We start from the raw sequence: 115343 nt of genomic DNA on the forward strand, positions 1-115343 counted from the left end.
CCTGCTCGCGCAGGTGCTGCGGGAGGAGTCCGCGCGTATCGTCGGAGCGCTCGCCGCGTGGCTCGGCAGCTTCGACCTGGCCGAGGAGTCGGTCGCTGAGGCGATCGAGGAGGCCGTTCGGGAGTGGCGGGCGCGAGGCGTGCCGCCGAATCCCGCGGCATGGCTCACGCAGGCGGCCCGGCACAACGCTCTCGACCGGATTCGGCGCGACAAGCGCTACCGCGAGAAGCTCGCGCTGCTCGCCGAGCCCGACGTGGGTTGGCCGGACGCGGACCCGGACGAGCCGGATGAGCGGCTGGCGCTGCTGTTCGGCTGCTGCCACCCCGCACTCTCGCCCGAGTCGCAGCTCGCCCTCACCCTGCGGGTGATCTGCGGACTCACGACCGCCCAGATCGCACGGGCGACGCTGAGCGCCGAGACGGCCGTCGCACAGCGGATCGTGCGGGCCAAGCGCAAGATCGGCGCCGCAGGAATTCCGCTCCGGATTCCGGAGCCGGCAGAGCGGCCGGAGCGCCTCGATATCGTGCTGACGATCATTTCGGTGATGTACAGCGAGGCGCATCTGGGCGCAGGGCGAGATGCCAGCGCGGACCGCGACATCGCCGACGACGCCGTATGGCTGGCGCGGGTGGTCGCTGCGGCACTGCCCCGCGAGGCGGAGGCGCACGGGCTGCTCGCGCTGCTGCTGTTCCATCGGGCACGAGAGGACGCGCGCGCCGTCGACGGCGAGCTGGTGCTGCTCGGAGAACAGGACCGCTCGCGCTGGGATCGCCGGCTGCTGGCCGAGGCCCGCCGCGAGCTCGATGCGGCCGCGATGCTCAGGCGCCCGGGGCGCTGGCAGCTGCACGCCGCGATCGCCGCATGCCACGCGGATGCGCCGAGCTCCGACGAGACGGACTGGCTGCAGGTGCTGACCCTCTACGACATGCTGCTCGCGTACGACCGTTCACCGATCGTGCGGCTGAATCGTTCGGTGGCGCTCGCTGAGATCGAGGGGCCGGATGCCGCGATGGCCGAGCTCGACAGCCTCCAGGACGCGCTCGCGGGGTACCACCTCTGGCACGCGGTGCGCGCGAACGTTCTCCGACGCGCGGGCCGTGACGACGAGGCGCTCGAGGCCGACCTGCGCGCGATGGAATACACCGCGAACGAGGCCGAGCGCCGCCTCATCGCCGCACGCCTGCAGCGCTGACTAGGCGCCGACCGGGGTCAGCGCGTACGACACGAGCCGCTCGAGCGTCGTCATGCCGTCGCGCGACAGGATCGACTCGAGGTGGCCCTGCACGGAGGCGTAACCCGGGCCTCGGAGCGCGTACACGTCGCCCGATTCCGGGTCGGCGGCGACCTCGGTCTCACCGACCCACCCGGTGCCGGGTGCCACCCGTGCGGTGAACGTGTTGTAGAACCCGATCGACGCCGGGGTCCCGAACAGGTCGACCGTGCGCTGCAGCCCCTGGTGCGGGGCGGCGAGGGGAGCGAGCTCGATGCCGAGCGAGTCCGCGAGGATCTGGTGGCTCAGGCACACCGCGAGCAGCGGCCGGCCCGACGCCCGGCGGTGGGCGACGACGTCGCGCATGCGTCCGAGCCGTGCGCTGGCCGGGTCGCGCGGATCGCCGGGGCCGGGGCCCGATACAACGAGGTCTGCATCGTCCAGCTGCTCGTGGGTCACGGTGTTCCACGGCGCGATCTCGACCTCCAGCCCGAGATGGCGCAGCTGATGCGCGAGCATCGTCGTGAACCTGTCCTCGGCATCCACCACGACCGCGGTCCTCCCAGCGAACGGGCCGGCGCCGACGGCATCCTGCGGGTTCAGCCAGAACGCCGCGAGCCGCGCGTTGCGCGAAGCGAGCAGTTCAGCGATCGCCGGGTCGTCGGCGAGCAGCCGCGGGCGTGGTGCGGGAGCGTCCTCGTCGATCTCCGCCACGTGGGACTCGCGAAGGTCGCGTGCGACGGCTCCGATCGCCCCGAGCACCCCGGCCGCCTTGCCGTGGGTCTCGCTCACCTCGCCGTACGGATCCGAGTGGCGCACCAGAGTGGCGCCGACCGGCACCCGTAGGCGATTGTCGACGAGGTAAGCAGTGCGGATGAGGATCGGCGCGTCGAGGTCATGCGACGGTTCCCCTGCAACCACGGCCGCGGGCAGGCGGGGCGTGAACAACGCGGCGACGCCCGAGTAGTACCCGCGAGGCGAGCGCTCGTGCCGCGTGATCACCGTGCACGCGTTCTGCATCGGTGAGCCCGTCACGGTCGGCGCGAACATCGTCTCGCGCAGGATGTCGCGCGGATCGAGGCGGCTGCGCCCCCGCAGGACGTACTCCGTGTGCGTGAGCCGTGACATCTCCTTCAGATGCGGCCCCGTGATGCGCCCGCCATCGGAGCACACCGCGCTCATCATCTTGAGCTCCTCGTCGACGACCATGAAGAGCTCCTCGGTCTCTTTGGTCGACCGGAGGAACTCGGTGAGCGTCTCGGCGGTCGCTCCGCCCGCCGGGTGACGGAACGTGCCCGAGATCGGGTTCATCGTGACGAGCCCGTCGCGCGCGCTGACGTGCGCCTCGGGACTCGCGCCGACGGCAATGTGCCCGGGGGTGACGATCGCGAACGTCCAGTACGCGCCGCGCTCGTATTCGAGGAGGGCGCGGAACCACGTGAGCGCGGCGGTGACCGGGTCGGCATCCACGCCCGCTGTGAAGTCGCGGCGGATGACGAAGTTCGCGCCCTCGCCCCGCCCGATCTCGTCGGAGATCACACGCGTCACGATCTCGGCATACTCCGGATCGGCGATGTCGAAGCCGGGGTCGCGGAGTTCGATGGGCGTCCTCGGCAGTTGTTCGAGCACGTCCTCGCGGGGAATGCGCGTGCGCGCTCCGACGATCAGGCAGCGAAGCGGCGCTCCGTCGTCGTGGCATTCGAAGCCGCGCTCGCGCACCTGGCGGAAGGGCACGAGAGCGAGCACCTCGCAGGGTGTGCCCGCCGCATCCGTCAGCGGGATGTCGGCGAGCAGATCGACATCGACGACCTCGCCGGTGAGCAGCTCGACGGTCGCATCGTCGCGCGCGATCAGTGCGAAGGACCCCGCTTCCACGAGTAGCGCGGAAAGTGGGGAGGGGCTCGGTGTCATCGCCGGCCTTTCATGGCGTCGGACGGTCGCTCAAACGAGAAAGACCGCCCTCAGGCGGTCTGTGGTCAGGGAACGCGAACACACCGCCGTCAGCGGGCGGGCCACCAGGTGGTGAGGTTCGCGGACATGCGGTCACGATAGCAGACCAGCGGAGGCGTGGTGGCGGGCGACGAGGGCCGGCCCGCGGCCTTTGCCGTTTACGGACGCGACACGCCGTGGCGCGGCACACGTCGGCGGCGTGTCGCGTCCGTAACCGGTGAGGAGGGGATGCCGCTGCGCCGCCGTCACTCGGCGAGGGTCCGTTCGAGCATCTCGTTGCTGTGTCGCCAGCCGACCGTCTCATAGCCGACGATGATCACCGCAGGCGAGCACGCGATGACGACGAGAGCGACCCCCAGCGATGCGCCGAGTCCGACGGCGAGCACTGCGATGACGAGCACCGCGACGGAACCGAGCAGCAGCCACACGTGGAACGTGTCGACCTGCATGAGCAGCACGGCGTACAGCGCGAAGACCATGATCTCGAACGCGAGCACCGGAATCGCCACGGTGAGCACCGCGAAGACCGTGTCGACGTGGGCGTGGCCGCTGATGACCTGTGCAGCGACGTGCAGACCGGCGCCGACGCCGATGACCGAGCCGAACAAAAAGATGTGGCCATAGCCCCAGGGAAACGCCCGGATGGGATGCCGGGCGAGCACCGGACCGGGCTCGATCACGAAGTAGACCCACCACATCGCGAACGCGAGGGCGGTGCCGCCGAACGCGATCAGGCCCGCTTCCACAGTCCACCCGGCGGGTTCTTCCACCACTGCGGAGATCGCGAGGATCGTGCCCAGCACGACCTCGCCGAGGCTGATGATGAGGAGCAGCCCGTAGCGCTCCGCGATGTGATGCGGATGCCACGGCGTGCGCCCGTAGCGCAGCTCGGCGAAGACGGGACCGGCGAGCTCGAACAGGATGAGCACCCCTGCGATGAGGAACGTCGTGCTGATCGGGAGGTTGAGGAAGATCAGCGCGACCCACCCGACCTGAGCGATCGAGATGTTCATGGCGTACGCGAGGCACGTGCGGCGACGCTCCGGATCGTGTTTCGCCGCGCGCAGCCAGATCGCGACGGTGGCCACGCGCATGATGACGTACCCGGCGACGAGGACGTTGTTGTCGAGGTGCTCCCCCTCTTCGAGCGAGTGGAAGACATCCGGCACGCCGAGGGCCACCACGAGCACTCCGACCATGACGACGAGGGTGGCGATGCGGAAGAAGATGTCCTCGTTGTCGTAGGCGCTGGCGAGCCACGAATAGTTGATCCACGCCCACGTGACGGCGAAGGTGGCGAAGGCGAAGCCGCTGAGCGCTGTCGACACGTGGCCCAGTTCGAGCGCGTGCGCCGCCTGCGACGAGATCTGGCTGAACGCCACCACGAACGTGAGATCGAACAGCAGCTCGAGCGGCGTGGCGGCACGATGGCTTTCGTGGGGGTCACGTCCCGTCATCCGTGTCAGGCGATGGCTGAGGCTCATGCCGGAAAACTACACCGGGATGCGCACCCGCTCGAAGCCCGCGCAGGCTTCGCCCACCTCGCGCGGCGTAGGCTGGGGAGCGTGCCAGCTGTGAATCTCGGGATGCCCAAGGTCCCCGAAACCCTCGCCCCCCGCCGCAAGTCCCGGCAGATCAAGGTCGGCAAGGTGCTCGTCGGCGGCAACGCGCCCGTCAGCGTCCAGTCGATGTGCACGACGCCGACCACCAACATCAACGCCACGCTTCAGCAGATCGCCGAGCTGACCGCATCCGGCTGCGAGATCGTCCGCGTCGCGGTGCCGTCGCAGGACGACGCCGATGTGTTGCACATCATCGCCAAGAAGAGCCAGATCCCGGTGATCGCCGACATCCACTTCCAGCCGAAGTACGTCTTCCAGGCGATCGACGCGGGCTGTGCCGCGGTGCGCGTCAATCCCGGCAACATCCGCAAGTTCGACGACCAGGTGGGCGCCATCGCCAAGGCGGCGACGGATGCCGGTGTCTCGCTGCGCATCGGAGTGAACGCCGGATCGCTCGACCCTCGCCTGCTCGAGAAGTATGGAAAAGCGACCCCCGAGGCGCTGGCCGAGAGCGCCCGGTGGGAGGCGAGCCTGTTCGAAGAGCACGACTTCCACGACTTCAAGATCTCGGTGAAGCACAACGATCCTGTCGTGATGGTGCAGGCGTATCGCCTGCTCGCCCAGATGGGCGACTGGCCGCTGCACCTCGGTGTGACCGAGGCGGGGCCGGCGTTCCAGGGCACGATCAAGAGCGCGACCGCGTTCGGCATCCTGCTCGGCGAAGGGATCGGCGACACCATCCGCGTCTCGCTCTCGGCGCCGCCCGCCGAAGAGGTGAAAGTCGGCCACCAGATCCTCCAGTCGCTGAACCTGCGCGAGCGCAAGCTGGAGATCGTGTCGTGCCCCTCGTGCGGTCGCGCACAGGTCGACGTCTACACCCTCGCCGACAATGTGACCGAAGGCCTGAAGGACATGACCGTGCCGCTGCGCGTCGCCGTCATGGGCTGCGTCGTGAACGGGCCCGGTGAGGCGCGCGAGGCGGACCTCGGCGTGGCGTCGGGCAACGGCAAGGGCCAGATCTTCGTCAAAGGGCAGGTCGTGAAGACCGTGCCGGAGTCCGAGATCGTCGCCACGCTGATCGAAGAGGCCAATCGCATCGCCGCCGAGATGGGTCCTGCCGCCCCGGTCGGCACTGCGCAGGTCGTCACCGCCTGACGGCCCCGGCGCCACGCGGTGCCCACCCCGACCGCTCTGAACGCGTCCGCGCACGTTCGTGTCCCGGATTCCCCCGGTTCGGCCTGCCCATTCTGAGGTGAACCGGGACATGCATCGGGGAAACCCGGACATGTCGGCGGCCGCGGCGAGCTCGGCGCAGTCGGCACCCGGAGCGGCGTGCGCTAGCGTGCTGATACCCGCGACCCGCCGAGCCCGAGGCATCCGATGACCGACTCCCCGACTTCGTCGTCGCGCGCGCGGCCGATCACCGCCGGCATCGTGACGGCCCTCGTCGGCTACACGAGTTCGTTCGTCGTCGTGCTCACCGGCCTGCGAGCTGTCGGCGCCTCGCCCGAACAGGCGGCCAGCGGACTTCTCGCGCTGTGTCTCGCGCTGGGACTCGGGTGCATCCTGCTCGCGTGGCGGTACCGGATGCCGATCACTGCGGCGTGGTCGACTCCCGGGGCCGCATTGCTCGCGGCCACCGGCCTCGTCGACGGCGGCTGGCCGGCTGCCGTCGGCGCATTCCTCGTGGTCGCCGCGCTCATCCTGCTCACCGGCCTCTGGCCGCAGCTCGGCAGACTCATCGCGCGCATCCCGCCATCGATCGCGCAGGCGATGCTCGCGGGCGTCCTGCTGCCGCTGTGTCTGGCTCCGATCACCGGCATCGTGGTGAACCCGTGGGGGGTCGTGCCGGTCGTGCTCACGTGGCTGGTCTTCGCGCGCCTCGCTCCGCGCTGGGCCGTCCCGCTCGCGTTCGTGGCGGCGGCGATCGTCGTGGCCATATCGCTCATGCGGGAAGGGATGCCCGTCGATCCGACGCTGCTCGTGCCCCGCGTCGAGTTCACCGTGCCGACTCTGACATGGGGATCACTGGTCGGCATCGCGATTCCGCTGTACATCGTCACGATGGCCTCGCAGAACGTGCCCGGCGTCGCGATAATGCGCAGCTTCGGCTACGTCGTGCCCTGGCGTCCGGCCATGCTCGTCACCGGCGTCGGAACAGCACTTGCCGCACCGTTCGGCGGGCACGCGGTGAATCTCGCCGCGATCAGCGCGGCACTCGCAGCCGCGCCGGAGGCGGAGGCCGACCCCGAACGACGCTGGGTCGCGGCAACCTCGGCAGGCGGGTCCTATCTGCTGCTCGCTGCCCTGTCGGCGGCATTCGCGGCGCTCGTGCTGCTCGCGCCGCCGGCCGTCATCCCCGCCGTCGCCGGTCTCGCCCTCTTCGCCGCGTTCGGGTCGGCGATCCAGCAGGCGATCGACGATCCCGGCGAGCGGCTTCCCGCCGTCGTCACTTTTCTGGTGGCGGCATCCGGGGTCGCGCTCGCCGGCATCAGCGCCGCGTTCTGGGCACTCATCGCCGGGCTGGTCGTGCGGTTCGTGATGCACGTCGGCCGGAGTTCCGCGTGAGTCGGCCTCCGCGGGCCCCTGGTCGCTAGGGGTCGGATGTCGCAGCCCCGAGCTGTGGCAGCAGCTGCAGACCGATCGCGCTCGCCACGAATCGCTGCTTGGCATTGCTGGTGAGCTGCGCGACCCAGTCGAAAACGCCGAGGTCCACCCATTCGCGCAGCTCGCCGTCGCGGCCGTGGACGGCGTACCCGACCCGAAGCCCGTCGTAGTACGTCGACTCGAGCGCCTCAGGGCGGATGTCGAGGTCCGGCTGGTCGGCGTGCAGCGCATCCGCGAGACGGTGGGCAATCGCCGGTCGGCGGCCGTCGGTGCGCACGACGGCCACGGGCCGCTCCCATTCCAGACCCAGCGTGCGGGCGGCGGCGTCGAGCAGCCGGCGGTAGACGGTGAGCTGTGCGACGATCGCCGCGACCTCGAATCCGTCGTCTGCCCGGCTCCACCCGGCATCCGCGAGCGAGAACAATCGGAAATGCCGGGTCAGCCCCGGCCGCGGTGCAACCGGCTGCATCCGAAGGACCTGGTGCGCCGTGCACAGCCGGACATGCTCGCGCGGTGCGACTCGGAGTCGCCGAGCGCACTCGAGGGCGAGGACGTTCGTGGGATCCGAGACGACCTCACTCCCGCGGATCGTCGTGAGCGTGCGGTTCTGCGAGGTCGGCGCGACGACCGAGTTCGTGCCGACGGGAGCCACCGGTGAGAGGAGCACCGCGTCGTACTCCGGGGAGGAGTCGAACGCGAGCTGGTCGTACCTGGTCAGAGTGCGCTGGTCGAGCTGTGAGGGACGGACCGTGGCATCGTCGGCCCACTGCGCGAGCAGATCGGCGGGGCGGCGCGCCGCGGCCTCCCCCTGGGCGAGCGTGAGCAGCTCGCCGCGACGATCGCTCGGCGAGACCCCGTGCCCAGTCGGCCGCTCAGCCATCCCGCCATCCTGCCAGGCGCGCATGTGGGGCCGCACGCACGTCTGGCAGCGGGGCACGCCCTCGCTAGGCTCGATCCATGAGCAAGGTCTTCGACGGAATCGATGAGAATCTCGCCGCGTGGATCAACGTGCAGCACCTGTTCTTCGTCGCGACGGCGCCGCTCGCTGCGGAGGGTCACGTCAACGTCTCGCCACGCGGACTCGATTCGCTCAGCATCCTCGACCACCACACCGTGGCCTGGGTCGATCTGACCGGCAGCGGTGCGGAGACGATCGCACACCTCAACGAGAATGGTCGGATCTGCCTCATGTTCTGCTCATTCGACGCGCGCCCGCGCATCGTGCGCCTGCACGGCACCGGCCGGGTCGTGCTGCCCGGCGAGGAAGTGTTCGAGCGGGTGGCCGCGGAGCATCCGGGTCATGTCGGAGCCCGAGCCGTGATGGTCGTCGACGTGACACGCGTATCGGACTCGTGCGGCTGGGGTGTGCCGCAGATGGACTTCGTCGCCGAACGCGACATCCTGCGACCGTGGGCCGAGAAGAAGGGGCCCGACGGGCTCGAGACGTACCGCGCTCAGAAGAACGCCAAGTCGCTCGACGGGCTTCCGGCGCTTCCTCGCACCTGAGTCCGGCTCATGGACGTCGCGTGGCGGGGCCTGTGCGAAGCTGCGGGAGACTCCGACCGCGACCGGGCTGAGCACACCCCGTCGCAGAAAGTGCTCGCGAGCGGGAACCATCTGCCCGATCGCGGACATTACAGGGTATGAACGACGACGATGCGGCGCTGTGGCGGCGGGTGCAGGTGGGTGACGAGTCGGGCCTCGCCGCACTTTTCGATCGCCATGAGGCTCGTCTGTTCCGTCACGCATGCCGACTGCTGACAGCACGTGAGGATGCCAAGGATGCCGTGACCATCGCCTTCTTCGAGCTGTGGCGCAAGCGCAGTTCGGTTCGCCTGGTCGACGGATCTCCGCTGCCCTGGCTCCTCAACACCGTCTCGCATGCGGCGCGCAACCTGGAGCGCTCCGGTCGGCGCTACCGAGCACTCATCGCTCGCACACCGGCCGCGGACTCGGCGCGCGAGCCGAAGGCTGCCGATGAGAGCGGCATCCTCGCGGCTTTGAAGAGACTTCCGGCACGAGAGCAGAGCGTCGTCGTCCTGACCGTGCTCGAGGGGTACCCGGATCGCGCCGCGGCCGAGACCCTCGGCATCCCGGTGGGAACAGTGAAATCCCGGCTCGCACGGGCGAAGGCGAAACTGCGCGAAGATCTCGCAGCGATGGAGGTGTCCTGGACATGAGCGAAGAGCAGCTCTCGCCGCGTGAGCACGCGGAGATGCGCGACATCCTGCTGGCAGGAACGCATCGGATCCGTCCCGCCGGTGCACACCGGATGCAGCTGATCGCTGCCGCGGTGGCCCTGGTGCTGGTCGGGGGAGTGACCGGTGGGGTCGTGACCAGTGCCGCGATCCTGGGCACCCAGAACACCGGCCCCATCACCACACCGTCGCCGACCGTGACCGAACCCACCCCGACCCCCACCCCGACTCCGACACCCTCCACGCCGCCTGTTGTGCCCGAGCCTCCTGCCGAGGGCGTCCTGCCGTTCGGCGGCGAGTGCGAGAACATCACGACAGTCGCCGAGACGGCCGCTGTCACGGGCCTTCCGATGGCGATCGCCGACTACCGCTGGAGGGACGGCGGTGAGGACGTGCTCGGCGGAGTGGACTGCATGTGGCTGTCTGACGGCGAGTATCTCGGCGCGATCGTGAACGTCTACGCCTACCCGGACTCGGTCGTCCCATCCAGTGTCAAGGATGCCGTCATCCCCGGCTGCCGGCCCGTGGAAGATCGGTTCGTGTGCGCGGCATCCGGAGCAGTGGACGGAACGTGGCTGCTCGTGCAGACCACCAGCCGGCTGGACTTCGGCACCGACGCGAGCATCGGAACGCTGTACGACCAGATCGCGGCGCGCATCGGGCAGTACGACACGCCCGTTCCGGCGACGCGCACGGCCGAGTGGTGGGCGATGCCTGACTGCGCGACACTCGCCGGCCAGATCGACCCTGCTGTCCTCGGCCATGAACGGATCGAGTACCAGGGTGACTCCGCCAATGGCGAAGACGGCACGCACCCCTTGGGGATCCCGAACCTCGCCGGCGTCGAGTACACCTGCGGTCTGTCCTTCACGTCGGGCGCCGGCGACGGCATCAGCGGCACGTCCGCCCAGCTGGGCTTCTTCGCCGGCGGTGCCGTGGCGTTCGACACCGCGCTCGCCTCGGCGGGCGCGAGGCGGATCACCGTCGACGGCGCCGTGGCAGCAGTGCTCGTGCATGGCAACGATCGCTACGAAGGCTCGTGGGATGTGCTCCTGGTGAACGACGGCGTCAACGTCCTCGCCGTGTACACCGACGGGCTCACCCCGGGGGATTCCTACATTCCGCTCGCGCAGTCCGTGCTTGCGTTGATGGGCTGAGAGGCCCGCCGGCGGGTCAGGCCGCTCGACGCGCGAGATCCGGCCGCGGCTCGACTCTAGACTTGACCCTCGTGGTCACCCGTCTCTCGCATTTCTTCCTCCGCACCCTCCGCGAAGACCCGGCCGATGCCGAGGTCACGAGTCATCGCCTGCTCCTTCGGGCCGGATACATCCGGCGCACGGCGCCGGGCATCTTCGCGTGGCTCCCGCTGGGTTTGAAGGTCAAGGCGAAGATCGAGGGCGTCATCCGCGAAGAGATGACGAATGCCGGCGCCTACGAAGTGCACTTTCCGGCGCTCGTGCCCGCCGATCCGTACCGCGAGTCAGGCCGCTGGGAAGCGTACGGCGATGGGATCTTCCGGTTGCAGGACCGCAAGGGAGCCGACTACCTCCTGGCGCCGACGCACGAGGAGCTCTTCACACTGCTCGTGAAGGACCTCTACTCGTCGTACAAGGACCTGCCCCTTGCGATCTATCAGATCCAGGACAAGTACCGCGACGAGGCCAGGCCGCGCGCGGGCCTGCTGCGTGGCCGCGAGTTCACGATGAAGGACGCCTACTCGTTCGACTACACCGACGAAGGGCTCGATGTCTCGTACCAGACCCAGCGCGACGCGTATGAGCGGATCTTCCAGCGGCTCGGGCTCGAATATGTGATCGTCAACGCCGACAACGGACTCATGGGCGGTGCGCGCAGCGAGGAGTTCCTGCATCCCATCGCCGTCGGCGAAGACACGTTCGTCCGCTCCGCTGGCGGCTATGCCGCGAACGTCGAGGCTTTCACCACCGTGACCCCCGACCCGATCGCGTTCGCCGGCCTCTCCGACGCGGTCATCTTCGACTCTCCGAACACGCCGACGATCCAGACGCTCGTGGATCACGCGAACCGTCACCTCGACGCTCCGGTCGAGGGGGAGTGGACTGCCGCGCACACGTTGAAGAACGTCGTGCTGGCGCTGACGCACCTCGACGGCACCCGTGAGGTGGTGATCGTGGGCCTTCCCGGTGACCGCGACATCGACGACAAGCGCGCCGAAGTGGTGTTCGCGCCCGCCACGGTCGAGGCTGCCACCGAGGCCGACTTCGAGCGGAACCCCTACCTGGTCAAGGGGTACATCGGTCCATGGTCGCCGACCGGTCCGATCCTCGGCGAAGAGTCCGCGACCGGCATCCGCTACCTCCTGGATCCGCGGGTCGTGGACGGCACCAGCTGGATCACCGGAGCCAACATCGATGAGAAGCACGTCCACTCGCTGGTCGCGGGTCGCGACTTCACCGCCGACGGCTTCGTCGAGGTGGCGAACGTGCGCGCCGGTGACCCGGCGCCCGATGGCTCCGGGCCGGTCGAACTCGCACGCGGAATGGAGATCGGCCACGTCTTCCAGCTGGGCCGGTTCTTCGCCGAAACGCTCGGCCTCAAGGTACTCGACGAGAACGGGAAGCTGGTCACGGTCACGATGGGCTCGTACGGCATCGGCGTGACGCGCATCCTCGCGATCCTCGCCGAGTTGAACAACGACGAGAAGGGCCTCATCTGGCCCGAGTCGGTCGCCCCGTTCGACGTCCACGTCGTGGCGACGGGGCGGGATGCCGTCGTGTTCGACGTCTCCGCGCAGCTCAGCGCGGACCTCGAGGCAGCCGGGCTCGACGTGCTCTACGACGACCGGCCGAAGGTCTCGCCCGGCGTGAAGTTCGGCGACGCCGAGCTCGTCGGCGTGCCCTGGATCGTCATCGTGGGCCGCAGCGCCGCCGAAGGTCAGGTCGAGCTGTGGGACCGCCGCAGCGGCGATCGCCAGCTCGTGCCCGTCGCCGACGTGGTCGCCCGGCTCGTCAACCGCTGACCGCCACTGCGGCGGGCGTTCGATGCGCCATGCCTCGGGCGTGCTAGCCGCTGACTGCTAGCCGACGACCTTCTCGTTGCGCATGGTGTCGTCCGGCGTCTCCTTGGTCACGAGCGCCTTGAGCATGGCGGCCGCCATGACGATCTTGCCGTGCTTGGGCTCCCAGAACTCGCTCGTCGTGGGCCTCACGCGCAGCAGTGCGATATCGGGAGTGTCCAGACCGTCTTCGAACCAGATGTCGAGGGAGGGGGAGTAGAGCTGCTCCATCTTGGCGCGATCGTGGACGAGGGCGGCGGTGCCCGCGACGGACACGAACCTCATCCCCTTGTGGTCGGCGTACGAGAGCCCGACTTCGCTCTCGGCCTGCGCCTCGTCCGCCTGCCTGGACTCGTCCGACAGGAAGAACCAGATGTCGCCGTTCTCGTCCATCTCGCGGGTGCTCATGGGACGGCTCACGAGGTTGCCTGCCGCATCCTGAGTCGTGAGCATGGTGAAGTCGATGTCTTCGACGAGGTCCTTCAGTCGTGCCCTCGCATCGTCCGGGGTGATCGTGTTGTCTGTCATCCCTCCACGCTCACACGACCGACCAGCCGACGAGAGGGGTTGACAGATCGGCAGCGTCCGTCACAGCCGCGCGTACGGCGCACGGAAGAAGCAGAAGACGCCGTAGGCGATGAGACCGACCCCGACGGCACCGACGAGCACCGGACCGAGCGTCAGCGCGAGCAGCGCGTCGATCGCGGCATCCAGGCCCCCCGCGGCGGACGGCTCGACCTTGACGGCGGCCACGGTGAGCAGGATCCCGATGATGATGAGGGCGATGCCCTTCGCGATGAAGCCCACCACGCCGAGGCCCTTGATCCCCGTGCCCGCCGGACCGGACGGGATCGCCATCTTCTTCTCGAAGCTCCGCATGAACCCCATCGCGATGAAGGAGACTCCGCCGATCCCGATGCCGATTCCGATGAGTCCGAGCACGAACGGCCCGCCTGGGATCGAAAGGATGCCGCGGCTGGCCTCCTCGGCGGACTGATCGGCATCGGGCTTCGCGCCGAGGGCGACGGCTGCCGCGATCACGCCGAGCGCGATGAAGACCACGGCCTGACCCCATTCGCCGATGCGGCGTCCCCACTTCTTGGCGGCATCCCCGCCCCGAGCCAGGATGCCCTCGAGCGCGTGATAGATCCCCAGCGCGAGGAGTGCGACCGCAAGAATCCACAGCGCGAGGAACCCCGCCGGGACCGCCGCCACCGCCTTGAACACGCCCGCCTGGTCGGTCTCGCCGTGGCCGCCGAAAGTGACGCCGAGGACGATCACGCCGATCAACACGTGCACGAGGCCATTGGCCGCGAATCCCGCACGGGCGACCACGCGGAAGGAGTGGCTCGATTCTGCTTTGCGGGCAGCGTGCTTGACGTCGGCGGACACGACGCGAGCTTACGCGCGGGTTTCAGGTGGTCGGCTCCCCAGGTCACGAGACGCGGCCACGATCCGCGATGGCGCAGGCGCACAGAAGGGACCGCTCGCGCGGCCGCGACAACCAGAGCCTTCCCAGCGTTGCCCACAGCGGCATCCGGTAACGTTGTAGGGTTCCGGCGGCAGGTCGCGCCGGTGAGAGCTGAATATGGAGGTCACGATGGACATCGATCTGGGATTGCTGCGGACGATCGAGCGCGAGAAGGAGATTCCCTTCGACGAACTCGTCCGGATCATCGAGCAGGCGATCTTGACCGCTTACGCCAAGCACAGCTTCGACACCGGTGAACTGCCCGAGGGCACGCGCGCTCAACTGGACCGCAAGACCGGTCACGTCTCGATCTTCTCGCCCCTCATCGACGAAGAGGGCGCCGTCATCGGCGAAGAGGAGTCGACCCCCGACGACTTCGGCCGAATCGCGGCGTTCGCTGCGAAGCAGGTCATCAGTCAGCGCCTCCGCGACATCGCCGACGACGCCGTGCTGGGCGAATTCCGCGGCAAGGAGGGCGACATCGTCGCCGGGGTCGTGCAGCAGGGACCCAACCCCCGCATGGTGCACGTCGACCTGGGATCGGTGGAGGCGATCCTTCCCCCCGAGGAGCAGGTCGCCGGCGAGGAGTATACTCACGGATCCCGACTCCGCGTGTACGTCACGTCCGTCGCCAAGGGCAACAAGGGTCCGCAGATCACCGTGTCGCGAACGCACCCCGGGCTCGTGCGCAAGCTCTTCGCGCTCGAGGTGCCTGAGATCCACTCCGGACTGGTCGAGATCGTGTCGCTGGCACGCGAGGCGGGTCACCGCACCAAGATCGCCGTGAAGGCGAACGACCCGACCATCAACGCGAAGGGCGCGTGCATCGGCGAGCTCGGCCGCCGTGTGCGCGCCGTCACGGAGGAGCTCGGCGGCGAGAAGATCGACATCGTCGACTACGACCCCGAACTCGCGAAGTTCGTCGCGAACGCGCTGTCGCCCGCGAAGGTGACCTCGAGCTTCATCCTCGATGCCTCGAGCAAGGCGGTCCGCGCACTTGTGCCGGATTACCAGCTCTCACTTGCGATCGGCAAGGAAGGCCAGAACGCGCGGCTCGCCGCCAAGCTCACGGGCGCCAAGATCGACATCCAGCCCGACAGCATCCTCGAGGAGCGCTGACCACAGCGAGCCCCAGAAGTCCCGACGAGGGAAGGGGGGACCGGGGTGAAAGCCCCGGGGTGTAGAATGGAACCTGTACGAACGTGCGTCGGATGCCGTACGCGTGCTCCCCGGTCCTCCCTCCTCAGGGTGGTTTCCATCGATTCCGTCCTCGTCCCCGACGAGCGCGCGTCGATGCCAGGGCGAGGCGCGTGGGTTCACGAGACGCGTGAGTGTGTGGATGCCGCCTTCCGGCGCCGCGCATTCGTACGAGCATTGCGTGTGTCGGGCCCGCTCGACACGCAGACCTTCGAGAAACGGCTGAATGGCTATGGAATCAAAGTGAACGGCTCGAAATGAGTCCCGTCCGCAACTAACGGTCTGCCCTGCCTGGGTAGACCCCAGACAGGAGAATTGTGGCAAACGCCAAACCACGCGTGCACGAGATCGCCTCCGAACTCGGAGTCGACAGCAAGGTGGCTCTCGCCAAGCTGAAGGAGCTCGGCGAATTCGTCAAGAGCCCCTCGTCCACCATCGAGCCCCCCGTGGCTCGCAAGCTTCGCGCTGCCCTCGAGGCGGATGGCGCAGCGCACCCCGTGGCCGAGACCAAGGCCGCGGCTCCGGCGCGCCCGGCAGGTCGCCCGGGTCCAGTCCGTCCGGCTGCTCCCGCCGCCCCCGCGGCCCCGTCGACGCCCGTCGCCGCGGCACCCGAGGTGGCTCCGGCAGCACCCGCTCCGGCGGCGCCCGCACGCGCCGCCGCCGCGGCTCCGGCGGCTCCCGCGGCGTCCGCACCGGCCGCTCCGGCGCCCGCTGCCGCGGCTCCCGCCGAGCCCGCACCGACCGCAGCCGCTCCGGCGGCTCCGACCGCTGATGCCGGCGCCCCGGGCACGCCTCAGCCGCCTCGTCCGGGTGGCGCCCCGCGCCCCGGCAACAACCCCTTCGCGTCGGCGCAGGGCATGGGCCAGCGTCCGGCAGGACCCCGTCCGGGCAACAACCCGTTCGCGTCCGCACAGGGCATGGGCCAGCGCCCGAGCCCGACCCCCGGCAACATCCCTCGCCCGCAGGCGCCGCGTCCCGGTGCTCCGCGTCCGGGTGCTCCCGGCGCACGTCCGGGCGGCCCCGGTCGTCCCGGTGGCGCCGGTCGTCCCGGTGGTGCGCCGTTCCAGCAGCGTCCCGGCGGCCCCGGTCGTCCCGGCGGTGCCGGTGGCGGCGGCTTCCAGCGTCCCGGTGGTGCCCCTGGTGCCGCACCGGCCGGCGGTTTCGCCGGTCGTCCCGGTGGCGGCGGTGGCCGTGGCCGTGGTCCCGGCGGTGGCACCGCCGGTGCCTTCGGCAAGGGTGGCGGCAAGTCCAAGCAGCGCAAGTCGCGCAGGGCGAAGCGCCAGGAATTCGAGATGCGGGATGCGCCGACCGTCGGTGGCGTCAACGTCACGCGCGGCAACGGCGAGATCATCCGCATGCGCCGTGGCGCGTCGATCTCGGACTTCGCGGACAAGATCGAGAACATCACCGGCTACACCGTGCAGCCCGGAACCCTTGTGACCATCCTGTTCAACCTGGGCGAGATGGCGACCGCGACCGAGTCGCTCGACGAGGCGACCTTCGAAGTGCTCGGCGTCGAACTCGGCTACAAGATCCAGATGGTCTCGCCCGAAGACGAGGACAAGGAGCTCCTGGAGAGCTTCGGTCTGGATCTCGATCGCGAACTGGAGGACGAGAACGAGGAAGACCTCGAGATCCGTCCGCCGGTGGTGACCGTCATGGGTCACGTCGACCACGGCAAGACGCGACTGCTCGACGCGATCCGTCAGACCAACGTCGTCGCCGGCGAGGCGGGTGGCATCACCCAGCACATCGGCGCCTACCAGGTCTGGACCGAGCACGAGGGAATCGACCGCGCCATCACCTTCATCGACACCCCGGGTCACGAGGCGTTCACCGCGATGCGTGCACGTGGTGCGCAGGTGACCGACCTGGCGATCCTCGTGGTCGCCGCCGACGACGGCATCATGCCGCAGACGGTCGAGGCGCTCAATCACGCCCAGGCCGCCGGTGTGCCGATCGTCGTCGCGGTGAACAAGATCGACAAGCCCGACGCCAACCCGGCCAAGGTGCGCCAGCAGCTCACCGAGTACGGCCTCGTCGCAGAGGAGTACGGCGGCGACGTCATCTTCGTGGACGTCTCGGCTCGTGCCGGCACGAACATCCAGGAACTGCTGGATGCCGTGCTGCTGACCGCCGACGCGGGGCTCGACCTCACGGCCAACCCGAACAAGGCTGCCCGCGGTGTCGCGATCGAAGCGAAGCTCGACAAGGGCCGCGGCTCCGTGGCGACCGTCCTCATCCAGTCCGGAACACTCCGGGTCGGCGACGCGATCGTGGCGGGAACGGCTTACGGCCGCGTTCGCGCGATGGCGGACGAGAACGGCGACGCCGTCCTCGAGGCCTACCCGTCGCGTCCCGTGCAGGTGCAGGGGCTCAACTCCGTGCCGCGCGCCGGTGACACGTTCATCGTGACCGAAGAGGATCGCCTCGCCCGCCAGATCGCTGAGAAGCGTGAAGCAGCCGAGCGCAACGCTCAGCTGGCGAAGGCGCGCAAGCGGATCTCGCTCGAGGACTTCACCCGTGCGCTCGAAGAGGGCAAGGTCGAGTCGCTCAACCTCATCATCAAGGGCGACGTATCGGGTGCCGTCGAGGCGCTCGAAGAGTCGCTCCTCAAGATCGAGGTCGACGACTCCGTGCAGCTGCGGATCATCCACCGCGGCGTCGGCGCCATCACGGAGTCCGACGTCAACCTGGCGACGATCGACAACGCGATCATCATCGGGTTCAACGTCCGCCCCGACACGAAGGCGCGCGAGCGCGCCTCTCGCGAGGGTGTCGACACGCGCTTCTACTCGGTCATCTACAACGCGATCGATGACGTCGAGCAGTCGCTCAAGGGTCTGCTCAAGCCCGAGTACGAAGAGATCCGCTCCGGTGTGGCCGAGATCCGCGAGGTGTTCCGCTCCTCGAAGTTCGGCAACATCGCCGGTGTCATCGTGCGCAGCGGCACCATCACGCGCAACGCGAAGGCTCGTGTCATCCGCGACGGCGTGGTCATCGCCGATGGCCTGGCCATCGAGTCGCTGCGTCGTTTCAAGGATGACGTCACCGAGGTCCGCACGGACTTCGAAGCCGGTATCGGCCTCGGTCGGTACAACGACATCCAGATCGGCGACGAGATCGAGACCACCGAGCTGGTGGAGAAGCCTCGCGGCTAGTCCGCCCTCGGTCCTGACATGGGATCGCCCCTGCCGGTGGGAGCGGCAGGGGCGATCCGTCCTTGAGACGCCGTGTATGTACCGGCGGCTCACATCACAGGACCTGGGGGTCCCGTGACACCTCTGCGGCGAGGCCCTTCGTGATGAGGGGGCTCACCGGCGTCGTGCGGCGCGGTCGGTATACGACGCGCGCGTGGAACACATAGCGGATCACGAAGGCGACGAGGATGGTGATCGCCTGGGCGATCACGCTCGAGATGTGTCCGAATTGCACGAATGCGAACAGGAGCGGCATTCGCAGGGCCGCCTCGACGGAGTTGAAGCCGACCGAGCCCGCAAACCTCGTCCAGAAGCCTCGGCCTTCCCGCCGGAGGTCGCGGAAGACGAACAGCTCCTGCAGGAAGAAGTTCCCGATGATCGTCACTCCTGACGCGATGATCGCCGCGTACAGGTAGTCCATGCCGAACGCGATCAGCCCCGCCATGATGGCGAGGTTGACGACGGCGCCGACACCTCCGATGATCGCGAAGCGCGACATCCGCCCGAAGCGGAGCGCCGCGAGCTGCCGGAGAAAACGGAAGCCCTGCCTGACGTCGGCCTTCGACTCGCCAGCGTGCCGCTCGCCGAAGATGAACGGCTCTTCGACGACCTTGAGGCGTTGGCGTGCGAGTATTTCGAGAAGGATCTTGAACCCCTGCGGGCGAAGGTTGTGGACATCGATCGACGAGCGGCGGAGCGCGAAGAACCCGGTCATCGGGTCGGTGCAGTTGCGCAGGCGATTCGGGAACATCGCGCGCGTGATCGCGATCGACCCGTTCGACACGAGCCGGCGGGTGAAGCCGGCGAGACCGGCGTTGCTGCCGCCCCCGACGTGGCGTGAGGCCACGACGACGTCGGCGCCCGTTCCGCCGCCGGTCTCCATGAGCACCGGCACCATCTCGGGTGGGTGCTGAAGGTCGCCGTCCATGACGACGCACCAGTCGGTCGTCGCGGACTGCATCCCCTCGACCACTGCGCCGCTGAGGCCGCCGACCGGGTCGTCGCGGTGGATCATGCGGACCGGCACGGCGCTCCATCCGGAGGCGTCTGTGATCGCGGCGGGTGTGTCGTCGGACGAATCGTCGACGAACAGGATTTCGGATCCCGTCGGGAGACTCGTGGCGTTGAGTCGCCGGACGAGCTCGGCGACGTTCGGGGCTTCGTTGAACGTCGGGATGATTACGGTCGTCGCGTTCATTCCTTGCTCCTTCCTTGTCGGTGATGCGGATGGCGGTGGTGCGGGCGGCGGTGGTGCGGGCGTCGGATGCCGGTAGGTCACCCCTCCTCGTCAGTCGACGGATTCGGGACCGAGGCATGGTCCACTTCCCGGATCTTCCAGGCGCCGAACTCCGCGACGACGTGCGAGCTCTCGAGGGCCGTGCGCATCATGTCGAGGTCGAGATAGTCGATGTTGGGAGAGACCGTCGGGCCTTCGACGATCCAGTCGATCTCGTCCACGCCGCCCGGATGCTCCTGGTCGAACTGCGAGTCGAGATCGACCTTCTCCAGCACGATCGCCTGCCAGGGGTCGTCCCAGCCCTGCTTGCTGACGTCCTGCCACATGGAGTACGGCACGACGATGACCTCGTCGCGAGGCACGTTGTCGCTCACCCACTCGAGCGTCGACCGCCAGTCCTTGTTCTCATCCGTCGACGCGAGCAGCGGAAATCCACGCGTCAGCCACTGCTCGACGGGGATGAACAGAACCGCCGTCCCGATGACAGCGGCCACGAGCACCGAACCGCCGATGGAGAGCCGCGGAAGGTACGTGCGCAGGACGGTGCGGAGCATCCGCCACACCAAGTGGATGCCGCTGCCGATCGCGAGCGCGAAGAACGGGAGCCCGGACACGATGTACATCGCAGGGAGGTACCCCTGTCCGACGAAGACCGGCAGTGCGAAGCAGAGAATTGCGACGGGGATCCAGCGGGTCCTTCGGGTGAAGGCGCACAGCGCGGCCCCGATGAGACCCCCGATGATGAGGTACCCGTCGAGGAAGAGCCAGCTCTGCAGCAGATCGTTGCGAGGCGACCCCACCTCCCAGATCCAGCCCGATCCCGAGCGCGAGAGGAACTGGTATGCGAGGCCGTCCTGAAGCGACACGTGGCCCGCCCCGGAGATGAGCTCTCCGCGCAGCGCCGCCATGAGGGGGAACAGCATGATGACGAGTCCACCGACGCCGAGGAAGCCGACGATCGAGAAGGCGCGGCTCCGCCATCGCGTGCGGTCCAGCATCGCGAGGAGAAGCGCGGGCCCGAACGCTGCGAGCGTGAGCTTGGAGAGCACGCCGATGGCGAACGAGATGCCGGCGCCCACATGGTGCCACATCGCGACGCGAGGGGAGATCGCGAGATAGAACGCGAAGAGGATCCAAGGCACACCGACCGTATCGAGGAACACCTGGCGTCCGAGGGTCAGGGACAGCGGCGAGCAGACGAAGATCGCCGCGGCGAGAACGGCGAAGGGTCGGCGCACGAGCATTCTTCGTGCGACGAGGAAGACGAGCGTCGCGGTGATGGCGAAGAGGAACGCCGAGACGTATCGCATCGCCGCAAGGTCGGAGCCTGCGCCGAGCCCGAGAGCCTGCGGGATCCACCCGAGGATCGCAAGCTGGATCCACCCGAAGGGCGGGTGGTCGTACCAATACGTGTACGGAGCGAGCCCGCCGGCCTGCACAGCGACCGCCTGCGCGACGTACGTCCCCTCGTCGTCCTGATAGGTCGGCGCGCCGTTGACGTTCCACGCACCGATGACGAGGGCCACCGCGAAGACGATGAGCATCGTGGTGTTGTCGGTGACGCTCAGCCACGTCCGCAGGCGTCCGGGTGCCCGCGTGAGAGCCGCTTCGGCATGGGCCTCCCGCCTGGTCTGTGGTTGGCCGATCTCGCGCTCGATGACCATCATGACGATGCCCCCGCCCCGAGGTATCCGAGGTGGCTGCCGGCATGCGCCGTCTTCTCCCAGCGGAAGTCGCCGGTGCGGAACTTCGCGTAGGCCCGCAGAGCCGCGAAAGCCAGCAGCATCTGGTAGAACGGCGTGCTCAGGACGAGGATGGCGTATTCACGCGTCCGGATCGCGAAGCCGTGGTCGCGCCCGAACTCGCGGAACATGCAGGCTTCGAATCCGACCGTCGCCAGTGTCGTGATGAGCGGGATGAAGGTCAGCATCGTCACACCGAGCGGGAACTTGCCCCAGATCGCGAGGGCGATCGAAAGTGGGATCGCGAGACCGGTGAGGGCCATGAGGTGCTGCTGCGTAAGCGTCCACCACGCGGTCGCCCGCTCGCGCAGAGTCGGCAGTCGCTTCCACAGCCCCTTCGCATACACCTGCATGAAGCCGAGCGACCATCTCGTCCGCTGCTTGACGAGAGCGCGCACCGTGTCGGGCGTCTCTTCGCGTGTCACGAGCTCAGGGGAGTACGCGACCACGATGCGGTGGTGCAGCGTGGAGAGTCGCACGCCGAGCTCGCAGTCCTCGGCGAGGCAGTTCTCGTCCCATCCGCCGACGTCTTCGAGCAGCGTCCGGCGTACGAAGACCGTGTTGCCGCCGAGCGGGATGAACCCGAGCCTCGCGTGGATGTGCAGCCGCGAGCTGAACCAGATGAAGTACTCGAGGCAGTTGCGCAGCGAGAACCACGTGTCCCGATAGTTGATGAGTTGCACGGCGCCCTGCACGGCATCCGCTCCCGTCGCGCGGAAGCTGTTGTCGATGTTGCGCAGCAGGTTGGGGGCCGCGATCGACTCGGCGTCGAAGACTCCCACGATGTCGTTCCGGCACATCCGCAGCGCCGTGTTGAGCTGGCGGGGCTTGTTCTTGACCGGGCTGTGGTCCACCGAGACGCGGACGCGCCCGGGGTCCTCACCGGCGAGCCGCTCGGCGATCGCGACGGTCTCAGGGTCGTCGTGGCCGACCGAGATGAGCACTTCGAGGGTCTGGTGGTTCTGCGAGAGGAGCCGTTCGAGCGTGGCGCGCATGACGTCCTCCTGCTCATGACGGCAAGGCATGATCAGCGAGAAGCTGAGGCCGTCCTCGCCGTCGAGGGCGGGGTAGGTGGTGAGAGCTCGTGCCTCGGGGTCCCACCACGCGTACGTCGCGGCGTACAGCGTGCTGAGCGAAAGGGCGAGCAGGACGAGCGAGAACAGGATCAGAAGGATCGATGCGAAGACCATGGAGACTCCGTGGGGTCGTGGAGCAGGATGGGTGGGTCACGCTGGATGGGTCGGCAAACGCCGCCGGATGGGTCGGGTGACCGGAGCGGCTGGAGCGGCTGGAACGGGCGGATCGGGTGGCTGGAACGGGTGGGTCGGGCGGATCGGGTGGCTGGAACGGGTGGGTCGGGGGTGCGGCGGCTGATGGCCCCGCCGTCGGTTCAGTCGGGTTCGCAGGCGGTGCCGTCGTCGTCGGCGTCGAGCGTGTCGGGGTCGACGCCGGGCACCCGCACCGCTATGCCGTCCGGGAAGTACTCGCGAACCTCCTCGCACTTCCAGGTGTGGACCATCGATGCGGGATCGAGCCCTGCGTCGATCATCTCGGCAGCGTGCGCGGACTGGCTGGGCGGGATGACGGGCAGGCACTGGCCGTCATCCCCGTAGGCCGGGTTGCAGCCGCCGAGCGTGGCGTCGGGATCGATGACCTCGCCCGGCTTGACGTCGGGGCGCGGCTTGCCGAGTCCTGCAGCCCCGTTCCGCGTGGGCGCCTCAGCCTCCGACGTTGCGAGAGCGGAGGCCTGGATCGACGCCGTGCCGCCGCTCCGGGCGCCATCGAGCGCGAACGGGTTGCTTCCGGCCGCAGCCGCGAGCGAGGCCTGCGGAGTGTCTCCCGCTGATTCGGACTCAGGCGGGACGACCGTCGACGCATCGCGTGTCGTGGCGTCGCCCGCATCCGAACCACCCACGATCACCGACAGGTGGCCGGTGTGTGGGTCGATCGTCTCGGCGCTCGTCTCCGCGACCGACCGCGGCCACAGGGCGGCGCCTCCGCCGGCGACGAGGAGCGTCGAAGCGACGATTGCGACGATCATACGAGCGCGGCTGCCGCGTTTCATTGTGCTCATGAGATCCACACCCATTTCGCGATGCTGGGGACGCCGTCGCCGTCGAGCACCGTCAGCATGTACGGCCCAGGCGGCAGGAGGTTCGGGTTGGCCGGGATGTGCGCGGTGCGCGTTCCACCACTTCCGGTGAGGGGGACATCGACGAGGCGCGCATTCGTGTCTGTCTGGTGCGTCGATGACATGGGCGACAAGAGGGATGCCGACACGATCTGGCCGGTGGTTCCGAGGCCGAAGGACTCGCCATACGTCACCGCAGCCGGAGCGCTCGTGATGGTCGGCCGCGTGCCGCGGAACATGTAGGGCGGGCTGTAGACCGAGACCCTGGTCTCGAACGAGTTGTCGGCGGGGTTCGACCCGAAGACCACGACCCGGCCGTCCGGGAGGACGAGCGAGGTCGAGTGATAGTTGCGTCCCACGGGATCGGGATCGATGCTCTTCCACACGCCGGCCGTGGTGCGGTAGATCGCCGCAGTCAGCACGTTGTCGGAACGGTTGTGCTGCGCGCCGTCGGCCGCGAGCACGGTCCGGTCAGGCAGGGTCAAGAGGTTCACGTATGCCTTGCCGGACCCCGGAAGAGTCGGGCCCGCCTCATAGTGCGGGGCGGTCACGCTCAGATCGATGATGTCGACGAGATTGATCGCGGGAAGGTTCGAGTCGGTGTTGCCGCCGCCCACGATCATCACCTTCTGATCTTGTGCGGGCGGGAGGAGGACGGAGCCCGCCTGGTCGCGAAGATCCTTCTCGCGAAGGCCGGGGACATCCCAGATCTGCGCCGTCGTCCAGTCGTACAGCGACGCCCCCGTGCCGGGCAGGCCATTGCCGAAGGTGTGCCCGCCGGCGTAGAACAGCATCCCGTCCTCGAGCAGGTACATGTGCGGGTAAGTGCCCCAGAAGCTCCACGTCTGCGGGACCTGGTTCGACGGGCGCCAGGTCATGGTCGCGTAGTCGAAGAGCTCGGTCAGCACCGTGCCCTCGGCCTTCTCGTCGAGGCCCCCTGCGGCCCAGAGGTCGCCGTTGCCGAGCTTGGTGAGGGTCGGGTACCAATGCCCGCCTCTCATGTCACTGGTGGGGTGGAACCGATCGTCTTCGGGGTCGAAGTAGTAACTCTTCTTGCTGCCCTTGAACGTGTTGGGGCCCTGGTCCTCTTCGGGGAAGGCCTCCGTCCCGCCGGACAGGAGGACCTTGCCGTCCGGGAGCGTGACGTGGCCCGTGCAGAACATGTCGTACGGAACCGGGATGTCGAGATAGGAGTCGTCGGACGGATCCCACACCTTCGCCGTGAAGGTGCCCGCCGCGAACGCGTTGCCGTCGTTGCCCGAGCCTGCGACCAGGAGCACGCGACCGTCGTGGAGCAAGGTCGTGTGGAGGGCGCGGACGGGCATCTCGTTCTCGAGCACGTCCCATTGCCCGATGTCGGCGGGTGAGCCGGGTGTCGGAGGCGGGGTGGGCGTCGGCGTCGGGGTCGGTGTCGGCGTAGGTGTCGGGGTCGGCGTGGGGCCGCCCTGCGCGGTGAGGGAGTAGCCCGTCGTCTTGAGCGTGCCGTTCGCCGAGATCGAGACGCCGAATGAGATGCGGTCGACGCCTGAGGGGATCGCGGGGAGGGTCGCAGCCGCGTGCGTCCAGGTCGCGGCCGCGGGCAGTCCGTTCACTTCGGTCCAGTACGCCCAGCCGGTCGCGGTGTGCTGGAAGGCGGTGATGCTGGTGGATGCGGTCGTGGAGGTGTAGTCGACGCCGATGTCATACGTCGCTCCGGGGACCACGGAGGGTGCGCACGCCGGTGCCTCCGACTGGAGCAGCTTCTGGTCGCCCGACACGCGGCCCGCCAGCGTGATCGAGTACGAACGAGCCCCCGCGGGAGCGGATGCCGGGACGTCGGTCGAGACGGCGGCCGACGTGGTGTGCTCGCCCCAACCCGCGAGCATGAAGCACGTCGGAACGGCCCCACCCGCGGCGAGATCCGGGTTTGCGACGAGGTTCGGTGTGGCCGGCGCCGTGGGCGTGGGCGTCGGAGTGGGCGTCGCGGTGAGGGTCGGCGTCGGACCCTCATCCGGCGCTCCGCTCCGCCACAGCGAGTAGTCGTCGGTTACGAGTGTGCCGTCGGCCGAAAGCGAGAGACCGAAGACGATTCGATCCGTCCCGGCGGGAATGTCGGGGGTCGTCGCGGCAGCCTGCCGCCAGCCTGCTGACGCAGGCTGCGTGCCGAGGTCGCCCCAGTACGTCCATCCGGCGGCGGAGTGGCGGAAGAGCGTCAGACCCACCGGCGCCGTCGAGGTGTACCAGATCGCGAGCTCATACGGCTGACCGGCCGTCACCGTGGGAGCGCACGAGGTGCTCTCGGTCTGGAGCAGCTTGCGGTCGCCGCTCTCGTGCCCGACAAGCGACACCGCGACGGCGCGGCCGCCGTTTCGACCAGGAACGAGCGACCACGCCGCTTCCGTCCCCCAGCCGCTGGCAGAGAAGCACGTCGGCCACGCGGCGCCGGCCTCGAGCGAATCGTTCGCGACGAGGTTCGCAGGCACGGCCTGTGCGAGGGCACTCGGTATCGCCGACAGCACCACCGCTGTCAGCGCGATCATGGCGATGACCGTCGATCGTCCCAGACGTGTGCGCAACACAACCCCCCCAGACGAGACCGCAGCGCGTTGCCGAGGCGATCCCGGGTACAGCAGGTGCAATAGCTCATTCAGACAGTCGCGTCCCAGCGCAAACCTGTCTCAGGAAGGGGAGCCGACCAGTGAAGGCGGTCGGCGATCCCCTGGGGCTTCATCACCCAGCGTGGTGCTGAGCAGGAGTGTATGGCTCCGGCTGCGTCGGCGGGGAGAGGACGTTTCGCCGTGGCGCGCCGTGACCACCCGGCCCCGAGCGGATCCGACATTTGCGGAGAGTCGTGCGCATTTCGGCGGAAAAGCCAGGTGAGAACTGAATTCGATTCGAGTCGGCGGAGATGCGGGGTGGCGGCATCCGTCGCTGTTGTCGACCGCGATCCAGCCGAGGGAAGTTAACTCTCCGTTCACGTGCGCGGCTGGTGGGACACGTCGGCGATGCCCGCGCGAAATCGGCCCGTAACGACCGAAGGAGGCCGACGGCGTACCCCACGACCCCGCCCGACTATCCTTGACACAGGGGTCGAGGGCCCCCCACGGCGCCCGAGCCGTGACAACCGCAGATGGGAGCGCCATGGCCGACAACGCCAGAGCGGCGAAGCTCGCAGACCGCATCCGGGTGCTGATCGCGGAACGTCTCGAGAAGGGCCTCCGCGATCCGCGGCTCGGATTCGTCACCATCACCGACGTCAAGGTGACCGGTGATCTGCAGCACGCGTCCGTCTTCTATACGGTCATGGGCGACGAGGCGCTGCGCGCCGACACCGCCGCCGCGCTGAAGTCCGCGACCGGGATGCTGCGCACCGAGGTGGGAAAGCATCTCAACACCCGGCTCACACCATCGTTGGAGTTCTTCCTGGACGCGATCCCCGAGAACGCCGACCACATCGCGGCTCTTCTGCGCGAAGCGCGCGAGCGCGATGAGGCCGTGGCGGGACTGGCGGCGACCGCGCAGTACGCCGGCGACGCCGACCCATACGTGAAGCCGCGTGGGTTCGAGGACGGCGACGCGGAAGCCGAGCTCGACGACGCGGAGCCCGACGACGCGGAGCCCGACGACGCGGACGCGGAGCGCGACGAGGCAGAAGCGCCCGCCCGCGGCGAATTCGCCTGATCTCTCCGAATCAGGTGGTTTCGCCTTGGACCTGCCTGACTGCGCCGAATCGCATCCTTCGGTGACAGTGCTGGGTCCCTCCGGCTGATTCGCGGTGCCCGCGCTGTGAGCACGGTCGACGACATCAGGAGAGTCGCCCGAATCAGGACGGATGCCGCTGAATCGTCCTGAATTCGCCGATCCTCCTGGTCTAGCGACGCGGCGTAGGGGTGCACCGACGAGTCAACCCGCAACCCGGTGCCCCGGCAGGGACAGAAGACCGCCGGATGCCTCGGCGAGGCCGTCGGCGATGAGGGAATCGATCGCGCGATCGCGCTGCAGGGCATCCGGCCAGTCCGCGATGACTTGAGCGAGGTCGACCGGCTGCGGAGCGGCATCCCGCAGCACTTTCAGCACCGCACCGCGTGCCTGGCGGTTGCTGCCCTCGTAGCGCGCCTGTCGACGACGGCCGTCGCCCGTATCGGGGTAGCCGGCAGCTCGCCACGCGCACTGATCCGCGAGCGGGCACACCTTGCACTTCGGTGCTCGAGCCGTGCACACGACGGCGCCGAGCTCCATCGCAGCGGCATTCACGATCGCCGCGTCAGCGGGGTGCTCCGGCAGGATCCGCGTCATCGCGTCGAGGTCCCGGCGGGATGGCGAACCGGACTGGGAGCGACCGTCGACGGCGCGAGACAGCACCCGTCGCGTGTTCGTGTCGACCACGGGATGCCGCTCCCCATACGCGAAGACCGCAACCGCCCGGGCGGTGTAGTCGCCGATGCCGGTGAGGGCGAGGAGTGCATCCACATCACGCGGAACGACCCCGGAGTGCCGGTCGCGAATCTCGACCGCGGCGCGATGCAGCCACAGTGCTCGCCGCGGGTAGCCCAGGTTCGCCCATTGCCGGACCGCCTCGGCCGGAGCGTCCGCCGCGAGCGCGGTGGGCGTCGGCCACCGCATGAGCCAGGCCTGGAGATGCGGGATGACGCGAGTGACCGGCGTCTGCTGAAGCATGAACTCGCTCACCAGTACGCCCCATGCTCCGAACCCGGGCCTGCGCCACGGCAGGTCGCGGGCGTTCTCGCCGTACCACGCGATGAGCGGGGTCGCGAGATCGGGCATGCCGTTCAGCCTAAGCTCGGCGAGCATCGGTCCCTGAGCCTGTCGAAGGGTCGATGCGGTGGCCGCACGCTCGGCAGGCTCAACGACCGACCAGGCTCAACGACCGACCAGGCTCAGCGACCGACCGGGCTCGGTGACCGCCGCGGCTCGGTGACCGACCCCCAACCACCCCCGGGGAAGCCTCCCCGCCACGCCGCCCTAGGCTGGAACCATGGCCCTTCCCGTCACTCCCGTCAGCACGCTCTGGCGCGAGCTGCGCGACGAGGTGCGGCGGCAGTACCGGGGCGGGCGCATCCTGCTTGCAGTGGATGGCGTCGACGGAGCCGGCAAGACCGTGTTCGCGGACGGGCTCGCGGATGTCTTCGCCGAGGCGGGCACGACGGTGTTCCGCTCATCGATCGACGGCTTCCACCGGCCCCGATCCGAGCGGTACGCCCGTGGGCGCCGGTCGCCCGAGGGCTTCTACCGCGACTCGTACGACTACGCGACGTTCCGCCGTGTGCTCATCGATCCGTTCCGCGAGGGGTGGCAGACGTCCGCCACGATCGGCTTTCAGCTCGCCGCGTTCGACTGGAGGCGCGATGCCGCGGTCGAGTCCGCGTGGGTCGCCGCGCCGCGGGATGCCGTCCTCATCGTCGACGGCGTGTTCCTCCATCGCCCCGAGCTGCGGGACCTGTGGGACTGGTCGCTGTGGCTCGAGGTGCCGTACCCCGTCGCGTATGCGCGGATGGCGCTCCGCGACGGCAGCGATCCCGACCCCGACGCGGCATCCAACCGCCGCTACCGCGATGGCCAGGAGCTCTACATCGACGAAGCCGACCCGAGAGGGGCGGCATCCGTGGTCGTCGACAACGCCGATCTCGCCCACCCGCGCCGCATCTCTCGGAGCAACGGCTGATGGTCGCCGCGGGCGTGATGCTCGTCGATAAGCCGGGCGGGATGACGAGCCACGATGTGGTCGCCCGTGCTCGGCGCGCGCTCGGCACGCGCAAGATCGGCCATGCCGGCACGCTCGATCCGATGGCGACGGGCCTGCTGCTCCTCGGCGTCGAGGGTGCGACGCGGCTTCTCACCTTCATCGTCGGGCTCGACAAGACCTACCACGCCACGATCCGGCTCGGCGTCTCGACCGACACCGATGACGCCGAGGGCGACGAGACCGGGCGAGCGGATGCCGCGGTCCTCTCCGCGGCGACCCCCGAGCGCATCACGGCCGGCATCGCGGCCATGACGGGCCGGATCTCGCAGGTGCCGAGCACGGTCTCGGCGATCAAGGTCGACGGGCGGCGGGCGTACGACCTCGCCCGCGAGGGCGTCGAGGTCGCGCTCAAGGCGCGCGAGGTCACGGTGTCGAGGTTCGACGTCATCGCGTCGCGGAGAGATTCCCACGCCATCGACCTCGACGTGGTCGTCGACTGCTCGAGCGGCACCTACATCCGGGCTCTCGCCAGGGACCTCGGAGCCGGCCTCGGCGTCGGCGGGCACCTCACGGCGCTGCGACGGACACGGATCGGACCCTTCGACGTGTCGGATGCGGCATCCGTCGACGAACTGGCGGACACCTCGCTCACGGCGCCCGCTGTCGTCGCCGAAGCGGTGCTCGGGCGCTTCGACGTCACCGACGACGAGGCCAGAGACCTGCGCCACGGCAAGCGACTGGCTGGTGCCGCGCCGCGGCTCGCCGGCGACGCGGCCGCAGCCATCGACCGCGAAGGGAGACTCGTGGGAATCGTCGAACGAGTCGGCGGCGACGTCAAGAGCGTCATGAACCTGGCGCAGGAGGTTCCCCGATGATCCTCTGGTACACATACGTCGAGCTGATCGCCGCGGTGGCCGCCGGGCTTCTCTGCGTCATCGCGGGACTGGCCGGGAGGCGCCCGAGCGATCTCACGGTCGGCTCGCTGGCGCTCGTCGAGCTGCTCCTTCTCGCCCAGATCGTGATCGCGATCATCGCGCCCTTCGTCGGCAATCCGCCCACCGGCAGCCTGCTCGAGTTCTGGGTGTACCTGGTGTCGGCCGCTCTCCTCCTGATCGGCGCCGTCGGATGGGCCCTGCTCGAGCGCAGCCGATGGAGCACGGTCATCATGGGCATCGCCGCTCTGTCCGTTGCCGTCATGGTGTGGCGGATGCACGTGATCTGGACCGTTCAAGTGGCGTGAGCCCGGAGACCCGGCGCTGCGGGTTCGGCTCGCGGCCTAAGATTGACGAGTCATGTCGTCGTCGTCCGCCCGCCCCCGCATGACCGGCATCGGCCGCGTGCTCGTGATCGTCTACGCGATCATGGCGCTCGCCGCCACCGGTCGCTCATTCGTCCAGATCGTCCAGCGATACGACGAAGCACCGCTCGCGTACACGCTCTCGGCCATCTCGGCGCTGGTGTACATCCTCGCGACGCTGGCCCTGATCTTCTCGGGCTCGCGCGTCTGGTACCGCGTCGCGTGGATCACGATCCTGTTCGAGCTGGTGGGCGTGCTCGTCATCGGCACGCTGAGTCTGGTGCTCCCCGCGCTGTTCGCTCACCCCACCGTGTGGTCCTGGTTCGGCCTCGGCTACCTCTTCGTGCCGCTCGTGTTGCCGTTCTTCGGTCTCTGGTGGCTGATCACCCACCACCCCGCCGAGCGCTCGGCGACGTCGGATGCCGCAGCCACCGCGGTGGCGCCGTGATCGTCTTCCGCGACCCTGCCGAGGTGCCGGCGGGCTACGGACCGTCGGTGGTCGCGATCGGAAAGTTCGACGGGGTCCACTCCGGCCATCGGGCCGTGATCGACCGTGCCCGAGTGGATGCGGCGACCGGCGGAGCGCGTGTCGTGGCCGTCACGTTCGATCGCAACCCGCTCGCACTGCTGCGCCCCGAGCTCTGCCCCGAGAACCTGATCGGCGTGCACCAGAAGCTGCAGCTGCTCGCCGAGACCGGCATCGACGCGACGCTCATGCTGCGCTTCGACGAGCGGCTCGCGAACCTCTCGGCACGCGAGTTCGTCGAGCACGTCCTGGTCGGCGCGCTCGGGGTGCGGACGGTGCTGGTGGGGCGCGACTTCCGCTTCGGACGCGGCGGAGCCGGGAGCCCCGACACACTGCGCGAACTCGGCGCCGAGTACGGATTCGACGTCGATGTGGTCGATGATGTGCGGGCGATCGAACCCGGACGTCGGGTGTCGTCGACCTGGATCCGTGAAGTGCTCAGCACCGGCGACGTCGAGACCGCTGCCAAGCTGCTCGGCCGCCCGGCTTCGCTGTGGGGCGAGGTCGTGCACGGAGCCAAGCGCGGACGAGAACTGGGCTTTCCGACCGCGAACCTTTCGCCCGACCTCGAGGGATTCGTGCCGGCCGATGGGGTGTACGCCGGCTGGCTCATCGATGAGGGCTCGGCCGATGGGCTGCGCTCCGGCATCCGGTACCCCGCCGCGATCAGCGTGGGCACCAACCCGACCTTCGACGATGTGCCCGTCCGGCAGGTCGAGGCGTACGTGCTCGATGAGACCGACCTCGATCTCTACGGCCACAGCGTCGAGGTGCAGTTCACGTTCCGGATTCGCGGGATGGTCGCGTTCGAGGGCATCGAGCCGCTCAAGGCCAAGATCGCGGATGATGTCGAGCGGGTGCGCAAGGCGCTGACCTGATCGGAATAGGGTACGATCCGTACTCTATTCTGGAGGTCCGATGGAGCCCGTCCTCGAGTTGCGCGACGTCGGTCGCGGAGATTTGGCCGTCGCCGGCGGCAAGGGGGCCAATCTCGGCGAACTCGTGAGGGCAGGGTATGCCGTGCCCGATGGCTTCGTCATCACGACAGCGGTGTACGAGCGCGCGACCGCGGGGATCGCCGTGTCGTCGACGGATGCCGGCGCGAGGCGCGACGCCGTAGCGGATGCAGCGCTGCCCGACGACATGCGCGACGCCGTTGTGCGCGCGTACGAGCGGCTGGGCGCTGGTGCGGTCGCCGTCCGATCCAGCGCGACGGCCGAGGATCTGCCGGGCGCCGCCTTCGCGGGTCAGCAGGAGACGTTCCTCAATGTGTGGGGATCATCCGAGGTGCTCGACGCGGTACGCCGATGCTGGGCGTCGCTGTGGTCGGATCGGGCGATCGCCTACCGGGCCCAGCGCGGCATCCCGGATGACGAGGTACAGATCGCCGTCGTCGTGCAGGCGCTCGTCGCGGCTGACATCGCGGGCGTCATGTTCACCGCCGATCCCGTCACGGGGGAGCGCGACCGCATCGTGATCGACGCGAGTCCCGGTCTCGGCGAGGCTGTGGTGTCCGGCCTCGTCACGCCGCAGCACGTCATGCTCGATGCTCGAGATCGCTTGGTCGGGCAGCGCGGCGGAAACGCAGAAGTCGTCATCCGCGCGGCGGATGGCGGGGGCACGAGGGAAGAGCACGCGTCGGCGGACGGCACCCAGCTCACCACCGAACAGGCGCGAAGGCTCGCCGCGGTCGGCCGATCGATCGCCGCTCGCTTCGGGGCGCCGCAGGACATCGAGTGGGCATTCGAGGGCGAGAGGCTCTGGGTGCTTCAGGCGCGGCCGCTCACGGCGCTGCCCCCTGCACCGCGGCGAGTGAACGCGGTCCGCCGGATGATGGGATCGATCGTCGCGGAACTGCTGCCCGTGCGTCCGTACCCGCTCGACATGTCGACCTGGACGCTGCGGGGCCACGGCAGGATCCTCACCCGGATGCTCGCCGAGATCCCGGGTGTGAATCTCGATCTGGGTCGGATGCTGCCCGAAGCCGCGGGAGTCGTGGACGAGCTCGTGCCGCCCGAGCCGCGCCCCTCCGCGCGCACCCTGACGGCTCCGGCCAGGGCGATCCGCAAGGCGAGGCGATTCGACACGCGCGAGTGGACCGGCGATCCGCGATTCGCGCGGTTCGAGCGGGAGATCGCCGAGCTCCGGTCGCTCGAACCTCGCTCGCTCGACTGGGTCGAGCTCGTCGGGATCCCCCATCGCGTGCTGTCGTCACTCGACGGACTGATCACCCTGCGGATCGACTACCTGCCGCACGCGGGGCTGAGCCTGCTGAGGCTCCGACTCCGGCTCGGCGCGCTGGGACTGAGGGGCGAAGCGGGACCGCTGTCGCGCGGGCTGCAGACCCGCACGTCGCAGGCGAACGTCGACCTCGGCGCGCTCGCGCTCACCGTCGCATCGCGACCGGAGTGGCTGCAGGCGTTCCGCGAGAGCGATCCGGACCGGTTCGCGGATCGGCTCGCCTCCGACGAACGGCTCGCCGGCCTCCGTGAGCCGATCGCCGCCTACCTCTCCGAGTATGGGCACCGTGAGGTGCGGAGCGCCTTTCTGATGTCGGAGCCCACCTGGGGCGAGACCCCCGCCCTTCTCCACGCCGGGATCGCCGGCCTGCTGGACCGCCCCGAAGCGGCCGGCGAGCCGGGGTACGCCATCGCGGCGGTGGCGGTTGAGCGGCTGAGGTCCTATCGACGGATTCGGCTGACGAATTCGGCGCCGTCGATCCTCGCCGCCGCCGAAGCCGCACGGGCGGGCATCGCATTCCGCGAAGACACTCACTTCCACGCCACGCGAGGCTTGCCCGTGCTGCGCGGCGCGCTGCTCGAGGCGGGCCGCAGGCTGGCGGATGCCGGTGTGCTCGACACCACCGACGATGTGATGCACCTGCGGCTGGCGGAGATCACCGCGCTCGCCGGCCCTGAGGCTGCGGGCGGGGCGCTTCGCGAGAGAGCACTCGCGCGAAAGGCTCGCCGTGCGAGCTACGCGGGCGGCCCGCTCATCTCGCCGGCGACGCTCTACCCGCATCGCCGCGGCACCGGCGATGCGCTGGTCGCGGGCACCCCGGCCGGCGGCGGACGGGCTTCGGGAGCGGTGCGGGTGGTGCGAGGCCCGAGCGACTTCGCCTCACTGCGGGCGGGCGAGGTGCTGGTCTGTCCGTACACGAATCCGTCGTGGACTCCGCTGTTCGAGCGCGCGGCGGCGGTCGTGGTCGACTCCGGCGGACTCGCGTCGCGTGCGGCGATCGTCGCCCGCGAGTACGGCATTCCCGCCGTCATGGGCACGGGGATCGGCACCACCGTGCTGCACGACGGCGATGCTGTCACCGTCGACGGGGATGCCGGGCACGTCGTGCCGGCACGGTGAGCTCGTGACCGTGGGTCACGGGACGGCGAAGCGGCGTCGTGGCGCGGTGCTCGAGGCCGCGATCCTGGCCGCCGTGCTTCAGGAGCTCGGGGCCTCGGGATATGCCGGAATGAGCATGGATGCCGTGGCGGAACGGGCGCGAGTGAGCAAAGCATCGTTGTATCGACGGTGGTCGGGCAAGTCGGAGCTCATCGTCGCCGCGGTCTATCGGATCCTGCCCGACGCTGATGAGATCCCCGACACCGGCTCACTGCGCGCCGACCTTCTCGTCGCTCTCGGCGACGCTGCGGCGCAGCTGGCGGGTCCGGCCGGAGCGGGAATGCGCGGCATCCTGAGCGATGCTCTCGGCGACCCCGGCGTCGCCGACGAGCTGCGCTCTCGACGCAAGGGCCGCGGTGACGCCGTGATGCGGGAGATCGTCCGTCGCGCGAGAGCGCGGGGCGAGCTCGGTGACGGCGATCTCAGCCCGCGCGTGCTCGAGGTGGGGCATGCGATGCTCCGCCACGAGTTCCTGTTCGGGGGTGACGTGACCGAGGAGTACGTCACCTCTCTGGTGGACGAGGTGGTGCTCCCGATCCTGGTCGTGACAAGTCCGCCGGCGCCGTAGACCCTGCCGGACTGCGCCCCTACGATCGACACTGTGGATGCCGACCTGCTGGCCGTGGCCGCGGGAGCCGCCGATGTCGATTCGGTGAACCTCTGGGGGGCGCTCGGATGCGCCGTGGCGTACTCCGCCGCGCTGCTCGCGACCCTCGACGCGTTCGCCGACCTCATCCTCGCCCGCGGCGACTCGCCTGCCGGGCGACTGACACCAGCGGTAGGCTTGAAGTTCGGATCGAAGCTCGTCGCGGCTGCGATCGCCGTGATCGCGGCGGCCATCGTCCTCGCACTCGACTCGAACTGGTTCGCCTTCACGGTGCTGTCGATCGCGTTCGTGGTCGTGGTCGGAATCGGCCTGATCGTGATGATGCGAGACGGGCGGGCGACATCCGATCAGGGCTCGCACGGGACTGGATGACACTTCTCGCGTCGCCCGCCGATTCAGACTTGAGGGAGAACGATGAGCAGAACAGAGCTTCAGACGCTGCCGGAGCGCGCGGTCGAACTGCTCGGCGGAGAGCCCGACGACACAACCCTCCGCCGCTACCTCCACGGACTCCCCGGCGTCGACGCGGTAGGCCTCGAGCAGCGTGCGGCAGGCCTCGGAACACGTTCGATCAAGACCACGTCCAAGGCCTGGGCGCTCGACAAGATCATCGAGCTCATCGACCTCACCACGCTCGAGGGCGCGGACACCCCCGGCAAGGTCCGCTCGCTTGTTGCGAAGGCACTGAACCCGGATGCCGGCGACCCCACCTGCCCGCGCGTCGCCGCGGTCTGCGTCTACGGCGACATGGTGCCGCACGCGGTAGCCGCGCTCGGCGCGGCCCACGGCGATCCCGATGACGGCCTCGTCTCGGTGGCGGCCGTCGCGACGGCGTTCCCCAGCGGGCGCTCCTCGCTCGAGATCAAGCTCGCAGACACCGCGGATGCCGTCGCCTCCGGCGCCGACGAGATCGACATGGTCATCGACCGAGGCGCCTTCCTCGCTGGTCGGTACGGCCTCGTGTTCGACCAGATCGCGAAGGTGAAGCAGGCGTGCCGCCGGCCGGACGGGTCTTCGGCCTCGCTGAAGGTGATCCTCGAGACGGGTGAGCTCAACACCTACGACAACGTCAAACGCGCGTCGTGGCTCGCGATCCTCGCGGGCGGAGACTTCATCAAGACCTCCACCGGCAAGGTGCAGCCTGCGGCCACCCTTCCGGTCACGCTCCTCATGCTCGAAGTCGTGCGGGACTGGCACCGCACCACCGGCGAGAAGATCGGTGTGAAGCCTGCCGGTGGCATCCGCACCTCGAAGGATGCGATCAAATACCTGGTGACGGTCGCCGAGACGGTGGGCGAGGAATGGCTGCAGCCGCACCTGTTCCGGTACGGGGCATCGAGCCTGCTGAACGACGTGCTGATGCAGCGTCAGAAGCTTGCCAGCGGCCACTACTCCGGCGCCGACTACGTGACGATCGACTGATGCTTCGACAAGCTCAGCAACCTGATCGACAAGCTCAGCAACCTGATCGACAAGCTCGAACTGGAGAATCATGAGTTTCCTCGAGTACGCCCCGGCGCCCGAGTCGCGCGCCATCCTGAATCTGCGCGACGAGTACGGGCTGTTCATCAACGGCGAGTTCCGCGCCGGCACAGGCGAGTCGTTCGCGACGATCTCGCCGGCCGACGAGAAGCACATCGCCACGATCGCCTCGGCCAGCGACGCGGATGTCGATGCCGCGGTCGTCGCCGCGCGTCGTGCCCACGACAAGACGTGGTCGAAGATGAGCGGCCGCGATCGCGGCAAGTACCTGTTCCGGATCGCCCGCCTCGTGCAGGAGCGAGCCCGCGAGCTCGCCGTCGCCGAGTCGCTCGACAACGGCAAGCCGATCAAGGAGAGCCGCGACGTCGACGTGCCCCTGGTGGCCGCGTGGTTCTTCTACTACGCAGGATGGGCCGACAAGCTCGACTACGCAGGGCTGGGCGCCAACCCCCGTTCGCTCGGCGTGGCAGGGCAGGTCATTCCGTGGAACTTCCCGCTCCTCATGCTCGCGTGGAAGATCGCGCCGGCGCTCGCGGCGGGCAACACCGTCGTCATCAAGCCGGCAGAGACCACGCCCCTGTCGGCCCTGATCTTCGCCGAGATCCTGCAGCAGGCTGATCTGCCGCGCGGAGTCGTCAACATCGTGACCGGAGCCGGTGCGACCGGCGCAGCCGTGGTCGGGCATCCCGACGTCGACAAGGTCGCGTTCACCGGCTCCACGGGCGTGGGTCGCGCCATCGCGAAGGCGACCGCGGGAACGAACAAGAAGCTCACCCTCGAGCTCGGCGGCAAGGCCGCGAACATCGTGTTCGAGGATGCGCCGATCGATCAGGCGATCGAGGGCATCGTCAACGGCATCTTCTTCAACCAGGGCCACGTCTGCTGCGCGGGCAGCCGGCTGCTCGTGCAGGAGTCGATCCACGATGACGTCGTCGACCGGCTGAAATCCCGCCTCTCGACGCTGCGGATGGGCGACCCGCTCGACAAGAACACCGACATCGGCGCGATCAACTCTCTCGCGCAGCTCGACCGTATCCGCGAGCTCAGCCGGATCGGCGAGGAAGAGGGTGCCGAGCGGTGGACGGCCGACTGCGTCATCCCCGACAGCGGGTTCTGGTTCGCGCCGACGATCTTCACGAACGTGCAGGCGAGTCATCGCATCGCCCGCGACGAGATCTTCGGCCCGGTGCTGTCGGTGCTGACCTTCCGCACCCCTGCCGAGGCCATCGAGAAGGCGAACAACACCCCGTACGGCCTCTCGGCCGGCATCTGGAGCGACAAGGGCTCCCGCATCCTCGCGGTCGCCGATCGCCTCCGCGCCGGCGTCATCTGGGCCAACACGTTCAACCGCTTCGATCCGGCGAGCCCGTTCGGCGGTTACAAGGAGTCCGGCTACGGCCGTGAGGGCGGCCGCCACGGCCTGCTCGCTTACCTCAAGGGACCTTCGACAAGCTCAGGAACCGCAAAATGACGAAACGACTCAGCGTTCCGAAGACGTACAAGCTATACATCGGTGGGGCCTTTCCGCGAAGCGAGTCGGGCCGCACCTACGAGGTGACCTCGGACAAGGGCGAGTTCCTCGCCAACGCGGCGCTGGCATCACGCAAAGACGCGCGGGATGCCGCCACCGCCGCACGCGGCGCGGTGAAGGGCTGGTCCGGCGCGACCGCGTACAACCGCGGCCAGGTGCTGTACCGGGTGGCCGAGATACTCGAGGGTCGCAGGGCGCAGTTCGTGGACGAGATCGTGCAGCAGACCGGAGCGTCGGTGTCCGCTGCCACAGCCGAGGTGGACGAGGCGATCGATCGCTGGGTCTGGTACGCGGGCTGGTGTGACAAGTTCGGCCAGGTCGCCGGCAACGGCAACCCGGTCGCCGGGCCGTACTTCAACATCTCGGTGCCCGAGCCGACCGGAGTGGTCGCGGTCATCGCTCCGCAGGACACCGCGCTCGTCGGACTCGTGTCGGCTATCGCGCCGGTGCTCGTGCCTGGCAACACCGTCGTCGTGGTCGCCTCGCAGCGCTATCCGCTCTCGGCGATCAGCCTCGCCGAGGTGCTCGCGACATCCGACCTCCCCGGTGGAGTCGTGAACGTGCTCACCGGATCGCCCGCCGAGCTCGCACCGTGGCTCGCGTCGCACCCCGACATCCACGGCCTCGACCTCGTCGGTGCCGGCGACCTCGACTGGGTGGACCTGCAGGTCGCGGCGGCCGAGACGCTCACCCGCGTGCTGCCGCCCGAGCAGGGTGCGGATGCGGCATCGCCGAGTCTCGACCGGATCGCCGCCTTCACCGAGACCAAGACCGTCTGGCACACGAAGAGCCTCGTCTAGCGGTGATGTCCGAAAACGTGAGGGAAAACTGGGCGACCCTTTGGTAACGAAAGGGTAACGGCGCATGTAGAGTGGTCGCGCCCCGTCGAAGTGGACGGAGCGTACGACCCGAAGGACATGCCCGATGCCCGACGACGCCCAAGCCGATCGCGCCCGCGATCGGCTCAACGCGCTGCTGATCGTCTGCGTGCTCGCGATCGCGAGCGTGGTGATCGCCTTCCTCGGCGCGGCGCCGACGCGCGTGAGCGCGTCCGAGGTTCTCGGAGTCGCGAGAACTCCGGGCGACGCGGCATTCATCGCGAGTCACCGCGGGGGAGGAGCGACGGCTCCCGAGAACACCCTTCCCGCGGTCGGGGCCGCGCTCGCCGCGGGGTTCGACTACGTCGAGGTGGACGTCGCCCTCACGTCGGATCGACATCCCGTCCTCATGCACGATGCGACCGTGGACCGAACGACGGATGGGCACGGGGCTCTGGCCGCGCTGACGCTCGCTGAGGTGCAGGCGCTCGACGCCGGAACGTGGTTCGACAAGAGGTTCGCAGGGACGAGGGTGCCGACTCTGGAGGAATTCCTCGACGTCCTGGGCGCCTCGGGCCACCGCGCGATCGTCGAATTCAAAGGAGTGTGGGATGCCACGGCCGTCACCTCCGCGATCGGCGACGTGATCGCGCGAGATCTCGAGAGTCGTGTCGCGATCTCGAGCTTCGACGCGCGGACGCTCGCCCTCGTGGCAGCGGCGTCGGAGGTCGTTCCGCGGATGCTGATCCTCAAGCACATTCCCGATGACGTGGTGCGTGCCGCGGGCGAAGCCGGTGTGCGGGGCATCGTCGTGGATCGCAAGGCTGTGCTCAGCCGCCCGGAGGTCGTTGCCGAGGTGCACCGTGCCGGCATCCGGATCATCGTGTACACACTGAACCGCGACTCGCAGTGGGATGCCGTGACCGACCTCGGTGTCGACGGGATCGTCACGGACGCCCCCGACACCCTGGCCGAGTGGCAGCAGGCCGCTTCGGGGGACGCGGGCTGAGACCGGCGACGCGCTCGGCTGCACCGCCCCGGGCGCACGCCCTGGGAGCTGCCCAGAACACGGTTCCGGGCGGAGGGTGGCGGCGCGTCCCTCGGGCCGCGTCGGGGCCGCGCCGTATGGTCGGATGGGAACCCTGGACGGGAGGTGCGGTATGGCGCGGGCAGTTTCCGGCGCGCACGCGCTGCGTGGCGCCGGCGCCATCGCGGCGGTCCTCGTGATCGCGGCACTGATGACGTCATGCAAGCCCGAGCCCGCACCCGGACCGACCACGAGCGACCCGACGCCCTCGGCGACGCCGAGCGCCACATCCGAGCCGTCCGCGTCGCCGACGCCGAGCGAGACGCCCGTGGCAGAGTTCGAGCTTCCGACGCAGTGCGAAGACCTGTACTCGGATGACATGCTGGCCTCGCTCAACGCCGCGAACCCCCCGCTCAACGATCCGGGCGTCACGATGCACTCGACGCAGACCGCCGCGGCGCTCGAGGTGCTCAACTCCGGCATCCCGACCATCCGCTGCTCGTGGGGTCAGCCCAGCGAGTTCGGCCTCGCGACCAACGTCTCGGTCATCGACGCGGCGCAGTCCGCGGACCTGCTCGCCACCCTCCGCGAGGCGGGCTTCGCGTGCGAGGATGCCTGGGAGGGAGTGAACTGCACGATCGAGCAGAAGACCGTCGACCAGGATGACAACGAGGTCACCCTCGGCGAGTCGCATTTCCTCCGCGGAACGGGTTGGGTGTCCACTGCGTGGATCAACTTCGCGCCGGAAGGCTATACCGAAGACATCGTCACCACGCTCTGGGGCTGAAATCGGCGGGATGCCGCTAGACTGAGCCCCGGGGATCCCGCAGCCCGACGTCGCTGCTCGCAGAAGCGAGTGCCCGCGGCCGGTGGCAGAGGCATCTCACCCCGCGTTCGTGACGACGTCCAGCCGCTCGCGGAGAACGCAACTCGCCGGTTCCGACCGGTCATCGCCGGAGGATTCCGGCAGACCCGCTCAGGAGGAGCATGCCGACTACGGCAACCGCCGCACAGCGGCGCAGGCGGACCCCGTCCGCTCGTCGCGACGACGAAGCACCCATCATCCCGATCCTCGCGCGCAAGGTGCGCGAGGTCGAGGCCAAGGCCCAGCGCGGCAAGCTCGGGCCCACCAACCGTGTGAAGTTCCAGGTCATCGCCTTCCTCGTCCGCGAGGAGCGGGCGCGCGTCAAGGCAGACACCGAGCTGACGGACGGTGCACGCGCGGAGCTGCTCAAGCGGCTCGACGGCGTGGCGACGATCCTCGCCAAGACGGCCGCTCGCGACACCTCCCTCATCCAGCTGCTCGAGGTCGACCAGGCGGCATCGCCGGTCGCTCGCCGCATGCGCCGGGACTGGCTGCTCGAGTCCGGTGCGGAGCTCGCTCCCGATGAGCTGATCATCACGGATGTCGCTCCCGCCGCGACGAACGTGGTTCCCCCGGCACTCGCCGAGCGGCAGGTCGTGCCCCCGTCGATCGAGTCGCGCCAGCTCGCACATCCCTTCCTCCCACCCGACCTGAGCCTTCGAACGCCGAAGCAGACGCCGCGGCGCCGGCTGGACGGCTGGGAGCTCATGGGCCCGCTCTACAAGGCGTTCGAGACCGGCGCCGGAGGGTCGAGCGCCTCGATGGAGCTGCCCCCTGTCCCCGAGTTCGACAGGCTCTCGCCCAAGGGGCTTGAAGTCATGCCCCACCAGTCGCGGTTCATCGAGGCCGTGCGCGAAGGGCATCGCACCTTCCTCCTCGCGGATGAGCCGGGCCTGGGCAAGACCGCGGAGTCGGTGCTGGCGGCGTCCGTCGCCGGTGCCTACCCGCTGCTCGCGGTCGTCCCCAACGTCGTCAAGATGAACTGGGCGCGCGAGGTCGAGCGGTGGACGCCGCAACGCCGCGCCACCGTCATCCAGGGCGACGGTGAAGACGTCGACGCGTTCGCGGATGTGTTCATCGTCAACTACGAGATCCTCGACCGCCACCTCTCGTGGCTCGGATCGCTCGGGCTCAAGGGCATGGTCGTCGACGAGGCGCACTTCATCAAGAACCTCACGTCGCAGCGCTCGCAGAACGTGCTCGCGCTCGCCGCACGCATCCGTGAGCAGGTGCGCGACCCGCTGCTGCTCGCGCTGACCGGCACGCCCCTCATCAACGACGTCGAGGACTTCGACGCGATCTGGCGTTACCTCGGCTGGACGACCGGCGAGAAGCCCGGCTCGGCCCTCATGGAGCGTCTCGACGACACGGGCCTCACGCCCGCCGACAAGGCGTTCTATCCCGAGGCGCGCGAAGCCGTGATCTCGATGGGCATCGTGCGGCGAAAGAAGAAGGATGTCGCAGCCGACCTGCCCGACAAGCTCATCGCCGACCTTCCGGTCGAGCTGGATGACGAGTTCGGCCGCTCGATCCGCCAGGCCGAGCGCGAGCTCGGTGAGCGGCTCGCAGCACGGTACCGCCGCATCATCGAGGCGCGTGGCGGTTCGCGGGTGGCGCCGGGAGAGGTCGACGCCGACATCGTCCGACTCGTCGCGCAGAACGAGCTCGACGAGTCGAAGGCAGCAGGCACGGGTTCTGAGAACGTGTTCACCATGGTCCGCAAGATCGGTCAGGCGAAGGCGCTGCTCGCAGCCGACTACACCGTGCAGCTGCAGCGGTCCGTGGGCAAGGTCGTGTTCTTCGCGAAGCACATCGATGTGATGGATGCCGCCGAGGCGCATTTCGCCGGTGCCGGCATCCGGACCATCTCGATCCGCGGCGACCAGACCACCCCGGTCCGGCAGCTGGCGATCGACGCGTTCAACAACGACCCGGGCGTCGGAGTCGCGGTGTGTTCGCTCACCGCCGCCGGTGTCGGCCTCAACATGCAGGCCGCGTCGAACGTCGTCCTCGCCGAGCTGTCGTGGACGGCAGCCGAGCAGACGCAGGCGATCGACCGCGTGCACCGCATCGGGCAGGACGAGCCGGTCACCGCGTGGCGGATCATCGCCGCGCACACGATCGACACCAAGATCGCGGAGCTGATCGACTCGAAGCAGGGTCTCGCCGCCCGCGCGCTCGACGGTGAAGCCGTCGATCCGCAGTCGAGCGACTCGGTCCAGCTCTCCGCGCTCATGCACCTGGTGAGGCGGGCTCTCGGGGCGGATTGATCGGCGGGGCCCTCGGCGTCGCCTTCGGACGGTGGCAGGGGTGCCGCATCCGACGCTAATGTCGGGTGAGGCAGCGTCGCCGATTCCGAAGCACCCGAAAGCAAGGACCACAGCATGAAGATCGGCATCCTCACCAGCGGCGGCGATTGTCCCGGATTGAATGCCGTCATCCGCGGTGTCGTGCTCAAGGGGACGACGACCTACGACCTCGAGTTCGTCGGCATCCGCGACGGATGGCGCGGCGTGGTCGACGGCGATTTCTTCCCCCTCACGCGCCATGAGGTGAAGGGGCTGTCGAAGGTCGGGGGCACGATCCTGGGGACGTCGCGGACGAACCCCTACGAGGGGCCGCGCGGTGGCGCCGAGAACATCTCCAAGACCCTTTACGGTCACCGGATGGACGGCATCATCGCGATCGGCGGCGAAGGCACCCTCGCGGCGGCCGACCGGCTGTCGAAAGACGGGATCAACGTGATCGGCGTGCCCAAGACGATCGACAACGACTTGCGCGCGACCGACTACTCGTTCGGGTTCGACACCGCCGTCAACATCGCGACCGATGCGATGGACCGCCTGCGGACAACGGGCGACTCGCATCAGCGCTGCATGGTGGCTGAGGTGATGGGCCGGCACGTCGGGTGGATCGCCCTCCACGCCGGCATCGCCGCCGGCGCCCATGCGATCCTGATCCCCGAGGTGCCGCAGTCGATCGAGGAGGTCGTCGCACTCGTCACCAAGGCCCACGACCGAGGCCGCGCACCTCTGGTGGTGGTCTCGGAGGGGTTCACTCTCACCGGCATGGATGAGGCGTACAGCGACAAGGGCCTCGACGCGTTCAACCGCCCGCGTCTGGGCGGAATCAGCGAGGTGCTGGCGCCCGAGATCCAGCGCCTGACGGGGATCGAGACGAGGGCCACGGTGCTCGGCCACATCCAGCGCGGCGGCTCTCCGTCGGGCTTCGACCGCGTACTGGCCACGCGGCTCGGACTGCACACCGCGGACGCGGTGGTCGAGGGCGGTTGGGGCCAGATGGTCGCGATGCGCGGCACCGACATCGTGCGGGTGCCGTTCGCGGAGGCGCTCGGCGAGCTCAACAAAGTGCCCCGCTACCGCTACGACGAGGCTGCCGCGCTGTTCGGCTGATTCGTCGCCGGCGGGCTGTTGGTGCGCTGAGCATCGATGTCCCGCTTTGCCCGGCTCGCGTCCCACATTCGCTCGGATCAGCAGCTCCATTGTGCAGAGTTTCGGGACATGGGTTGAATTGGACCGCAGTCGGCTCCTCCCCAGGCTGCGGAAACGTGCTGGATCTGGGGGGCGGTTGTGCAAATCGGCGAGGGCGCGACGCTCGGTCACCATGGTTGGTGGATGCCGCGACATGCCAACCCGCTGCCTGCTGACCTTCCCGGCCGGTTCAGCGTGCGCGAGGCACGGGCTCGTGGCGTTTCAGCGGGAAGACTCGACCGCGGCGACTTGCGGGCGCCCTACCACGGAGTCAGGGCGACCGCGAAGACTCCGGCGCCTGCAACCCTGACCGACCGCTGCCGCGAGTATGCCCCGCGGCTGAAGGACTGGCAGTTCTTCAGTCACGAGACTGCGCTTCAACTTCTCGGCGCGCCCATGCCGGGCTGGCCCTACCTGCCCAAGATCCACGTCGCGGCGCATCGTCCAGCCCGAGAGCCCCGCACTCAGGGCGCGGTCGGCCACCGGCTGCAGCTTCGCGAACCGGCAACACGTTTCGCTCTCGATGATCTTCGAGTCGAGCATCCGGTGCGCGCATGGCGTCAATGCGGCACTCTGTGGCGATTGGACGATCTCATCGCCGCGGGAGACTTCCTCGTTTCGGGGGAGTCGCCGCTCGCATCAGTGGACGAGCTCAGGACGGAGATCGAGGTGATGGGCGACATCCGGAACATTCTGCGGCGCGCTCTCACGGACATCCGAGTCGGACCGCGCTCGCCGCGTGAGACTCGCCTGCGACTCGTGCTGGTTCGAGCCGGGCTGCCCGAGCCGGAGGTCACCTGGGTGCTGCGGGACGGGTCGGGCGGTTTCGTGGCCGAACTCGATCTGGCCTACCCGAGATGGCGCATCGCAGCGGAGTACGACGGCCGCGTTCACGCCGAGGACGCGACGCAGTTCGCGAAGGATGCCGATCGGTGGGATCGTATCCGCGCCGAGGGCTGGGACCACGTTCGGATCCTGAGCCACCACCTCGCCGGAACCGGTGTCGTCGCCGTGCGCAAAGTGCGCAATGCGCTCATTCGCGCTGGATGGCAACCTGGGCTCTGACCCCGTATCCCCAGGGCCCGCCCTGGCGTTCGGCGGGCCCGCATGTCCCACTTTCACCCGCAATCGTCTGCCCCATCCGAGGGAGAATGGGACACGGTGCGGCAGCAGTGGGACCCCGGGACAAGCCGCGACGCGGCGCACCAGGCATGTCCCGGTTTCGCCCGCTATCGGGCGGCGAATCCGGGGGAAAGTGGGACATGCCGCGGGCCGCTGGCGACCCCGACGCCGGCCTCAGTCGGCGAGCGCCACAACCTCCAGGAGCCAGGCGAGCTCGAACGCCCGCTCCTTCCAGCTGTTGTAGCGACCGCTGACGCCGCCGTGACCGGCGACCATCTCGCACTTGAGGAGGGCATCAGCGCCGACCTCTCGCAGGCGCGCGACCCACTTCGCCGGCTCGACGTACAGCACGCGGGTGTCGTTGAGGGATGTGACGGCGAGGATGCGGGGGTAGGCGACATCCGCCCGCACGTTCTCGTACGGCGAGTACGACTTCATGTACGCGTAGACGTCGGCGTTGTGCAGCGGGTCGCCCCACTCGTCCCACTCGATCACGGTGAGCGGCAGAGACGGGTCGAGGATCGTCGTCAGCGCGTCGACGAACGGCACATCCGCGAGGATGCCGGCGAACAGCTCGGGAGCCAGGTTCGCCACGGCCCCCATGAGCAGGCCGCCGGCCGAGCCGCCCTCGGCCACCAGCTGCGATGCGGATGTGAACCCCTGGTCGATCAGGTGGCGGGCGCAGTCCACGAAGTCCGTGAACGTGTTGCGCTTGCTGAGCATCTTGCCGTCTTCGTACCATTGGCGGCCCATCTCGCCGCCGCCGCGGACATGGGCGACCGCGAAGATCACACCGCGATCGAGCTCCGACAATCGCGGCACCGAGAAGCCCGGCTCGATCGAGTGCTCGTACGATCCGTAGCCGTAGAGGTGCAGGGCTCGCGGTGCGTCCCCCGCCTCGCCGAACGATCGCTTCCACACCAGCGAGACGGGAATCTGCACGCCGTCGTGGGCAGTCGCCCACACCCGTGCCTGGGCGTAATCGCTCGGCTCGTATCCGCCAAGCACCGGCTGGCGCTTGCGCAGCAGCAGCTTGTGCGTCGCGATGTCGTAGTCGTAGACCGTCCCGGGCGTGACGAATGACCCATACCCGAGGCGCAGCACCGGGGGAGCCCACTCCGGGTTGCCGCCCGTCCCCACGGCATACAGCGGCTCGTCGAACTCGATCTCCGACACCGATCCGTCGGCGTAGTCGAGCATGCCGATGCGCGGCAGCCCGCCGCGGCGATAGCCGACCACACCCCAGTCGCGGAAGGTCGACACGCCGAGCAGCCGTTCTCCCGGACGGTGCGGGATGACGGTCTGCCGCGCTCCGGAGGGATCGGATGCCGCCACCCGGACGAGCTCGAAGTCCAGCGCTCCGTCGTTGTGCAGGATGAACAGCACATCTTCGCCGTCGATCACGGCGTGCGAGGAGTCGTACTCGACGCCCTCGGTGCGCGGCCACACCACGCGCGGCTCGGCGCGCAGATCGCCGGCATCCACGAGCCATTCCTCGCTCGTGATCGACGAGCCGATGCCGATCACGAGGAACCGGTCGCTGTGGGTGAACCCGGCTCCCACCCAGTACCGCTCGTCGGGCTCGTGGAAGAGCTTCGCGTCGTCGGCCACCGGCGTGCCGAGCTCGTGCAGCCAGACCGTGTCAGGGCGCCACGCGTCGTCCACGGTCGTGTAGACGATGAAACGCCCATCGGGCGAGAAGGTCGCACCCGCGAACGTGCCGGGAATCTCGTCGGGCAGCTGTTCGCCGGTGACGAGGTTTCGCACCCGTACGGTGTATCGCTCGTCGCCGGCAACGTCGACACCGTAGAGCAGGAGCGTGCCGTCGAGCGACACCTCGAAGCTGCCCAGCGCGAAGAACTCCTGACCTTCGGCCTCGACGTTCCCGTCCAGCAGAACCTGCTCGCCGGGCACCGCGGCATCGGGCGAGAGCTCGGGGGGAGTCCAGTCGTCTTCCGAGGCCAACGGCGCGCGGCAGTGGATGCCGTACTGCTTGCCCTCGAGGGTCCTGCCGTAGTACCACCAGGCACCGTGGCGGGTGGGCACCGACAGGTCGGTCTCGAGCGTGCGCCCCTTGATCTCCTCGAAGATCGTCGTGCGGAGTCCTTCGAGGTGCGCGGTGCGCTCCTGCGTATAGGCGTTCTCGGCCTCGAGGTGCTCGATGACGGCCGCATCCTCCTTGCCACGGAACCACTCATACGGGTCTTCGACCGAGTCGCCGTGGTGCGTGCGGACGAGGTGGGAGCGGGAGGCGACGGGGGGAGTGGCGGGCGTGGCAGAGCCGGACGTGGGCGAGTCGATGGTCACCGTCCCACGGTAGTCGACACGCCTGGCGAAGGCTCCGATCAGGTCGCCGCCGTCGGCAGGGTGTTCTCCTTCGGGCGTGGCAGCGGGACGTCGTCCGGGATGCCGCGCGAAGCGAGCAGCGACAGCAGCGCGAGGGCGATCAGCCCGAAGAACGCGATGCGGAGCGCCTCGAGCTGTGACTCGACGTAGACCCTCGTGAGCTCGGCGCTGTCCTCGGCGCTCAGGCCGGCTGCTGCGGCGATGTCGGGGACGGTCGACGCGGGCACGATATCGACCCCTTCGGAGGTCGCATCGCTCACGAGCGTGCGAACCTCCTCAGGCAGCGCACTCGTCGAAACCCCCGAAGCGAAGGATGTCGCCAGCGCGCCGATCAGGATCGAGCCGATCAACGCGGTGCCGAGCGATGAGCCGAGGTTCTGGAACACGCCCTGCAGCCCGCCGACCTCGCTGGTGTCCTTCTCGGTGACGGCCGACATGTTCACGTTCCCGAGCTGCGAGGCGAGCAGGCCGAGCGCGGCCCCGGCCGTGAACATGCCGATGGCGAACAGCCAGCCCGACAGCTCCGGGTCGACGGCACCGAGCAGCAGCACAGAGCTCGCCACCAGCACCCACTGGGCGATGAAGACGATGCGGCGGGGCGACCAGCGCGACGAGAGTCGGGTGCCGACGGCGGAGAAGAGGATCAGCGAGATCGAGAGCGGGAAGATCCGGATGCCGGTCTGCAGCGCGTCGAGTCCCAGGGTCATCTGCAGGTAGACCGGCATCATGAAGAAGAGCCCCGCCGTGATCGCATACTGCGCGCCCAGGACGCTGAGCCCGCTGCGGAGGCGGACGATCGAGAGCAGATCGACATGCACCAGCGGCTCCCGGCCCGCTTCGACGAGTCGGCGCTGACGACGGAAGAAGAGCACGAGCAGCACGAACCCGAGCAGCATGAACCACGCGGTCAGCGAGATGCCCAGCGGGGCGATCTCGACGCCGTTGATCTCGGGCGAGTGCAGCGGCACGATCCACCCCCACACCTTGCTCTGCAGCATCCCCAACACCACGCCGACGAGTCCGAGGGCCGAGAGGATGACGCTCAGCACGTCGATGCGGATGTGACGGCGCTCGCTCGTCTCGCCGATCCGTCCGGCGAAGATGACGACGATGATCATGATGACGACTTCGGCGATGAAGACATAGCGCCAGCTCAGGTACGTCGTCATGAAGCCGCCGATCAGGGGGCCGGCGGCGACTGCCGCGCCGGTGACAGCCCCGATGACGGCGAACGCGGTGATCCGGTCGCGCCCCTGATAGTTGTCGGCGATGAGGGCCGCGACGGCGGGAATCACGAGCACCGCGCCGAGGCCCTCGACGATCGACCAGCCGAGGAACAGCACGGCCATGTTCGGAGCCAACGCGGTCGTGCCGGATCCGATCGCATAGATGATGGAGCCGATCACGAGCGCCCGCCGGCGGCCCCAGACGTCGCCGAGCTTGGCGCCGAGCAGCATCAGCGCGGCCATCGTCAGTGTGTAGAACGTGATCGCGGCCTGCATCGCTGTGACGCTGCTGTCGAGGTCCTCGACGACCGTCGAGATCGATACGTTCATGACCGTGCCGTCGAGCACCATCACGAACTGCGCCGCACCCAGGATCAGGACGACAAACCACTTCTTCATTCACGGCTCGATTCTTCGTGCGCACGGCGAGGGGTGGCGCTGTCCGCTCATTCAATACCCTCGGTCAGGCTCCACGCGCGTCCGCCACGAGTTGACCGAAGGCGAGTGCGGTGTAAGGATTCTTCGTGGCCGGGTTACCGGTGCACGAAATCGCGGTGAACTGTTCGTTCGTCACGCCGATACCATCGGCACCCATTCCTAGCCTCACCCACGGAAAGCGAACGGTGGAAACCGTAGCCCTCACGCTCGCGCTCGTCATCGTACTGGCGCTGTTCTTCGACTTCACGAACGGCTTCCACGACACCGCCAATGCGATGGCGACGCCGATCGCCACGGGTGCGCTCAAGCCCAGGACCGCCGTCCTGATCGCGTCGATCCTGAACCTCGTCGGAGCGTTCCTGTCGACCGAGGTCGCGAAGACCATTTCGGGCGGGATCATCAAAGAGGATCAGATCTCGTCCGATCTGTTCCCCGCGATCATCTTCGCGGGGCTCATCGGCGCGATCACCTGGAACATGTTCACCTGGCTGCTCGGGCTGCCGTCATCCTCTTCGCACGCATTGTTCGGCGGGCTCATCGGCGCCACGATCGTCGGCGTCGGCTACATGGCGATCGACTTCAGCGTCGTGATGTCCAAGGTCATCCTCCCGGCGATCATCGCGCCACTCACAGCCGGGATCATCGCATTCACAGCGACCAAGATCGCCTACGTGATCACCCGTCGCTACGACACCAAGCCCGACGGACGGGACGGATTCCGGATCGGTCAGATCTTCTCGTCGTCGCTCGTCGCCCTCGCGCACGGCACCAACGATGCTCAGAAGACGATGGGTGTGATCACCCTGGCACTCATCACCGCCGGCTGGCAGTCGCCCGACGACACCGATCCGCAGACGTGGGTCATCATCGTCTGCGGTGTGACGATCGCCCTCGGCACGTACATGGGCGGATGGCGGATCATCCGCACGCTCGGCAAGGGTCTCACCGACGTGAAGCCGGCCCAGGGATTCTCGGCCGAGACTTCGACGGCGGCGACGATCCTGTCATCGAGCGCCCTGGGCTTCGCGCTCTCGACGACGCAGGTCGCGTCGGGCTCGGTGATCGGCTCCGGCCTCGGCCGGCGCGGGTCGATCGTGCGGTGGCGCACCGTCGGGCGCATCCTCGTCGGGTGGCTGTTCACCCTGCCCGCTGCCGGCGCTGTCGGTGCGGGTGCCGCCTTCATCGTGGTGTCGCTCGGCTTCTGGGGGATCGTTCTCGACACGGTCATCGCGGCCGGGATCGTCGCGGCCCTGTTCCTGCGCTCACGGCGCAACAAGGTGACCGCGAGCAACGCCATGAGCGAGGTAGCGGAATCCGGCACCGCGATCAAGGTCAAGCGCAACCCACCGCCCACCCGCCGGCAGCGTGCGATCGCGCGCGAAGAGGCAAGAAGGCTCGCAGCGGCCGAGGCTGCGGCACGCAAGGCGGCCAAGTCCGGCAAACCCTCCGGTGATGGCACGAAGGGACCCGAACGATGATCGTCATCAACTGGTTCGCATTCGTGCAGGTCTTCGCGGCCGCACTCCTCGCCTCCACCATCGTTGTGACCTTCTACTCGGTCGGGCTGCGACTTCTCGTGCGCGCCGGCCGCTCTCCGGTCGTGGCGCCCGCGGAGTTCACCGACGCCATCACGGTGATCTCCGAGAAGGAGGCCCGACGCGCCGAGAAGGCGGCGGCCAAGGCGGCGAAGAAGAGCCCGCTCACAGATGGGCAGAAGCGCCTCTCGCAGTACGCGGCCTATGGATGCTTCGCCGTGTGCGGTGCGGCCGTGCTCGGAGGCATCCTGCTGATCTTCTTCAACCACTGACCCGCGACGGGCCGAGATCGCAGGTCACTCGTCAGGGGCGAACTCGATCGAGTCGAAGACGGTGCGCGCCTCGTCTGTGAGAGACGCCGGGACGGTCCCGCTGTCCAGCACGGCCATGACGGCGCGTTCGCCATTCAAATCGACCACCCGGTACGTTTCATGCTCGGTCACGAGCGAGTGCCAGCGCGCGCAGTTGTCCGCTGAATCCGAGTGGAGGCAGATCTTCCTCTCGTCGCAGTCGTTGATATCGACGTCGCTCTCCACGGCGTGATCGAATTCGAGGCCGGGGATGCCGCCCACCATCACCTCGACGGGTGGGGTGGTCACTGTGGATGTCTGCGCCGCCATTGCTGCTGCGAAGGCCTCAGTGGACGGTCCGACTTCGGCGATCGCACCTTTCCACGAACACGCATCTGTCGGCACGTAGCCCGGCACCTGGAAGTTCACGGCGACGCCCGCTTCCTCCGAGATGGACTTGAACAGAAACCAGCCCCCGGATTCCCAGCCGCCGGGAACCGTGATCTCGAAGGGCACCGTGAAGCCTGTCACGAGGTATGTGCCGGGCTCGAGCTCGCCTGCCTCCGGCAGCGGTGCGGCCGCAGGACGCGGCGAGGTCGATGCCGGGGCGGGGCTGTCGGCGGCCGTGCACGCCGAAAGGGCGACGCACGCCAGCAACGCGACGGCGACAGCCGATTTCGACGGTCCGCGATGGGCGGCGCTGGCGCGCCGGTTCGATGTCCACATGTCCGGTCCTCTCGTTCGATCGTGCAGCGCGGCGGCTGCTCGATCAGTGAAGGACTCCCCGATATCATCACGATACCGGCGCCCTGGTGGTGCGTATCAGTCCGATATCAGCGGTCTTGACGGACGTCGGAGTCGGGCGCACAGTGACGTCATGCAGGTGCGCGTTCTTGGAGCGCTGACACTCGACGACGGCCGCATCACGCTGGCGCCGCGCGATCGCGCTGTGATGGGTGCGCTCATCGTGCGCCTGGGGACATCCGTTTCCGTGCAGTCCCTTGCGTCGGCGCTCTGGGGCGATGATCCGCCCGCCTCATGGTCGCATGTCATTCCGGGGTGCATCATGCGGTTGCGCCGTCTCATCGCACCGGTCCAGATCGAGACGACCCCACTCGGATATCGACTGGTTCCGGAACACGTCGAGGTCGACTCCGAGCAGTTCGAGCAACTCGTCACGCAGGGTGCGAAGCACCTCAAAGTCGGTGAGCCCGAGCGCGCCGCGCACGCGCTCGGCGACGCGCTTACGCTGTGGCGGGGCGAACCTTTCGCCGACTTGGCCGACTGGGAGCCGGCTCGGATCGCCTCGGGGCGTCTGGAGGAGATGCGTCTCGCGGTGGAGGAACTGCTCCTCGATGCGCGTCTGCAGGCGGGTGAGGTTCATGAGGTCGCCGCGCTTGCGCGCGCCCGCGTCGCCGAGGCGCCCCTTCGTGAGCGTCGCTGGGTCGTCCTGAGCGTGGCGCAGTACCGCCAGGGCCGGCAAGCCGATGCGCTGGCCACCGTGCGGAGGGCCCGTGGCCTGCTGGCCGCCGAGCTCGGACTCGACCCGTGCAGGGAGCTCACTGAGTTGGAGCAGGCGATCCTCCAGCAGGATCCCTCGCTCCTGACCGACCGGGTTTTCCGAGCGGCGAGCCCCGCCTGTCCCTACTTCGGGCTTCCTCCCGCAGGCGTGCGGGACGCGGAGTGGTACTTCGGTCGCGAGCAGGAGCTGATCAGGGCGGTGCAGGCAGTCGAGGAGCATGGTGTGCTTCTCGTCGCCGGCTCATCGGGCGTGGGCAAGTCATCATTCGTCAGGGCCGGGATCGGAGCCCAGTTCATCGCGCGCGGCCGCCAGGTCGCGATAGTGACGCCCGGCGAGCACCCGGTCGATGCGCTTCGCGATGTCGATCTCCCGCTCGGAGAGACGTTGCTCATCGTCGATCAATGCGAGCAGGCGTTCAGCGCGAACGACCCCGCCGAGATCCGGGAGTTCTTCGACGCACTGTCGCTGATGGTCTTCCGCGGCATGCTCGTCGTCGCCATCCGCGCCGACTGTCTCGGCGACCTGGCCGATCACGAAGGCTTCGCCCAGATCATCCAATCGCACATGCTGATGCTCACCGCGCTCGGCCGCGACGGGATCCGGGCGGTGATCGAGAAGCCTGCAGAGCAGGCCGGGCTCATCCTGGAGCCGGGTCTCGTCGAGATCCTGGTCCGCGACGCCGACGGGCGAAACCTTCCGCTGCTGTCCCACGCCCTGCGCCAGGTGTGGTCACGTCGTGAGGGCCGGGTCATGACCGTCGACGGGTACCAGGCTTCAGGGGAGATCGACGGTGCCGTCGCGAAAACCGCGGAGCAGGTCTACGCCGCACTTTCGGATGACGGCGCACGGCTGCTGCGCGACATCCTGTTGCGACTCGTCGAGGCGTCCGCGGATGGAGCGGTCGTCTCCCGTCGGATCGAGCGCACACGGATTGAAATCGACGACGCGCACGCGCAGATCGTCGATCGGCTGGTCGACGCACGCCTGCTCACGACCGATGAGGAGTCGGTGCAGCTCTCGCACGAAGCGCTCGCGCGTGAGTGGCCGCGATTGAAGGAGTGGCTCGCCGATGATGTCGAGGGCCAGCGGATCATGCGGCACCTCGGATCGGCGGCCGTCGCGTGGGATGCGATGGAGCGACCCGACAGCGAGCTCTACCGCGGCGGCCGGCTGACGACTGCCCAGCACTGGCGGGATGCGGGCGACCCAGCACTGACGGTGGTCGAGCGCGAGTTCCTCGACGCGTCCGCTGCGCTCGAGACCGCGGGACTCGCGGCCGCTCAGCGACAGCTGCGCAAAGAGCGCCGCATGGTGCGCAGATTGTCCTGGGTGTCCGTCGGCGCGGCCGCGCTCGCGGTTGTCGCCCTGACGGCAGGCCTTCTCGCGGGGTCTCAGGCGAACCTCGCCGGGGAGCGCGCGACCGAGGCAGAGGCGCGTCGCGTGGCCGCGATCGCCCTGCAGGAGTCTGAGTTCGATCGCGCGCTGCTCCTCGCGGTGGAGGCCATCCGACTCTGGGACAGTGCAGAGACGCGGGTCAACCTCTTGCGTGTCTTCTCGCGCGCACCCCGTCTCACGAGCATCCTCCGCATCCCGGGGGACGGGGTGACCGCCGCGAGCATGTCGCTCGCGGAGGACGGGACCCGAGCATCGGTGATCGACAGCGACGACGACGTGCGTCTGTTCGACCTCGACGGGCGATCGCAGCTCGGCGAGTACTCGCCGTTCGGAGGGATGTTGACCACTTCTGCGATTCATCCCGTTTCGGGCGCCGTGGCGGTCAGCCAGACTCTTGGCCTCTGCACCAATCTCCACTGCGATCGCGGGCGAACGGCGGAGATCGATCTCGCGGGCGCGGGTCGCTCGAGCCTCACGGACTACGTGGGGCTCGAGGAAGTTGCGGCGGACGTCGAGTACTCGGCGGACGGATCGATGTTGGCGGCGCTCGCGGTGTCGCTGCGGTTCGACTCATCCGGGAGGGTGGCTCTCTGGCGGGACGACTCCCGAGAACCCGCGAGCCCGATACTCCTTGATCTCGGCGCGCGCGGTTCCGAACTTTCCAACCCAGCCGGGTGGGCCGGGCAGTTCGGGGCGGTGAAGTTCTCGCCGGACGGCAGCAGGCTGTACGCCAGTCGACTCGGACCGACCGTGGTGTTCGGGACGGCCTCAGGTGAGGAGCTTCAACGGATCCCCGGAAACGGAGTGCTGGCGGTGAGTCCGGACGGCGATCGGATCGCGGTGCGAGACGGCACGCTCGCGGTGCGCATCGTCGACCCCTCCGGTGCTGCCGCACCCATCACCATCTCGCTGACCTCCTTCCCGACTGTGGCCGACTTCAGCCCTGACGGTCGTCAGCTGGCGATCGCGAACGATGCCGCTGTCGTCGTGGCGAGCGCCGGGACCGGCGAGACCGCAGAGACTCTGCGCGCGCACGACGGCACGGTCACAGCGGTCGAATTCCGGCCGACCGGCGAGCTGGTGACCGCCGGGGCGGACGGCGCGATCATCACGTGGGATCTCGGCGACTGGTCGGCGGCCTTCCGCACCGACATGCTCATCCGCCAGAAGACGTTCGTCGTCGAACCCGATGAGCGCACGCTCATGATTGAACCGCCTGACGGGCCGAACCAGCTGATCATCGCCGAGCCGGGCGCCTGGGAGGAGCGCGCATGTCGGATCGCCGCACGAGCACTCACCGAGCAGGAGTGGGGGGAGCTGATAGGGGCTCGGCCCTACGCGCCGGCGTGCCGCGATTGACGACCACCGCATCCGCGTCCAGCCCCCCCAATAGACTCAGGGCATGGTCCCCAGGCCCCCTCCAGGCACCGGCGCCTCCCGGCGCGTGGATCCGGCCGCGTCCGTGCAGTTCGGCCAGTATCCGCCCGCGCGGCGCACCCTGTTGCACCTGAGCGATACCCACCTCCTGGGTGGCAATCGCCCGCTCGGCGGGCGCTACGACACCGCCCAGAACCTTCATCGAACGCTCGAAGCGGTCGAGCGGGTCGGCATCCGTCCCGATGCCATCGTGTTCACGGGCGACTTGACCGACCTCGGCGAACCTGAGGCGTATCGTGCGCTGCGTGAGGCGGTCGAGCCGGTCGCCACGCGACTCGGCGCGCCGGTCGTCTGGGTCGCGGGCAATCATGACGAACGCCCGGCGCTGCGCCGTGAGGTTCTTGGGCTCGAGCCGACTGAGGAGCCGGTTGTCGGCGTGTGGGATCTCGCTGGCCTCCGCCTCGTGGCGCTCGACACGTCGGTTCCGGGGTGGCATCACGGCGACCTCGACGAGGGGCAGCTCGGGTGGCTGCGCAGCATCCTGGCCACGCCGTCCCCCCTCGGCACGATCCTCGCGATGCATCATCCGCCGTTGCCGTCGCACGTTCCACTGTTCGACATCCTCGAGTTGCGCGACCAGGGTCGGCTCGCCACGGCGATCGCCGGCACCGATGTGAGGGCGATCCTTGCGGGTCATCTGCACTACTCGACGAGCGGCACTTTCGTGGGCGTGCCCGTGAGCGTCGCCGCGGCGACCTGCTACACGATGAACCTCGCCCGCCCCGCGGCAGAGGTGAATGGCATGGATGCGGGCCAGTCCTTCCACCTCGTCCATGTTTACGACGACACGATCACGCACGCGGTCGTGCCCGTGGTCGATGCGCCGACCGGCGACTTCTTCTCCGAGGAGTGGGTCGCGAGGATGGCGGCTCTGTCGCCGCAGGAGCGCCTGGAGGCGTTCTCGCGCAAGCCCATCGTTCCCTGATCGGCTCGTCGCCCCCTCGTACACCCAGGGTTGCGCGTTGTACGTCGCGTACACCGCGAGCGGTCGGGGCCGCGAGTAGTCTCGGAGCATCCCCCTGCACATCGCTGTGACCCACAAGGACTGGCATCAATGGCTCTGGACGCACTGACGCGAACCCGCACCGAGACCGATTCCCTGGGATCCTTGCAGATCCCGACGGAGGCCTACTGGGGCATCCACACGGCACGCGCTCTCGAGAACTTCCCGATCTCCAAGCGGCCGATCTCGGTCTACCGAGACCTCGTATGCGGGCTGGCCATGGTCAAGCAGGCCTCCGCGCGTGCCAACCGCGAGATCGGCGCGCTGACGCCCGAGAAGGCCGACCTGATCGACCGGGCCTCGCAGCTGGTGATCGACGGCCAGTATCACGACCAGTTCGTCGTCGGGGTCATCCAGGGTGGTGCGGGCACCTCGACCAACATGAACGCGAACGAGGTCATCACCAACATCGCGCTCGAACTGGCGGGGCGCGAGAAGGGCGACTACGCGTTCCTGTCGCCGATCGATGACACGAACCGCAGTCAGTCGACGAACGACGTGTATCCCACCGCGATCAAGGTCGGGCTCAGTCTCGACCTGCTCACGCTGCTCGAAGAGCTCGACCTCCTGCGCCGCGCATTCCTCGACAAGGCCGTCGAGTTCCACGACATCCTCAAGGTGGGCCGTACGCAGCTGCAGGATGCCGTTCCGATGACCCTCGGACAGGAGTTCCACGGGTTCGCCACGACGCTCGGGCAGGACCACAAGCGCCTCAAAGAGAACGCCTACCTCCTGTACGAGATCAACATGGGGGCGACGGCGATCGGCACGGGCATCACGACGCACCCCGACTACGGTGCCGCCGTGCTGCGGCACCTGCGCGAGATCACCGGGCTCGACCTCGAGACGGCGACCGACCTCGTGGAGTCCACGAGCGACACCGGCGCCTTCATGTCGTTCTCGGCGTCGCTCAAGCGCAACGCCATCAAGCTGTCGAAGATCTGCAACGATCTGCGGCTGCTGTCTTCCGGACCCCAGGCCGGCTTCGGCGAGATCAACCTCCCGCCGCGTCAGGCGGGTTCGAGCATCATGCCGGGCAAGGTCAATCCCGTCATCCCGGAGGTCGTCAATCAGGTCGCGTTCGCCGTCGCAGGAGCCGATCTGACGGTGACGATGGCTGTCGAGGGCGGCCAGCTGCAACTCAATGCGTTCGAGCCGGTGATCGCCCACTCCATCTTCCAGTCGATCACCTGGATGCGCCGCGGAATGCACACCCTCCGCGTCAACTGCATCGAAGGGATCACCGCCAACCGCGAGCGGCTCGGTGCGATGGTCGGCTCGTCGGTCGGGGTCATCACGGCGCTCACCCCGTTCATCGGCTATGCCGCGTCGACGGCCCTCGCCAAGGCCGCGCTGCTCACGGGGCGCAACGTCGCCGACCTGGTCGTCGAAGCGGGCCTGATGTCGGCTGAGGATGTCGCGAAGCAGCTTTCGCCCGCGCGACTGTCGGGACTCGAGGCTGTCACGGCCGCGATCCCGATCGTGCAGGCCGCCGAAGACGTCGTCTAGGCACGCACCGCGGGGCTCGCCGCGAGGGGTCTATCCAGACTCCCGACCTGACGCTACGTTCGTGCATACCTACGTGAGAGGAAACGCCGTGACCGATCCGCAGAACCCCGCAGAACGCACACCGCCCCCCGCGGTGCAGCCGACACCCCCGGCCTATCCGCCGCAGACCACCACACCGCCGGTGTACGGGCAGCAGCCGTACCCGGCAGCCCCGCCGCCCGCATACGGTGCGCCGCCGGCGACGCCGACCATCCCGGGCCGTACGCTCGGCATTGTCGCATTCGTGCTCTCGTTCTTCACTGGGCTGATCGCCCTGATCCTCGGCATCGTCGCCCTCGTCCAGAGCAGGAAAGCGGGCCAGAAGAACGGCTGGGCGGTCGCCGCGATCATCATCAGTTCGGTCTTCATGGTCATCGGGATCATCGTCGGCATCATCGTGATCATCGCGCTCACGGCCGCCGGGACCTTCGCGAGCGAGGCTCTCGCGGCCTGCCAGGCGGTCGACTTCACCGGCACGGTGACCGTCCAGGGTGTCACGGTGGACTGCTCCAGCCTGAACCGCTGACGGCGGCTGACGCCGGCTCGCGCCACCGCGCGCGCCGGCGTTTCGGGTACCGACTCAGTCGAGGATTCGGCAGTGCGTGGTGAGTGCGCCGATGCCGTCGATGCCCACTGTCACAGTCGACCGATCACGCAGGAACACCTGCGGGTCGCGCGAATAGCCGGCGCCGCCCGGGCTGCCGGTCGAGATCAGCGTGCCCGGTAGCAGCGTGACGGACTTCGACAGGTGCGAGATGAGGAGTGCCACGGAACGGACCATCTGTGATGTCGAGGCATCCTGCAGCGTCTTGCCATCGAGGATCGTCCAGATGTGCAGAGCCTGCGGGTCTGGCACCTCGTCGGCGGTGACGACGAACGGTCCCGTCGGCGTGAATCCGTCGAAGGACTTGCAGCGTGACCACTGCGCCTCCGAGTACTGGATGTCGCGCGCGGTGATGTCGTTCACCACGGTGTAGCCCCACACGTGGTCGAGGGCTTCATCCGGCCCGACATCCCTCGCCGGTCTCCCGATGATCACGCCCAGCTCGGCCTCGTAGTCGATGGATTCGCTGAGGGATCGCGGCCACGACGTCGTGGCGTCATGGCCCGACAGCGAATTCGGCCAGAGGGCGAAGACCGTGGGAGTGGAGTCGGTCTTGAGACCCAATTCGCTCGAGTGCGCGGAGTAGTTCAGACCGATCGCGAGGATGACGGGAGGCGTGAGCAGTGCGGACGCGAACTGCAGACCCTCGATCGGATGCCGCGCCGCGCCTCGAGCCGTCTCTCGCACTCGGTCGAGCATTTCATCGCCGCCTGCGATCAGGTCTTCGAGCACCCGCGGGGCTCCCTCGAAGAGGTCCTCCACGACGACGATCTCGTCGCCTTCGACGACCACGAGCCGTGCGGCGGCCGACCCCGAGGGGATCACGTGGGCGAAGCGCATCCCCCCAAACTACCTGGCATGGCGGATGCGTCGCTTGCGCGTGGCGCGGTCTTAGGCTGTGCGCATGACGCATGACCCGGGCGCCCCCAAGTCGCGGCCCTCGCTCACTCCTCCCGCCTTCCCGTCGGCGCTGGCGCAGCCGCATGTGGGTCCGCCCGCCGTCATCCCCGCAGCGACGGCGTCTCCCGCGGCGCTGCCGGTGCAGCCGCGCGCCGGTCGCACCGCCCCGGTCTGGTGGATTGCGGTCCTCGTGATCCTCCTCACGGTCCTGGTCGGCTACTTCCTCAATGCGATCGGACCCGCTGCCTCTCTCATCGGGATGCTCGTCGCGCTGGTCCCGCTCGCGGCCGTACTGCTGGCCGTGCGGCTCGTCGACCGTTGGGAACCCGAGCCTCGCGGGCTGCTCGTCTTCGCGTTCGCCTGGGGAGCGGTCGCCGCCGTCGGCATCGCGCTGGGGGTCGACCTGCTGATCACGATGGCGTTCGGCCCCGCCGATTCGCCGGGGCGCGACGTGTTCGCGGCAGTCGTGCAGGCGCCCATCGTCGAGGAGGCGGCCAAGGGCATCGGGGTGTTCCTCATCTTCGCGACGGCCCGCCGCGCATTCGACGGGCCGATCGACGGGATCGTGTACGGGGGACTGGTCGGTGCCGGATTCGCCTTCACCGAGAACATCCAGTACTTCGCGATCAGCTTCGTCGAGGGTGGGACGGCGGACCTCACGACCACGTTCTTCGTGCGCGGCATCCTGTCCCCGTTCGCGCACGTGATGTTCACGAGCGTCACGGGGTTCGCGCTGGGCATCGCCGCGCGACGCGGGCTTCGCGGCGGGCGGGCCGTCGGACCCTGGGTGCTCGGCATGATCGGTGCGATCGCGCTCCACGCGTTCTGGAACGGGTCGGCGGTCTTCCTCGACTTCTTCGTGCTCTACATGACGGCTCAGGTGCCCCTCTTCGTGCTGTTCGTACTCGGGGTGATCGCGCTGCGTCGCGAAGAGGCGCGGCTCACCCGCCGACGTCTTGGCGACTACGCCGCGGCGGGATGGTTCACGCCGCAGGAGGTCGACATGCTCGCGACACCCGCAGGTCGGAAGGCCGCCCTGGCATGGGCGAAAACCCTTCGCGGCGATCGCACCCGACTCATGGAGCGCTTCATCCTCGATGCCACGGCCCTCGCTGCGACACGCCAGCGCGCGATCAGCGGCCGCGACGATCGAGCCGCCGATGACGAGCTCGTGCTCCTCACACGAACCGCCGGCGCCCGTGCCGCACTGTTCGCGCCTTAGTTCTCGGGCTTGACACCATCACGGGACGTCGGCATCCTGAAGGCAGGTCAACTCAGCGCTCGGTAGTCACGCAGGCATTGCCGCGGCACCGGGCGCTGAGTCCTTCTCGGGGCAGGATCCTGCACGTCGGTACCACGCCACGCCCGGGCGCGCATCGCGTTGACCGGGGCGCTCCCCTCGGGTTGGATGGAGGTCATGACTGACGACCGCACCAAGCCCGACATCGACGCACCTGAGGGTCCCGCACCCGACGAGCTGGTCATCCGCGACCTGATCGTCGGTGACGGCGACGAGGCGAAGCCCGGTGACACCGTGACCGTCCACTACCTCGGCGTGGAGTACGAGACCGGCGAGGAGTTCGACTCCTCATGGAACCGCGGTGAGAGCATCCAGTTCCCGCTGCGTGGGCTCATCCAGGGCTGGCAGGAAGGGATCCCCGGCATGCGGGTCGGCGGTCGCCGGGAGCTCGTGATCCCCCCCGAGCTCGCCTATGGCCCTCCCGGTGGACACTTCCTCGGCGGCAAGACGCTCATTTTCGTCATCGATCTCATCGACGTCGCGTAGGCGACTCACCCGCACGAGGGGCGGATGTCGCCGGCGCACCGCACGCCGCGGCATCCGCCCCTCACGCTGTGCGCGGCACGATCTGCAAGCAATTATCTATTCATGGGAATAGATTGCGCCGCGCGTGTGCTTCACCGTGTACGAGCTTGTCGCAGACCGCGACGATAACCGACACGAAGGACCACCATGACCGACACCATCATCGACGTTCCCGGCTACAAGACAGGCACCTGGGTGCTCGACCCCTCGCACAGCGAGGTGACCTTCAGCGTCCGCCACATGATGATCTCCAAGGTGCGCGGAACGTTCGGGATGAAGAGCGCGACCCTTGTCGCCCCCGCGAACCCGCTGGATGCGAAGGTCGATGCGGCTGTCGACGTCACCTCGCTCGACACGAAGGACGACGGCCGCGACGCCCACCTCCGTTCGGCGGACTTCTTCGACGTCGAGAACTTCCCGACCATGGAGTTCGTCTCCAAGACCGCGCATGTTGCAGACGGCGAGTACTTCGTCGATGGCGACCTCACGATCAAGGGCGTCACCAAGCCGGTCTCGTTCGAGTTCGAGTTCGGCGGATTCGGCACCGACCCGTGGGGCAACTACAAGGCGGGCGCCACGGCGAAGTCCGTGATCAACCGTGAGGACTTCGGCCTCACGTGGAACGCGGCCCTCGAGACCGGAGGGGTGCTCGTCGGCAAGGACGTCACCATCACCCTGGAACTGCAGCTCGTGCTGCAGCAGGACTAGTCATCGGATGAAGGGGCGGGCGATGCGTCCGCCCCTTCGCTGTGCCCGCGGCGTCGCGGGGGCGTCAGCCGGTTCTGGGCGAGCAGGATGCCGAGGAAGACGACCAGCGCTCCGACCGGCTCGTTCCAGCTGATGTGCTCCCCGAGTATCACCACACCGAGCAGCACCCCCACGATCGGTGTGATGTACGTCACGGTGGACGCGCGGGTCGGCCCCCACGCGCGGACCGTCGTCTGGTTCCAGATGTAGGCCACCCCTGTGCCGAGGCAGCCGAGCAGCAGGACGCTGCCCACGATCCAGGGATCGAGCGTGACGGGCGACAGCGCGACGAAAGGGGTCAGCGCGAGCATGATCACCGCGGCGATGCCGATGTTGAGGAACGAGAAGACGAGCGCCGTCATGCCTGTGTGGGCGACGAACTTGCGCATGTACGCGAGGCTGAATCCGTAGCAGGCGGTCGCGCCGAGGATGGCGAACTGCGCGACGAGGCTCTGGCTCAGGTCGAGGCCCTGCCACGGCGCGATGATGACCACCACGCCGAGGATGCCGGCGAGGATGCCTGCGATCTGCAGAGCCTTCAGCCGCTCGACCCGGAACAGCAGTCCGGCCATCACGGCCGTCATGATCGGGGTCGTCGCGTTGTAGATGCTCGCGAGTCCGGACGTGACGTGCTGTTGCGCCCAGGAGAAGAGCAGGAAGGGCGCGACGCAGAAAGACACCGCGAGGACCGTCATGTGGCCCCAGATCCGCAGGCTGCGGGGCAGCCGGTCGCGGCGCAGCGCGACGAACAGGCCGAGTGTCAGCCCGCCCAGGATCAGCCGCGACCACGCCACCTGGCCGGGGGAGATGCCATCGAGCGCGACCTTCATGAACAGGAAGCTCGACCCCCAGATGATGCCGGTGAGCACGAACTGCACGGCGACCGAAGCGTTGGACAGACCGCCTGGGCCGGCGAGGTCGCCCGTGGCGCGGGCAGTCGCGGCGGTGGGGGTCTCGGTCGGCACCCGTCGACTCTATTGCGGGCATCCACCCCGAGGACTCGAACCCCGATGCCCCGTCCGAAACCCGCCGAAGAGTGGCGGTTCCGCTACGGCACCGGGTGCTCCGCGTCGTAGGCGCGGAACCGGGGGCTCGACCTCACGAGCAGGGACACGAGCCCGATGATCACGAACCCGCCGAGGAGAGGCGGGAACCACAGCGTCGTGAGGGTCGCGAGCACTCCCGCGTAGAGGGCGCCGAGCCGTGGGCCGCCCGTGACCACGACGATGAACACGCCCTGGAGGCGTCCGCGGATCGCATCGGGAACTGCGGCCTGCAGCATCGTGTTGCGGAAGATCGAGCTGACATTGTCAGCGGCGCCCGCGACGATCATCGTGATGACTGCGGCGACGATGAGCACGACGTTCGGGGTGTTCTCGTCGACGCCGACCGGGGCGAACCATCCGAGCGCCGCAGCGCCGAGCACGAGCCCGAATGCCGTCATCGCCCCGCCGTAGACGACGATCGCACGCTCGATCCCCAGGCCCTGGCGGCGCACGCGACCGACAGGTCCCGAGAGCAGGCTCGACACGAACGCGCCTGCCGCGATCGATGCGGTCAGCAGGCCGGTCGTGATGGGTCCGCCGCCCAGCAGGATCGCGCCGATCGCGGGGAAGAGCGCGAGCGGCTGGCCGAACGTCATGGCGATGATGTCGAGGATGAACTGCAGGCGGATGTTCGACGCCCCCTTGAGGAAGCGCCATCCGTCCTTGAGGGATTCGAGCCCAGGACGGACGATCACGCCCTCGGGGCGGACGCTCGGCAGGGTCCAGAGCCCGACGAAGAGCGACAGCATGAGCACCACGTCGATCGTGTAGGTCCAGGCGTAGCCGGTGAACGCGACGAGCACGCCCGCGAGCGCCGGGCCCACCATCACCATGATTCCGACGGTGATGCCGTTGAGAGCGGATGCCGCCGGCAGCAGATCGCTGGGGATCAGGCGCGGCACGATGGCGGCGCGGGTGGCGGACACGACCGTGTTCGCCGCGGAGTTCACGATCGTGAGCGCGTAGAGCCATGCCACGGTCTCCCACTGTCCCCACGTGATCACCGCGAGGACGACCGTCGACGCGAACGTGATGGTGGCGGCGATGAGGGCCACCATCCGTCGGTCGAAGGCATCCGCCAGCATCCCGCCGTAGAGTCCGGCGATGATCATCGGCACGAGTCCGGTGACCGCGATCATCGCGACGGCGAACGTCGATCCCGTCAGTGCGTACATCTGCAGCATCACCGCGACGATGGTGAGCTGACCGCCGAGGCCCGAGAGCGTCGAGCCGATCCAGAGGCGGGCGAAGGCCGGGCTCGCTGCGAACGGCCGTAGGTCGATGAAGTGATCGCGACGAAGCCGCTTGATCACGACACGATCCGGCACAGCTCGGGCATCCCTCGAGCCTAGCCCGCGCGCCGAGCGGGCGATTCGTCGGGGTCGGTGCCGGCTGGTAGACTCTTCAGGTTGCCGTTCGATCGGCCGCGGATAAAGAGAGCTCACGCATCAGGCGTCGGGCGCCGCGCAATGACCAGAAAGGGGATCCCATCTATGCCACTCGAATCCGAAGCCAAGAAGGCGATCATCGAAGAGTACGCGACGCACCCCGGTGACACCGGATCCCCCGAGGTGCAGGTCGCGATGCTGACGCAGCGCATCAAGGACCTCACAGAGCACCTGAAGGAGCACAAGCACGACCACCACTCGCGTCGTGGTCTGTTCCTGATGGTCGGTCAGCGCCGTCGTCTGCTCGGCTACCTCCAGGACATCGACATCGCGCGTTACCGCTCGCTGATCGAGCGTCTCGGACTCCGTCGCTAACGCGACTCAGCGTTCAATCGTCTTCCCGAAAGGCCGTCCACGGTGTGGGCGGCCTTTCGCTGTGCCCGGCGCGTATAGCCTCCCCGCCGAGGCCCCGCATCCCCGCTGAGACGCGGCGTTCCCGCCGAAACCCGGCATTCGCGCCGAGACAAGGTGGCGTGCGCCAGGGTTTCGGCGCCGCCCGAGGGTCTCACCCGGCGGCGACCAGATCTGCATGCCAGACGACCGCGACATCCGGCATTCGCGCTGAGACCCGGTGGCCTGGGCCAGTGTCTCGCCGCCAACCGAGGGTCTCGCCCGCCCGCGAGCAGATCGGCATCGCAGATCGTCGCTTTCGCCCGCCGAGACCCAGCATTCGCGATGAGACCCGGCATCCGGCCGAGACCCGGCACCCGCGCCGAGACCCGGTGGCGTACCCCGGGGGCTCGGCGCCACGCGCAGGTCTCGCTCGCGGCGACCGCGCGTCAGGGAGTGGCGGATGTCGCGGCCCGCGCCGCGACCAGGTCGGCGTGCCAGATCTCGGCGACGTCCGGATGGGCGCGCAGGCGGGACTTGAGGGCGTTCTCGCCGTAGAGCGCGTGGATCGGGTTCGCCGGGTCCTGCGTGACCCCTCGCGCCTCGGCGGCGAGCTCGGCGGGGAGTTCGATCAGTGGCAGGCGCTTGTCGAGCGCGGGGTTGAAGAAGAACGGCACCGAGATGCGGTCGTCGGGATAGCGGGGCGAGATCACCCGGTGCTTCGTCGCGATGAGATAGCCGCCCGTCGCGTATTCCAGCAGTTCGCCGATATTCACGACGAATGCGCCCGGCACCGGCGGCGCGTCGACCCACTCGCCGTCGCGCTCCACCTGCAACCCGCCCTTACCGGGCTCGACCCACAGCAGCGTGAGCACGCCGGAGTCCTTGTGAGCTCCGACTCCCTGCTGCGGAGTCGGGTCTTCCTTGCCCGGGTAGCGCACGATCTTGATGAGCGTCGAGGGCTCGCCGAAGTGCTCGTCGAAGTAGCTTTCTGGCGCCCCGAGGGCCACGGCCCACGCGCGCAGAAGCTTTCGCGCGACGCCCGACAGATGGTCGTGCCATTCCGACACGACCTCTCGCAGTTCGGGCTGGGCGTCAGGCCAGAGGTTCGGCCCGATCAGGCGCGCGAAGTCCGGCGCATCGCTGTCGGCGACCGCGTCGCGTTCGGGGCCGATGTCGATCTGCTCCCGCCAGTCGACCTTGCCCTGGGTGCGCTCGCCGCCGATGCGCGTGTAGCCGCGGAAGTGCGGGCTCTTGACGTTCTCGATCGCGAGTTTGTCGGACTCGGGCAGCGCGAAGAAGTCGCGGGCGGCACGGTGCAATCGGTCCTCGAGCTCGGGCGAGACGCCCGTGCCCGTCAGGTAGAAGAACCCGACGCGGTGCGTGGCGTCACGCAGGTCCGCGCGGAATCGCGCGGCGGCGTCCGCGCCGGCGTCCAGCTGGGAGAGATCGAGAATCGGCAGGTTCAGGTCGGCCATGCAGTGACGATATGCGGATGCCGCGGCATCCTGCCCGAATGTTGCATCGGGTTACCGGATCGCCTGGCGGGCACCGCGTGATTGGACAGTCTCGGAGCGGATCGGTAGATTGAGGTAAGCCTTACCTCACCTGATCCCTCGAAATCCCGATAGGAACGACGTGCTCGCGACCTTCCTCATCGGCCTGCGCGAAGGCCTCGAGGCAGCGCTCGTGGTCGGGATCCTGGTCGCGTACGTGACGCGGATGGGCCGCCGCGACGTGCTGCCGAGGCTGTGGGCAGGCATCGGTCTGGCCGTCGCGCTGGCGCTCGGCATCGGCGCCGTGCTGACGTTCGGGGCATACAGCCTGACCTTCGAAGCGCAGGAGATGATCGGCGGCATCCTGTCGCTCATCACGGTCGCGATGGTGACGTGGATGATCTTCTGGATGCAGAAGACTGCGCGCACTCTGAAGTCGTCGCTCGAGGCCGGCGTCGACCGCGCGCTCGCGTCCAGCGGCCTGTGGGCAGTGGTGATCATCGGGTTCATCTCGGTCGCGCGCGAGGGAATCGAGACCACGCTGCTGCTGTGGTCGATGATGGAGTCGTTCGGCGATGCGCCATACGCGATCCTCGGCGCCGTCCTGGGACTCGCCGCGGCCATCGTGCTCGGATGGCTGCTCGCCCGGGGGATGCTGCGCATCAACCTCCGTGTGTTCTTCACCGCGACCGGCGCATTCCTCGTGGTCGTCGCCGCCGGGGTGCTCGCCTACGCGGTCATGGACCTCCAGGAAGCCGGTGCGCTGCCCGGACCCTTCACGGACGCCGCCCCCATCGATCCGGTCACCGGCGCCGTCGCCGTCGGCCTCGCGGCGTTCCCGTTCGGCTGGGCGTTCGATCTCAGCGGTGTCGTCGCACCCGGCAGCGTGATCGCGATCGTCCTGCAGTCGACGATCGGCTTCATGCCCGAGATGACCTGGCTCCAGGTGATCGCGTGGGCGCTGTACGTCCTGATCGTCGGGACGTTCTTCATTCGCGGCGTCGGTGGTGCCCGTGGCGCCCGCCGCGACAAGGCTCGTTCCGAGAACTCGCCCGCGTCCCCGGCCCATGCACAGGCGACATCGAACGCGGCTCTGGACCGCGTCGCCGTCTTGAGCGGGCGCGCCCGCTCCGGTTCGTCCGCGTCGCCCGCCCCTCCCCAGCAAGGAGCACCATGACCACCCACCGCACCCTGGGCGTCCTCGCCGTCGCCGGCGTCGCCGCACTGGTTCTGGCCGGCTGCGTGGCCAAGAGGGATGTCGCGGCGACGGGCGCGTTGGCCGTGACCTCGACCGATTCGGCGTGCGAGGTGTCGGACTCCTCGGCGACCAGCGGCACCCTCTCGTTCGACGTGAGCAACAGGGGCGACCAGATCTCGGAGTTCTACCTGTTGGCGGAGGACGGGCTGAGGATCGTCGGCGAAGCCGAGAACATCGCACCCGGCGCCTCGCGCACGCTCACCGTGGTGGCGCAGCCGGGCGAGTACTTCACGCTGTGCAAGCCCGGAATGGTCGGCGAGGGCGTCGGCAAGGCCGGTTTCTCGGTCGCCGGTGATCGCGTCGAGGCGACCGGTGACGACGCCGAGCAGAACCAGCAGGCCGTCGACCTGTACGCGGCGTTCGTCAAGGACCAGGTCGAGCAGCTGCTGCCCGCCGTCGAGACCTTCGTGACCGCCTACGAGTCGGGCGACGACGACGCCGCGAAGACGCAGTTCCCCAACGTCCGCGCCTACTACGAGCGGATCGAGCCCATCGCCGAGTCGCTGGGCGACCTCGACCCGAGGATCGACTTCCGCGAAGTGGACGCCGTTGCGGACGGGCTCGACTGGACCGGCTTCCACCGCATCGAGAAGGACCTGTGGGTGCCGGCGGAGGACGCGCTCAACGCCGACGGCGCGTCGGCCTGGCAGGACTGGGCGCCATCCACTCCGCAGGAGCGCGCCGCGTTCGGCGACCAGCTGATCGCCGACGTGCAGGAGCTCTACGACTACGTGCACTCCGCGGACTTCCAGACGGCCCTCGAGTCGCAGGGTGCCGCGGGTCTCAGCAACGGCGCGATCGCCCTCCTCGACGAGGTCGCCACCGGCAAGATCTCGGGCGAAGAGGACTGGTGGTCCGGCTCCGACCTGTGGGATTTCGCCGCGAACGTCGAGGGCTCGAAGATGGCCTTCTCTCTCGTCCAACCCTTCGCCGAGTCGAAGGGCGACGAGGGCGGGGCCCTCGTCGAGCAGATCGACTCCGGCTACGCCGACCTCGAGGCCGCTCTCGCCGTACATGGCTCGCTGGCGGACGGCTTCGTCGACTACAACGAGCTGACGGATGCAGACAAGCGCGAGCTGACGGACCTGATCAACGCTCTCGCCGAACCGCTGTCGCAGCTCACGGTGACCGTTCTGGGCTGACGTGACCGATGACATCTCCATGAGCCCGGACCCCGGCGGCGTCAGCCGCCGGGGTCTGCTCGGGCTCGCGATCGGAGCCGGGGCAGCCGGTCTCGCGATCGGTGCAGGAGCCGGCGCGACGGCCGGCGTCGCCGTCGGTCGCGCCCGCGCCGAGACCGCGGCAGCCGTCCACCCGTTCTTCGGCGGGCATCAGTCCGGCATCACGACGCCCGTCCAGGACCGGCTGCATTTCGCATCGTTCGACATGATGGCGCGCACCGACCGAGACGACCTGGTGTCGCTGCTGCAGGACTGGACGTATGCCGCTGCCCGTATGACCCAGGGACTCGATGTCAGTGTGAGCGGCGCGGTGGGCGGGTCGCCCGAAGCCCCGCCCGATGACACCGGCGAAGCGCTCGGGTTGCCGGCGAGCAGCCTGACGATCACGTTCGGCTTCGGCCCGACGCTCTTCGAGCTCGACGGGGTGGATCGATACGGCATCGCGGCGCAGCGTCCTTCGACCCTCGAGCAGCTGCCGGCCTTCGTCGGCGACGACCTCGATCCGAACGCCTCCGGGGGAGACCTCTGCATCCAGGCGTGCGCAGACGATCCCCAAGTCGCCGTACACGCCATCCGCAATCTCAGTCGCATCGCATTCGGCCGCGCCCGGCTTCGCTGGTCTCAGCTGGGGTTCGGGCGCACCTCCCGCACCACGACGGCGCAGCAGACACCGCGCAATCTCTTCGGGTTCAAGGACGGCACCCGCAACATCTTGTCCGACGACACGGCGGCACTGGACGAGCACGTGTGGGTCGCGGCATCCGACACACCCGCATGGATGGCGGGAGGCTCGTATCTCGTCGCCCGCAAGATCGCGATGCTCATCGAGACATGGGATCGTGTGCGGCTGTCCGAGCAGAACGACATCATCGGCCGGACGAAGGGCGAGGGTGCGCCTCTCTCGGGCGGGGACGAGTACACCGAGCCCGACTTCGCGGCCGCCGACACCACCGGGGCGCCCGTCATCCCGGTCGACAGCCACGTCCGGCTGGCGCATCCGGATGCCAATGAGGGCACCCGGATGCTCCGCCGCGGCTATAACTTCGTCGACGGCAACAACGACCTCGGCCGGTTGGATGCGGGGCTGTTCTTCCTGTCGTATCAGCGCGACCCCGGGCAGTTCATCCGCGTGCAGCGCTCGCTGTCGACCGACGTGATGAGCGAGTACATCCGGCACGTGCGCTCGGGACTGTGGGCGATTCCGCCCGGCGCGGCACCGGGATCGTACGTCGGAGCAGGCCTGCTGAGCTAGACGTCGTCGCCCTCCCTGCTGAAGAACGAGCGGATGTCGCCGACCACCAGCTCGGGCACTTCGAGCGCCGCGAAGTGGCCGCCGCGCTCGAACCGGCTCCAGTGGACGATGTTGGTGTTGTCGCGCTCGGCGAACACCTTGATGGTCTGGAAATCGTCGGCGAACACCGCGACGCCGGTGCGCGCAGTGCTGACGCGGGGCTCCGCCTCGGCGAGGGCGTTGTCACGGTAGGAGCGCGACATCCCGGCCGGTGCGTTCGCGAACCACGAGACGCTCACCTCGGCGAGGATCGCGTCGAGCGGCACGAGGCTCGTGCCGTTGCCGAACGAGTTGAACAGCTCGGAGTAGGCGAGGAGCCCGACGGGGGAGTCCGACAGCCCGGCGGCGACGGTCTGCGGGCGTGACGCGTTCATGGTGTTGTAGCCGCCGACCGATTGGAACCACTGCATGTGCTCGAGTCCGGCGTAATCGGCCGGCTCGAGCTTCGCGAACTCGTCGGGGTCGCCCGAGGGGAACGAGAAGAGCTGCAGCACGTGCAGGCCGAGGAAGCCTTCCGGCTCGAGCAGGCCGAGATCGCGGGCGATCAGCGCGCCGTTGTCGCTGCCGTGGATGCCGTAGGAGTCGTACCCGAGGCGTCGCATCAGCGTGTCGTACGCTGCGGCGACCCGGGCCGTCGCCCATCCGGGCTCGCCGACCGGCTGGCTGAACCCGTATCCCGGAGCGTCGGGAACGACGACGTCGAACGCGTCCTCGGCGCGTCCGCCGTGCGCGACCGGGTCGATGAGCGGACCGATCATGTCGAGGTAGTCCACGAACGAGCCGGGATACGTGTGCGCCAGGATCAGCGGGGTCGCGCCCGGGTGCGGCGAACGAGCGTGGATGAAGTGGAAGGTCTGGCCGTCGATCTCGGTCGTGAAGTGCGGGAACGCGTTGATCCGCGCTTCGACCTCGCGCCAGTCGAACGAGTCGTGCCAGCGGGCCACGGCATCGCGGAGGTACGTCACGGGCGTTCCCGCGTCCCAGTCGTCACCTGGTGCCGGCTGGGGGAAGCGGGTCCGCGCGAGCCGCGCGGTCAGGTCGTCTACCTCGGCCTGCGGCACGTCGACGCGGAACGGACGGATGTCGGTGGGGGTGTCTGTCGTGTTCATGGCTCCACGCTACGATCCATATAGGAACATCTCATTCCTGTTATCTCTTACGCTTTGGGGCCAGAATGCTCGAGACGTCGGCGCGACTCCTTTCTCTTCTCGCGCTGATGCAGAGCCGCCCGGACTGGACCGGCGCCGAGCTCGCCGTGCGACTCGACGTGACTCCGCGCACGATCCGAAACGACATCGAGCGCCTGCGCGCGCTCGGCTACCCCGTCGACGCCACGCGCGGTCGCGCAGGCTCATACCGGCTCGGCGCCGGCGGGCGGCTGCCGCCCCTCCTCCTCGACGATGAGGAGGCCGTGGCCGTCGCGATCGGACTGCGCGTCGCGACCGGCGTCGCCGGCATTGCGGATGCCGGCGAGCGCGCTCTCGCGAAGCTCCTGCAGGTGCTGCCGTCGCGGCTGCGCCCCACCGTGGACGCGCTTGCCGCGACCGTCGACCGCGGCCCCGAGAACATCGGCACCGACGCGCCCGATCCCGAGGTCGATCCCGCCGCGCTCGCGGCGGCGGCGCAGGCGATCCGCGATCAGGAGTGGTTCCGCTTCGAGTATCCGGACGGTGTGCGGCTCGCGGAGCCATACCGCCTGCTCAGCTGGCAGCGGCGCTGGTACCTGGTCGGCCGCGACCCGCAGAGCGGCGAGTGGTCGACGTTCCGCATGGACTGGGTCGCGCCACGGATGCCGACACGCAGGTCGTTTGAGCCGGTGGCACTGCCCGGTGGAGACTTCACCGAATTCGTGCTCCGCTCGGTGGCGTCGAGCGGGTGGATCGTGCACGCACGGCTCAGGGTCGACGCGCCCGCCGAAGCCGTCGTCGCGCGGATCAACCCCACGGTCGGCGTCGTGGAGTCGATCGATGCGACGACATCCGTCCTCGTCACGGGCGCCGACAGCCTCGAGACCGTCGCGGCCTACATCGGCATGCTCGGGATGCCGTTCACCGTCGAGTCGCCGGTCGAGCTGAGAGCGCACCTCGCCCGGCTTGCCGAGTCCTACGCCCGCGCGGCCGTGGAGGCGCCGGCCCCGCTCTGAGCCGGCGGACGGATCAGCCGTTCTGTCGTGGGTCCGGATGCGGTCCGGGGGCCGGTCGCGGCTGCTCGGCCGGACGCCGAGAGCCGGTGGGGTCGCTCCGTCGCCCCTCACGTCGCGCGAGCTTCGGGTCGGCGAAGAGCCACGCGGGCCGCGGCTCGACGAGCGGGCGGAACACGCGCCGCACCGGTCTGGTCGCCAGGCCCAGTGCGATGAGCACGGATGCCACCACGACGATCGGCAGCCACAGCCACGTCGGGTCGAGATCGCGGAGCAGGCCCGACTCGCGGAACGGGTAGAGCACGAAGGAGTGGAGCAGGTAGACGTACATCGTGTACTGGCCGAAATGGGTCCACCAGTGCGTGCGGCGGGGAACGAGTGCGAAGAAGGCGGCGCTGAGCACGACCGCGATGGCGATGAGCGCGAGCCGCACGCCCCCGGCCCACCACTGCGTCCCGCCGATCGACGAGTAGTTCTCGTCGTAGAAGAGCCATTCGCGCAGGTTCATCTCGCGCCAGCCGTCGACGAAGTACCACGCCGCCCAGCCTGCGACGACGAACGCGGCCACAGCGGCGACCGGCACCCACCACGCCCTGCTCCGCAGCAGCCGGAACCGGTCGACGATGTCGTGCTCGCGAAGCCACCAGCCGAGCGTGAAGAAGGGGAGGAGCCCCAGCGTCCGCGAGAGCGAGAACGTGGAGTCGAGATTCGGGAGGTAGCCCGCGCCGATCGAGATGACGACCGTCCACAGCAGCGGATAGCGGAGCAGCGCGAGGTACGGCAGCACGAGCCGGAAGATGCCGAGCGCGAGCAGGAACCAGAGGGTCCATGAGGGCTCGGTGATGTTGGGGTTGGCGCGACCCTCGACGATCCACTTGGTGAGCGTCCACACCGCCTCGAAGATCACGTACGGCACGAGGATATCCGTGATCACGCGGGCCATCTGCACGCGGGTGGGGGAGTCGGACTTGGAGAAATAGCCCGAGATGATCGCGAACGCCGGCATGTGGAACGCGTAGACGACGAGGTACAGGCCGAGGGCGATGTCGGAGTCGTACGTCAGACGCTGGGTGGCGTGGCCCAGCACCACCAGGACGATGCACGCGAATCGGGCGTTGTCCCAGAACGGGACCCGTCGACGCTTCTGATGCACGCCGACGCTCCCGGTGGCGGGTGCGCCGGGGGAAGAGGATGCCGCGGCCGCGGCTGCATGGGCTGGATCGGTCATGACGGCGAAGCCACCTTATCCTGGGTGTCGCGACACGGTCTTCTGCCGTGATCGACATACGCGCGATGAGGCGCTCCGCCCACTCGACGGATCGCGTCGGAGGAGGAGTCCGCATGCCCGAGGCGACCGTGCTCGCCATCTCGACCGGTGTCCTGCGCGGGGTGAGCGACGGCGGCATCGACCGCTATCTCGGCATCCCGTATGCGGCGCCGCCGTTCGGCATGCACCGGTTCCATCCGCCGCAGGCTCCGGAGGCGTGGGACGGCGAACGGAACGCCACGCAGTTCGGGCCGACCGCGCCGCAGCTGCCCTACCAGCGCGGGATGGACAAGTACCTCGACACCGTCGAGGTGCCGGGGGACGACATCCTGACCGTGAACGTGTGGACCCCGGCGGACCGCGACCCCGACGCGAAACTGCCCGTGCTGGTCTTCGTCCACGGCGGGGCGCTGACCCGGGGATCTGCCGCCCTGCCGACGTACGACGGCGTGACCTTCGCCCGCCACGGGATCGTCGTCGTCACGGTGCAGTACCGGGTCGGCCAGGAGGGGTTCGCAGTGCTGGAGGATGTGCCGCAGAACCTCGGCGTGCTCGACCAGCAGGCCGCGCTGCGATGGGTGCGGCACGAGATCGGCGCGTTCGGCGGTGACCCCGGCCGGGTCACCGTGATGGGGCACTCGGCGGGTGCCAACACGCTCAGCGCGCTGCTGGCCCTGCCTCATGCCGGCGAGCTCTTCGACCAGGCGATCCTGCAGAGCGGACCCCTGCAGGCGCAGCCGTCGAAGAGGGCAGGGCGTATGACGCGCGAGATCGCGAAGCGACTCGGAGTCGCCGCCACTCGAGCCGGGTTCGCCGCAGTCGCACCCCCGCGGCTGGCGGCGGAGCAGACGGCCTTGACCGCGGGCGGTTCGCCGCTCGGCCGGGGCCCCAGCGTGGCGCTCGCGATCGGCGGCGACGCGGTGCCCCAGAATCCGCTCGATGCGCTGGTCGCGGGTGCTTCGACGAGCATCCCCGTGCTCATCGGCTCGACGAGCGAGGAGTACCGGCTGTGGCTGGTGCCCTCTGGCGCCGTCGACCGGACACGCTGGTCGACCGTGACGCTCGCCCGCGTCGCGGCGCGGATTCCCCGGCGGATCGTGAGGGCGCACAGGGTGCGCCGACCTGATGCGACAGCCGGCGAGGTCATCGGCGAGATCATCTCGGACGTTCTGCTCCGTGGCCCCATCACCCGGTTCGCCGACAGCCGCGTCGGCGCGGAGGCGCCGACATACGTGTACGAGTTCCGCTGGCGCAGCCCGGTGGACCGACTCGGAGCCGCTCACGCGATGGAACTCGGGTTCGTCTTCGACCGACTCGACACGGCGGATGCGGTCGCCCTCGGTGGCCCCGACGCTCCCCAGGTCCTCGCCGATGCGATGCACCGGGCGTGGGTGTCGTTCATCGTGAACGGCGACCCGGGGTGGGAGCGGTGGTCGCCGCGGCGACCGGTGCAGGCCTTCGATGCCGACGGCGGTCACATCGACTTCGCTCCGCGTGCGGAGGAGCTCGCAGGTCTCCCCACGCGGTAGTGTCGTGCGCGCAATGACTTCGATCGACGATGCGCTCGCTCAGGATCGGGCGATCCCCGACGTGGACTGGCACGTCTTTCCTCCCGCAACCGAACACGATGTGTTCCCGGCACCCAGCGGCGGTCTGGCGCGCGCCAGACTCGGCGACCCCGATGCGCCCCGGGTCGTGCTGGTCTCAGGTGTCGCGGGGTCGAAGGAGGACTTCATCCTCCTGTTCCCGCTGTTCGCCGCGGCCGGCTATCGCGTCGAGTCGTTCGACATCGCGGGGCACTACGGCTCGGTGGATTCCGGCCCGCAGCACTTCGACCCGCCCCGCGAGCACTACGACTACCGCCTCTTCATCGACGACCTCATCGCGATCCTCGAGGACGGTCGAACCCCGGCCCACGTCCTGGGCTACAGCTTCGCCGGCCTCGTCGCGGAACTGGCGATGATCGAGCGTCCAGACCTGTTCGCCAGCCTGACGCTCATGGCCGCTCCGCCGGCGACCGGCCAGGTGTTCCGGGGCGTCAAGCACATCGGTCCGATCTCCGACATGCCACCGCATCGAGCTGCCGGGCTCATCCTGTGGGGCATCCGCTACAACCTCAACCGCACGCCGCCGATGCGGATCGCGTTCGTCAGGGAGCGGATGGCGGTCACAGGTCGCGCCGTCATCGACGACATCGTGGGGCTCATGATGACGATGCCGGATGTCGCCGACGAGGTCGCCGCGGTCGACATCCCGAAGCTCATCGCCGTCGGTGAGGCGGACCTGTGGCCCGAGGCCCAGCACCGCGAGTACGCCGAGCGGATCGGAGCCCGCATCGCGGTATATCCGACCGGCCACGCGCCCTGCGAGACCGCACCCCACCAGCTCGTGCGCGACATGCTGCAGGTCTTCGCCTCGGGCTGAGCCGGGGCATCCGTGCCGCTCAGGGGTGTAGCGTCGGGGTTCCGGGGAGGCTCCTGCCCGGCGCAGGGAACGAGGCCGATATGACCGATGCTGGAGCGACTCTGGGTGTGATCGGCACCTCGCGCAAACCGGACGAGCGGCGGGTTCCGATCCATCCCGGCCACTTCGAGCGGCTTCCCGATGAGCTACGCAGTCGAGTACTCGTGGAGGAGGGGTACGGCGACCGATTCGGCGTCGCCGATCTCGAACTCCTGCCCTTCGTCGGAGGCTTCGCTTCGCGGGGCGAGGTCATGGCGACATCCGATGTGGTGCTGCTTCCCAAGCCTCAGCTCGAGGATGTGGGGCAGCTCCGCGACGGCCAGGTGCTCTGGGGCTGGCCGCATCTGGTGCAGGACGGCCGGATGACGCAGCTCGCCATCGACAAGCGCCTGACGGTCATCGCGTTCGAGGCGATGAACCACTGGGGTCAGGACGGCGCCTTCGGCCTGCACGTGTTCCACATGAACAACGAGCTCGCGGGCTACTGCTCGGTACTGCACGCGCTCCAGCTCTGCGGCTCGACAGGGGACTACGGCCGCCGACTCACTGCGGTCGTGATCGGCTTCGGTGCGACCGCGCGCGGAGCCGTCACCGCGCTCCGAGCGCACGGGGTGCATGACGTGCGCGTGCTGACCAATCGGCGGACGGCATCGGTCGCGGCACCCATCCACGCGGCGCACATCATCCAGTTCGAGCCCGACGACGAGGGAATCTTCAGCGAGGTCATCACCGACGACGGTCGCGTGCCGCTCGCGCCGTTCCTGGCCGAGAGCGACATCGTCGTCAATTGCACGCTGCAGGATCCGAACCGGCCGCTGATCTACCTGCGCGAGAACGATCTCGGCGCCCTCCGGCCCGGCAGTCTCATCATCGACGTCTCGTGCGACGAGGGAATGGGCTTCGAGTGGGCCAAGCCCACGTCCTTCGCGGATCCGATGTTCACGGTCGGAGACACGATCAATTACTACGCGGTCGACCACAGCCCCTCCTACCTGTGGAACTCGGCCAGCTGGGAGATCAGCGAGGCGCTGCTCGGCTTCATCCCGATCGTCATGGGCGGAACCGAGGCGTGGTCTCAGGATGAGACGATCCGCCGGGCGACGGAGGTCGCCGGCGGCGTCGTCCTCAATCCCGCGATCCTCGAGTTCCAGTCACGTGGTTCGGCATTCCCCCATCCGGTCGGAATATCCTGACGCATGCCGCGTTGCATGAGATACATTCACATGCATAGAAAACGCGAGGAGCGATCGTGAACGACATCACACCCCAGATGCAGTTCGGCATCTTCACGGTGAGCGACATCACCGAGGACCCGACGACCGGAATCACGCCGAGCGAGAACGAGCGGATCCGCAGCACCCTCGCGATCGCGAAGCACGCCGAGGATGTCGGTCTCGACGTCTTCGCGCTGGGCGAGCACCACAACCCGCCGTTCTGGTCGTCGTCACCCACCACGACCCTCGCCTACATCGCCGCCCAGACCGAGCACCTCATCCTCTCGACAGCGACCACGCTGATCACGACCAACGACCCGGTGAAGATCGCGGAGGACTTCGCGATGCTCCAGCACGTGTCGGGCGGGCGCGTCGACCTCATGCTCGGCCGCGGCAACACCGGCCCGGTCTACCCGTGGTTCGGCAAGGACATCCGCCAGGGTCTGCCCCTCGCGATCGAGAACTACAACCTGCTGCACCGCCTGTGGCGAGAGGATGTCGTCGACTGGGAGGGCCAGTTCCGCACGCCCCTTCAGGGCTTCACGTCGACCCCGCGTCCGCTGGACGGCGTGGCCCCGTTCGTCTGGCACGGCTCGATCCGCACCCCTGAGATCGCCGAGCAGGCCGCCTACTACGGCGACGGATTCTTCGCGAACAACATCTTCTGGCCCAAGGAGCACTACCAGCGCCTGATCGCCCTCTACCGTCAGCGCTACGCCCACTACGGGCACGGCACGCCGGAACAGGCGATCGTCGGCCTCGGCGGCCAGGTGTTCATGTCTGCCAAATCGCAGGATGCCGTCCGCGAGTTCCGGCCTTACTTCGACAACGCCCCGGTCTACGGACACGGTCCGTCGCTCGAGGACTTCAGCGAGATGACTCCCCTCACGGTCGGGTCTCCGCAGCAGGTCATCGACCGGTACGCCGGTATGCGCGAGCACTATGGCGACTACCAGCGCCAGCTGTTCCTCATGGACCACGCGGGTCTGCCGCTGAAGACCGTGCTCGAGCAGCTCGACATCCTGGGTGGCGAGGTCGTTCCCGTGCTGCGCAAGGAGCTCGCGAAGGACCGTCCCGCCGACGTGCCGGATGCCCCGACGCATGCTGGTCTCGTGGCGGCGGCGTACGGCGGCGAGGCGCCCCGGCAGGCCGTCCCTGGCGCGAACCGCGGCGACAACCTCGTCGGCGAATCGCCCTACCGCGACAGCGAGTCTCAGCTGCTGAGCGCGTCGAAGCAGGGATCGGCGTTCGGTTCGGCCGCGACTCGGACAGGGGCCTGAGATGACCGACACTCCTGACTTCAGCGCCGAGAGTGGCCAGACCCGGCGGATCGCCGTGATCTCGGCCGGGCTGTCCAACCCGTCGTCGACTCGGATGCTCGCCGACCGGCTCTCATCCGCAAGTGCCCGACAGCTGCTCGAGCGCGGCATCCGCACCGAGGTCGACGTGTTCGAGCTGCGGGACTATGCGCACGACATCACGAACCATCTGCTGACCGGCTTCGCGCCGCCGGCGCTCGAGTCGATGATCGACGCGGTCACTTCGGCCGACGCCGTCATCGCCGTGACGCCGATCTTCTCGACGAGCTACTCGGGGCTCTTCAAGTCGTTCATCGACGTGCTGGACCCCGACGCGCTGACCGGCAAGCCCGTGCTCATCGGCGCGAATGCCGGCACAGCTCGGCATTCGCTCGCGATCGACTACGCGATCCGCCCGCTGTTCACGTACCTGCACGCCGAGCCGGTTGCGACCGGCGTCTTCGCGGCGTCGAGCGACTGGGGAGGATCGGCCGACCAGGTCGCGCCCCTGGGCGAGCGGATCGACCGCGGCGCGCGTGAACTCGCCGAGGCGATCGCCCGCAGGGAGCCCGCGAAGAGCACCGACCCGTTCGACCCCGCCAACTACCTCGGCGAGGGTCGCTCGTTCGGCCACCTGCTCGGCGGTCTCGCGGGGGAATGACGCGATGGCGAGTTGGTGACCGGGTTTCAGAAACTCAGTCACTCTCTGACGCGGGATAGAGGAACACCTCTACCGAATCACCGCGATAGCGGAATCGGATGACGCTTCCGTCGGGGAGACCTTCCGAGAGGTCATCCGCGGAGGTGCCGTCCACGCTGATGTCTGCGAACAGATCCACGCCGGGTGGCACGCAGTTGGCTCCGTCGACGCCACTCGGACGGTAGATGATCATGAAGCAGTGAAAGCCCTGCTTGTCGACGAGGAACCATGGTTCGACTCCCCGATAGGACTGGTAGCCGCGGACGGTGGAGGGGTCGGCATCCGCTCCGAGGAAGTCCAGCATCGACAGCACCACAGCGTCGTCCGCCGGGTCGTCGATGGGTTGCAATGTGGCATCTGGGTGCGGTCCGACAAGCCAAGCCATCGTGTACACGAGGGTGACGATGACGACGAGTGCACCGGCCACCACCGAGCCGAGACCGCCCCTGGTCGCAGTGAGGCGATCGCGAAGCGACTGTGGCGGGCTCTCGCTCGACGCCACGACAGCCGCGACGCCGGATGCGTGGGCCGGCTTGTCAGGGCCGATCTCTGTCTCGACACAGTCAGAGACCTTCTGTGCATAGGCGACCGCAGCTGCGCCGCTCTCTGTCACGGTTCCGCCGGTGGGGCTCGCGATGTGTGCCGCCGCCTCCAGCTCACTCAGTCTCGCCAGCGCAGTGGGGTCGGCCTGGATATCGGGATGCGGACCGTATGCCCTCGCGCGGAGGTCGTCCAGTTCGCGCCCAGCATCCGACGGCGTCGACCACACGTCCATCAGTCAGCCCCCGGCATGAGGTAGACGTACGCATCGACCCTGTCGTCGCGATATATGAACCGGACGATGCCTTCGCGTCGGAGCCCGTCGAAGTCGTCGCCGAACGATGCGATGTCCATGATGAGCTCTGCCGCGGCGGGAACGCAGCGCGCCTCTGAGACAGTGTCGTTCGCTCTGTTCACGGCGATGAGACACGGCGAGTCGAACGCGTCCGTTCCGGACCAGATCTCGAGGCCAAGAAACGACCCGTAGGCACGGAGGTGTGCGGCGTCGATCTCGAGCCAGGGCGTATCCTGCGCAACCAGTCCGAGGACCTGGGTGTCGGCCCGCGCTGCGGTCCGGTGCAGCGTCGCGTCGGGGCGCGGGGCGGCTACGAAGAGCGCCGTCGCGACGACCGAGACGACGATGAGTGCGCTGGCCGCCCACGCGAAGCGACTCCGCGACGTCGCGGTCGCGCGTTGCCAGATCGACCGGATCCGGCTGTTCTTCACCGGGGCCGAGGGCACGGCATCGGTGTGTCGCGGCGGCTCCGTAGCCACACGATGTGGTGCGGCGGGAGTGTCGGCGATGGTGATCGTCAGCGGGACACTCGCACTGGCCGCGCTCTCAGTCATGGACGAGTACCCCCAATGACTTCCGGGGTCGGTGCTGTGCGCGGCCTCGAGTTCGCGCAGCCGGACGAGAGCGGCAGGATCGACATCTATGTCGGGATCCGGACCGTACGCTCTCTCGCGCAGTTCACTCAACTCGCGGTCGGCGTCCGAGCGGTGCGTGGAGCCGTCCACGGCTGAACCGTACACCCGTGAGGGTGAAGGGTCTACGGACCCGTCAGTGGTCGGCGGGTCGGCCGGACGAGTTCGCTCGGATTGAGTCATCCGAGCGAAGTCTCCGGGCTCGACAGCTTGCGCTTCTAGAACACATCTACTAAACTAGTTCCGTGGACGTTCCCTCGTCTTTCGAATCATTCGACCCAGAGGAGTCGGATGATTGGGGGTGGGATGTTGACGCGATGCCGGTACCGGACGTCGTGGACCTGGTGGTCGAAGCCGCGACGATGGAAGCGGTGTTCGCCGCGCAGCGGCTGACTCGTATCGACGCGATGCGGCGTGAGCTGCTCCGCGAGGCCGAGGGCCGCGGAGCGGGCGTGACCGACATCGTGGAGCGGTCGATCCGGTTGGAGCTCGCGGCGGCCATGCGCGTGACCGAGTACTCAGCGGGCCGCATGATCGCGCACGCCGAGGCCGTGGTGCACCGCTACCCGGCCGCACTCGACTCCCTCGGCGGTGGTCGGATCACGCCGAAGCACGCCGAGCTGCTGGTGGATGCGCTGGACCAGTTGCCGTCCGACGTTCGCGCCGACGTCGTGACGCGAGCCGTCGAGCTCGCGGAGTCGGAGCCGGTGGGAACGTTCCGCCGCGGTCTGCAGGCCCTCGTCGAAAGGGCGCAGGCCGCGACCATCGAAGAGCGGTGGGATGCCGCTGTCCGAACTCGCCGGGTCGTCGTCGAACGCGGCCAGGACGGCATGGGTCTGCTGCAGGTGTACGCCCCGGTCGTCGAGCTCCACGCGATCTTCGGCCGGGCGACGGCGATGGCCAGGGCGATCGTCGGTCGCGCGGGCGAGACGCGGACGACGGATCAGGTGCGCGCCGACATCGTGTGCGACCTGCTGATCGACGGGAGGACGGACTCGGTGCCCGCGGAGGCGCGCAGCATCCGCGCGTCCGTGGTCGTGACCGTGCCGGTGATGTCGCTGCTCGATGACGACGCTGCGATGGCGTCGGATCTGCCGGTCGTCGAGGGCGTCGGCCCGATTCCCGCGTCTCGTGCCCGCATTCTGTGCGGGGGTGACGCGTTGTGGATGCGGGTGCTGACCCACCCGGAGACCGGAATGGTGCTCTCCGTGGGGCGCGAGCAGTATCGACCGCCGGCCCCATTGCGAAAGCTGACGAAGTGGCGGGCCGACAGGTGCATGGGTCCCGGATGCGGCATGCCGGCATCCCGCTGCGAGATCGATCATCAGGTCGCCTGGGAGATCGGCGGCGAGACGTCGCTCGAGAACCACGCGCCCTTCTGCAAGGGGCACCACATCGTGAAGCATCACGGTGGTTGGGCCGTTCGGCAGATCGAGGACAGCGGCGGCGCCATCGAGTGGACCTCGCCCAGCGGTCGACGCTATGTCGTCGAGCCCGAGAGACGGGTCCCGGTGTTCCGCGTCGACCCGGAGCGCGGCAGAGAATCCGCACCGTTCTAGGAAGTGATTCGCTGAACCGGCGCACTCGCCGGTCAGGCGTAGAGCCGCTCGCCCTAGTGATCGAACGACGCCGCCGCGCCGTCTCTATCGGTCGAGGCTCTCCGCCAAGAATGCGAGCGTCCGCTCCCACGCGTCGGCTGCATCATCCGCGCGGTACCGCGAGCCGGTGTCGTTGAAGAAGGCATGGGAGGCATCCGGGTACACGTGGTCGGTGAAGTCCACGCCGGCATCCGCCATCGCAGACCGCACGTCCGGCAGCGCGTCGATGAGCGCGGGATCGTGCCCTCCGTAGATCGCGAGCACCGGGCATCCGATCGTCGACATGCGGTCGGGCGAGGGCGCCGAGCCATAAAACGCCACGGCGGCACGCACCCGCTGGTCGGCGGCGGTCAGCGCGAAAGCGTACGTGCCGCCGAAGCAGAACCCCACGACCGCGATACGGCCGGCGACACCGGGCTCGGCAGCGAGAGCGTCGACGGCTTTGCGAAGCTGTGCGATCGCGGCGGAGGCGAAAGCCGGCTCGCGCATCGGTGCCAGGGCTTCGCGCAGACGCGGCTGGGCTGCCGTTCGACGGGCCTCATCCGGATCGGAGGTCAGCGCTTGCAGCTCCTGTCCGAGTCGGGGCGTCATCCCGATGCCGCTCAGGATGTCGGGTGCGATGACGACATAGCCCTCCGCCGCGAACCGATCGGCGACGCCCGTGATGTGCGGCACGAGTCCCCAGATCTCGTGGATGAGGATGACCCCGCCGCGCGGGGCTCCGGTCGGATCGGCGCGATACGCGCTCAGGCCGTCGAGATCGATAGTCGTCATCCGCTTACTCTCGCACCTCAGCCGCGCATCGAGGCGAGCATCCCGGCGATGGCATCCGCGACCGCCGCCGGGTTGCCGTGCACGATGTCGTGGCCGGACTCGACGGCGACGGTCTGGGGGTCCGAGCTGCCCTCGAGCCAGAGATCCTGATCGTCCTGCGTTGCGGACTGACCGTTCGTCGCCCACAGCACGGTCAGCGGGATGGCGGGGATCGGAAGGCGATCCACCGCGAGCTGATGCTCGATGAGCACGTAGTCCATGTGCTCCTGATTGTCGGGGGAGTCCCACGGAGGAACCTTCGATGCCGGAATGTCCGCCTGCGGGGACGGCACATCGTCCATGACGAGGCCGACGACCTCGTCGGGGTGGCGACCGGCGTAGTGGTAGACGTCGAACCCCGCCGCCGGACGACCCGACGAGCAGATACGGAGGCGGGATCTCCGCGGCGGTGAGAAGCGCGCGCAGGTCATCCACGATGTCATCCACCGTGCGCGCTCGATCCGGCGCGGGGTCGCTCGTGCCCGTCCCGGCCCGATCGGGGTCGAGATCGGGCTCGCGCCGGAGTCTCCCGACTCCGATTCACCGCCGGCCATGGGAGCGCAAGCACTCAGCGCCAGGATGCCGGCCGCCAGAGCGAATAGCGGTGCGCGCGCAGGGCAGAAGTCGATTGCGTCTGTCATTTCGGACTCCGGCATCTCGGCGACGCGAGTCTCATGCGAGCGCTGCGCTCGCAGGGTCGCCGACGATGCCCACGCCAGCCATCGGGGGTCCACGTCGACGGAGGGGCGATCCTCGTTCGGCGCCCGATCAGAGGCGGACGTCGTCCGGACGTGTCAGCTCACGCCACTCACCCGGGCGCGCTCCCGGGGGATTCGCGACGTCCGCGGCGACCAGCGGTCCGAAGTCGATCTGAGACAGTTCGCCGATGTCGTGGATCGGCGCCTGGAAGGTGCGGAATCCGCCGAGCGGCGCGACGATGCGGGCGGACTCGGTGGCGGCATCGATGAGCGACGACTGGTCCAGCACGAACCCCGCCGCCGCAAGTTTTCCTGGCACCCCGGTCGCCCAGGCGGCGACCTTCCAGAACCGCAGCGGCACCTGGATGCCCCGGTACGCCGGATCATCGGAACCGAGCACCGGAGCGGTGAACACCGACACGCGCACGTCGTTGGCTTCGGAGAACTGCAGGACGTGGTCCTCGAGCCCGAGCCACAGCTCCTTGGACTGGTTGAAGTCCGCCGCCTGAGGTGCCGCGTTCGTATAGACGAACGTTCCCCTGGTCGCGGCTTGCGCGACGTCCTCCGGTCCCCACCCGGGATCGCGCCGCCTCACCAGATGCCCGCGGTCGAGGTCGTTGTCGGCGTAGACCTCGGGCCCGGTCTGCTCCGACGCCGGGATCCGCTCGTCGAGGTGCCAGGTGCCGGTCCGCGGCAGATCCTGGAGCGTCGCGCCGTCGATGTTGACGCCCGTCACCAGTGCCAGCTCGCGGGTCCGGTCGAGCGTCACCGTGAACCTCAGGTAGGTGAGGTCGACGGTGCTTCTCGGCGCGCTCGAGACGGGCAGCGGCACCGTCACCTCGAGGAACCCGGAGTCGTAGCCGGTGGGGTCGGATGCTGCATCCTCGGTCGTCATCGTCTCATCATGCCCCGGCATCCCGACCCGGACCGCGGCCTCAGCGCACCCAGATGTACTCGGTCTCCGGCCGACCGGGAGTGCCGTAGCGGGACGCGCGATCCACCCGCCCGGTGTTGGCGAGGTGCTCGAGGTATCGGCGTGCGGCGACGCGCGACATCCCGAGCCGTTCCGCCGTCTCGGCGGCCGACAGCGCCTCACCGCCGCGAAGCACTCCGGCGACCAGCTCCAGCGTCGTGGTCGAAAGCCCTTTGGGAAGCTCGGCAGCGGCCGGCCGCAGCGAGCCGAGCAGTGCGTCGATCTCGGCCTGCGTCGTGGTACCGGCGGCCTCGGTCATCCGCCGCCGATAGTCGGCGTACTGCTCGAGCCGATCCCGGAACGTGGCGAATGAGAACGGCTTGACGAGGTACTGCACGACGCCGAGGCCGACGGCGGCGCGCACCACATCGGCGTCGCGGACTCCCGTGATCGCGATGATGTCGACGTCTGCGGCACGTGCCCGGATGTGCCGGGCGACATCGAGTCCGTGGCCGTCGGGCATCGTCATGTCGAGCAGCACCAGGTCGATTCCCTCGGCCGGCGGCGTTTCAAGCACCGCAGTGAGAGCCGCGCGCGCGCTCGCACATTCCGCGACCACCTGGAATCCAGGGACCCGCCCGACATACTCGCGATGCAGTTCGCGGGTGAGGTGTTCGTCGTCGACGATGAGGACGCTGATCACGACGCGACCTGCGCGGGCAGGACGACGCGGAACGTCGTCGGATCGCCCGTCAGCTCGAGGGTGCCGCCCGCGGCGTCGGTGATCGCGCGCACCAGCGCGAGCCCGACGCCTCGCCCGTCGGCTCCGGCGGGCTTGGTGCTGAAGCCGTGCTCGAAGATCTTCTCGCGGATGTCGGCAGGCACCCCAGTGCCGCTGTCGCTGAAGGTGAGGACGATGCGTTCATCGCGCGCCGCCGCCATTCCGACGCTCACCCACCGCGGCTCGGGTCCGGCGGCCGCGGCGTCGATCGCGTTGTCGATGAGGTTGCCCACGAGCGACACCGCATCCACAGCCCCGAGCGAGGTTCGCGGGATCGCCGGCTGCATGTCGACCCGCCAGTCGACTCCGCGCTCGGCGGCCTGTGCGGCCTTGCCGAGCAGCAGTGCTGCCACGGTGGGGTCTCCGTCGCGAGCGACCACCTTGTCGACGAGCTCCTGGCTCGACCGCGCGGTCTCGGTGAGCAGCTCGATGGCCTCGTCGGTGCGCCCGAGCTCCATCAGCGCGACGGCGGTATGCATGCGATTCCCGTGCTCGTGCGTCTGCGCGCGCAGCGCCTCCCCGAGAGTGCGCACCGACTCGTACGACGACACCGCGTCCCGCACCGCGCTCGCGGGCAGATCTCCCGCTATCCGACGGGTGAAGCGTCCGGCGATCCACGCCGCCACGAGGCCTACGGCGGCGAGCGCCATCGCGATGGCGATCACGAACGGCACCTGGCCCCATACGCCCGCACCCACGCTGCCGAGCGTGATGCCGGCGGAGACGAGCGCCACCACCTCGCCGTCCGACATCACCGGCACGACCGAACGCAGCGACGGACCAAGTGTTCCGGTCGCCTCCTCGGTCAACGTGCGGCCTTCGAGTCCCGGCCCGATCGTGCCGAGGTAGGGCTTGCCGATCTCCGCCGGATCGGCGTGTGTCAGCCGGATGCCCTCGGTCGTCATGATCGTGACGAAGTCGATCGACGTCTCGGCCATGATCCGCGTCGCGATGGGCTGGAGCTCGGCGGTGGCTGCGGCATCCGACCCGTGGGTGACGGCCGCCGAGACCTCGGGCATCTCGGCGATCGTGCGCGCGACCGCGAGAGTCACCGCCTCGGCCTCCGCCCGCTCGGTCGCCTGCGCCTGGAACGCCAGCAGCGCGACCAGCAGAAGGGTGATGACCGCGACGGCACCGAGGAACGCGAGGAACACGCGGGATGCCGCGCTCGCTCGTCGTTCCGTTCCCGCCATCCGCGTCCTCGCGTGGTCGTGACCAATACGACCGCAACCAGGGATGCGCCCGTCGTGCCCACATTCTAGGCAGGACGGGCGCCAGGACGGCGACCCGCAAGACAGCGAAGTTCCAACCGACTCGGAGGCGACGATGGCTCTCTCGACCCGCACGACATCATTCCGACTGCCCGGCTACAACTGGCGGCGCGGCAAGCAGGCGTGGGACAAACACACCTGGCTCTACGTAGCGGTCATCATCGCTGTCGTCCTCGGCGCGACCATCGGCCTGATCTGGCCCGAATTCGCAGTGACGCTGAAGCCGATCGGAACGGCCTTCGTCTCGCTCATCAAGATGATGATCGCACCGATCATCTTCTGCACGATCGTGGTCGGGGTCGGCTCGATCGCCAAGGCGGCGACGGTCGGCAAGATCGGTGGGCTCGCGCTCCTCTACTTCATGGTCATGTCGACGTTCGCGCTCGCGATAGGTCTCGTCGTCGGCAACATCATCCACCCGGGCGAGGGTCTGAACATGACGGGTTCCTCGTATGAGGTCACCGGTGAGGCGAAGACCACCGAAGAGTTCGTGCTGGGCATCATTCCGACGACCTTCTTCTCGGCATTCGTCGGCGAGAACGTCCTGCAGGTGCTCTTCGTCGCTCTGCTCGTCGGCTTCGCGCTGCAGCAGATGGGCAAGAAGGGCGAGCCCATCATGAACGCGGTCAAGCACCTGCAGTCGCTGGTGTTCCGCATCCTGGGCATGATCCTGTGGCTCGCCCCCCTCGGCGCGTTCGGCGCCATCGCGGCGGTCGTCGGCGAGACGGGGGTAGCGGCGATTTGGAGCCTCGGCATCCTCATGGTCGCCTTCTACATCACGTGCATCCTCTTCATCGTCGGCATCCTCGGCACTCTGCTGTTCGTGGTGACCCGGATCAACATCTTCAGCCTCATGAAGTACCTGGCCCGCGAGTATCTGCTGATCGTCGGGACGTCATCCAGCGAGTCGGCGCTGCCCCGGCTCATCGCGAAGATGGAGCACCTCGGCATCCAGCGCGCGGTCGTCGGGATCACGGTTCCCACGGGCTACTCGTTCAACCTCGATGGAACGGCGATCTACCTGACCATGGCGTCACTGTTCATCGCCTCGGGCATGGGTGCGCCGATGTCGATCTCCGAGCAGATCGGTCTGCTGGTGTTCATGATCATCGCCTCCAAGGGCGCTGCGGGTGTCACCGGCGCCGGCCTCGCGACCCTTGCGGGGGGCCTCCAGGCTTACCGGCCCGACCTCGTCGACGGCGTCGGCGTCATCGTGGGCATCGACCGCTTCATGTCCGAGGGACGTGCGCTCACCAACTTCACAGGCAACGCGGTGGCGACGATCCTCATCGGGACGTGGGTGAAGGAGATCGACAGCGCGCGTGCCCGTTCAGTGCTCCGTGGCGACATCCCCTTCGACGAGACGACGCTGCAGGGCGACGACCACGACGGCATGTCGCCCTCCGCCGACGCCGTGGGAACGCAAGAGCTGGAAGAGGCCGCGGTGAACGAGGCGGCCGCCAAGGAAGAACGCGCCCGGGCGCGTGAAGAAGCGCTTACGCGCTGAATCGAAACCGACGAGGCCGTCCCACAACGGGGCGGCCTCGTCGGGGTCGGGCTCGGGCTCGGGCTTCAGCCGCTCTTGCGGCGGAACTCGCGCTTCTGCGATGCGGGACCGTGCGAGCCGTGCACGACGGAGTCTCCATCGAGATGCGCCTCACCCTCACGGTGCTGCGCATTCTTCTTGTCGAGCGCCTCCTTGAACTTGCGCTTCATGTCATCCGACGCGGCGTTGGTCGGCGTGTCATCGGTGCTCATGCGCTCCAGCCTACGCACGACCGACGGGACTTGTCATGCCGCGGGTTGCTCGAAGGAGCCCGGCAAAGTCGTGAGACCCGCCTCACTGGTAGGCTTGGTCGGGTTGCCTTGCGGCATCCGCTCAATTCAATACGAGCTCACGGAGCGGGCCGGCAGGAAGCTGGTCCCCTGTGGTGGGTTCCCGTCCCGATTCGAGGTGGACGGTGATCTTCTACTGGTGGCCAGCGCAGGCGGTCCCGCGGCAGACAGCCGCGCGTCGATAACTGCCTGTTCCTGCTCCTTTCGCACAATGCTCGCGCGCCACACGGGTGCACGAGTCGAAGCAAGGGCACGCGCCCGCCACCCACACGGGGTGGCGATCCGCTCCCTTGAAATGAAAAGGAGAGACCTCTTGGAAGGTCCTGAAATCACATTCGCCGAAGCAGTCCTCGACAACGGACGTTTCGGCACCCGCACGGTTCGGTTCGAAACCGGCCGTCTCGCGCAGCAGGCGCAGGGCGCCGTCGCCGCGTACCTCGACGAGGAGACGATGCTCCTCTCGGCGACCAGCGCGAGCAAGAACCCCCGCGAGGGCTTCGACTTCTTCCCGCTGACCGTCGACGTCGAAGAGCGCTCGTACGCCGCGGGCAAGATCCCCGGCTCGTTCTTCCGCCGCGAAGGTCGCCCCTCGACCGAGGCGATCCTGGTCTGCCGTCTCATCGACCGGCCGCTGCGCCCGTCGTTCGTCGACGGTCTTCGCAACGAGATCCAGATCGTCGTCACGGTCCTCTCGATCGCGCCAGGCGAGTTCTACGACGCCCTCGCGATCAACGCCGCTTCGGCGTCGACGCAGATCTCAGGTCTGCCGTTCTCGGGTCCGATCGCCGGTGTGCGTCTCGCGCTCGTGCCGGGTCACGGCGAGCACGCGGACCAGTGGGTCGCGTTCCCTGACGTCAAGGTCCTCGAAGAAGCCGTGTTCGACCTCATCGTCGCCGGTCGTGTCATCACCGACGCCAACGGCAACGAGGATGTCGCGATCATGATGGTGGAGGCCGAGGCGACCGAGCACAGCTGGAACCTCATCAAGGCCGGCGCCACCAAGCCCAACGAGGAGGTCGTCGCCCAGGGCCTCGAGGCCTCGAAGCCGTTCCTCAAGCAGCTCGTCGCGGCGCAGGCCCAGCTCGCGAGCACCGCTGCCAAGGAGATCCAGCCGTACCCGGTCTTCCCCGCCTACGGCCAGCAGACCTACGACTTCGTCGCCGGCCGCTCGTACGACGAGCTCAAGGGGATCTACCAGATCGCCGACAAGACCGAGCGCAACAGCGCGGATGACGCGCTCAAGGATCGCGTCAAGGGCGAGCTGCTCGCCGCCGTCGAGTCCGGCGAGCTGCCGGCCGTCGCGTCACTCGAGTTCTCGGCCGCGTACAAGTCGGTCACCAAGAAGATCGTGCGTTCGCGGATCCTGACCGACGGCGTGCGGATCGACGGTCGCGGCCTCGCCGACATCCGTCCGCTCGACGCCGAGGTGCAGGTCATCCCGCGCGTCCACGGCTCCGCGATCTTCCAGCGCGGCGAAACCCAGATCCTGGGTGTCACCACGCTGAACATGCTCAAGATGGAGCAGCAGATCGACTCGCTCTCGCCGGTGACCCACAAGCGCTACCTGCACCACTACAACTTCCCGCCCTACTCGACCGGTGAGACCGGTCGCGTGGGCAGCCCGAAGCGTCGCGAGATCGGGCACGGCTTCCTCGCCGAGCGCGCCCTCGTGCCTGTGCTTCCGGCTCGCGACGAGTTCCCGTACGCCATCCGGCAGGTGTCCGAGGCGCTGAGCTCCAACGGCTCCACCTCGATGGGCTCGGTCTGCGCGTCGACCCTCTCGCTGCTCAACGCCGGCGTGCCGCTGCGCGCACCCGTTGCGGGCATCGCGATGGGTCTCGTGTCGGACGAGGTCGACGGACAGACCCGCTACGCGGCGCTGACCGACATCCTGGGCGCCGAAGACGCGCTCGGCGACATGGACTTCAAGGTCGCCGGAACGAGCGAGTTCGTCACCGCCATCCAGCTCGACACGAAGCTCGACGGCATCCCGTCGTCGGTGCTGACCGCCGCGCTGCAGCAGGCCTACGACGCCCGCATCACGATCCTGAGCGTGCTCAACGCCGCGATCGACGGTCCGGATGAGATGGCCCCGACCGCACCCCGCGTCATCAGCGTGCAGATCCCGGTCGACAAGATCGGCGAGCTCATCGGGCCCAAGGGCAAGACGATCAACGCCATCCAGGACGAGACGGGCGCCGACATCTCCATCGAGGAGGACGGCACCGTCTACATCGGCGCTGTCGACGGTCCGTCGGCCGAGGCCGCTCGTGCCCAGGTCAACGCGATCGCCAACCCGACGAACCCTGAGATCGGCGAGCAGTTCCTCGGAACCGTGGTGAAGATCGCCACCTTCGGCGCGTTCATCTCGCTGCTGCCCGGCAAGGACGGCCTGCTGCACGTCAGCGAGGTCCGCAAGCTCGCCGGCGGCAAGCGCGTCGAGAACGTCGAAGACGTCCTCAACGTCGGTCAGAAGATCCTCGTGAAGATCACGAAGATCGACGACCGCGGCAAGCTCTCGCTCGAGCCCGTCCTCGAAGAGGCTGCGGACCAGGAAGGCCGCGCAGCGGCCAGCGAAGGCCCCGAGGGTCCCGCCGAAGGCTGAGCCTGTCGAATCCTGAGCGTGTCGAAGCCTGAGCGTGTCGAAGCCTGAGGCCGCCACGCACGATCAGAACGCCCGTCCCCTCTTCGGAGGGGGCGGGCGTTTCGGTCGTGAACGGGGCTTTTGTCGCAGCTGTCCGCCGAACGGGGGACAGAACGCGGCATCCACGCCCATCCGTGACAGAAGCGTTATGAAATGTTTACCGACAGGACCCCGCAGCGAACGGAGATGTCGCCGGTCTGCCATAACCTCAAAGTACCGCGCCGGGGGGTGTGGAAAAGGCGATCACGGGAGCTCTTCGGAGACCCTGTGAGGGGGTGTGACATGGCAACATTCGGCATCGGTTCGACGCTCCCGTCGACCGGCCAAGACACCGTGCAGCACGCCGCCGCGCCGCTGCATCCTTCAGCCCCCATTCCCGTGCAGGGACCGCCGGTGGGTGACGGCATCCGCGTACCGCTCGGCGAGACCGGCGCGAAGATCTTCCCGCTGATCCTCGGCGGCGCCGAGTTCGGCTGGAACGTCGACCTCGAGTCCAGCCACGAGATCCTCGACGCCTACGTCGAGCTGGGCGGCAACGCGGTCCACACCGCCGACAGCTTCTCGGGCGGTCGCAGCGAGCACATCATCGGACAATGGCTCCGGTCGAGGGGTCTGCGCGACGAAGTCGTGCTGGCGGTCCGCATCGGCGCGCACCCCGACAACCCGGGGCTGGGTCCGGTCAACCTCGTCCGCGCGGTCGAGGCTTCGCTGACACGGCTGGGAACCGACCGACTCGACGTGCTGTACCTCGACTCGACCGCCGACTCGGTGACAGCGCTCGAAGACACGCTGGCGACAGCCGAGTGGCTCGTCGAAGCGGGCAAAGTCACTGCCGTCGGCGCTGCCGGCTACACCGCCGCCCAGCTCGTCGAGGCCCGCATCCTGGCCTCGGCCGGGTACCCCCGCATCACCGTGCTCGACGTGCCGTTCAACGTGCTGCGCCGTCATGAATTCGACGCGGATCTGCGTCTGGTCGCCGGTGCGCAGGGTATGGCGGTCACGCCATCCCACGCGCTCGAGCACGGATTCCTCGCCGGTCGGCACCGCACGCGCGCCCGTGGCAGCCTCTCGGTGCGCAGCGCGCAGCTGGCAGCCAGCGTCAACCGCCGCGGAAGCCGCACGCTTCGTGCACTCGACGCTGTGGGCAGCGAGCTCGGCGTGCCGGATGCGGCAGTGGCCGTCGCATGGCTGCTCGCGCAACGGCTGGTGACCGCGCCGATCGTCAACGCCTACGCTCCGCACCACGTGCAAGAGCTGGTGCAAGGCGTGGGCGTGCCCCTCAGCCGCGCGCACCTCGCCGACATCGCTCGCGCCGCCGAGTAGCGCCCCGGCAGCGCGTCCGGCTCGTGACGTAGGCTGTTGTGGTGCCCTCTCGCAGGGCCGCGAACCCCAACGGAGTGAGCCGCTTGACGCACTACATCTACCTCGTGCGGCACGGCGAGCACCAAGATGCCGAGCACGGCCTCGTCGACGGACCGCTCTCGCCGCGTGGTCGCCGGCAGGCGTCGCTGCTGGCTGATCGGCTCTCAGGCGTGCCCTTCGATGCGGTGTGGCATTCCCCGCTCGAACGGGCCAGCCAGACGGCGCGCGCCGTCGCCGAGCGGATGCCGTCGCTCTCGCCGCAGCCGTCGGCGCTGCTGTTCGACTGCGTGCCGACGGGGATGACCGGCGAGACCCCGGCGGCGTTCGAGCCCTTCTTCGGATCCGTGACCGAGGCCGAGGTCGACGCGGGCAGCGCGCAGATGGCGGACGCAGTGAGCGAGTTCCTCGTCCGAAAGCGCGGCGAAGTGCACGAGCTGCTCATCACCCACAACTTCGTGATCGGCTGGTTCGTCCGCGAGGTGCTGCAGGCGCCCGACTGGAGATGGATGACGCTCAACCAGGCGCACTGCGGGCTGAGCGTGATCGCCCAGCGGCACGGCCGGCCCTGGACCCTGCTGTCGCACAACGACATGGCGCACCTGCCGGTCGAGCTGCGCACCGGGCTGCCCGAGATCTATCCCGTCTGAGCGGCTCCGCTTCCGCGCCTCGACCTGTCGTCGCGCACCAGGTCTTTGCCGTACCACCGTGACGCGTTCGGGTTGTCGTTGTAGCGGGGGATCTCGACGAAGCCCGAGTTCGCGTAGAGCCGCGCGGCGGCCTCGAGCGAGTGATGGGTGTCGAGCACCAGCTCGTGCGCTCCGAAGTCGACCGCCCGGCGTTCCAGGTCGTCGAGCAGCAGTCGTCCCCAGCCGCGCCCGCGCGTCTCGGGTCGGAGGTACAGATGCTTCACCTCGTACCGGCGCCCGTTCGCACCATCGGCGATGAGACGGATGCCGCCGCAGCCCACGGGGGCGCCGCTGTCGTCCTCGACGATCAGGAAGACTCCGGCGGGCGGCTCGAACAGCGAGGGATCGGGAAAGGCAGTCGTGTACACGACGTTCTGGTGAGCGAAGCCGCGCTCGCGCGACGCGAAGTACTCCGCCAGCAGAGCGTGCGCGTCGGGAGCGTCGACGGGGGATCGGCGAAGGGTTGCCACGCCACCAGCGTAGGCGGCCCGCCGCACCGGGCGGGATGCACCGCCCGCCTAGGATGGTCCCCATGACGACGCGCGTGGCCATCGTGGGCGGCACCGGCAAGCTGGGTGGGATCATCCGCGCAGTCGTCGACGAGACCGACGGGTTCGAGGTCATCGCGACGCTGTCGTCGCGGTCCGACTTCTCCGAGCTCGACGGCGCCGACCTCGTCGTGGATGCCTCCGTGCCGGCCGTGTCGATCGACGTCGTCCGCGCCTCCATCGAGCGAGGGCTGAACGTGCTCGTCGGCACGTCGGGGTGGTCTGCCGAGCGCATCGCCTTGGTGCGGCCCCTCGTCGACGCCGCAGGGACGGGTGTGGTCTTCATCCCCAACTTCTCACTCGGCTCGGTGCTCGGCTCGGCGATCGCGGCGGTGGCCGCGCCGTTCTTCCCCTCGATCGAGATCGTCGAGGCGCACCGTGAGACCAAGATCGACTCGCCGAGCGGCACGGCCGTGCGTACGGCGGAGCTGATCGCCGCCGCGCGCGCTGGCGTCGGGCCTGTCGAGTCGCCGCACGTCGACCAGCGCGCCAGGGGTCAGCAGGTCGCGAGCGTGCCGATCCATTCCCTGCGACGACCGGGCGTCGTCGCCCGCCAGGAGACGATCCTGTCGGGCGCGGGGGAGTCGCTCACGATCGTGCACGAGACGGTCGAGCCTGCGCTCGCATACGCGCCCGGCGTCCGCCTCGCCCTGAACGCCGCGCGCGACGCGAAGGGCGTCATCGTCGGACTCGACAGCTTCCTCGACATCGGCATCCGTGCGCCCGCAGGCGCCCCGGCCGCGCCCGTCGACGAGGGCGGCGTGCCCGGGCAGGTCGCGCGCGTCACCGGCGCATGAGCACACGCGTCGGCGTCGCCATCATGGCGGCCCTGCTCGTGCTCTACATCGTGCTGGTGGGGCAGCGGGCCTGGCTGCTGCTGACCTCGGGCGAAACCGTGGCGGTCGCGATCGGTGTGGCACTCGTCGTGCTGCCGGTCGTCGCGATGTGGGCACTCGGTCGCGAACTGTGGTTCGGGATGCGCGCAGAGCACCTCGGACGCCGCCTCGAGTCCGAAGGCGCACTGCCCGCCGAGGATGTGGCCGTGCGTCCCAGCGGTCGCGTGCTGCGCGAAGACGCGGATGCCGTCTTCCCCCTCCATCGAGCCGACGTCGAATCGCACCCCGAGGACTGGCGGGCGTGGTATCGCCTGGGGCTCGCGTATGACGCGTCGGGCGATCGCCGGCGGGCACGGGAGTCGGTGCGCACCGCGATCCGCCTCGAAGCCGCCGAGCGTCGGAGCTAAGCGGCGGGCCCGCCGGCCGGCACTGCTGCAGCCACCGCGCTCTGGACGGTCGGATGCGCGAACGTGAAGCCGGATTCCTCCAGCACGCGGGGGACGACATCCGCGTCCGTGATGAGGAGGGCCTCGGTCGCGGGCGAGCCCAGGGCGAGCTTGATCCCCCAGACCGGTGCGCGGAGCAGGAACGGACGGTTCATCCGCATCGCGAGGGCGAATCCCAGGTCGTTCGCCGTGGCGCGTGTCGGTCCGGTCAGGTTGACCGGACCGGTCAGACCCGCGTCGATGACGTGACGGATCGCCCGGATCTCGTCATCCAGCGAGATCCACGGCCACACCTGCGTGCCACGGCCGATCGGGCCGCTGACACCCAGCTTCGTGAGCAGCAGGAGGGGTTTGAGCACGCCGTCGCGGTGGATGATCGGCGCGGTGCGCAGCAGTGAGACCCGCGCCTCGTCGCCGGCCCCGAGCGCCGCAGCCTCCCACTCACCGCACAGGTCGGCGAGGAAGGAGTCCCCGCGCGGAGCGCTCTCGTCGAGCCGTTTTCCCGGCGCGGAGCCGTAGTAGCCGACGGCCGACGCCGAGACGAAGGCCGGAGCATCCGATCCGAGCTCGCGCACTGCGCGGGCGATCGCGCGGGTCGGCGTGATCCGCGACCACAGCAGGGTGCTCTGATACTTCCGAGTCCACGGGAACCGCCCGATGCTCGCGCCGTTGAGCCCCACCACGGCGTCGGCGCCCTCGAGCACCGCAGGATCGAGGGGCTCGGGCCCGGTCAGCCATTCCACCTCATCCGGGCTGGCTGCCGGTCGGCGCACAAGAGTCGTCACCTCGACACCATCGGCGCGAAGACTGTCGACGAGCGCCGCGCCGATGAGACCCGACGCGCCTGCGACGACGACGTGGCGGATGCCGCCCGCGTCACCGCCGGCTTCAGGCAAGCGTGGCCTCGAGCGTGATCTCGATCCCTGCCAGGGCCTGCGACACGGGGCATCCGGCCTTCGCGGCCTGGGCGATGCGCTCGAAGTCCTCGGGGCTGATGCCCGGCACGACGGCGTTCACGTTGAGGTGGCTTCCGGTGATGCCGGTGCCGGCTTTGAAGGTCACGGATGCCGTCGTGTCGATCGACTCCGGAGGGGTGCCGTTCTCGGTGAGCGCGAGCGAGAACGCCATGCTGAAGCACGAGGAGTGCGCTGCCGCGAGCAGTTCCTCAGGGGTGGTCACCGACGTGGAACCCTCGGAGCGGGCCTTCCAGTTGACCTCGAACGTCGCGAGTCCGGACGAGACCAGGGTCACGGCGCCCGATCCGTCCTTCAGGGTGCCCTTCCAGGCAGTGGTGGCTTCGCTCGTAACGCTCATTCCGGCTCCTCCATAAGGCGCGCGCCCGCTGGCCGGGCGTCTCGCGTCAGCCTAACCGCGGGGTGCCGGGAGCGCGACGGGTTGACAGCCGTCCGCCGCCGATTCCGACGCGGCGTCAGGCGGCGGCGGGGTGCTCGCGTCCGACGAGGCCGGCGCGCTGGAGCACGAGGTACAGCTGGCAGCCGAGGCACAGACCGAACGCGGCGTTGAGGAACGCGGCGACGAACGCCAGCGCGGCAGCCACCGGTATCGCCCACGGAACACCGAACAGAGCGAGCACCAGGCCGACACTGACGACGAAGAGTCCGACCCCCTGCGCGAATCGCGGGGGACGGGGGTCTTCCAGTTCGGCGGGCGGGCCGAGGCGCGGCTGCACGACCTTGCGATACAGCACGCCCCACGGTGCGGTGCGGGGCGACACGACAGACCAGAGGAACAGCAGCGCGATCAGTAGCAGCAGGAGGAAGCCGGGATCGAGGACCCGCTCGGCGATCGTCGAATCGGGGAGGGCGGTGGAGGTCGACAGCCCGGTGAACCCGAGGAACACGGCGATGAGGAGGAGAACCGAGGTGATCCCCGCCGCGAAGCGGGGCCCGCGCGGGTCGATCCCGCGGAGGCGAGGGGCCGGGTTGCTAGACATTCGCGCTCTCTTCGGTGAGTCGGTTCAATTCGAGCTCCAGCACGTCTCGGGTGGGCACGCCGCCGAATCGCGTCTGCACCACACCTCTGCTGTCGAGGACGAGCGTCGTGGGTGTCTGGAGGACATGGAAGTGCTTGGCGATGTCGGGGCGGTGCGTGAGGTCCACGTCGAGATGGCGCACGCCCTCCCGCCCGTCGGCGATCGCGCCGAGCGTGCGATGGACACCGGGGCATCGTGCGCACAGCTCGGTGCTGAACTGCAGCAGCGTCGCGACCTCGCCAAGCGCGTCCGCTCCGAGCCGAAGTGGCTCGACCACTTCGTGGGAGACGTGCCGACGAGGGCGGCTCTGCCGCCACTGCAGGAACACCCCGACAGCGACCGTCGCCGTCAAGAGGAGGGCGAGGCCGATGAGAGCGCTCACGAAGGTCACAACTCAGCAGGCTATCTCGTTGCAGCTGAATAGACCCCGGATGCGGCGAGTATGACGTTCCCGTCGTAACACAGCGGTGCGTGCCTGAGCTCGTCGGCGGTCACTGAGCCTGTCGGCGGTCCCTGAGCCTGTCGGCGGTCCCTGAGCCTGTCGGCGGTCCCTGAGCCTGTCGGCGGTCACTGAGCCTGTCGGCGGTCCCTGAGCCTGTCGAAGGGCGGCCGCCGGTAATGTGGCTCGCGTGACCGATGACACCGCACCCGCCACGCCCGAGATCGAGTTCCGCAGCGATGTGACGGTCGAGCTGGTGCGCTCGAGCGCCTCCGACTCCGACGTCCTGTTCGCGGCACGCGTGTCGACCCAGGGAGAGCAGACGCTCGAATCGGCGGCCGCCGGCCCGTCGACCAGCTCAGGGACCGGGTCGGAGGGCCGCGACCGCGGACTCATCAACTACCTGATGCGCGATCGACACGGCTCCCCGTTCGAGCACAACTCGATGACCTTCTACGTGCAGGCGCCGATCTTCGTCTTCCGCGAGTTCATGCGGCACCGCATTGCGTCGTACAACGAAGAGTCGGGCCGTTACCGCGAGCTGCGTCCGGTGTTCTACGTGCCCGCCCGGGAACGCAACCTCCTCCAGGTCGGCAAGCCGGGCGCATACGAGTTCCTGCCCGGCAGCGAGGAGCAGTACGCCCTCGTGGATGTCGCGACACGCGACGCGGCAACGTTCGCGTTCACGGCATACCAGCGGATGCTGGAGGCGGGCGTCGCCCGCGAAGTCGCGCGCATCGTGTTGCCGCTGAACATCTATTCGTCGATGTACGTGACGATGAATGCGCGTTCGCTCATGAACTTCCTGTCGCTGCGAACCAAGGTCGCCGGCACCCACTTCCCGTCGTTCCCGCAGCGCGAGATCGAGATGTGCGCCGAGAAGATGGAAGCCATCTGGACGGAGCTCATGCCGTTGACGCACGCGTCGTTCAACGCGAACGGCCGCGTCGCGCCGTAGCCGATGCGCTTCCCGCCCGCGGGTCGACCTAGGCTCTGAGGCATGCCCAAAACCGCTCTCATCACCGGCGCCAGCTCTGGTCTCGGCGCCGAGTTCGCGCGCCAGCTCGCGCTGCGGGGCGCCGATGTCGTCCTGGTCGCCCGCGACAAAGAAGCCCTCGAGTCCGTTGCCGCATCGCTGCGCGACGGCTACGGTGTCACGGCCGAGGTCATCGTCGCCGACCTGACTGTTCCGCGACAGCGCGACAAGATCGCGAACCGCCTGCAGGAGGCCCACCGCCCGATCGAGATCCTCGTCAACAACGCCGGCTACGGCCTCCCGCTCGCGTTCGAATCGAACGACATCGAGGATGAGGCGCGCCACCTCGCGCTGCACGTCGAGGCGCCGATGCGCCTCATCCACGCCGCCCTCGGGTCGATGCTGGCGCGGGGGAGCGGCCGGATCATCAACGTGGCCTCGGTCGCCGGCTTCATCCCCCGCGGCACATACGGCGCCGTCAAGGCGTGGGTCATCAGCTTCAGCCGCTGGGCGAACGTGCGCTATGCGCCGCGGGGTGTGACCGTGACCGCAGTGTGCCCCGGGTTCGTGCACACGAACTTCCACGAGCGTCTCGGCCTTCCGCCCGGGCAGGAGGGGATCCCCGACGCGATGTGGCTCACTGCGCACGACGTCGTCCAGGCTGCGCTTCAGGATGCGGCGCGCGGCAGGGCGGTCTCGGTTCCCTCGCTGCGATACAAGGCGCTCATCGCCCTCACGCGGCTGGTGCCGGCATCCGTCGTCGTGAAGGCAGGCGAAACCGGACGCTGACGCAGCGGCCTGGTCACTCCAATTGGCGGCCGGTGAGCCGGATCTCCTCGAGGTCGAGCTGCGTCTGCAGGGCACGGACCACCGTGTCGTCGATGCGCTGTTCGTCGCGGAGCCGCAGCACGGTGTCACGCTTGACCTGCATCGCCGCCAGCCGAAGGCGCCGGTACTGCTCCTTCGTGCGCGCGGTCTCGGCGCCGTCCGCGGTCTCGCCATCGGCCTGCAGCGCCGCCAGATGCTGCTCCGACTCCTGTGCGACCCTGTCACGCACCTCGTCATCGACGCCGAGCGACGCCGCGAGATCGGGAAGGGCCGCGAGTGCCGCGCGCGTGGCCTCGGTCTGCGCGAGCAGGCGTTCATCCGCCTCGCTGTCCGCCGGAAGGCGGGCCCAGCGGATGAGCAGGGGGAACAGCGGCCCCTGCACGGCGAGCGTGAGCACGATCACCACCGCCGTGACGAACACGACGAGGTCGCGCATGGGGAACGGCGCGCCTCCCTCGATCGTCAGTGGGATCGCGAGGGCAGCGGCGAGCGAGACCGCGCCGCGGTAGCCCGCGAACGCGTTCATCACGAGCGCCCGCGTCGGCGCGCGCAGCGTGCGCTGGTAGGGCCGACGATCGAGCGTGCGGATGAGGCCCGTGGTGATGAACGTCCAGGCCAGCCGCACGACGATGAGCGCGATCCAGACGATGACGCCGAGCAGGATGCCGAAACCCAGGTCGCCGGACGGCAGATCGCGCACAACGACCTGAAGCTCGAGCCCGATGAGCACGAAGAGCGCCCCGTTGAGGATGTATGTCGTCAGCGTCCAGAACGACAGCGCCTGATCGCGGGCCTCGGGTCGTGCCACGCGTGGACCGCGCTGGCTCATGAGCAGCCCGCACACCACGACCGCGAGCACTCCGGAGGCATGGACGAGCTCGGCGGCGAGAAACGCGAGAAACGGCGTCATGATCATCGCGACGTTGCTCGCAACCGTGATTCGGATGCGACGCAGGTATGCGCCGAGGAACCCCACCGCGAACCCGATCGCCACTCCACCCACGTACGAGACCGCGAGGTCCCATGTCACCGAGAGCGGCGTGAGCTGCGCGGAGCCGACCGCGACACCGACCGCCAGCCCGTAGACGACGAGCGCCGTGCCGTCGTTGATGAGGCTCTCGGCACGCAGAACGGTCCGCTGACGCAGCGGGAGTCCGCTCGCGAGGGTTCCGACCGCCGTCGCATCGGTCGGTGCGAGCGCGGCGCCCATCACGAGCGCGATGGCCCACGGCATCCCGAACCACACCCCTACGCCCGCGACCGCGAAGGCCGTCGCGAACACGAGCAGGGTGCCGTTGAGCACGATGACCCGCAGGTAGCGCCGGGTCTCGCGGAGCGAGGTGGTGACGCTCTCCCAGAAGAGCAGCGCGGGCAGGAACAGCAGCAGGACGGCCTCGGACGGCAGCTGCACGTCGCGCAGCGCCGGGATGAACCCGAGCAGCACGCCGACGATGACCTGGACCAGGGCGAGCGGGATCCGCAGGCGCGGCGCCGCCGCTGCCGCGATGACGAGCGCGACACCGATCGCGACGATGGCTTCGAGTGCGAGCACGGGTGACCTCCTCGAATGCAGGTGTGGCGCCAGCGTAGCGGCGAGCGCTGAGCGGCGGCGTGCGTCAGCGAGCCGGGGGTTTGGGGCGGAGCCCCATTGGGCGGCGTGCGTCAGCGAGCCGGGGGTTTGGAGCGGAGCCCCATTCGGCGGCGTGCGTCAGCGAGCCGGGGGTTTGGGGCGGAGCCCCATTCGGCGGAGCGGTATCCGTCCGAGCCGATACCCTGAAGGAATGACGCACACCGGCAATCCGTTCGGCCAGGTGCTCGTCGCTCTCGTCACTCCGATGACGACGGAGGGCGAGGTCGACTGGCCCGCGGTCGAGAAGCACATCGACGACGTCATCACCGCGGGCGCCGACGGCATCGTCGTCACCGGCACGACGGGTGAGACCAGCACACTGACGGATGCCGAGAAGATCCGGCTCGTCGAGGTCGGCAAGGATGTCGCGGCCGGCCGCGCCAAGATCATCACCGGCGGCGGGTCGAACGAGACGGCGCACGCGATCTCGCTCTACAAGGCGAGCGAGAAGGCCGGCGCCGACGGCATCATGATCGTCACGCCGTACTACAACAAGCCGACGCAGGCGGGCGTGCTGACTCACTTCCGGCTCGTCGCAGACGCCACCGACCTGCCGGTGATCCTCTACGACATCCCCGGCCGCACCGGCGTCCCCATCGCGTACGAGACGATCCTGCGGATCGCCAAGCACCCCAATGTGCTGGCCATCAAGGACGCGAAGGGCGACTTCAGCGAGGTCAGTCGCGTGCTCAACCAGACCGACCTGATGTACTTCTCCGGCGACGACTCGAACGTGCTGCCCCATCTGTCGATCGGGGCCACCGGGCTCATCGGCGTGACCGCGAACATCGCGGCCCAGCCGTACCGCGCCATCGTGGACGCTGTGAACCGCGGCGACCTGGCGGCAGCGACCGCCGAGCACAAGCACCTCGAGCCGCTCGTCCGCGCCGTGATGACGCACGTGCCGGGCACCGTGTCGGCGAAGTACATCCTGCACGGGCTCGGCCGCATCGGCAGCCCGCGCGTCCGGCTGCCGCTCGTCGGTCCCGAGGAGTGGGAGGCCGCCAAGATCGAGGACGAGCTCGCCCTCGTTCGCGGCGTCCCCGGCGCCGACTTCTCCAACTTCCGACCCGATCGCAACGCCGCCGCGGGCGGCGCCCTGCCGAAGGTCTCCGGCACCACGAGATGACGACCATGCGCCGCCACACATCGTGGCGGCGCAGACGCGGATGCCCCGGCATCCCGAGGAAGGTGACTGATGCCCGGCACCGTGTACGACCCGCCCGCCCTCGAAGCCGGAACACTGCGCGTGACGCCGCTGGGCGGACTCGGGGAGGTCGGCCGCAACATGACAGTGTTCGAGTACGGCGGCAAGCTGCTCATCGTCGACTGCGGAGTGCTGTTCCCCGAAGAGCACCAGCCCGGCGTCGACCTGATCCTGCCCGACTTCGAGCCCATCAAGAACCGGCTCGACGACGTCGTGGGCATCGTGCTCACGCACGGTCACGAAGACCACATCGGCGCCGTGCCGTACCTGCTCAAGCTCAAGCAGGACATTCCCCTGATTGGGTCGGGGCTCACCCTCGCCCTGATCGAGGCGAAGCTCAAAGAGCACCGCATCAAGGCGTACACGCTCACGGTGAGCGAGGGGCAGCACGAGAGGCTCGGCGCCTTCGACCTCGAGTTCATCGCGGTCAACCACTCGATCCCCGACGCGCTCGCGGTGGCGATCCGCACGCCCGCCGGACTGGTGCTCGCCACCGGCGACTTCAAGATGGACCAGCTTCCCCTCGACGGCAGGCTGACCGACCTCCGCGCCTTCGCGCGGCTCGGCGAAGAGGGCGTCGACCTGTTCCTCGTCGACTCGACCAATGCGGACGTCCCGGGCTTCACGCCCCTGGAGCGCAGCATCGGCCCCGTGCTCGATCAGGTCATCGGCAAGGCGCCCCGCCGCGTGATCGTCGCAAGCTTCTCGAGCCACGTGCATCGTGTGCAGCAGGTGCTGGATGCCGCAGCCGCCCACGGTCGCCGGGTTGCCCTGCTCGGTCGCAGCATGGTCCGCAACATGGGCATCGCCGAGGACCTCGGCTACCTGCACGTGCCCGAAGGCGTGTTCATCGACTACAAGAAGGCACGCGACCTGCCCGACGACAAGATCGTCTACATGTCGACGGGGTCCCAGGGCGAGCCGATGGCGGTGCTGAGTCGCATGGCGAACAACGACCACGAGATCGAGCCCGGTCCGGGCGACACGGTGATCCTCGCCTCCAGCCTCATCCCCGGGAACGAGAACGCCGTGTACCGCGTGATCGACGGGCTGACCAAGCTCGGCGCGAACGTGGTGCACAAGGGGAACGCGAAGGTCCACGTCTCGGGTCATGCCGCGGCGGGGGAGCTGCTGTACTGCTACAACATCCTCAAGCCCAGGAACGTGCTGCCCGTGCACGGCGAGTACCGGCACCTCATGGCCAACTCCAAGCTCGCGCAGGACACCGGCATCCCCGCCGATCGGACGATCCTGGGCGAGAACGGCACCGTCATCGACCTCAAGGACGGCGTTGCGAACGTGGTCGGCCAGCTCGACCTCGGCTTCGTCTACGTCGACGGCTCGACGGTCGGCGAGATCACCGAGGCCGACCTCAAGGATCGGCGGATCCTCGGCGAGGAGGGCTTCATCTCGGTCATCGTGGTGGTGGATGCCGCCACCGGCCGGATCATCACCGGGCCGGAGATCCACGCCCGCGGGTTCGCCGAGGACGACACCGTCTTCGACAGTGTGAAGCCGAAGATCGCCGCGGCGCTGACCGAGGCCGCGCGATCGGGGGTGCGCGACCCGCACGCCCTCTCGCAGGTCGTGCGGCGCACGATCGGACGTTGGGTGAATCAATCGCTGCGGCGGCGGCCCATGATCATCCCCCTCGTCATCGAGGCGTAACAGACCGCGAATACACTCACGACATGCCCTCGTCGTTCAGCATCCGACCGGCCACCCAGGCCGATGGCGCGTTCCTCGGCGACATGGTGGTCGAGGCGGCGAACTGGCGCCAGGGCGGCGCATCGCCGAAGCATCAGGTGATGACGAGCGCCGAACACGGTCGCTACGTCGCCGGCTGGATGCGCCCGGGCGATGCCGGGCTCATCGCCCTCGACGGACACGGCGAGCCGATCGGCGCCGCCTGGTACCGGATGCTGCCACGCAGCGACCCCGGGTTCGGCTATGTCGGCACCGGGGTGCCTGAGCTGATCATCGGAGTCCGGCCGATCTGGCGGGCGCACGGCGTGGGCCGGACGCTCCTGCACGGCCTCTGCGACCTCGCGCGGGCCGAGGGCTACGCGCGGATCAGCCTGAGCGTGGAACGCGGCAACTTCGCTGCGACGCTCTACCGCAGCGAGGGGTTCGCGGTCACACAGAGCGGAATGGGCCGCGACACGATGGTCAAGCGCCTGCGCTGAGGCCAGCCGCATCCGTCACCCGGCCGGAGGGGCGGGTGGCATGGCCGCGTCGTTCCGGGGAAAAGTCGTCGACGGGCCGTACGGTTGACGGCATGGCGAGTTCGACCAGAGGCACAGGCGCGCCCTCGAAAGGCACGCCTGCGAAGACCACGGCCGCGAAGACCACGCCTGCGAAGAGCACGGCGTCGTCGCGCGCGGCGAAACCCGCGCCCGCGCCCAAGCGCTATGTCGGCGATGCCGAGAAGCCGCCGCTCATCGTCCGTGCCTGGCTGGGTCTCGCGCACGCGACCGGTGGGCTGTTCCGGGCATTCGGTCCTGAGACCCTGGCGAAGGATGAGCGACGCGACGGCTTCCCGTTCCTCCTGGTACTGCTCGCCATCGCCGGTGCGGTCGTCGAATGGTTCTTCATCGGGTCGGATGTCGCGACCAACATCAGCGCCTACACGGTCGGCGCCCTGCTGGGGCGCGAGGCGTTCATCCTGCCGGTCCTCCTGCTGCTCCTCGCCGGCTGGATGTTCCGGCATCCGTCATCTGTGCATGACAACGGCCGCATCGGCATCGGGTTCGGCCTGCTGATCCTGACGATCGCCGGCTTCTGCCACGTCGCGGGCGACCGCCCGCAGCCGAGTCAGGGGCTTCCGGCGCTCAGCGCGGCCGGTGGACTGTTCGGCTGGATGATCGGCGAGCCGCTCGCATTGCTCCTCACCCCGATCGGCGCCTACATCGTGCTGGGCATCCTGGCGGCGCTCAGCATCCTCATCATCACGAAGACTCCGCCGAACCGGATCGGGCGTCGCCTCGGCGAGCTCTACAACTGGATGTTCGGCACCGAGCCGGGCGATGCGACACCGGCGACGGATGCCGCACCCACCGGCACGGACGCTGACGCCGACGCCACCGACTCGGCGCTGCCATGGTGGCGGCGCAACAAGACCGGGCGCGAGAAGGACCCGGACAGCGGGATCGCCTCGCAGGACCTCACCGAACTGCTGCCACCCGGTGCGGTCGTGGGCGGCTTCGACCAGGCCGTCCTCCCTGCTGCGCCCCCTGCACCGACCTTCACGCCGGACGCTCCCACCGAGGTCATCGACTCGGCAGCGCTCGCGGGTGCCAAGGCGGCGAAGAAAGGCGGCACGTCGCTGCGCGACGACTCCGATCAGGACCCGCTGGACGACGGCATCCTGCCGGGCCTGTCCGGGATCGGCTCCGACTCCGTCCGCTCCGCGCCGGCGGCAGCGTACCGGCTTCCGTCGGTGAACGCCCTCGCGGCGGGCACTCCGCACAAAGCGCGTTCGCAGGCCAACGACGACACGGTGAGGGCGATCACGAGCGTGCTCGACCAGTTCCAGGTCGACGCCCGTGTGACCGGCTTCTCGCGCGGCCCGACGGTGACGCAGTACGAGATCGAGGTCGGCCACGGCGTCAAGGTGGAGCGGATCACTGCTCTCACCAACAACATCGCCTACGCGGTGGCGTCGAACGAGGTGCGCATCCTCGCACCCATCCCCGGGAAGAGCGCCATCGGCGTGGAGATCCCGAACACCGATCGAGAGATCGTCACGCTCGGCGATGTGCTGCGCTCGACGAACGCGCAGAGCTCCACGCACCCCATGACCATCGGCGTCGGCAAGGACGTCGGGGGCGGATATGTCGTCGCGAACCTCGCCAAGATGCCCCACCTGCTCGTGGCCGGTTCCACGGGCTCGGGCAAGTCGAGCTTCGTGAACTCCATGATCACGAGCCTGCTCATGAAGGCGAAGCCCGCGGACGTCCGTATGGTGCTGATCGATCCGAAGCGCGTGGAACTCACCTCATATGCCGGCGTGCCGCACCTCATCACGCCCATCATCACGAACCCGAAGAAGGCGGCCGAGGCGCTGCAGTGGGTCGTGAAGGAGATGGACATGCGGTACGACGACCTCGCATCGTTCGGGTACCGCCACATCGACGACTTCAACGCCGCCATCCGCGCGGGAGAGGTGAAGCTGCCGCCCGGCAGCGAGCGGGTGCTCAAGCCCTACCCGTACCTGCTGGTCGTCGTCGACGAGCTCGCCGACCTCATGATGGTCGCGCCTCGCGACGTCGAGGACTCGATCGTCCGCATCACGCAGCTCGCCCGGGCCAGCGGCATCCATCTCGTGCTCGCCACCCAGCGCCCATCGGTGGATGTCGTCACCGGCCTCATCAAGGCGAACGTGCCGTCGCGGCTCGCGTTCGCCGTGACGAGCGTCACCGACTCTCGCGTCATCCTGGATCAGCCCGGTGCCGACCGGCTGATCGGCCAGGGCGATGCACTCTTCCTGCCGATGGGAACCTCCAAGGCGGTGCGCGTCCAAGGGGCGTGGGTCAGCGAGCTCGAGATCGAGAAGGTCGTCGCGCACGTCACGGCGCAGGCGCGACCCGAGTACCGCGCGGACGTCGCGGTGGTCGCCGAGAAGAAGGAGATCGACGCGGACATCGGCGACGACCTCGAGCTGCTTCTCGCGGCCGCCGAGCTCGTCGTCTCCACGCAGTTCGGCTCGACGTCGATGCTGCAGCGCAAGCTCCGGGTCGGCTTCGCGAAGGCCGGACGACTCATGGATCTCCTGGAGTCGCGCGAGATCGTCGGGCCGTCCGAAGGATCGAAGGCCCGCGATGTCCTGGTCACCAACGAGCAGCTGCCCGGCGTCCTCGCCCGGCTTCGCGGAGACGATGTGCCCGACGTCGAGCCCGATCCCGTCGACGCGCAGTACGACGGTTACGCCGTCGTCGAGAGCGACGACGACGAAGACGCCTGGGGGCTCACCGGCCGCGATTGACCGGCGCCACCGCGTTAGGCTCGGGCCATGGCCATCCCACGGCAGCTTCCCAACGCCATCACGATCGTGCGCATCCTCTGCGCGCCGGTGTTCCTCTGGATGCTGCTCGCCGACGGGGGAGCGGACGGCACGCTCAGGTGGTGGGCCGCCGTGCTGTTCATCGTCGCGATCGCGACCGACGGGATCGATGGCTACCTGGCACGCAAGCACCACATCGTCACGGACCTCGGAAAGCTGCTCGATCCGCTCGCCGACAAGATCCTCACCGGCTTCGCGTTCATCGGCCTGTCGATCCTGGGCGAGCTGCCGTGGTGGATCACGATCGTCGTCCTCATCCGCGAGATCGGCATCACGGTGCACCGATTCATCGTCGCGAGCGATCATGTGGTGGCCGCCGCCTGGATGGGTAAGCTGAAGACCCTCGCACAGGCGGTCGCGCTCTCGCTCGCACTGCTGCCGCTGTGGACGCTCGTCGGCGACTGGATCTTCTGGGTGAACGGCATCACGATGACGATCGCCGTCGTCCTCACGATCGCCAGCGGCATCGACTACGTGATCACCGCGGTGCGCGCCGGGCGCAAGAGCAGGGATGCCGCATGACGGATCTCGCCGCTGCGGAGGTGCTGGAGCGTCTGGACCGGCGTGGCTGGACCATCGCCACAGCCGAGTCGCTCACCGGCGGCCTCGTCGCCGCGGCGATCGTGTCGGTGCCCGGCGCCTCGGCCGCCATGCGCGGGGGCGTGGTGGCATACGCGACGGACGTGAAGCAGTCGCTGCTGAAGGTCGACGCCGACCTGCTCGCCTCGGCAGGAGCGGTCGACCCGGCCGTGGCGTGGCAGATGGCGGAGGGCATCCGAACCCTGCTGGGCGCGGATGTGGGCGTCTCGACGACCGGTGTGGCGGGACCCGATCCACAGGACGGCAAACCCGTCGGCACCGTCCACATCGCCGTCGTCACGCCGGAGGGGACCGGGATCACGTCGCTGGAGATCCCCGGCTCGCGTGATCAGATCCGCGCAGCGACAGTCGATCGTGCACTCGCACTGTGCCTCGAAGAACTGTGAGGTCACATCGGGAACACAACGTGTTTCGGCTCGGTTACATTCAGCGATTCCCACCCATTCCACAGTGGACGGGATTAGATTGGCATCATCCGGTGCTGTACCGTTGTCCACCCGGAGAACGGCGGAATCAGAAGTGAGAGGGGGCCCACAGTGATCCTGGTTCGTCAAGAGATCGGCGAAGTGCTTCGTGACTTCCGCCAGCAGAAGGGCCGCACCCTCCGTCAGGTTGCGAGCCGTGCGAGTGTCGCACTCGGATATCTGAGCGAGGTCGAGCGCGGTCAGAAAGAAGCGTCGAGCGAAATCCTGGCGTCCGTCGCCGAGGCCCTCGATGTTCCCATCTCGATCATCATGCGCGAGGTCGGCGACCGCATCTCGGTGCTCGAAGGCCTGCAGGGCTTCCCGGACGTCGTTCCCGACGACCTGGTCGCCTCGGTCGACGCCGAGCTGTCGCTGCGCTGATCCGCTGACCTTCCGTCCCGGTCATGCGCCGCAGTGAGTTCGATCGTGCCGTGCGCGACGAATTCGGCATGCAGGCTGGTCCGCTCATCGCCGATCTGGTGCTGTCCGACCTGAATGGTCGCACCGCCGCCCAGGCTCTGGATGCCGGCATCCCGCCCCGCGAGGTCTGGCTCGCGCTCTGCGTCGAGACCGACGTGCCACTCGAACGCCGCTACGGCGTGGGGCGCCTCGAACCGCGTCGCGGCTGAGCTCAGGCTCGGCGTGTCGTCGAACGTCTGTTCGACACCCGCGTAGGCTCCTGCACAGCAGGTGTCGAGGACGTGTCTGTCCACAGCGACGGGAGGAGCGAAGACGGATGTCGGAGCCCACCCCTAGCGTGAACCACGTCGAACGACACCACACGCCTTGTCGCAGCATCCCCATCGGTCCTCGAGACGGAGCGCGACAGCCTACAGGCGACGGAACGCGAGCATAAGGAGCACGCCATGCCATCACCCGAAAACCGCGAGAAGGCTCTCGAGTCGGCACTCGCCCAGATCGACCGGCAGTTCGGAAAGGGCTCGGTGATGCGGCTGGGCAGCGACGAGCGCGCGCCCGTCGAGGTGATCCCCACCGGATCGATCGCCCTGGACGTCGCACTCGGCATCGGCGGACTCCCTCGTGGGCGCATCGTGGAGATCTACGGTCCTGAGTCGTCCGGAAAGACGACACTCACGCTTCACGCGATCGCCAACGTGCAGAAGCAGGGCGGTATCGCCGCGTTCATCGACGCCGAGCACGCGCTCGACCCCGAATACGCCCGCAAGCTCGGCGTAGACATCGACGAACTGCTCGTGTCGCAGCCCGATACTGGCGAGCAGGCGCTCGAGATCGCCGACATGCTGATCCGCTCCGGCTCGATCGATCTCGTCGTGATCGACTCCGTCGCGGCGCTCGTTCCCAAGGCCGAGATCGAGGGCGAGATGGGCGACTCCCACGTGGGTCTGCAGGCTCGCCTCATGTCGCAGGCGCTGCGCAAGCTCACCGGTGGCCTCAACACCACCAACACCACGATGATCTTCATCAACCAGCTGCGCGAGAAGATCGGCGTGTTCTTCGGCAGCCCCGAGACCACCGCCGGTGGCAAGGCGCTGAAGTTCTACGCCTCGGTGCGCTTGGACATCCGTCGCATAGAGACGATGAAGGACGGCACCGATGCGATCGGCAACCGCACGCGCGTCAAGGTCGTCAAGAACAAGATGGCGCCGCCGTTCAAGCAGGCCGAGTTCGACATCCTGTACGGCACCGGCATCTCGCGCGAGGGCAGCCTCATCGACTTCGGTGTCGAGCACGAGATCGTCAAGAAGTCCGGCTCCTGGTACACCTACGACGGTGAGCAGCTCGGACAGGGCAAAGAGAACGCACGCTCGTTCCTGATCAAGAACGAGGATGTCGCCGCCGAGATCGAGACCAAGATCAAGGCGAAGCTCGGCATCGGCCAGCCCAAGGCCGTCGAGGCGTCGGGTGAGGACGAGCTGGCGGCTCGCCGCCCCGCCTGACGTTCCGTCAGGCTCGACGCAAGTGTTTCGAGAGGCTCAACACAAGTGACTGACTCCACCGAAGACGGACGCGGGCACGAGTCGCCCGCTGCCGTCATCCCGCTCTTCGGCGTACGCCCTGCGGAGCGACCGGCGCACACAGTGTCGTCGGTCGCCCCCGCGGTCCCTCGGTCGATGGAGCGCGGGTCAAGCCGACCCGAGGCGGCGCATGCCGACTGGCACCCGACGTGGCTCGAGGACGATCAGCCGGATGAGAGTCCCGACGACGAAGACGCGCAGATCGACGCCGACGCCGACGACCTGGCCGAGAAGCGTCTCCTGCGTAAGCTCCGCGCCCGGTCGCTGTCGGTCGCCGAGGCACGCAAGGTCCTGACCCAGAACGACGTTTCGGCGCACCGCGCAGAGGCGATCATCGACGAGTTCATACGGCACGGCTACCTCGACGACGCGGCGCTCGCGGAGCAGCTGGTGCATGTGGGCGTCGACCGCAAGGGTCAAGGCAGGCAGGTGATCGCCCAGACGCTCGCCGGTCGGGGCGTGCCCCGCGACATCGCCGATGCCGCGCTGTCGGCGGTTCCCGACGATGAGGCGGAACGCGCCCTCGAGTTCGCACGGTCCCGAGCCTCTCGCCTCGGCGATGTCGATGACACGACCGCCATGCGGCGGCTGCTCGGCCAGCTCATGCGACGCGGGTACGGCGGGTCGGCGGCGACCACCGCCGCACGCACGGCGCTCGCCGAGCGCGACAAGGGGTCGTCCGGCGTGCGGTTCCGCTGACGCCCGTCGGCAGGCTCGGGTGGCGAGCAAGCACGTCCGCACGTGCGAGACTGTGAGCCACGCGCTCGCCCGCGTGGCTCATCCTGGGTCGTGACTGGGGGGACGATGTCGATCGAGGTCGAACAGCTGACCAAGCGATTCCGCACGGTGACAGCCGTCGACGAACTGAGCTTCAGCGTTCCCGAAGGCATCGCGTTCGCGTTCCTCGGCGCCAACGGCGCAGGCAAGTCGACGACCATCAACTGCCTGACGACGGTGCTGCCGTTCGACTCGGGCTCGGTCCGAGTCGCCGGGCACGACGTCGTGCATGACGGGGAGCGGGTCCGCGAGCGGATCGGCGTGGTCTTCCAGGACTCGGTGCTGGATCCCATGCTCACCGTGCGCGAGAATCTGCGACTGCGCGCTACTCTCGCGCGGTTGCCCAGGGCTCGGGCCGATCGACGGATCAACGACCTCACCGACCTCATCTCGCTGGGGTCGTTCCTCGATCGACCGTACGGCAAGCTCTCCGGCGGGCAGCGCCGGCGCGTCGACATCGCGCGGGCGCTGATCCACGAGCCGAGCATCGTCTTCCTCGATGAGCCGACGGCGGGCCTCGATCCCGCGAGTCGCGCGATCGTGTGGAGCACGATCCATGAGCTCCGCGAACAGACGGGGCTCACCGTGTTCCTCACGACGCACTACATGGAGGAGACCGAAGAGGCCGATCGGGTGTGCATCATCGACCGGGGCAGGATCATCGCCGACGGCACCCCTGCCGAGCTTCGGGCCGAGCACAGCAACAGCATCTTGACGATCACTTCCGCAGACCCCGACGGGCTGATCGTGCTGGCACGCGAGCGCGGCGGCAACCCCGAGGCGGACGGCGAGCGAATCGTCGTCGCCGTCGACGATGCGATGGTCGCGCGGGCCATCCTCGACGCCCACGGTGATGCGGTGCGGGACTTCGAGTTCCGCCACGGCCGGATGGACGATGTGTTCCTTGCGCTCACCGGCGGAACGACCGACGCCGCAGACCTCCAGGAAGACGGCGAGGCGGCGTGAGAGTCGTCGGATCGATCGTCCGCCGCAACCTGCGGCTGTTCTTCCGTGACCGGATGAACGTCTTCTTCTCGCTCCTCGGCGCCATCATCCTGTTCGTCCTGTACACCCTGTTCCTCGCCCGCCTGCAGATCGACGGTCTCAGCGAGACGTTCCCTTCTGCGTCCGAGGACGAGATCCGCTCATTCGTCGACACGTGGATGTTCGCCGGCATCGTGATGCTGTCGACGATCACGACCGGGCTCGGTGCCCTGGCAACCCTCGTGGACGACGGTGAGACCGGCCGCTTCCGCGACTTCCTGGTATCGCCGGTGCGCCGCTGGCAGCTCGTCCTCGGCTACCTCGCCGCGGCCGTCATCGTCGCGGTCGTGATGTCGATGATCGTGCTGACGGTGAGCATCCTCTACCTGGGAATCGTCGACGCCACCTGGCTCGGGCCCGCCATCGTCCTGCGCATCGCCGGCATCACCGTGCTGTGCTGCGCGGGTTTCACCGCGCTATCGGCGCTCGTGGTCTCGTTCATCCGCACCAATGCGGCGTTCTCGGGCTTCGCGACCGTCATCGGCACGGTGCTCGGCTTCATCGCCGGCGCCTACATCCCGGTGGGGTCGCTTCCGATCGCGGTCGCCAGCACGATCAATGCGCTGCCATTCGCCCAGGGCGCCATGCTCCTCCGACGCGAATTCACCGACGAATCGCTGGCGTCGATGGTGGGACGGAACGCCGAGGCGGCGGCGACGATCCGGGAGTTCTACGGCATCGACGCATTCGTGGGCGATGCGCTCGTTCCTGCCGGCATCGCCTTCGGTGTGCTGCTCGCGATGGCCTTCGGCTTCACGCTGCTCTCGGCGGGGCGAATCCGCGCGCGCATCCGGTGAGGCGCGAAGCCGTCCCTCAGCCGACGTGCACCGGACGGCTCGTAGAATGGCACCCATCATGACCACTCCGTCTTCGGCGCCGACGATCATCGCGCCCTCTCCCGCCGCGCATGCTCCGGACGGTCGAGCCCGCACGTACGAGGTGCGCACGTTCGGCTGCCAGATGAACGTCCATGACTCCGAGCGCCTTTCCGGCTCGCTCGAGAGCGCCGGCTATGTGCCGGCCGAGCTCGGCCAAGACGCCGACGTCGTCGTCATCAACACGTGCGCCGTCCGCGACAACGCCGCCGGCAAGTTGTACGGCACCCTCGGCCACCTGAAGTCCCGCAAGGACAAGCACGAAGGCATGCAGATCGCGGTCGGGGGCTGCCTCGCGCAGATGGACAAGCAGACGGTGATCGACAAGGCGCCGTGGGTGGATGTCGTCTTCGGCACCCATAACATGGGGTCGCTGCCGAGCATGCTCGAGCGTGCGCGACACAACGGCGAGGCGGAGCTCGAGATCCTCGAGTCCCTCGAGATCTTCCCGTCGACGCTCCCGACGAAGCGCGACTCCGTCTACAGCGGCTGGGTGTCGATCTCGGTGGGATGCAACAACACGTGCACGTTCTGCATCGTGCCGAGTCTGCGCGGCAAGGAGAAGGACCGCCGTCCCGGCGACATCCTGAACGAGATCCGTCTCCTCGTCGACGACGGAGCCATCGAAGTCACGCTGCTTGGGCAGAACGTCAACTCCTATGGCGTCGAGTTCGGCGACCGGCAGGCTTTCGGCAAGCTCCTTCGCGCCGCGGGCGAGATCGAGGGGCTCGAGCGCATCCGCTTCACGAGCCCGCACCCGGCCGCATTCACCGACGACGTCATCGACGCGATGGCCGAGACGCCGTCCGTGATGCCGCAGTTGCACATGCCGCTGCAGTCCGGCAGCGATCGCGTCCTCAAGGCGATGCGCCGCTCATACCGCAGCGAGCGGTTCCTCGGCATCCTCGACCGCGTCCGCGAGCGGATGCCGCACGCCGCGATCACAACGGACATCATCGTGGGCTTCCCCGGCGAGACCGACGAGGACTTCGAAGACACCATGCGTGTCGTGGAGCAGGCGCGCTTCACGAGTGCCTTCACGTTCCAGTACTCGATCCGCGAGGGCACCCCGGCAGCCACCATGCCCGACCAGGTGCCGAAGGCGATCGTCCAGGAGCGGTACGAGCGCCTCATCGCCCTGCAGGAGCGCATCTCGTTCGAAGAGAACCGGAAGCAGGTCGGCCGCGAACTCCAGGTGCTCGTCTCGATGGGCGAGGGCAAGAAGGATGCCGCGACCCACCGGCTGACCGGACGCGCCGAAGACAACAGACTCGTCCACTTCGAGGTCCCGGCAGGGTCGGACCTGCCTCGACCCGGCGACGTCGTGTCGGTCGTCGTGACGCACGCTGCGCCGTTCCACCTCCTCGCGGATGCTCCCGACGGAGCGCCGCTGCACATCCGCCGCACCCGCGCAGGCGATGCGTGGGATCGCACGCAGGCAGAGTCCTGCGCCCTGCCCACCTCCACCGGCGGTGCGCCGACCGCGGTGTCGCTGGGCCTGCCCACGCTGCGCGTCGGGGTGTGAGCGCAGCCAGCTCGTTCGCACCGCGTCTCTGGGCGGTGGTGGGGGCAACCGGCACGGGGAAGTCGGCGCTGTCGCTCGACCTCGCGGAGGCCCTCGCCGCGCAGGGCAGGCCCGCCGAGATCGTCAATGCCGATGCGATGCAGCTGTATCGCGGCATGGACATCGGCACGGCCAAGCTGCCGATCGCCGAGCGGCGCGGCATCCCGCACCACCTGCTGGACGTGCTCGACGTCACCGACGAAGCGGCGGTCGCCTGGTATCAGGATGCGGCGCGCACCGCGATCGACGACATCCATGCTCGCGGCGCGGATGCGATCCTCGTCGGAGGATCCGGCCTGTACGTCTCGAGCGTGCTCTTCGATTTCCGCTTCCCGCCGCACGACGACGAGCTGCGGGCGGAGCTCGAGGCCCAACTCGAGCAGGACGGGCCCGGCGTCCTGTTCGCACGGTTGCGCGACGCGGATCCGGTCACCGCGGCGCGCATCGACCCGAAGAACGGCCGCCGGATCGTGCGGGCGCTCGAGATCCTCGCGCAGGGCGAGTCGACCCACGGCGCCGCGCTGCCAGACGCACCGACACTCTGGCGCGCAGACACGCGGGTCGTCGGTGTCGCCGTTCCGCGCGCCGAGTTGGTCGAGCGGCTCGACCTGCGCGTCGAGCGGATGTGGGCAGATGGCCTCCTCGACGAGGTC

103 protein-coding genes (2 of these 103 only partly in view) are annotated in these 115343 nt (G+C 68.6%); 69 read left to right on the top strand and 34 right to left on the bottom strand.

Annotation, left to right across the window (positions count from 1 at the left end; translation table 11 throughout):
- Positions 1 to 1192: the 3' portion of an RNA polymerase sigma factor gene (locus ABD188_RS10040; protein WP_344061347.1), read on the top strand. The gene continues 62 nt to the left of window position 1, outside the view; only the last 1192 of its 1254 coding nucleotides appear in the window; its start codon lies beyond the left edge, outside the window; it ends in the stop codon at positions 1190 to 1192.
- Here the strand turns inward: ABD188_RS10040 and ABD188_RS10045 are convergent, their stop codons facing one another.
- Together ABD188_RS10045 and ABD188_RS10050 are read right to left on the bottom strand one after the other, a co-directional pair.
- Positions 1193 to 3121 carry an anthranilate synthase family protein gene (locus tag ABD188_RS10045; protein WP_344061350.1) on the bottom strand — a complete coding sequence of 643 codons (1929 nt, stop codon included), beginning with the start codon at positions 3119 to 3121 and terminating at the stop codon, positions 1193 to 1195.
- 284 nt (positions 3122 to 3405) lie between these two features.
- On the bottom strand, positions 3406 to 4644 hold the full coding sequence (locus tag ABD188_RS10050; protein WP_344061353.1) for a low temperature requirement protein A: 1239 nt from the start codon (positions 4642 to 4644) through the stop codon (positions 3406 to 3408).
- An 81-nt stretch (positions 4645 to 4725) separates the two neighbouring features.
- On the opposite strand from ABD188_RS10050, the gene ispG reads away from it, so the two are divergent.
- Positions 4726 to 5877, top strand: a complete 1152-nt coding sequence (gene ispG, locus ABD188_RS10055) for a flavodoxin-dependent (E)-4-hydroxy-3-methylbut-2-enyl-diphosphate synthase (protein WP_344061355.1) — start codon at positions 4726 to 4728, stop codon at positions 5875 to 5877.
- Between the two features lie 225 nt (positions 5878 to 6102).
- Positions 6103 to 7290: a benzoate/H(+) symporter BenE family transporter gene (locus tag ABD188_RS10060; RefSeq protein ID WP_344061358.1), complete on the top strand. Its 1188-nt coding sequence runs from the start codon at positions 6103 to 6105 to the stop codon at positions 7288 to 7290.
- A 25-nt stretch (positions 7291 to 7315) separates the two neighbouring features.
- On the opposite strand, the gene ABD188_RS10065 is transcribed toward ABD188_RS10060, so the two are convergent.
- The gene (locus ABD188_RS10065; RefSeq protein WP_344061361.1) at positions 7316 to 8209 is read right to left on the bottom strand and encodes a hypothetical protein; all 894 of its coding nucleotides are present in this window, start codon (positions 8207 to 8209) and stop codon (positions 7316 to 7318) included.
- A 77-nt stretch (positions 8210 to 8286) separates the two neighbouring features.
- Between ABD188_RS10065 and ABD188_RS10070 the strand changes: the two genes are divergently transcribed.
- From ABD188_RS10070 to ABD188_RS10085, 4 genes are all read left to right on the top strand, one after another.
- Positions 8287 to 8835, top strand: coding sequence for a pyridoxamine 5'-phosphate oxidase family protein (locus ABD188_RS10070; protein ID WP_344061363.1), 549 nt, complete (start codon positions 8287 to 8289; stop codon positions 8833 to 8835).
- Between the two features lie 137 nt (positions 8836 to 8972).
- Positions 8973 to 9509 carry an RNA polymerase sigma factor gene (locus ABD188_RS10075; protein ID WP_344061366.1) on the top strand — a complete coding sequence of 179 codons (537 nt, stop codon included), beginning with the start codon at positions 8973 to 8975 and terminating at the stop codon, positions 9507 to 9509.
- Positions 9506 to 10684 (top strand): hypothetical protein, encoded by a 1179-nt coding sequence (locus ABD188_RS10080; RefSeq protein ID WP_344061369.1) that lies wholly within the window; start codon positions 9506 to 9508, stop codon positions 10682 to 10684. The genes ABD188_RS10075 and ABD188_RS10080 overlap by 4 nt, the downstream gene beginning before the upstream one ends.
- 71 nt (positions 10685 to 10755) lie before the next feature.
- Positions 10756 to 12525, top strand: coding sequence for a proline--tRNA ligase (locus tag ABD188_RS10085; protein ID WP_344067005.1), 1770 nt, complete (start codon positions 10756 to 10758; stop codon positions 12523 to 12525).
- A 57-nt stretch (positions 12526 to 12582) separates the two neighbouring features.
- On the opposite strand, the gene ABD188_RS10090 is transcribed toward ABD188_RS10085, so the two are convergent.
- Both ABD188_RS10090 and ABD188_RS10095 read right to left on the bottom strand, forming a co-directional pair.
- Positions 12583 to 13089, bottom strand: coding sequence for a pyridoxamine 5'-phosphate oxidase family protein (locus tag ABD188_RS10090; RefSeq protein WP_344061372.1), 507 nt, complete (start codon positions 13087 to 13089; stop codon positions 12583 to 12585).
- 60 nt (positions 13090 to 13149) lie between these two features.
- Entirely contained in the window at positions 13150 to 13953 is an 804-nt protein-coding gene (locus ABD188_RS10095) for a DUF1206 domain-containing protein (RefSeq protein ID WP_344061375.1), read from the bottom strand.
- A 208-nt stretch (positions 13954 to 14161) separates the two neighbouring features.
- On the opposite strand from ABD188_RS10095, the gene nusA reads away from it, so the two are divergent.
- The 3 genes from nusA (at position 14162) to infB (ending at position 18390) form a co-directional block, all read left to right on the top strand.
- Positions 14162 to 15151 (top strand): transcription termination factor NusA, encoded by a 990-nt coding sequence (nusA, locus tag ABD188_RS10100; protein WP_344061378.1) that lies wholly within the window; start codon positions 14162 to 14164, stop codon positions 15149 to 15151.
- Positions 15152 to 15217: 66 nt separating this feature from the next.
- The gene (locus tag ABD188_RS10105) at positions 15218 to 15490 is read left to right on the top strand and encodes a YlxR family protein (protein ID WP_344061381.1); all 273 of its coding nucleotides are present in this window, start codon (positions 15218 to 15220) and stop codon (positions 15488 to 15490) included.
- Positions 15491 to 15567: 77 nt separating this feature from the next.
- Positions 15568 to 18390 (top strand): translation initiation factor IF-2, encoded by a 2823-nt coding sequence (infB, locus tag ABD188_RS10110; RefSeq protein ID WP_344067008.1) that lies wholly within the window; start codon positions 15568 to 15570, stop codon positions 18388 to 18390.
- Positions 18391 to 18484: 94 nt separating this feature from the next.
- On the opposite strand, the gene ABD188_RS10115 is transcribed toward infB, so the two are convergent.
- The 5 genes from ABD188_RS10115 to ABD188_RS10135 all read right to left on the bottom strand — a co-directional run bounded on the left by ABD188_RS10115 (position 18485) and on the right by ABD188_RS10135 (position 26058).
- Positions 18485 to 19627: a glycosyltransferase gene (locus ABD188_RS10115; RefSeq protein ID WP_344061384.1), complete on the bottom strand. Its 1143-nt coding sequence runs from the start codon at positions 19625 to 19627 to the stop codon at positions 18485 to 18487.
- A gap of 77 nt (positions 19628 to 19704) precedes the next feature.
- A complete protein-coding gene (locus ABD188_RS10120; protein WP_344061387.1) occupies positions 19705 to 21333 on the bottom strand; it encodes an ArnT family glycosyltransferase in 1629 nt (542 codons plus the stop codon).
- Positions 21330 to 22598 carry a glycosyltransferase family 2 protein gene (locus ABD188_RS10125; protein WP_344061390.1) on the bottom strand — a complete coding sequence of 423 codons (1269 nt, stop codon included), beginning with the start codon at positions 22596 to 22598 and terminating at the stop codon, positions 21330 to 21332. Before ABD188_RS10125 ends, ABD188_RS10120 begins: the two co-directional genes overlap by 4 nt.
- A 200-nt stretch (positions 22599 to 22798) precedes the next feature.
- The gene (locus tag ABD188_RS10130; RefSeq protein WP_344061392.1) at positions 22799 to 23482 is read right to left on the bottom strand and encodes a hypothetical protein; all 684 of its coding nucleotides are present in this window, start codon (positions 23480 to 23482) and stop codon (positions 22799 to 22801) included.
- Positions 23479 to 26058, bottom strand: coding sequence for a galactose oxidase-like domain-containing protein (locus ABD188_RS10135; RefSeq protein ID WP_344061393.1), 2580 nt, complete (start codon positions 26056 to 26058; stop codon positions 23479 to 23481). Before ABD188_RS10135 ends, ABD188_RS10130 begins: the two co-directional genes overlap by 4 nt.
- 601 nt (positions 26059 to 26659) lie before the next feature.
- On the opposite strand from ABD188_RS10135, the gene rbfA reads away from it, so the two are divergent.
- Complete coding sequence (rbfA, locus tag ABD188_RS10140) at positions 26660 to 27199, top strand: 30S ribosome-binding factor RbfA (RefSeq protein ID WP_344061396.1); 540 nt, start codon at positions 26660 to 26662, stop codon at positions 27197 to 27199.
- Between the two features lie 222 nt (positions 27200 to 27421).
- Here rbfA and ABD188_RS10145 read toward each other — a convergent pair whose 3' ends face one another.
- Positions 27422 to 28303: an HhH-GPD family protein gene (locus ABD188_RS10145; RefSeq protein WP_344061399.1), complete on the bottom strand. Its 882-nt coding sequence runs from the start codon at positions 28301 to 28303 to the stop codon at positions 27422 to 27424.
- Between the two features lie 211 nt (positions 28304 to 28514).
- Here ABD188_RS10145 and ABD188_RS10150 point away from each other — a divergent pair, with 211 nt between their 5' ends.
- The 16 genes from ABD188_RS10150 (at position 28515) to ABD188_RS10225 (ending at position 45330) form a co-directional block, all read left to right on the top strand.
- Positions 28515 to 29201 (top strand): nucleoside/nucleotide kinase family protein, encoded by a 687-nt coding sequence (locus tag ABD188_RS10150; protein WP_344061402.1) that lies wholly within the window; start codon positions 28515 to 28517, stop codon positions 29199 to 29201.
- Positions 29201 to 30097, top strand: a complete 897-nt coding sequence (gene truB / locus ABD188_RS10155; protein WP_344061405.1) for a tRNA pseudouridine(55) synthase TruB — start codon at positions 29201 to 29203, stop codon at positions 30095 to 30097. Before ABD188_RS10150 ends, truB begins: the two co-directional genes overlap by 1 nt.
- Positions 30094 to 30462: a hypothetical protein gene (locus ABD188_RS10160; RefSeq protein ID WP_344061408.1), complete on the top strand. Its 369-nt coding sequence runs from the start codon at positions 30094 to 30096 to the stop codon at positions 30460 to 30462. The genes truB and ABD188_RS10160 overlap by 4 nt, the downstream gene beginning before the upstream one ends.
- 52 nt (positions 30463 to 30514) lie before the next feature.
- On the top strand, positions 30515 to 30967 hold the full coding sequence (locus ABD188_RS10165) for a hypothetical protein (protein ID WP_344061411.1): 453 nt from the start codon (positions 30515 to 30517) through the stop codon (positions 30965 to 30967).
- Complete coding sequence (locus ABD188_RS10170; RefSeq protein WP_344061414.1) at positions 30964 to 31923, top strand: bifunctional riboflavin kinase/FAD synthetase; 960 nt, start codon at positions 30964 to 30966, stop codon at positions 31921 to 31923. The genes ABD188_RS10165 and ABD188_RS10170 overlap by 4 nt, the downstream gene beginning before the upstream one ends.
- A 40-nt stretch (positions 31924 to 31963) precedes the next feature.
- Positions 31964 to 34405, top strand: coding sequence for a PEP/pyruvate-binding domain-containing protein (locus ABD188_RS10175; RefSeq protein ID WP_344061417.1), 2442 nt, complete (start codon positions 31964 to 31966; stop codon positions 34403 to 34405).
- A 4-nt stretch (positions 34406 to 34409) separates the two neighbouring features.
- Complete coding sequence (locus ABD188_RS10180) at positions 34410 to 35012, top strand: TetR/AcrR family transcriptional regulator (RefSeq protein ID WP_344061420.1); 603 nt, start codon at positions 34410 to 34412, stop codon at positions 35010 to 35012.
- 33 nt (positions 35013 to 35045) lie between these two features.
- Positions 35046 to 35423, top strand: a complete 378-nt coding sequence (locus tag ABD188_RS10185) for a hypothetical protein (RefSeq protein ID WP_344061423.1) — start codon at positions 35046 to 35048, stop codon at positions 35421 to 35423.
- A 42-nt stretch (positions 35424 to 35465) separates the two neighbouring features.
- Positions 35466 to 36473, top strand: a complete 1008-nt coding sequence (deoC, locus tag ABD188_RS10190) for a deoxyribose-phosphate aldolase (RefSeq protein WP_344061426.1) — start codon at positions 35466 to 35468, stop codon at positions 36471 to 36473.
- A 70-nt stretch (positions 36474 to 36543) separates the two neighbouring features.
- Positions 36544 to 38004: an aldehyde dehydrogenase family protein gene (locus ABD188_RS10195; protein WP_344061429.1), complete on the top strand. Its 1461-nt coding sequence runs from the start codon at positions 36544 to 36546 to the stop codon at positions 38002 to 38004.
- Entirely contained in the window at positions 38001 to 38864 is an 864-nt protein-coding gene (locus ABD188_RS10200; RefSeq protein ID WP_344061432.1) for an aldehyde dehydrogenase family protein, read from the top strand. Before ABD188_RS10195 ends, ABD188_RS10200 begins: the two co-directional genes overlap by 4 nt.
- A 124-nt stretch (positions 38865 to 38988) precedes the next feature.
- On the top strand, positions 38989 to 39891 hold the full coding sequence (locus ABD188_RS10205) for a glycerophosphodiester phosphodiesterase (RefSeq protein WP_344061435.1): 903 nt from the start codon (positions 38989 to 38991) through the stop codon (positions 39889 to 39891).
- A gap of 151 nt (positions 39892 to 40042) precedes the next feature.
- Positions 40043 to 40696, top strand: coding sequence for a hypothetical protein (locus tag ABD188_RS10210; RefSeq protein WP_344061438.1), 654 nt, complete (start codon positions 40043 to 40045; stop codon positions 40694 to 40696).
- 200 nt (positions 40697 to 40896) lie between these two features.
- A complete protein-coding gene (locus tag ABD188_RS10215; RefSeq protein WP_344061441.1) occupies positions 40897 to 43044 on the top strand; it encodes a DEAD/DEAH box helicase in 2148 nt (715 codons plus the stop codon).
- A gap of 114 nt (positions 43045 to 43158) precedes the next feature.
- Positions 43159 to 44187 (top strand): ATP-dependent 6-phosphofructokinase, encoded by a 1029-nt coding sequence (locus ABD188_RS10220; RefSeq protein WP_344061444.1) that lies wholly within the window; start codon positions 43159 to 43161, stop codon positions 44185 to 44187.
- A gap of 222 nt (positions 44188 to 44409) precedes the next feature.
- Positions 44410 to 45330 (top strand): hypothetical protein, encoded by a 921-nt coding sequence (locus tag ABD188_RS10225; RefSeq protein ID WP_344061447.1) that lies wholly within the window; start codon positions 44410 to 44412, stop codon positions 45328 to 45330.
- Between the two features lie 231 nt (positions 45331 to 45561).
- Here ABD188_RS10225 and ABD188_RS10230 read toward each other — a convergent pair whose 3' ends face one another.
- Together ABD188_RS10230 and ABD188_RS10235 are read right to left on the bottom strand one after the other, a co-directional pair.
- The gene (locus ABD188_RS10230; RefSeq protein ID WP_344061450.1) at positions 45562 to 47694 is read right to left on the bottom strand and encodes a S9 family peptidase; all 2133 of its coding nucleotides are present in this window, start codon (positions 47692 to 47694) and stop codon (positions 45562 to 45564) included.
- A 38-nt stretch (positions 47695 to 47732) separates the two neighbouring features.
- Positions 47733 to 49358, bottom strand: a complete 1626-nt coding sequence (locus ABD188_RS10235) for an MFS transporter (RefSeq protein WP_344061453.1) — start codon at positions 49356 to 49358, stop codon at positions 47733 to 47735.
- Between the two features lie 224 nt (positions 49359 to 49582).
- Between ABD188_RS10235 and ABD188_RS10240 the strand changes: the two genes are divergently transcribed.
- Both ABD188_RS10240 and ABD188_RS10245 read left to right on the top strand, forming a co-directional pair.
- Positions 49583 to 50875 carry an inorganic phosphate transporter gene (locus ABD188_RS10240; RefSeq protein ID WP_344061455.1) on the top strand — a complete coding sequence of 431 codons (1293 nt, stop codon included), beginning with the start codon at positions 49583 to 49585 and terminating at the stop codon, positions 50873 to 50875.
- The gene (locus tag ABD188_RS10245; protein ID WP_344061457.1) at positions 50872 to 51204 is read left to right on the top strand and encodes a peptidase; all 333 of its coding nucleotides are present in this window, start codon (positions 50872 to 50874) and stop codon (positions 51202 to 51204) included. Before ABD188_RS10240 ends, ABD188_RS10245 begins: the two co-directional genes overlap by 4 nt.
- 24 nt (positions 51205 to 51228) lie before the next feature.
- On the opposite strand, the gene ABD188_RS10250 is transcribed toward ABD188_RS10245, so the two are convergent.
- A complete protein-coding gene (locus ABD188_RS10250) occupies positions 51229 to 51948 on the bottom strand; it encodes a hypothetical protein (RefSeq protein WP_344061459.1) in 720 nt (239 codons plus the stop codon).
- Between the two features lie 151 nt (positions 51949 to 52099).
- Here ABD188_RS10250 and ABD188_RS10255 point away from each other — a divergent pair, with 151 nt between their 5' ends.
- From ABD188_RS10255 to ABD188_RS10270, 4 genes are all read left to right on the top strand, one after another.
- Entirely contained in the window at positions 52100 to 55498 is a 3399-nt protein-coding gene (locus ABD188_RS10255; RefSeq protein WP_344061462.1) for an nSTAND1 domain-containing NTPase, read from the top strand.
- A 43-nt stretch (positions 55499 to 55541) separates the two neighbouring features.
- Positions 55542 to 56501, top strand: a complete 960-nt coding sequence (locus tag ABD188_RS10260; protein ID WP_344061464.1) for a phosphodiesterase — start codon at positions 55542 to 55544, stop codon at positions 56499 to 56501.
- Between the two features lie 129 nt (positions 56502 to 56630).
- Complete coding sequence (locus ABD188_RS10265) at positions 56631 to 58088, top strand: aspartate ammonia-lyase (protein WP_344061467.1); 1458 nt, start codon at positions 56631 to 56633, stop codon at positions 58086 to 58088.
- An 88-nt stretch (positions 58089 to 58176) separates the two neighbouring features.
- Complete coding sequence (locus ABD188_RS10270) at positions 58177 to 58653, top strand: DUF4190 domain-containing protein (protein ID WP_344061470.1); 477 nt, start codon at positions 58177 to 58179, stop codon at positions 58651 to 58653.
- 54 nt (positions 58654 to 58707) lie between these two features.
- Here ABD188_RS10270 and ABD188_RS10275 read toward each other — a convergent pair whose 3' ends face one another.
- The gene (locus ABD188_RS10275) at positions 58708 to 59571 is read right to left on the bottom strand and encodes a fumarylacetoacetate hydrolase family protein (protein ID WP_344061473.1); all 864 of its coding nucleotides are present in this window, start codon (positions 59569 to 59571) and stop codon (positions 58708 to 58710) included.
- Between the two features lie 64 nt (positions 59572 to 59635).
- Here ABD188_RS10275 and ABD188_RS10280 point away from each other — a divergent pair, with 64 nt between their 5' ends.
- From ABD188_RS10280 to ABD188_RS10290, 3 genes are all read left to right on the top strand, one after another.
- Positions 59636 to 60853 carry a PrsW family intramembrane metalloprotease gene (locus ABD188_RS10280; protein ID WP_344061476.1) on the top strand — a complete coding sequence of 406 codons (1218 nt, stop codon included), beginning with the start codon at positions 59636 to 59638 and terminating at the stop codon, positions 60851 to 60853.
- 195 nt (positions 60854 to 61048) lie between these two features.
- Positions 61049 to 61417: an FKBP-type peptidyl-prolyl cis-trans isomerase gene (locus ABD188_RS10285; protein ID WP_344061479.1), complete on the top strand. Its 369-nt coding sequence runs from the start codon at positions 61049 to 61051 to the stop codon at positions 61415 to 61417.
- 186 nt (positions 61418 to 61603) lie between these two features.
- Entirely contained in the window at positions 61604 to 62164 is a 561-nt protein-coding gene (locus tag ABD188_RS10290) for a YceI family protein (RefSeq protein WP_344061482.1), read from the top strand.
- On the opposite strand, the gene ABD188_RS10295 is transcribed toward ABD188_RS10290, so the two are convergent.
- Together ABD188_RS10295 and ABD188_RS10300 are read right to left on the bottom strand one after the other, a co-directional pair.
- Positions 62161 to 63102 carry a DMT family transporter gene (locus tag ABD188_RS10295; protein ID WP_344067011.1) on the bottom strand — a complete coding sequence of 314 codons (942 nt, stop codon included), beginning with the start codon at positions 63100 to 63102 and terminating at the stop codon, positions 62161 to 62163. The genes ABD188_RS10290 and ABD188_RS10295 overlap by 4 nt on opposite strands.
- A gap of 149 nt (positions 63103 to 63251) precedes the next feature.
- A complete protein-coding gene (locus ABD188_RS10300; protein WP_344061485.1) occupies positions 63252 to 64562 on the bottom strand; it encodes an MFS transporter in 1311 nt (436 codons plus the stop codon).
- A 180-nt stretch (positions 64563 to 64742) separates the two neighbouring features.
- On the opposite strand from ABD188_RS10300, the gene rpsO reads away from it, so the two are divergent.
- Positions 64743 to 65012 carry a 30S ribosomal protein S15 gene (gene rpsO / locus ABD188_RS10305; protein WP_344061488.1) on the top strand — a complete coding sequence of 90 codons (270 nt, stop codon included), beginning with the start codon at positions 64743 to 64745 and terminating at the stop codon, positions 65010 to 65012.
- Between the two features lie 464 nt (positions 65013 to 65476).
- On the opposite strand, the gene ABD188_RS10310 is transcribed toward rpsO, so the two are convergent.
- A complete protein-coding gene (locus ABD188_RS10310) occupies positions 65477 to 66505 on the bottom strand; it encodes an isopenicillin N synthase family dioxygenase (protein WP_344061491.1) in 1029 nt (342 codons plus the stop codon).
- 160 nt (positions 66506 to 66665) lie between these two features.
- On the opposite strand from ABD188_RS10310, the gene efeU reads away from it, so the two are divergent.
- From efeU to efeB, 3 genes are read left to right on the top strand one after another with little or no spacing between them, the layout of a single operon-like run.
- The gene (gene efeU, locus ABD188_RS10315) at positions 66666 to 67700 is read left to right on the top strand and encodes an iron uptake transporter permease EfeU (RefSeq protein WP_344061494.1); all 1035 of its coding nucleotides are present in this window, start codon (positions 66666 to 66668) and stop codon (positions 67698 to 67700) included.
- Complete coding sequence (gene efeO / locus ABD188_RS10320; protein WP_344061497.1) at positions 67697 to 68923, top strand: iron uptake system protein EfeO; 1227 nt, start codon at positions 67697 to 67699, stop codon at positions 68921 to 68923. The genes efeU and efeO overlap by 4 nt, the downstream gene beginning before the upstream one ends.
- A 19-nt stretch (positions 68924 to 68942) precedes the next feature.
- On the top strand, positions 68943 to 70214 hold the full coding sequence (efeB, locus tag ABD188_RS10325; protein ID WP_344061500.1) for an iron uptake transporter deferrochelatase/peroxidase subunit: 1272 nt from the start codon (positions 68943 to 68945) through the stop codon (positions 70212 to 70214).
- Here the strand turns inward: efeB and ABD188_RS10330 are convergent.
- Positions 70211 to 71362 (bottom strand): epoxide hydrolase family protein, encoded by a 1152-nt coding sequence (locus ABD188_RS10330; protein WP_344061502.1) that lies wholly within the window; start codon positions 71360 to 71362, stop codon positions 70211 to 70213. The two genes, efeB and ABD188_RS10330, sit on opposite strands and share 4 nt — an antisense overlap.
- Positions 71363 to 71427: 65 nt before the next feature.
- Between ABD188_RS10330 and ABD188_RS10335 the strand changes: the two genes are divergently transcribed.
- The gene (locus ABD188_RS10335; RefSeq protein WP_344061504.1) at positions 71428 to 72396 is read left to right on the top strand and encodes a helix-turn-helix transcriptional regulator; all 969 of its coding nucleotides are present in this window, start codon (positions 71428 to 71430) and stop codon (positions 72394 to 72396) included.
- Positions 72397 to 72409: 13 nt separating this feature from the next.
- Here ABD188_RS10335 and ABD188_RS10340 read toward each other — a convergent pair whose 3' ends face one another.
- Positions 72410 to 73621: an acyltransferase family protein gene (locus tag ABD188_RS10340; RefSeq protein ID WP_344061506.1), complete on the bottom strand. Its 1212-nt coding sequence runs from the start codon at positions 73619 to 73621 to the stop codon at positions 72410 to 72412.
- Between the two features lie 113 nt (positions 73622 to 73734).
- Between ABD188_RS10340 and ABD188_RS10345 the strand changes: the two genes are divergently transcribed.
- The 5 genes from ABD188_RS10345 to ABD188_RS10365 all read left to right on the top strand — a co-directional run bounded on the left by ABD188_RS10345 (position 73735) and on the right by ABD188_RS10365 (position 79296).
- Positions 73735 to 75189, top strand: coding sequence for a carboxylesterase/lipase family protein (locus tag ABD188_RS10345; protein ID WP_344061509.1), 1455 nt, complete (start codon positions 73735 to 73737; stop codon positions 75187 to 75189).
- A gap of 13 nt (positions 75190 to 75202) precedes the next feature.
- On the top strand, positions 75203 to 76084 hold the full coding sequence (locus ABD188_RS10350; protein ID WP_344061512.1) for an alpha/beta fold hydrolase: 882 nt from the start codon (positions 75203 to 75205) through the stop codon (positions 76082 to 76084).
- An 80-nt stretch (positions 76085 to 76164) separates the two neighbouring features.
- The gene (locus ABD188_RS10355; protein ID WP_344061515.1) at positions 76165 to 77316 is read left to right on the top strand and encodes a N(5)-(carboxyethyl)ornithine synthase; all 1152 of its coding nucleotides are present in this window, start codon (positions 76165 to 76167) and stop codon (positions 77314 to 77316) included.
- Between the two features lie 77 nt (positions 77317 to 77393).
- A complete protein-coding gene (locus tag ABD188_RS10360) occupies positions 77394 to 78617 on the top strand; it encodes an LLM class flavin-dependent oxidoreductase (protein WP_344067014.1) in 1224 nt (407 codons plus the stop codon).
- Between the two features lies 1 nt (position 78618).
- Complete coding sequence (locus tag ABD188_RS10365; protein WP_344061518.1) at positions 78619 to 79296, top strand: FMN reductase; 678 nt, start codon at positions 78619 to 78621, stop codon at positions 79294 to 79296.
- A 34-nt stretch (positions 79297 to 79330) separates the two neighbouring features.
- On the opposite strand, the gene ABD188_RS10370 is transcribed toward ABD188_RS10365, so the two are convergent.
- Positions 79331 to 80110, bottom strand: coding sequence for a hypothetical protein (locus tag ABD188_RS10370; RefSeq protein WP_344061521.1), 780 nt, complete (start codon positions 80108 to 80110; stop codon positions 79331 to 79333).
- A complete protein-coding gene (locus ABD188_RS10375; protein WP_344061524.1) occupies positions 80110 to 80895 on the bottom strand; it encodes a hypothetical protein in 786 nt (261 codons plus the stop codon). The genes ABD188_RS10370 and ABD188_RS10375 overlap by 1 nt, the downstream gene beginning before the upstream one ends.
- 152 nt (positions 80896 to 81047) lie before the next feature.
- On the opposite strand from ABD188_RS10375, the gene ABD188_RS10380 reads away from it, so the two are divergent.
- Positions 81048 to 82361, top strand: a complete 1314-nt coding sequence (locus ABD188_RS10380; protein ID WP_344061527.1) for an HNH endonuclease signature motif containing protein — start codon at positions 81048 to 81050, stop codon at positions 82359 to 82361.
- Between the two features lie 84 nt (positions 82362 to 82445).
- On the opposite strand, the gene ABD188_RS10385 is transcribed toward ABD188_RS10380, so the two are convergent.
- The 5 genes from ABD188_RS10385 to ABD188_RS10405 form a co-directional block, all read right to left on the bottom strand.
- Positions 82446 to 83174, bottom strand: coding sequence for a dienelactone hydrolase family protein (locus tag ABD188_RS10385; RefSeq protein ID WP_344061530.1), 729 nt, complete (start codon positions 83172 to 83174; stop codon positions 82446 to 82448).
- A 17-nt stretch (positions 83175 to 83191) separates the two neighbouring features.
- Positions 83192 to 83854, bottom strand: a complete 663-nt coding sequence (locus tag ABD188_RS10390; RefSeq protein ID WP_344061533.1) for a hypothetical protein — start codon at positions 83852 to 83854, stop codon at positions 83192 to 83194.
- A gap of 127 nt (positions 83855 to 83981) precedes the next feature.
- On the bottom strand, positions 83982 to 84806 hold the full coding sequence (locus ABD188_RS10395; RefSeq protein WP_344061536.1) for a DNA/RNA non-specific endonuclease: 825 nt from the start codon (positions 84804 to 84806) through the stop codon (positions 83982 to 83984).
- Positions 84807 to 84846: 40 nt separating this feature from the next.
- The gene (locus tag ABD188_RS10400; RefSeq protein WP_344061539.1) at positions 84847 to 85527 is read right to left on the bottom strand and encodes a response regulator; all 681 of its coding nucleotides are present in this window, start codon (positions 85525 to 85527) and stop codon (positions 84847 to 84849) included.
- Entirely contained in the window at positions 85524 to 86798 is a 1275-nt protein-coding gene (locus tag ABD188_RS10405; RefSeq protein ID WP_344061542.1) for an ATP-binding protein, read from the bottom strand. The genes ABD188_RS10400 and ABD188_RS10405 overlap by 4 nt, the downstream gene beginning before the upstream one ends.
- A 133-nt stretch (positions 86799 to 86931) precedes the next feature.
- On the opposite strand from ABD188_RS10405, the gene ABD188_RS10410 reads away from it, so the two are divergent.
- On the top strand, positions 86932 to 88383 hold the full coding sequence (locus ABD188_RS10410) for a cation:dicarboxylate symporter family transporter (RefSeq protein WP_344061544.1): 1452 nt from the start codon (positions 86932 to 86934) through the stop codon (positions 88381 to 88383).
- A 65-nt stretch (positions 88384 to 88448) separates the two neighbouring features.
- Here ABD188_RS10410 and ABD188_RS10415 read toward each other — a convergent pair whose 3' ends face one another.
- Positions 88449 to 88634, bottom strand: coding sequence for a DUF5302 domain-containing protein (locus ABD188_RS10415; protein WP_344061547.1), 186 nt, complete (start codon positions 88632 to 88634; stop codon positions 88449 to 88451).
- A 391-nt stretch (positions 88635 to 89025) separates the two neighbouring features.
- Here ABD188_RS10415 and ABD188_RS10420 point away from each other — a divergent pair, with 391 nt between their 5' ends.
- From ABD188_RS10420 to ABD188_RS10430, 3 genes are all read left to right on the top strand, one after another.
- Positions 89026 to 91317, top strand: a complete 2292-nt coding sequence (locus ABD188_RS10420) for a polyribonucleotide nucleotidyltransferase (protein ID WP_344061550.1) — start codon at positions 89026 to 89028, stop codon at positions 91315 to 91317.
- A gap of 321 nt (positions 91318 to 91638) precedes the next feature.
- On the top strand, positions 91639 to 92679 hold the full coding sequence (locus tag ABD188_RS10425) for an aldo/keto reductase (RefSeq protein ID WP_344061552.1): 1041 nt from the start codon (positions 91639 to 91641) through the stop codon (positions 92677 to 92679).
- An 83-nt stretch (positions 92680 to 92762) separates the two neighbouring features.
- A complete protein-coding gene (locus ABD188_RS10430) occupies positions 92763 to 93365 on the top strand; it encodes a histidine phosphatase family protein (protein ID WP_344067017.1) in 603 nt (200 codons plus the stop codon).
- Here the strand turns inward: ABD188_RS10430 and ABD188_RS10435 are convergent.
- A complete protein-coding gene (locus ABD188_RS10435; RefSeq protein WP_344061555.1) occupies positions 93353 to 93874 on the bottom strand; it encodes a GNAT family N-acetyltransferase in 522 nt (173 codons plus the stop codon). The two genes, ABD188_RS10430 and ABD188_RS10435, sit on opposite strands and share 13 nt — an antisense overlap.
- Before the next feature lie 62 nt (positions 93875 to 93936).
- On the opposite strand from ABD188_RS10435, the gene ABD188_RS10440 reads away from it, so the two are divergent.
- Both ABD188_RS10440 and ABD188_RS10445 read left to right on the top strand, forming a co-directional pair.
- Positions 93937 to 94749, top strand: a complete 813-nt coding sequence (locus ABD188_RS10440; RefSeq protein WP_344061558.1) for a 4-hydroxy-tetrahydrodipicolinate reductase — start codon at positions 93937 to 93939, stop codon at positions 94747 to 94749.
- The gene (locus tag ABD188_RS10445; RefSeq protein ID WP_344061561.1) at positions 94746 to 95195 is read left to right on the top strand and encodes a tetratricopeptide repeat protein; all 450 of its coding nucleotides are present in this window, start codon (positions 94746 to 94748) and stop codon (positions 95193 to 95195) included. Before ABD188_RS10440 ends, ABD188_RS10445 begins: the two co-directional genes overlap by 4 nt.
- Here ABD188_RS10445 and ABD188_RS10450 read toward each other — a convergent pair.
- From ABD188_RS10450 to ABD188_RS10465, 4 genes are all read right to left on the bottom strand, one after another.
- Positions 95192 to 96130 (bottom strand): TIGR01777 family oxidoreductase, encoded by a 939-nt coding sequence (locus ABD188_RS10450; protein WP_344061564.1) that lies wholly within the window; start codon positions 96128 to 96130, stop codon positions 95192 to 95194. The two genes, ABD188_RS10445 and ABD188_RS10450, sit on opposite strands and share 4 nt — an antisense overlap.
- Entirely contained in the window at positions 96123 to 96548 is a 426-nt protein-coding gene (locus tag ABD188_RS10455; protein ID WP_344061567.1) for an OsmC family peroxiredoxin, read from the bottom strand. The genes ABD188_RS10450 and ABD188_RS10455 overlap by 8 nt, the downstream gene beginning before the upstream one ends.
- A 115-nt stretch (positions 96549 to 96663) precedes the next feature.
- Positions 96664 to 97188 (bottom strand): DUF4395 domain-containing protein, encoded by a 525-nt coding sequence (locus ABD188_RS10460; protein WP_344061570.1) that lies wholly within the window; start codon positions 97186 to 97188, stop codon positions 96664 to 96666.
- Positions 97181 to 97618, bottom strand: coding sequence for a TlpA family protein disulfide reductase (locus ABD188_RS10465; protein ID WP_344061573.1), 438 nt, complete (start codon positions 97616 to 97618; stop codon positions 97181 to 97183). Before ABD188_RS10465 ends, ABD188_RS10460 begins: the two co-directional genes overlap by 8 nt.
- 238 nt (positions 97619 to 97856) lie before the next feature.
- Here ABD188_RS10465 and thyX point away from each other — a divergent pair, with 238 nt between their 5' ends.
- Positions 97857 to 98624 carry an FAD-dependent thymidylate synthase gene (thyX, locus tag ABD188_RS10470; RefSeq protein ID WP_344061576.1) on the top strand — a complete coding sequence of 256 codons (768 nt, stop codon included), beginning with the start codon at positions 97857 to 97859 and terminating at the stop codon, positions 98622 to 98624.
- A 42-nt stretch (positions 98625 to 98666) separates the two neighbouring features.
- On the top strand, positions 98667 to 99431 hold the full coding sequence (locus ABD188_RS10475) for an SDR family NAD(P)-dependent oxidoreductase (protein ID WP_344061579.1): 765 nt from the start codon (positions 98667 to 98669) through the stop codon (positions 99429 to 99431).
- 13 nt (positions 99432 to 99444) lie between these two features.
- Here the strand turns inward: ABD188_RS10475 and ABD188_RS10480 are convergent, their stop codons facing one another.
- Positions 99445 to 101022 (bottom strand): Na+/H+ antiporter, encoded by a 1578-nt coding sequence (locus ABD188_RS10480; RefSeq protein WP_344061582.1) that lies wholly within the window; start codon positions 101020 to 101022, stop codon positions 99445 to 99447.
- A gap of 229 nt (positions 101023 to 101251) precedes the next feature.
- Here ABD188_RS10480 and dapA point away from each other — a divergent pair, with 229 nt between their 5' ends.
- The 14 genes from dapA to miaA all read left to right on the top strand — a co-directional run.
- Positions 101252 to 102229: a 4-hydroxy-tetrahydrodipicolinate synthase gene (gene dapA / locus ABD188_RS10485; protein WP_344061585.1), complete on the top strand. Its 978-nt coding sequence runs from the start codon at positions 101252 to 101254 to the stop codon at positions 102227 to 102229.
- A 69-nt stretch (positions 102230 to 102298) separates the two neighbouring features.
- The gene (locus tag ABD188_RS10490; RefSeq protein ID WP_344061588.1) at positions 102299 to 103975 is read left to right on the top strand and encodes a ribonuclease J; all 1677 of its coding nucleotides are present in this window, start codon (positions 102299 to 102301) and stop codon (positions 103973 to 103975) included.
- Between the two features lie 23 nt (positions 103976 to 103998).
- A complete protein-coding gene (locus ABD188_RS10495) occupies positions 103999 to 104493 on the top strand; it encodes a GNAT family N-acetyltransferase (protein ID WP_344061591.1) in 495 nt (164 codons plus the stop codon).
- 92 nt (positions 104494 to 104585) lie between these two features.
- A complete protein-coding gene (locus ABD188_RS10500; RefSeq protein WP_344061594.1) occupies positions 104586 to 107291 on the top strand; it encodes an FtsK/SpoIIIE family DNA translocase in 2706 nt (901 codons plus the stop codon).
- Positions 107292 to 107318: 27 nt separating this feature from the next.
- A complete protein-coding gene (gene pgsA / locus ABD188_RS10505) occupies positions 107319 to 107891 on the top strand; it encodes a CDP-diacylglycerol--glycerol-3-phosphate 3-phosphatidyltransferase (RefSeq protein WP_344061597.1) in 573 nt (190 codons plus the stop codon).
- Positions 107888 to 108355: a CinA family protein gene (locus ABD188_RS10510; protein ID WP_344061600.1), complete on the top strand. Its 468-nt coding sequence runs from the start codon at positions 107888 to 107890 to the stop codon at positions 108353 to 108355. Before pgsA ends, ABD188_RS10510 begins: the two co-directional genes overlap by 4 nt.
- Positions 108356 to 108505: 150 nt before the next feature.
- Positions 108506 to 108814: a helix-turn-helix domain-containing protein gene (locus tag ABD188_RS10515; RefSeq protein WP_179437768.1), complete on the top strand. Its 309-nt coding sequence runs from the start codon at positions 108506 to 108508 to the stop codon at positions 108812 to 108814.
- Between the two features lie 23 nt (positions 108815 to 108837).
- On the top strand, positions 108838 to 109062 hold the full coding sequence (locus tag ABD188_RS10520; protein ID WP_344061605.1) for a DUF3046 domain-containing protein: 225 nt from the start codon (positions 108838 to 108840) through the stop codon (positions 109060 to 109062).
- Positions 109063 to 109299: 237 nt separating this feature from the next.
- Positions 109300 to 110352 (top strand): recombinase RecA, encoded by a 1053-nt coding sequence (gene recA / locus ABD188_RS10525; protein ID WP_344061608.1) that lies wholly within the window; start codon positions 109300 to 109302, stop codon positions 110350 to 110352.
- A gap of 45 nt (positions 110353 to 110397) precedes the next feature.
- Positions 110398 to 111129, top strand: coding sequence for a regulatory protein RecX (locus ABD188_RS10530; protein ID WP_344061611.1), 732 nt, complete (start codon positions 110398 to 110400; stop codon positions 111127 to 111129).
- 105 nt (positions 111130 to 111234) lie between these two features.
- Entirely contained in the window at positions 111235 to 112173 is a 939-nt protein-coding gene (locus tag ABD188_RS10535) for an ABC transporter ATP-binding protein (RefSeq protein WP_344061614.1), read from the top strand.
- The gene (locus ABD188_RS10540; RefSeq protein WP_344061617.1) at positions 112170 to 113048 is read left to right on the top strand and encodes an ABC transporter permease; all 879 of its coding nucleotides are present in this window, start codon (positions 112170 to 112172) and stop codon (positions 113046 to 113048) included. Before ABD188_RS10535 ends, ABD188_RS10540 begins: the two co-directional genes overlap by 4 nt.
- A gap of 58 nt (positions 113049 to 113106) precedes the next feature.
- Positions 113107 to 114651, top strand: coding sequence for a tRNA (N6-isopentenyl adenosine(37)-C2)-methylthiotransferase MiaB (gene miaB / locus ABD188_RS10545; RefSeq protein ID WP_344061620.1), 1545 nt, complete (start codon positions 113107 to 113109; stop codon positions 114649 to 114651).
- Positions 114648 to 115343: the 5' portion of a tRNA (adenosine(37)-N6)-dimethylallyltransferase MiaA gene (miaA, locus tag ABD188_RS10550; RefSeq protein WP_344061623.1), read on the top strand. It continues 234 nt past the right edge of the window; the window shows 696 of its 930 coding nt (coding positions 1-696); it begins with the start codon at positions 114648 to 114650; its stop codon lies beyond the right edge, outside the window. The genes miaB and miaA overlap by 4 nt, the downstream gene beginning before the upstream one ends.

It is taken from the genome of Microbacterium pumilum, assembly GCF_039530225.1.
Taxonomy (GTDB): domain Bacteria; phylum Actinomycetota; class Actinomycetes; order Actinomycetales; family Microbacteriaceae; genus Microbacterium; species Microbacterium pumilum.

What these genes read in the sequence shown, in the direction of transcription:
- ABD188_RS10045 (WP_344061350.1), bottom strand. Translation starts at nt 3,121, where the DNA reads ATGACACCGAGCCCCTCCCCACTTTCCGCGCTACTCGTGGAAGCGGGG.
- ABD188_RS10050 (WP_344061353.1), bottom strand. Translation starts at nt 4,644, where the DNA reads ATGAGCCTCAGCCATCGCCTGACACGGATGACGGGACGTGACCCCCAC.
- ABD188_RS10060 (WP_344061358.1), top strand. Translation starts at nt 6,103, where the DNA reads ATGACCGACTCCCCGACTTCGTCGTCGCGCGCGCGGCCGATCACCGCC.
- ABD188_RS10065 (WP_344061361.1), bottom strand. Translation starts at nt 8,209, where the DNA reads ATGGCTGAGCGGCCGACTGGGCACGGGGTCTCGCCGAGCGATCGTCGC.
- ABD188_RS10070 (WP_344061363.1), top strand. Translation starts at nt 8,287, where the DNA reads ATGAGCAAGGTCTTCGACGGAATCGATGAGAATCTCGCCGCGTGGATC.
- ABD188_RS10075 (WP_344061366.1), top strand. Translation starts at nt 8,973, where the DNA reads ATGAACGACGACGATGCGGCGCTGTGGCGGCGGGTGCAGGTGGGTGAC.
- ABD188_RS10080 (WP_344061369.1), top strand. Translation starts at nt 9,506, where the DNA reads ATGAGCGAAGAGCAGCTCTCGCCGCGTGAGCACGCGGAGATGCGCGAC.
- ABD188_RS10090 (WP_344061372.1), bottom strand. Translation starts at nt 13,089, where the DNA reads ATGACAGACAACACGATCACCCCGGACGATGCGAGGGCACGACTGAAG.
- nusA (WP_344061378.1), top strand. Translation starts at nt 14,162, where the DNA reads ATGGACATCGATCTGGGATTGCTGCGGACGATCGAGCGCGAGAAGGAG.
- ABD188_RS10105 (WP_344061381.1), top strand. Translation starts at nt 15,218, where the DNA reads ATGGAACCTGTACGAACGTGCGTCGGATGCCGTACGCGTGCTCCCCGG.
- ABD188_RS10115 (WP_344061384.1), bottom strand. Translation starts at nt 19,627, where the DNA reads ATGAACGCGACGACCGTAATCATCCCGACGTTCAACGAAGCCCCGAAC.
- ABD188_RS10120 (WP_344061387.1), bottom strand. Translation starts at nt 21,333, where the DNA reads ATGATGGTCATCGAGCGCGAGATCGGCCAACCACAGACCAGGCGGGAG.
- ABD188_RS10125 (WP_344061390.1), bottom strand. Translation starts at nt 22,598, where the DNA reads ATGGTCTTCGCATCGATCCTTCTGATCCTGTTCTCGCTCGTCCTGCTC.
- ABD188_RS10130 (WP_344061392.1), bottom strand. Translation starts at nt 23,482, where the DNA reads ATGAGCACAATGAAACGCGGCAGCCGCGCTCGTATGATCGTCGCAATC.
- ABD188_RS10135 (WP_344061393.1), bottom strand. Translation starts at nt 26,058, where the DNA reads ATGATCGCGCTGACAGCGGTGGTGCTGTCGGCGATACCGAGTGCCCTC.
- rbfA (WP_344061396.1), top strand. Translation starts at nt 26,660, where the DNA reads ATGGCCGACAACGCCAGAGCGGCGAAGCTCGCAGACCGCATCCGGGTG.
- ABD188_RS10145 (WP_344061399.1), bottom strand. Translation starts at nt 28,303, where the DNA reads ATGCCCGATCTCGCGACCCCGCTCATCGCGTGGTACGGCGAGAACGCC.
- ABD188_RS10150 (WP_344061402.1), top strand. Translation starts at nt 28,515, where the DNA reads ATGGCCCTTCCCGTCACTCCCGTCAGCACGCTCTGGCGCGAGCTGCGC.
- truB (WP_344061405.1), top strand. Translation starts at nt 29,201, where the DNA reads ATGGTCGCCGCGGGCGTGATGCTCGTCGATAAGCCGGGCGGGATGACG.
- ABD188_RS10160 (WP_344061408.1), top strand. Translation starts at nt 30,094, where the DNA reads ATGATCCTCTGGTACACATACGTCGAGCTGATCGCCGCGGTGGCCGCC.
- ABD188_RS10165 (WP_344061411.1), top strand. Translation starts at nt 30,515, where the DNA reads ATGTCGTCGTCGTCCGCCCGCCCCCGCATGACCGGCATCGGCCGCGTG.
- ABD188_RS10175 (WP_344061417.1), top strand. Translation starts at nt 31,964, where the DNA reads ATGGAGCCCGTCCTCGAGTTGCGCGACGTCGGTCGCGGAGATTTGGCC.
- deoC (WP_344061426.1), top strand. Translation starts at nt 35,466, where the DNA reads ATGAGCAGAACAGAGCTTCAGACGCTGCCGGAGCGCGCGGTCGAACTG.
- ABD188_RS10195 (WP_344061429.1), top strand. Translation starts at nt 36,544, where the DNA reads ATGAGTTTCCTCGAGTACGCCCCGGCGCCCGAGTCGCGCGCCATCCTG.
- ABD188_RS10200 (WP_344061432.1), top strand. Translation starts at nt 38,001, where the DNA reads ATGACGAAACGACTCAGCGTTCCGAAGACGTACAAGCTATACATCGGT.
- ABD188_RS10205 (WP_344061435.1), top strand. Translation starts at nt 38,989, where the DNA reads ATGCCCGACGACGCCCAAGCCGATCGCGCCCGCGATCGGCTCAACGCG.
- ABD188_RS10210 (WP_344061438.1), top strand. Translation starts at nt 40,043, where the DNA reads ATGGCGCGGGCAGTTTCCGGCGCGCACGCGCTGCGTGGCGCCGGCGCC.
- ABD188_RS10215 (WP_344061441.1), top strand. Translation starts at nt 40,897, where the DNA reads ATGCCGACTACGGCAACCGCCGCACAGCGGCGCAGGCGGACCCCGTCC.
- ABD188_RS10220 (WP_344061444.1), top strand. Translation starts at nt 43,159, where the DNA reads ATGAAGATCGGCATCCTCACCAGCGGCGGCGATTGTCCCGGATTGAAT.
- ABD188_RS10225 (WP_344061447.1), top strand. Translation starts at nt 44,410, where the DNA reads ATGCCGCGACATGCCAACCCGCTGCCTGCTGACCTTCCCGGCCGGTTC.
- ABD188_RS10235 (WP_344061453.1), bottom strand. Translation starts at nt 49,358, where the DNA reads ATGAAGAAGTGGTTTGTCGTCCTGATCCTGGGTGCGGCGCAGTTCGTG.
- ABD188_RS10245 (WP_344061457.1), top strand. Translation starts at nt 50,872, where the DNA reads ATGATCGTCATCAACTGGTTCGCATTCGTGCAGGTCTTCGCGGCCGCA.
- ABD188_RS10250 (WP_344061459.1), bottom strand. Translation starts at nt 51,948, where the DNA reads ATGTGGACATCGAACCGGCGCGCCAGCGCCGCCCATCGCGGACCGTCG.
- ABD188_RS10255 (WP_344061462.1), top strand. Translation starts at nt 52,100, where the DNA reads ATGCAGGTGCGCGTTCTTGGAGCGCTGACACTCGACGACGGCCGCATC.
- ABD188_RS10260 (WP_344061464.1), top strand. Translation starts at nt 55,542, where the DNA reads ATGGTCCCCAGGCCCCCTCCAGGCACCGGCGCCTCCCGGCGCGTGGAT.
- ABD188_RS10265 (WP_344061467.1), top strand. Translation starts at nt 56,631, where the DNA reads ATGGCTCTGGACGCACTGACGCGAACCCGCACCGAGACCGATTCCCTG.
- ABD188_RS10275 (WP_344061473.1), bottom strand. Translation starts at nt 59,571, where the DNA reads ATGCGCTTCGCCCACGTGATCCCCTCGGGGTCGGCCGCCGCACGGCTC.
- ABD188_RS10280 (WP_344061476.1), top strand. Translation starts at nt 59,636, where the DNA reads ATGACGCATGACCCGGGCGCCCCCAAGTCGCGGCCCTCGCTCACTCCT.
- ABD188_RS10285 (WP_344061479.1), top strand. Translation starts at nt 61,049, where the DNA reads ATGACTGACGACCGCACCAAGCCCGACATCGACGCACCTGAGGGTCCC.
- ABD188_RS10290 (WP_344061482.1), top strand. Translation starts at nt 61,604, where the DNA reads ATGACCGACACCATCATCGACGTTCCCGGCTACAAGACAGGCACCTGG.
- rpsO (WP_344061488.1), top strand. Translation starts at nt 64,743, where the DNA reads ATGCCACTCGAATCCGAAGCCAAGAAGGCGATCATCGAAGAGTACGCG.
- ABD188_RS10310 (WP_344061491.1), bottom strand. Translation starts at nt 66,505, where the DNA reads ATGGCCGACCTGAACCTGCCGATTCTCGATCTCTCCCAGCTGGACGCC.
- efeO (WP_344061497.1), top strand. Translation starts at nt 67,697, where the DNA reads ATGACCACCCACCGCACCCTGGGCGTCCTCGCCGTCGCCGGCGTCGCC.
- efeB (WP_344061500.1), top strand. Translation starts at nt 68,943, where the DNA reads ATGAGCCCGGACCCCGGCGGCGTCAGCCGCCGGGGTCTGCTCGGGCTC.
- ABD188_RS10330 (WP_344061502.1), bottom strand. Translation starts at nt 71,362, where the DNA reads ATGAACACGACAGACACCCCCACCGACATCCGTCCGTTCCGCGTCGAC.
- ABD188_RS10335 (WP_344061504.1), top strand. Translation starts at nt 71,428, where the DNA reads ATGCTCGAGACGTCGGCGCGACTCCTTTCTCTTCTCGCGCTGATGCAG.
- ABD188_RS10340 (WP_344061506.1), bottom strand. Translation starts at nt 73,621, where the DNA reads ATGACCGATCCAGCCCATGCAGCCGCGGCCGCGGCATCCTCTTCCCCC.
- ABD188_RS10345 (WP_344061509.1), top strand. Translation starts at nt 73,735, where the DNA reads ATGCCCGAGGCGACCGTGCTCGCCATCTCGACCGGTGTCCTGCGCGGG.
- ABD188_RS10350 (WP_344061512.1), top strand. Translation starts at nt 75,203, where the DNA reads ATGACTTCGATCGACGATGCGCTCGCTCAGGATCGGGCGATCCCCGAC.
- ABD188_RS10355 (WP_344061515.1), top strand. Translation starts at nt 76,165, where the DNA reads ATGACCGATGCTGGAGCGACTCTGGGTGTGATCGGCACCTCGCGCAAA.
- ABD188_RS10360 (WP_344067014.1), top strand. Translation starts at nt 77,394, where the DNA reads ATGCAGTTCGGCATCTTCACGGTGAGCGACATCACCGAGGACCCGACG.
- ABD188_RS10365 (WP_344061518.1), top strand. Translation starts at nt 78,619, where the DNA reads ATGACCGACACTCCTGACTTCAGCGCCGAGAGTGGCCAGACCCGGCGG.
- ABD188_RS10370 (WP_344061521.1), bottom strand. Translation starts at nt 80,110, where the DNA reads ATGGACGTGTGGTCGACGCCGTCGGATGCTGGGCGCGAACTGGACGAC.
- ABD188_RS10385 (WP_344061530.1), bottom strand. Translation starts at nt 83,174, where the DNA reads ATGACGACTATCGATCTCGACGGCCTGAGCGCGTATCGCGCCGATCCG.
- ABD188_RS10390 (WP_344061533.1), bottom strand. Translation starts at nt 83,854, where the DNA reads ATGACAGACGCAATCGACTTCTGCCCTGCGCGCGCACCGCTATTCGCT.
- ABD188_RS10395 (WP_344061536.1), bottom strand. Translation starts at nt 84,806, where the DNA reads ATGACGACCGAGGATGCAGCATCCGACCCCACCGGCTACGACTCCGGG.
- ABD188_RS10405 (WP_344061542.1), bottom strand. Translation starts at nt 86,798, where the DNA reads ATGGCGGGAACGGAACGACGAGCGAGCGCGGCATCCCGCGTGTTCCTC.
- ABD188_RS10410 (WP_344061544.1), top strand. Translation starts at nt 86,932, where the DNA reads ATGGCTCTCTCGACCCGCACGACATCATTCCGACTGCCCGGCTACAAC.
- ABD188_RS10415 (WP_344061547.1), bottom strand. Translation starts at nt 88,634, where the DNA reads ATGAGCACCGATGACACGCCGACCAACGCCGCGTCGGATGACATGAAG.
- ABD188_RS10425 (WP_344061552.1), top strand. Translation starts at nt 91,639, where the DNA reads ATGGCAACATTCGGCATCGGTTCGACGCTCCCGTCGACCGGCCAAGAC.
- ABD188_RS10440 (WP_344061558.1), top strand. Translation starts at nt 93,937, where the DNA reads ATGACGACGCGCGTGGCCATCGTGGGCGGCACCGGCAAGCTGGGTGGG.
- ABD188_RS10445 (WP_344061561.1), top strand. Translation starts at nt 94,746, where the DNA reads ATGAGCACACGCGTCGGCGTCGCCATCATGGCGGCCCTGCTCGTGCTC.
- ABD188_RS10455 (WP_344061567.1), bottom strand. Translation starts at nt 96,548, where the DNA reads ATGAGCGTTACGAGCGAAGCCACCACTGCCTGGAAGGGCACCCTGAAG.
- ABD188_RS10460 (WP_344061570.1), bottom strand. Translation starts at nt 97,188, where the DNA reads ATGTCTAGCAACCCGGCCCCTCGCCTCCGCGGGATCGACCCGCGCGGG.
- ABD188_RS10475 (WP_344061579.1), top strand. Translation starts at nt 98,667, where the DNA reads ATGCCCAAAACCGCTCTCATCACCGGCGCCAGCTCTGGTCTCGGCGCC.
- dapA (WP_344061585.1), top strand. Translation starts at nt 101,252, where the DNA reads ATGACGCACACCGGCAATCCGTTCGGCCAGGTGCTCGTCGCTCTCGTC.
- ABD188_RS10490 (WP_344061588.1), top strand. Translation starts at nt 102,299, where the DNA reads ATGCCCGGCACCGTGTACGACCCGCCCGCCCTCGAAGCCGGAACACTG.
- ABD188_RS10495 (WP_344061591.1), top strand. Translation starts at nt 103,999, where the DNA reads ATGCCCTCGTCGTTCAGCATCCGACCGGCCACCCAGGCCGATGGCGCG.
- ABD188_RS10500 (WP_344061594.1), top strand. Translation starts at nt 104,586, where the DNA reads ATGGCGAGTTCGACCAGAGGCACAGGCGCGCCCTCGAAAGGCACGCCT.
- pgsA (WP_344061597.1), top strand. Translation starts at nt 107,319, where the DNA reads ATGGCCATCCCACGGCAGCTTCCCAACGCCATCACGATCGTGCGCATC.
- ABD188_RS10510 (WP_344061600.1), top strand. Translation starts at nt 107,888, where the DNA reads ATGACGGATCTCGCCGCTGCGGAGGTGCTGGAGCGTCTGGACCGGCGT.
- ABD188_RS10520 (WP_344061605.1), top strand. Translation starts at nt 108,838, where the DNA reads ATGCGCCGCAGTGAGTTCGATCGTGCCGTGCGCGACGAATTCGGCATG.
- recA (WP_344061608.1), top strand. Translation starts at nt 109,300, where the DNA reads ATGCCATCACCCGAAAACCGCGAGAAGGCTCTCGAGTCGGCACTCGCC.
- ABD188_RS10535 (WP_344061614.1), top strand. Translation starts at nt 111,235, where the DNA reads ATGTCGATCGAGGTCGAACAGCTGACCAAGCGATTCCGCACGGTGACA.
- miaB (WP_344061620.1), top strand. Translation starts at nt 113,107, where the DNA reads ATGACCACTCCGTCTTCGGCGCCGACGATCATCGCGCCCTCTCCCGCC.